This is a genomic window from Cognatishimia sp. MH4019, assembly GCF_020177595.1.
Lineage (GTDB): Bacteria > Pseudomonadota > Alphaproteobacteria > Rhodobacterales > Rhodobacteraceae > JAHTBL01.
The window spans coordinates 1-98,695 of sequence record NZ_JAHTBL010000012.1; the positions used below are offsets into that span (position 1 = coordinate 1).

Sequence of the window (98,695 nt, forward strand, 5' to 3'; positions counted from 1 at the left end):
AGAATTCGTAAAACAGCGCCGCTTGTGCCTCCTGCTTTGGTCCCATCATCGCCAAATCCCCCAATCAATAAAGGAATTGAATCAGCGATTACCACTTCGATCAAGCAAGAGTTTTTCAACACAATCGATTTGACTGTTTAGTCTATTTTCCAATGACCTCTGTGGATGGCTCCTGCATTGCAGCAACAGTCGTGCCGCAAGAGCAAATGGATGCTGCGTCAGCAATAGCCGCAGCTGCAAAAGGCCGCTCCGTCCGCAGACTGTTTGTTTGCCTCGGATATGATTTCGCGCTTGCAGCGAATGGCAGGTGAGCGGGTTGCAATCGTGGCATCAAGGCACCGTGCCTAACGGTCGCTTTGGGCCGACTGCGAACCCAAAGCCCCGAATTCTGCATTGCGCATCAATGTTCGCTTTAGGTCTTTTCAAGACTCTAGGCAGGTACAATCAGCTTACCCTACGATACGCTTTTTCATCAATTTAGAGATGTCTGCTTCATCATAGCCCAGCTCGTTTAGAACCGATCGACTATCCGTTCCCATATCACTAGGCCCTCGATTGGAAACAGCTGTGTCTACGTTGAAAGGGAGACCTGTAAAACCCGCCGGACCGCGTGTTGCAAAACCGCGATCAACAGCAGGCGGTAAATCAAGCGCGTCGGCAAGGGTTCGCACGCGCGCGCAGGGAACACCGGCGGAAAGCAAGATGTCCTCCCAGTCAGCGGCAGATTTTGTTAACAAAATTGCCGATAGCTTTTCCACAAGTGCTTCGCGGTGGGCATCGCGGGACTGTGGCGTCGCAAATTGCGGATTGCGAAGCCATGCGGCCTGGCCAATCGCATGGGCGAGCGCGTGAAACTGCGCGTCTTCGTTCACGCCAAGGCTGATATATCCTTCCCAACAGGGGAACGTTCCAGCAGAGGGTGATCGGCTGTTTGCGGCATTCCCGCGTGGCTGTGGTGGTGTTCCAGTCAGGCGAAAATCGGTGATCGTAGACGACATCAGCGTGAAAGCTGTTTCTAACATCGAAACGTCGACAAAACTGCCCTCACCGTTTTGGCTACGAGCCATCAACGCAGACATCACGCCCAAGGCCCCCGTCAAGCCTGTCGCATAATCAATGATCGGCGCACCTGTGCGGATGGGTCCGGTGTCCGATGTCCCGGTCAACGCCATTAATCCGCTAATCGCCTGGATATTGACGTCATAGGCTGGCGCGTTCGACATTGGATTATCCCGCCCATAGCCCGTCATCGCGCAATGGATCAGGCGCGGGTTCGTTGCACGCGTGTGGCGCTCTGTCAGGTTCAACCGCTCCAGCGTCGCGGGCCGATGATTTTCAACAAGCACATCCGCTGTGCACAAGAGCCGCGTGAACACCTCATGGCCATCGGGGTCAGCGACATCGACAGCAAGGTAGCGCTTACCGGCCCCTTGCGTCTGAAACGCGGTGCTTATTCCCGCTGACGCTTGAGCTTGATCACTGCCACCGCGGTGGCGCATGGCGTCCCCACGTCCGGGCCGTTCAACCTTGATGACTTCTGCCCCGAGTTGTCCCAGATAGTATGCGCAGGCTGGCCCTGCTAAAACATGCGTCCAGTCAATGACCTTTATCCCGGCGAGGGGCGCATTCATCATGTGTCCCCCAGACGGGCTGCACGCGATTGTTTGTTAAGGCTGCGCACACGCGCAATCATTGCTGCAACGCCGATCAGAAGGAACGCCAATGCAATCGGGCGCGTCACGAAAATCATCAAGCCATTGTCGCTGAGTAAAAGAGCTTGGCGAAACGTCTCTTCTGCGCCGCTCGCCAGCACAAACGAGATCACCAAAGCCGCTGGATTGAACTGCAACTTGCGCATCCCCCATCCGGCAAATCCGGCGGCGACCATCACGTAGACGTCAAACAGGTTGCCGCGCGATGTATAGGCGGCGACAAAGGATGTCAGAAAGATCAGCGGATACAGAACCTGCGGGGAAATACGGGTGATGAATTTCCCGATAAAGGCCGCTCCGAAATATCCGATTACCCCGTACATCACGATGCCGATCAACCCGCAGGCAAACAATGCAAACACCAAATCGCGGCTGGTTAGAAACATCGTTGGGCCGATCTGGATGCCATGGATCAGGAAGACCCCGATCAGGATCGCACCGATCGTTGATCCGGGTATACCAAGCGTCAGCAGCGGAGCCATCGACGGTCCGCTTACGGCATTGTTTGCGGCCTCCGGCGCGGCGACCCCTTCGAGCGCACCTTTGCCCCATTCCTCTGGATTGCGCGCGCGCCGTTTGCCTTCACCGTAAGCCACAAACGCCGCAATGGCAGAGCCCAGCCCTGGCAGCATGCCGATGAATGACCCGATGAACGAGGATCGAATGACATGCGGGATGCAGGGTTTATATTCGGCCCAGCTTAGCCCGTTGCGCTCCGCATCATTGTCGCTGTTTGGTACAAGTTCGGTCTTGGCCCCACGTTCCTCGAGCTGGGTAAAAACCTCGCCCAGCACGAATATCCCAATCATCAATGGAACAAGCGAAATCCCGTTGGTCAGATCGAAATTGCCAAACGTGAAACGCTCTGTTGAACTGATCGGGTCCAGGCCGATCATCGCCACCAGGACGCCAAGGGCCGCAGAGGCCAGCCCCCGCGTCACTGACTTGCCAATGACCGACCCAATCACGATGAAGGCGGCAAAATACACGGCAAACAGCTCAGGAGGTCCAAGTTTCAGTGCAATGGAGGCAATCCATGCCACGCCGATGATCAACAGTATCTCGCCCGTGAAATCACCGATAACAGATGAAATGGTCGCGACCTTCATCGCTTTGCCGGCTTTGCCTTGGCGCGCAAGGGGGTAGCCGTCCAACTGGGTCGCAGCCGATGCTGCCGTGCCCGGTGTATTGAACAAGATCGCGGCGATGGACCCACCGTAGCGGCCCGACTTGCCGATGACATAGAGAAACGCCAGCGCGGGCAGGGGCTCCATATAGAAGGTCAGCGGCAGCAGCATCGCAATCGCTGCCGATGCTGTCAGGCCTGGAATGGCGCCCACGATCATGCCGACGATGGCCGCTAGAAAGACCCAGCCCAGTAAAATCGGATCGCCCAGCACGGTGGCAAGCGCGGTAAAGATATCCATGCCTCAATAGCCCCCGATCACATCGAGCAAATCGAACCACGCACCCAGCGGGGGAAACACACCCAAAACAACGAAGAAAATACTATGGTAGATGGCCGGACACAGCACCGCTGCGGCGCAAAGGCCAATCAGGTTGCGCACCCCGAATATGTAAAGTGCAAGCGGTGCGGCCAAAGCGGTGCTCAGCAGATATCCGAAGGCAGATATCGCCCAGATATAGACCACTGACAGCAGCAACAACGCGCCAATGGCCGGAAGGTGTTGGCGATCTGTTTTGGGTGACGGTTTTGCGCTCCACAGTTCTGCGACGCCCAAAATCAAAAGCGCTAAGGATCCGCCAAGGGGAAAATACCGCGCACCCCAACGGCCATATTGATCAAGACCAATACCCATACTGACAAAGGTGGCGCCAATCCCGATCAGGATCAGCGCCACGCCGACGGTCCGCGATACGGGAGCAGGCACTGCGGACATCGGGCTATCCTTGCGACTGTAGCGCATCAATGACCGGTTGGGTTTCTTCTTGCATTTGGCGCAATCTTGCAGCCGTGTCAGCGCCGTTCAGGAACGCGGGCACATTGCCACGTTCGCGCATCAAGTCTGCGAACTGTTGGGTTTCGGTGATGGCCTTTAACGCGGCCTCCATGCCACTGATGATCTCTGCGTCGGTCCCTTTTGGCGCAAAGAACACGATGGGCGATGAAACAGCGACATAGTCAAAGCCGAGTTCGGCCAGCGTCGGGACATCATTGCGGATCGCGTCCCGCTCTGGGGCGGCGAGGGCCAAAACGCGCAACTCGTTTTCGAACCCTGCGGCTTGCTGGATGCCGACAAAGGCAAAATCGACTTGTTCGCCAATCACGGCGGCGCGTGTCGGTCCCCCGCCTTTAAACGGCACATCCTGTGCCTCAAGATCATTGCGGTTCAGGAAACTCTGACCCGCGACATGGTGAAACCCGCCGCGTCCATTATGCGCCCATCGCAGCGATCCGGGGTCGGCTTTTGCCGCATCCACCAAATCCTGGACACTTTGGAACGGGCTGTTTGCGGGCACGATAACGGCGGGTGTCAAGTTGCCGATCTGCGCAATGATTTCAAAGCTGTCAAAAGGGTTTACATCCGTGTCGCGCAGCATGGAGGTCAGCAGGAATGATCCCGATGACGTGACCATGACTGTGGTGCCATCGGGCCGTGCCGCGGCAGCTTCGGTCGCGCCGGTGATGCCAGACGACCCAGGCTTGTTCACAATCACCAACGGAACCGGCAGGATCCCTTCGGCAGAGGCGGCCGCGGCCCGTGCAAGTGCATCCGTGCCGCCGCCGGCAGAGTAAGGCAAGATCGCATTGATCGGGCGGCGTGGCACCCACTCGGCAAGCGCCGGGCTCGCTGCGACCAAGACAGAGGCTGACAGGCCTGTTTTGATAAATTCGCGTCTTTTCATGATGTCCTCCCATAGACAGCGGCGCCGATTTCGATCGCGCGGCATATAAATTTTCTGGACGTTAGCAAAAGAAGTAACATATAAAAAACGCAATTAACGCATTCATAAATCGAATAAATAGAACAATGAATATACGCTCGTTACGAATTTTCGTATATGTGATGGAAGAAGGCACGTTAGCACGCGCCGCAGAGCGGATGCATCTCAGCCAATCCGCCGCAAGCCGTCAGCTTGGCTTGCTGGAGGAAGAATTTGATGTGACACTTTTCAGCCGTGACCAGAAACGGCTGATCCCGACGCCGCAGGCCGAAACGTTCTATCCCGAAGCCCTTAGCCTTTTGGCCCAGATCGACGATCTGCCAACGGTGTTTGGCCAGATGAAAGAGGATATCCGCAGTCCCTTACGCATCATCTCGCAAACCCGGATTGCCAACGGCCTTGTGGTGCCCGCCATCGCGGAATTTGCGGCCCAATACCCCGAACAACCGATCAATTTAGAAATCATGCTGCGGCGCGATTTGGGGCGACGGATTATGCATCGGCAGTTTGATCTATGCGTATCCGCTTTGCCGCTGCCCGCTGAAAAGTTGGACCCGATCCCCCTTGGGGCGACCACACTTTGCATTGCACTGCCACGTGGGCATTCCCTCGCATCCCGCTGCAGCCTTGGGCCACAAGATATGCGCGGCGTCCCCTACATCGCGCTTGACGAGTCAACCGTGGTGCGCCGCCTGATTGACCGCCACGTCGCGGGTCTGGACAAACCGGTCTACGAGGTCTCTGTCGGCACGGCGGCCTATCGGCTTGTGCATCGCGGTCTTGGCTTTGCTTTTGCCGATCCCATCTCGCTTGATCCCGAACTCGCTGACGGAATTGTCCTTGTCCCATGGGAGCAAGAGCTGACCATTGCGTTCGGTTACTTTGTGGCAGCGCAACAAACGACAGAGCAATCGGCCCATGCGTTCGGTAAGATCCTCGAACAGCATTTCGTGAGAAAATGTGGCGACGTAGAGCGTCTGCGCACCTAGAAAAATAGCAGGTTTCATGTCTTTTGATTGCGCCCTCAAGCGGTCACAGCGAATTGCCGGTTCAATGGGCACACCTCAGCACCGCCAAGCATGGCTGGGTCGACTTTGGGTAGTCGCCGCGGCAAAGATGCCGCTTACTCTGCTGCGGCGCACACACGATCAGTCAGCACCGTCCACGCATCGTTTTGTGACAGAAATATCTGGCCGTTTAAGTCCCGAATGAGGTGCGAGCGTTTCAACCTGTCCATAACCGGTCCTTTAATCTCGGATAGATGCAATCCAATACCCATATCCGTCAAACGCAGATTTATGGCCTCTAGGCTTTCCAGCGCGGAATAATCGACCTCGTTCACGGCGGAGAACATCAAGATGACGTGTTCGATGTCACACCCGTCCGTTACACGGGACAGAATCATTTCTTGAAGGAACCGCGCGTTGATAAAGTAAAGGCTTTCGTCCACCCGTAGGGTCACGATTTTCGGGTCGGTTTCGACCGTGTGACGATGGATGTTACGGAAATGCTGAGTATCCGGCACCAACCCGACTTCGGCGACATGAGGCCGCGATGTCTTGAAAAGATGCAAGAGCACCGAGATGATCACGCCGGATGCGACGCCCACTTCCACGCCCAGTCCGAGCGTGAGCAGGATGGTTGCAGCGACTGCGGTAAAGTCTGACTTGGAATAGCCCCAGGTCTTCTTGAGGATCGAGACATCGACCAGGCTCAGTACGGCGACAATGATCGTTGCGGCCAGCGTGGCATTGGGCAGGAAGTAGACAAGCGGGGTCAAGGCCATTGCCGCAATAGCCAAACCCATGGCAGTGTATGCCCCCGCTGCAGGCGTTTCAGCCCCTGCATCATAGTTTACGACAGAGCGAGAGAACCCACCTGTCACCGGGTAACCGCCGGTGAAAGAGGCACCAATATTCGCAGCACCCAACCCGATCAGCTCTTGGTTTGGATCGACGCGCTGCCGCTTCTTGGCGGCGAGTGTTTGGGCAACAGACACCGACTCAACGAACCCGATGACCGAGATCAGGATAGCGGGCATCAAAAGCGACTGGATCAAGTCTGGAGAGAAGCCAGGCAGTGTCAGGGGCGGCAGGCTTTGCGGCACGTCTCCGACAATCCTGACGCCTTGAGCGTCTAGCTCGAAGAACCATACCGAAACAGTCGTCACGATGACGGCTGCGACTGGTCCGGCCTTTGTTGCGAAATCGGCAATCTTTGCTGATACGCCGAGCCGGTTCATCAAAGGTTTCAGCCCCTTGCGGACCCAAAAAAGGAAGGCCGTGGCCATCGCGCCCAACGCGACAGTGATCCAGTTGATGTCGCCAAGATGCGCGAAGAGTGAGGCCAGCATTTCTGGCAACGTGTGGCCATGGGCGCTAATCCCAAGGATGTGTTTCAGCTGGCTTGTCGCGATCAAGATGCCTGAAGCCGTGATAAACCCCGCGATCACGGGGTGACTTAGGAAGTTCGCCAGGAACCCCAGCCGCAGCACACCGAGGAGCACAAGAAAGCCGCCGGAGAGAAAGGCGAGGGTCAAGGCCGCGACTGCATAGCCTGCGGTTCCTTGTTCAGCCACTTGCCCCAAGGCGGACGCAGTCAAGAGCGAGACCACGGCAACGGGCCCCACAGCCAGCGCGCGGCTGGTGCCGAAAATGGCATAAAGAATGATAGGAGCGATCGATGCATAGATGCCCGCCTCAGGCGGCAATCCGGCAAGCAAGGCATAAGCCAGCGATTGCGGGATCAGCATGATTGTCACGATCACCGCAGCGATCATGTCGTTCGAAAAAGCTGTGCGGCTGTAGGTCCGCCCCCAATCAAGAATGGGCAAGTATTGGTGGAGTTTCATCGGTGCAATCGTTCAGAACAGGGACGGTCAGCCGATCGGGTCGAACTGACCGTCCAGTTTGCGGTTGAATAGGGAGATGCCAACCGGATGATTAGGCCACGGACAAATTTTCCCGCCACGGCATGGGGCGCGTTATTCAGCGGCGACCTTCAAAGGCTCTGGTTTAGCCATCCACTCTTTGCCACGCAGCATGGCCTTCCAGTAAATTGGCGGCAGCATTTTTTCCTTCAGGAACCAAGCGGCACGCGTCGGTTTGGTCCCGTCCAGCAAGACGGCTGGGAAGCTGGGTTTGAGCACGCCGCCATAGCCAAACTCGGCCAGAACGATCTTGCCGCGCTCAACAGTTAACGGGCAGGAGCCATAGCCATCGTATTGCGCGACAGCCGAACGGCCATTGATGTCAGCCAAGATGTTTTCTGCCACTGTCGGTGCCTGTTTCCGGGCGGCCGCTGCTGTCTTGGCGTTGGGTGCATTCATGACGTCACCCAGCGACCAGATATTGTCGAAGCTGCTATGGCGCAATGTTGCCTGATCCACGTCGACCCAGCCTGCCGCGTCGGCCAAGGGGGAAACCCGGATGAAGTCCGGTGCGACCTGCGGCGGACAGACATGCATCATGTCGAAGTCCACGATGACCTCGGTTGGGTCCGTGTCAGGTTTTGCGACCTTGAAGGTCGCCTTTTTTGCTGGCCCGTCTACAGCAATCAGATTGTTGAAAAAGTTGAGCGTTGCGTCGTATTTCTCAACGTATTTCATGAGTGCTGGAACATAGTCTTTGACACCGAAAAGTACGCCACCAGCGTTCATGAACTGGATATCGATGTTTTTCAGTGCGCCGTTGCGGAACCACGCGTCCCCGGAAAGATACATGGCCTTTTGCGGTGCGCCCGCGCATTTGATTGGCATCGGCGGTTGGGTGAAGATTGCCCGCCCTTCTTTCATTTCTTGGACCAATTGCCAGGTGTAGGGGGCCAGATCGTATCTGTAATTTGACGTCACTCCGTTGCGACCCAAGGTCTCCTCAAGCCCGTCAATCTGACCCCAATCAAGCTTCAGACCAGGGCATACGACCAGCCGGTCATATTTCACAACGCGGCACCCATCGAGGATGACAGCATTGTTTTCCGGCTCAAACGCGGCAACGGCTGCTTTGATCCATTTGATGCCACGCGGGATCAGCGATCCCATGGTCTTTGCTGTTTCTTGAGCATCAAAGATGCCGCCACCCACCATCGTCCAACCGGGTTGGTAATAGTGGATATCAGCAGGGTCGATCACTGCGATGGACAAATTCGACTTGCGCGATTGCAGGCTGGCGGCAACGGAAACGCCGCCTGCGCCTGCCCCAACGATCACGATGTCGTACTTGGCATCACCCGTGTCAGTTGGGGTCTTGCCTCCGTTTGCAATGCGGCGCGCCACGCCGTTCATATCGTACCCGGCGGCCTTGGTCGCCGCGAGGATTTCGGGCATTGGTCTTTTCTTCGCTTCATTGAAAGACCACAACGTCGCGGACCGTGTTCCTGTCCGGCAATAGGCCAGCACGGGGCGCGGTATGTCCTTCAACGCGGCACCAAAAGCGGCTGCATCGTCATCGCTAACCTTGCCCGCAACAACCGGGACATAGCGCGCCTCGATGCCAGCCTTTTGTGCTTCCTTTTCGATTTCGGCAAATGTGGGTTGGTCAGCGCCTTCGCCGTCCGGTCGGTTACAGATGATTGCTTTGAACCCTGCCGCCTTCAGCGCTGCAATGTCCGCTGCAGTGATCTGAGGGCTGACACTGAACCTCTCCGAGATCTCTTTGATTTCCATGTTTTTCTCCTCCCCGAGACTTACAGCCCGTTCACGGGCACCTTGAGCATGGGGTTCCCATCCTCATCCGTGGGCACTTGCCCTGCGCGCATGTTCACTTGCAGCGACGGGATGATCAGCTTGGGCATGGCGAGTTGCGCGTCACGCTCAGTGCGAAATTTGATGAAGTCTTCTTTCGTCTTGCCGCGACCAACGTGAATGTTGTGCTCTTTTTCGTCGGCTACTGTGGTTTCCCACGCGATGTCGCGGCCGTTGGGGCCATAGTCATGGCACATGAATAGTCGTGTGGCATCCGGCAGAGCCAGCACCTTCATGATGCTTTTATAGAGCTCTTCGGCGCTTCCACCTGGGAAATCACAGCGAGCCGAGCCGCTATCGGGCATGAACAGCGTATCGCCAACAAAGGCGGCATCGCCCATCACATGAACCATGCAAGCTGGTGTGTGACCTGGGGTGTACATGGCAAAGGCCTGCATGTTGCCGATCATATAAGTGTCGCCATCCTCAAACAGCGCATCAAACTGACTGCCGTCACGTTGGAATTCGGTGCCTTCGTTAAAGAGCTTTCCGAACACGTTCTGCACGATCATGATTTTGGCGCCGATGCCGATCTTGCCGCCTAGCTTCTCCTGAATGTAGGGCGCGGCACTCAGATGATCGGCGTGAACGTGGGTTTCGATTATCCACTCCAGCTTCAAGCCTTGCGCCTCGATCTGGTGGATCAGTTCATCTGCATGATCATAGGTGATCCGCCCAGCCGCATAGTCGATGTCCATGACGCTATCGACGATTGCACAAGAGTTGGATGACGGGTCTTTCACGATGTAGCTGATCGTGTTTGTCGCTTCGTCAAAGAAGGCCTGAACCTCCGGTTCGATGTCCATGTTGACGGGGTAAGTCATGATGTATCCTCCAAAAGCAATTCTTAGGGCTAGGTGGTTGCTTGTTTTGGTGTGGGGCTAACCCAGCGACGGATGAAAAAGCCGCCTGTCACGGAGATAAGGAACAGGGCGACCTCCCAACGGCCAGTGCCCAGTGCGGGGATTGCCGCACCGGGGCAGAAACCCGCGATGCCCCAGCCAATGCCAAACAGTGCCGAGCCGCCGATAAGTCTGCTGTCGATCAGCGGTGAGGTCGGCACTTGAAATCGCTGTTCAAAAAGCGGCTGCGTACGTCGCCAAACCAGTCGATAACCGATAAATGTCACGACCAATGCGCCGCCCATGACAAACATCAGGCTGAGGTCCCATGTCCCGGCAATATCAAAGAAATTCAGAACCTTTGCCGGGTCCATCATGCCCGAAATTGCAATACCGGTGCCAAAGACAAGGCCGGTCAGAAGCGCAAAAAGATATTTCATCTCAGCCTCCAAAGACGTGACGGATCAAGAAGACGGTGATGGCAGCTGTCGCCATGAAGGTCGGCACAGCTACGAGCGATCGGACTGAGAGACGCGACAAACCACAGACACCGTGACCGGATGTGCATCCTGACCCTAGGCTTGCGCCCAGCCCCACGATTACACCGCCAATAACAATCATCGCCGGGCTAGCGTGGACCGTCAGCGCAGGCATCGCGCCTGTGACAGCGAAGATCAGGCCGGGGGCCAAGATCATGCCGAGGATCAAGGCTAAGCGCCATGTCATCTCGTCCCGGTTTTCCGCAAATACTGCGCCAGACAAGATACCAGTTGCACCAAAGATCCGTCCGAGGCCCAACATCAGCATGACGGCCCCCAAGCCGATGAGCATGCCGCCGCCAAAAGACATCAAAGGTGTGAATGCCGTTTCCATCCTCTTAGGGCCGGCAAGTCTTGAAACCGAAGATCGAATAGATCGGGCAGACGCGCGTGGCGGCTACAATCAGCATCACTGCCCCGACAATGGCCGCGCCATATTTAAGGACGGTACTGTCAAATGCAGGCAGGCCGCTGAAAAAAGCGAGGTAGAGCAGTCCCGCGCCAAGTGCGGCGCGAAGGATGCGGTCGATAGTTCCGACATTGGTGGTCATGGTGTTCTCCATGCTGATAACTTGGAGAACAGTTATAACTTTGATTTGGGAGCTTCAGTGACATTGTCACTTAACATGCAGAAAGCTGAATATTACGCCGATGCTGCAAGCACCCGAAGGGCAGGTTTATCCAGTAATGCAATGCGGCCACGCGATTGACCAATCATCTCACGCTTCTGAAAATCCTGCAGGATGCGACTGATCACTTCGCGCGCTGTGCCCAATTCACTGGCAAGTTGCTGATGGGTGGCCGCAATTTCCTTTAAGTCACCTGCCAAAGCCAAGAGCCGTTCCGCCAAGCGCACATCCATATGCCCAAAAGCGACGTCATCCACAACGCGGAGCAAGTCAATTAGCCGCCGCGAATAGGCAGCAAAGACGAACTTTCGAAACGTCTCTTCCTCAGCCACCAGTCTATCAAAGGCCGACTTGGGCAGAACAATGGCGGTGATGTCAGTTTCGGCGATGCCTTCTGCGTTGTAGGCCTCTTCCGCAAGCATACAAGCGGTCGTCAAAACGCAGCTCTCGCCTGCATCCACACGGTAGAGCACAATTTCCCGGCCCGTGTCTGAGCTTTGCACAACACGGATGCGGCCATCGTATAGGAAGAGAAGGCTATCTGGTATGTTTGTAGGCCCGAAAACCTGTGCGCCAGCGGGTATTTTGAGTGTACGCACCACTTTCAGCAACCGGTCCCGCACTGCGCGCGGCAGCGCTGCAGTGCCCTGAAACCGCTCTGTCCAATCTTTGATCAACGTGCTTTGCGCATCGGTGCCACGATGCCCTCTTCAAGTGGGGCGATACGAGCCAGAAGATCGCCTCGGTTGGCGGCAATATCGGCCAGTGTCAGATCGTCCAGCACGTCCATGAACGCCTGCGTTGCCTTTTGAAGAGCGCGTGACAGCTTGCACACTCCAATCAGGGGACAAGTATTTTTTGCGGGATTGAAGCACTCAACAAGATTGAGCGGACCTTCAGTCAAACGCACGACGTCGCCAATCACAATCTCTTTTGCAGGTTTGCCTAGACGAAACCCGCCATTGCGCCCCCGCTGCGTCACCACATATCCCGCAAGGCCCAGTTCGTGCACGATCTTTACGATGTGCGGTCGGGCTAGCCCATGCACGCGTACAACGTCATCAACCCGGATTAATTCGGGGGCCTTGAGTGCCGCCAGTTGTAAAGAGCGCAGGGCAAAATTGGTGTAGGATGTCAGTTTCATGGTGTCTCCTCGTCCATAACCTATATTTTGATTATATCTTTTTGCAAGATGGGTGACATTATCACTGAACTCCGGCGCGTTCGATCCTAACTCAGGCTCAAGCAACCAAAGGAGAGCAAGATGACACTGCTGCTTGGTGACATTGTTCCTGACTTCACTGCAGATACCACAACCGGACCAATTTCGTTTCACGACTGGATTGGAGACGACTGGGCTTTCTTTTTCAGCCACCCAGCGGATTTCACACCTGTGTGCACCACAGAAATGGGGCGCACGGCGCAATTGGCCGAAGACTTCGCCAAACGCGGTGTAAAGCCGATTGGTCTCAGCACGGACACTATCGAGGAGCACTTCAAGTGGATCGATGACGTAAACGATACGCAGAACACAACATTGCGCTTCCCTATCGTTGCAGACCCGGATTGTGAAATCGCAAAGCTCTATGAGATGCTTCATCCCGGTGAATCGGAAACTGCTGCGGTTCGGTCCGTCTTCATCATCGATCCCGACAAAAAACTACGTTTGTCGATGACCTATCCGATGAGTGTGGGGCGCAACTTTGATGAAATCCTGCGCGTAATAGATGCGCTGCAGACCAGCGATGCGAACGGTGTCGCCCTTCCTGCCGATTGGCGGCCCGGCGACCGCGCGATCATTCCGCCGTCAGTGTCGAATGCAGATGCAACCACGAAGTTTCCGCAAGGGTTCGAGGAAATCCGCCCGTACCTGCGCACTGTGGACCTGAATGCCGAGGCCTGAGCCTAAGCCGTTTAGGCCCTCAACATTTCACCTATATCGGAGAGAATACCCATGAAGACGTTTCTACTCGCATTGACCACCGCGCTTGGCCTTGGCTCTGTGGCACAGGCAGAGGATACCCCGAACCTTGTTACGATCCTTGCCTCTGGTGAGCCGCAAACGCAATTGATGAGCATGGTGCTTACCATGCAATCCATTCAGCAGGGATCGAGCGCACATATCCTACTGTGCGGACCAGCTGGTGATCTTGCGCTGAAAGAAGCACCTGCTTCCGCCACGGCACCGCAAGCCCCGCGAGATATGAGCCCACAGGGACTCATGCAGACCATCATGCAAAGCGGGGCAACGGTCGAAGTCTGTGCCATCTACCTGCCGAACAAGGGCGTTGAACCGACAGCGCTTTTGGATGGGATCTCAGCTGCCGCTCCGCCTGAGATGGCCGCGCGCCTGCTGGCACCCAACACACGGGTTATGTCGTTCTGAACATTTTGAGAGACGCAGGCTATGGCGGGACACTGCCATAGCTGCTCACCTTACAGGATTGGGAATTTACCATGCTTGACGGCTTCAGCGCCGAGATGCTCGCGCGTATCCAATTCGCGCTTACGGTGTCGTTCCATATCATCTTTCCCGCTTTTTCCATCGGGTTGGCCAGCTACCTTGCTGTGCTGAACGGATTGTGGATGCGGACGCGGGACGAAACCTATCTGACGCTTTTCAACTACTGGAAAAAGATCTTCGCTGTGGCCTTTGGCATGGGCGTCGTTTCGGGCATCGTGATGTCCTATCAGTTCGGCACCAATTGGTCGGTCTTTTCGGATCGGGCGGGGCCAGTGGTTGGCCCGCTTATGGCCTATGAGGTTCTGTCTGCGTTCTTTCTCGAAGCTGGGTTCCTTGGTATTATGCTGTTTGGCCGCGAACGGGTGGGCGAGAAGCTACATATGTTCGCCACAGCGATGGTGGCTTTCGGCACCCTGATGTCTGCCACATGGATTTTGTCGGTGAACAGCTGGATGCAGACGCCTGCGGGTTTTTCGATCAACGATGTTGGCCAGTTTGTACCGGAAGACTGGTGGCAGATTGTCTTTAACCCGTCCTTCCCCCATCGCCTTGCCCACATGGTGCTTGCAGCGTTCCTGACCACCGCGCTGGTCGTGGGTGCTGTTGGTGCTGTGCATCTGTTGCGCGACAAAACTGATAAGGAAGCGCGGCGCATGTTCTCGATGGCTATGTGGATGGCTGTGATCGTCACCCCGATTCAAATTTTTGCCGGGCATGAACACGGGCTCAATACTTTCGAACACCAACCGGTCAAAATCATGGCAATGGAAGGCCACTACGAAAGCCATACAGAGGGCTGGGCACCGCTCTATCTTTTCGGAGTTCCACACGATGCGGAGCAACAGCTCGACTACGCCCTTGGGATTCCCGGTCTCGGCAACCTCATCTTTGAAAAACCTCTTGATACGCCAGTGATGGGTCTCGACACGATTCCAGACGATGAACAGCCGCCCGTAGGCATTGTTTTCTGGTCGTTCCGGATCATGGTGGGGCTTGGGTTCGCAATGCTGGGTCTGGGCGTATGGTCGGCTTGGGCGCGTTGGCGCGGTTCCTTGTACGATGCGCCTTGGTTGCACCGGGCCAGCATTCTAATGGGGCCGACAGGGTTTGTGGCTGTTCTGGCGGGGTGGATCACAACCGAGGTCGGGCGTCAGCCATACACAGTATATGGCTTCTTGCGCACCTCAGACAGCCTCGCACCTGTTGATGCGCCCGCTGTCGCGGCATCTCTTTTGGCCTTTATCATCGTGTACTTTGCCGTCTTTGGGGCAGGCACAGTCTATATCCTGCGCATGATGAACAAACCGCCAGCGACACCTAAGCTTGGTCTGCGCGATGGCCCGATCCGGACTGCAGGGATAACGCCTGCACCGCAAGTTGATCCTGACTTGATCCCTGGCGAATAAGGAGCATTCCTCATGGTTTTTGATCTCGCATTTATCTGGGCCGGGTTGATCGCCTTTGCCGTCCTGACCTATGTGGTGCTCGATGGCTTCGATCTGGGTATCGGCATCCTGTTCCCGTTCGGAAAATCCGAACGAGACAGGGATCTGATGATGAACTCCGTCGCCCCTGTTTGGGACGGAAATGAAACCTGGCTTGTTCTTGGCGGTGGTGGCCTTTTTGCCGTCTTCCCTTTGGCCTATGCCATCGTGATGCCCGCGCTTTACATGCCGATAACCCTGATGCTGCTGGCCTTGGTGTTTCGGGGCGTGTCCTTTGAATATCGTTGGCGGACCGAGAGGAAAGGACTGTGGGATGTCACGTTCTTCGGCGGATCTTTCGTCGCTGCGTTTTGTCAGGGGGTTGCCCTCGGCGCGTTGGTACAGGGCATTGAGATCGACGGCCGGGCCTATGCAGGCGGTTGGTTTGACTGGCTCACGCCGTTCTCGGTGCTCACCGGTCTCGCTGTTGTCGTAGGTTATGCACTTCTCGGTGCAACGTGGCTGGTGCTGAAAACGGAAGGCGATCTGCGGATGGCAATGCGCGGCCATGCCTGGTGGCTTGGGGCCGCAACGCTTGTCGTAATCGGCATTGTCAGCATCCTCACTCCATTTCAGGATCCGATCTACTTCGAACGCTGGTTCAATCTGCCTGGAAGCCTCTGGTCAATGATCGTGCCGGTGTTGATGGTTTTCCTTGCGTGGTCTTTTTTCACAGGCCTCAATGATCAAAGCGATCTAAGACCATTCCTGTCCGCGCTTGGCTTCTTTGTCGTCAGCTTCATCGGCATCGGGATCAGCTTTTTCCCAATGATGGTGCCACCTTCCTTGACGATCTGGCAGGCCGCAGCACCTGACAGCAGCCTTGCATTCGCTTTGGTCGGTGCGGTGATCCTGATCCCGATCATCGTGGCCTACACAGCATACGCGTACTGGGTGTTTCGCGGGAAAATGGACCCATCAGAGGGGTATCACTCATGACCCGTACTCTGCTTCGCAAATGGTTGTGGTTCATTGGTTTGTGGATCGCGGGTGTCGTGACCTTGGGAACCGTGGCAATGCTAATACGGGTGATGGTGCTTTAACTCACTTGGAGCGGATCACACCCATGAATGAGTGATGATGCTAACTGCACCGAAAATGCGACGAGGGATTTCTATCTCATCACAGCTTTCCAAGTCCCAATTTGTGGTTTGTCTACAATGCGCTGGATGTCGAGCCGCACCTGCACAAGTTCGGTTTGTCCCGTATACTGGGCCTCAAAGAGTGGAACTTCTGCACCGTCCATGAATGTCCTGTTCGCTGAACGCTGGGTTGCACCAGATGAGCGGCACCACCTCGGAGAAGGCGCCGGAGGCGCACCTCACCGCTGGACGAGGAATTACAGTGTCCAGTCGATCCCGAGCGCAAAAACTGTGCTTATACTATTCTCGGTCAGAGCGCCCCAAGCGGGCGGCGACCTAAGTGCATGATTTCGAAAAAATTGGAGGCGAGTACCGGACTATGCAATAAATTATAAATATTTGTTTATTAACAAGTATTTATGCCGATTTCTACTGTAGAGTTTTCACACAGAAATTCACACACTTTGACCGCTGTTTATGCACGGAAAGCATTCGATTTTGCCCGCACTGTAAGCCCGCTCAGATAGGTCGATGATCTGCAAGAAGCGGTGGTCCTGTGTTACTTCCGTTCCAACATCAGCGTTTACTGCCGGTATCTGTGACACCTCATGTGATAGGCGGGCAAACACCTTATGGGAGATTGGCGAATTATCGACTACCCGTCTGCCACTCTTGGTTCGGTAACAAATGGATAAATTGTGTTAATATTGCCTTGAATTGTTCACTCTTTGTCCATACCTAAGCTGCCCCAACAACAAATCGATGAGCAGCCCGATGACCGCAAGACTTGCATCTTTCCCGCTTGGAAACGCCGACTCCACACGTCTTCGGTTGAATGACGGTCGGAGGTTGCTCTTTGACTTTGCTGATATGGGTAAATCCTCCGGGTCAGACATTTCGTTCGACCTTGAGAAAGAGGTGCGCGATGACCTGCGATTGGGCAAGCGGGCAAGCTTATCGGTGCTGTGCTACACGCATCTGGACGGTGATCACTGCTCCCATTCCAAGGACGTATTCTGGTTCTCGCACTCGACCGCTTTGCAGTCGGACGACCGGATCAAGTTTGATGAATTGTGGGTGCCTGCGGCTGCCATTGTTGAGACAGGCTTGACCCACCCTGATGCAAAGATCGTCCAGAAAGAAGCGCGTCAGAGGCTTCGTGACGGCAAGGGAGTCAAAGTATTTTCGTCGCCCAAGGGGCTTGAGGATTGGTTGAAGAGTGAGGGACTGACACTGGAAGGTCGTCAGAATTGTATCGTCAACGCTGGTGAACTCGTGCCTGGTTATGACAAGCACGATACTGGCGGCAGTGAGTTCTTCGTTCACTGCCCGCTTAGTTGGAAACAAGACGAAAACGACGACGTGGTTCGCAATGAGGACTCTATTGTTCTGCACGTAACTGTTCGTGTGGGGGGCAAAGACAACCGCATCCTGCTGGGCTCCGACGTGAACTCGGACACATTGTCCGAGATAGTCAAGTCAACCAAGCGCCATAAGAATGAAGACAGACTTGAATGGGATGTTCTGAAGCTCTTCCACCACTGTTCATACAAGGCATTGAATAAGGATGGCAAAGAAGACGACCCGACCAAACCAGTCCCAGATGTCAAATGGCTCATGGAGGATCAGGGCCAGCAGGGATCGATCATCATATCTTCGAGTAGACTGATCCCTGCCAAGGGCTCTGCGGAAGACAATGATCAACCACCTCACCGGAAAGCTGCCAATTATTATAAGCCGCTTCAGTCAAACCGGAGTGGTCGTTTCTTAGTGACCATGGAAGAAGCTGGCAAACCAACGACCGTGGAGTTCACCTCGTCTGGTGCAAGGTATCTCCCAGCAGCTTTGGCGGCACCTGCCGTCGCAGGTGGTCAAGCAGCCGCTTCGCCTGCTCGATCTGGTAGCAAGTGACATCCCCGGGATGATAGACCATCAGCAACAAGGCGAACCGCATCTGGTTCACGGAGTCCTGATTGAGCCTAGCCAGTTGATGCACCCTTTAGCGGTTTCTCTCTTCGATTTCGTTGATGGGCACGGTGGTCGTGATGCGAAAGTTAATGCCGTATATAGCGTCGATGAAGGGGTTGAGGCTGTCACAATTACGCTCACCACTTCGGCCCCGCAACACCCTGCATACCCAATACTGCCCTCTGAGCCACTGGCGGTTTTTTTCTACCCTGAGCACCCGCCAATTGTGGTGCCTCTAAGGCGGGACTTCCCTCCGTCACCACACTCGTATGGCTTGCCCGTCGAGATGAAGACATCTGCGGAGATGTCACTTTGCATTGATGATCGGCCTTGGGATGACGCTTGTGGCGACTATAGCGGCCCAGAAATCATCTACCGGATTCACCGCTGGCTGGATCGCACTGCTACAGGTGAAATCAACGACGCATTGCAAGCGCCGGACCTTGCGTTTTTGCCGTCTCACGTCACGGTTATGATCTCGGATGAAATCCGTAGGCACTTAACTCAGTCAGGGTGCCCACCATACTTCGTTTCACTTCGAGCAACGGACACCGCAGAGAAATTCTTCGAAGCATTGCCGCCAGAGGCAATTGCGGATTCACCGGGTGATGGCATGGAATGGGTCACCTATGTCGGGATCAGTCTTGAAGCAAAGGTGGAGAATGCTGGTGCAATGTGGCGGGCACCAACATTGCTTGGGCACTTGCGACAAAGCATAGCTGGCCCAGGGTTTGATCTCATCTCAGACGTTCAGAAGCGAATTTCTGAAATGGTCGAAAAAGCGAATAGTGAACTTCTACGTTTATACGAATCCCAACTCATTATAGAGGTGAACCTGGCCAACCTCACAGCAGAACGTATGGAGAGCTTCTTTTTGCTGACCGACCGCACCATTGGTGAGGTCGGCGTGGGCCTCGGCTTGCTTTACCCACCCAACACAGACATCAATGCCAGCTATACGAGACGACTTCCGTCAGGCGACATCGATCAAGAAAGACTTGATGGCATTCACCTGCTTCAGGCAAACCATGTCAGGTCATTTGACACTGCCGCAGCGACCTTTCTGTCAGGCCGCGACTGCAGTCATGATGACCCGCTGGCGTTGCCGTGTCTTGTTTTGGGTGTTGGATCGATTGGTAGCCAAGTCATTACCAACCTCGTTCGGGAAGGTGCATTCACAGAACTCGTTCTCGTGGATGATGATCATCTTGCCCCGCACAACTTGGTCCGACACACACTTCTTTCGTCAGAGGTTGGACGCTCAAAGTCATCCAGTGTGGCAGAGCAATTGGTCGCTATTCGACCTGATCTTCAATGCCGCGCCCTCCACGGAAAGTTCGGACAGAACACCGAACAAGATGACTTGATTAGTGAATTTGCCGAGGCAGAACTAGTTTTGGACTTAACCGCTTCGGTGGGGGCCAGCCGGAGCCTTTCTGATCATGAAAGCCGTGGTCGAGCGATCAGTGCATTCTTTAACCCCATGGGGAACGCGGTTGTCGTGTTGGCCGAAGATAAGGCCAGGGACCATGATTTAAGCGCACTTGAAGCAATCTACTACGGCATGATCGTAGATGACGAGCGTTTGGAAGATCACTTGCAGGTCCCGAACATCGCGATGATTGGTGGCGGACAATGCAGGGCGACTACTAACCGGATGGCTTCATCAGATGCCGCAATCCTATCAGGAGTTGCATCGAAACATATCGGCTCAACTGCTGCGCAAGACGAAGCTTCCGTCCTCATCAACCATATTGGCAAAAACGGGTCGATGTCGTCGATCCAGTTATCGCCCAAAGGTTCCCCAATCGTTGAGGTGTTCGGCGATTGGACCGCGCGGGTATCAATCGATGTGATCGACAAACTGCGTATGTGCAGGACTACTGCAAGCCCGAACGAGACTGGTGGTGTGTTACTGGGCATCGTAGATCATGGCAGAAGGAGCATAGAGGTCGTTGTGGGCCTGCCTGCTGCTCCAGATAGCACCGGAACACCAAATTCATTCGAGCGTGGAGTCCATGATTTACGTGAAGTGATTGATCAAGCGCGGCAAAAGACGATGGACCAAATCGTTTACATCGGGGAGTGGCATACTCACCCCGACGGGGCACGTGTTGACCCGAGTCCCGTTGACAACGATCAGCTTGAGGGCCTGCGGAGCGCAATGCTTGGACAACAACGGCCAATTGTTATGCTGATCGTTGGGGCGGGTGAAACGAACCTAATCCTAGGAGGAGACGACCTGTGAAGTTTGATCCCTACGAGTTCATTGCAGTTGCCATCCCTGGGGCGTTGCCGACCCTGACGGTATCCTTGCTTGTGCCGGAAGTCGCAGCAGTAATCATGGCCAACGGCGTCGATCTTGGGTCATTCGGCATTTTTTTGATCGTGTCTTTTGTTGTTGGTCATGTAGTGCAACTCGTGGGAAATGTGATCGAGCAGATCGAAGCTTTCGTAACTTTCGGTGCCATTGATATGGCCGTCCGTGAAGAACGCAGACCGGTTCACTCAGAGCAATGGCACAGGTTCTGCAATCACCTTGCTGAAGCAAGCATCAGTGGTCCTGCGGGGATCACCAGTAAGACGTGGCCAGGTCTTCGGAGGGAAGTCTATGCCCGACTCTCAGCCGACGGAAGAACAGAGCGGATAGATATGTTTAATAGAACATATGGTCTATGCCGTGGGATGGTCGCGGGTGCCGCGATATCTGCTGGTGTGCTTCTGTTTTTCGGCGACGAGAACGGATGGAAACTGTCAGCCATGGTCGTCGTGTTCTTGGCGCTGCCTTTGTATGTGCGAATGAGGCGGTTCAGCAGATATTACTTCACTGAAACCGTAAGTCAGTTTCTGTCTTTGGGATCAGACCAATCACAACCTCGATGAAAATTTGATGCCCCCGACCCAGGCGCTCTACGAAACACACGACAAGTTCGGAGCAGCGTGGTGACGAGCCATCTGCTGGGTCGGGGTAGAACTGAATGTCGAACAAAAGTCACGCGGTTCAAGAGGGAACTTGATCCATCCGAAAGATTATTCGGGTGCCTGTCGCGGAGCTTGAACATCCACCCTGACGGGCTTGCGGTATCGATACACAGTGGCTCTGCCTATCCGAAGCTTCTTGGCAATAGCAGTTGGTCCCATGCCCTCGGCCTCTAAGGCTGCGATAGCATCAGCATCAATGGTCGCAGGTCTCCCACGATACTTCTCAGGGTGCAGTGCCTTGGCCCTGGCGATGCCCTCCGCCTGTCGTGTCTTTGCGATGTTTCTCTCCCACTGCGCAAACGCAGCAAGCATATGCAGTTGCAACCGTGCGAGGGGATCATCTTCGTCGTTGGAGAACTTCAGCCGTTCAGACACGAACTCAACCGTCACACCCTTGGCATTCAGTTCCTCGACGATGTTCAATAGGTCGCGGATGTCACGGCCTAGGCGATCCAGTGAGTGCACCACAACGCAGTCACCTTCACGGCAGAACGACATCATGTCTGTGAGCCCAGCTCGATCCCTAGATGCTCCGGTCAGCTTGTCCTCAAACACCTTCTCGATGTCCGGCATGTCCACCAGTTGGCGGTCAAGGTTCTGGTCGGTGGTGCTCACTCTGCGATAGGCTACGCGCATCAGTCCTCCTGTATGTCTCGAATAGTTCTAGACCACTACAGGGATTCGTCTCATAAATCAAATATAACCCTAAAGATACGCCGTGAGTGGTAGGTAACGTCTCACCTAGCTGTTCCGTCAAGGCTTACCCTACCGAGACATGATCGTGTTAGGCGGCTTAGGTCCTGCAACTAAGCGGTTTCGTCGAACCATCACTGGAGAGCCTTCTGAATAAGGTGTCGCTGTCTGCCCACAAAATACGAGGGATCGGCATTGCTGCCCGACGGTTCTGGCCTACGGACCCTGCGGCTTACGGAAGAAATGGGCCACTGCTGGTCCAATCCATGATGCCTGATCGATAAAGGCCAAAGTCTTTTTCTGTGCCCATTTCGCATATCTTTTCCAGTCGCTTAGCGACAAGGAGTTAAGAATAGAGCCTGTCCTAGGGGGGGCATTGGGGCAGCCACAGGAAGTAAATTGGGCCTGCTCACAACAGGAACCTTCGTCATCATGCACGTGGCGTGACGGACTAGGGCTATCTGAATAGAACGTTTGGTCTTGCTGCATGATCGGTTCACAAGCACACCACGAGTCGATCTGATGATATGTTTCACAAACCTTACAGAATTTCTGAATCCCTGATTGGATGCCGACACAAACGATGCTTTTGGGATTCTGAATAATTGCATCAGTGACGATCAGCCAGCTTACGAACCCTTCAAGCATCCTTTCCTTGACTGGTGGGTTATAATGATACTTTGTCGAGTATCCGCAGCACCCTTCGATGTCCGGTGTTCCATCATTAAACCCTGGAGCTTCCCGAACCGGGATGACTCGCACTTGGTTGGCACCGGAATACAACTTGTTGCGTTTGCCATTACGGTTGCGCCTGAACGCCTGTTCGATCTCATTAGGACGGAAGCCTGGCACGTAGATCACCCCGTGAAAGTGGACTTTGAAAACACGCTGCTTTTCATCATACTCAAATTTCCAATTGGTCTTGGGGATAAGTGCCCCGTCAACTTCTTCTACGACTTTCTGGTCGATCTCGGGGAACAGCAAGCAAACCGGATGGTCAAAGCGCCTCCGCAGAAATGCATCAAGACGTTTCGCTTCTTTCTCTGCCGCGAGGATCGCCTGTTCTTCGCTGCCCTCGAACGATGCAACAACAGTGATAAAGCCGGTCCGGCTCAGCGGTGCGCCCCTAAGAATTTCCATAGCCCGCCTAGCTTTCAGGTTATGCTTGGGCGGCGAACCTACCCGCTTCTGGTCAGGATGGGTCTGGGCGCTCTTGATCCAGGTTTTGTGGCCAGTGGTCAGTCGATCAGAAACGAACTGTGGGAGCCGTCTTCCTTTGAAGACAGATTGAAGCTCTGGATAATGCCATTGGTGAAGGCCGTCACACATCGACTTCCACCACTCTTCACTGCCCAATTCAAGGCGTCCAACAGCCATGTTCTTGAGGTTGTATTGCAATGGCCGCGCTGGATTGGTCGGGCAGTGGTTTTCCCCACTGCTCCGGTCATAAGAGTGCATCTGTTCGACTTTGGTGGCCACTAGTCGCTCCATTCGTGCTGAAGCACCGCATCGGTTCCACAATTGCAGAGCCGCTGTTTGACAGGCTTCCCCGACTATATAGTGAAATTTTCTTCGGCCATTGGCAGTTGCTCAACATCTGTGACCCGCTGGTTTGGCCAACGTGTGTCCGACTAACCTTAAAATGCTAAATATGAGCAGGAGGAAAAACCATGGCCTGCACCAAACAAGACATCACGATCCGCTCGATCTCCGAGGTAACAAGGGCGCGTCTCGATGCTTTGCGTCACCATACCCGTCTGACCTATGGGAGCTTGCTAGACGACGCTGTGGAGGCTCTGTGGAGCGAATATGAGGCGGAAGGGCATGATGTCGAACTGGAAGAACCGGTTGCCGCCTGACGCTTTTCATCGAGGTGGGAGCGATGCCTTCACTCCCTGTTGGACCCGAACAGCGCATAACAGATGCGCCAAACGCAAGACCATGAAATGCAACTTTTCATCGAGAACCATCCGAACTCTGCTTCCCATTTTTGAAAAACGCTTTGGAACGGCCCTGTGGCCCAAGCTTATACGGACCTGCTTGCGGTCAGTGGAAACACCGACATTCCCGTCGCTTCGAAGGCTTTTGCATGGGTGAGGGGGCCGGGACACAGACCCACCAGCGGGGTTGCCACACAGAAAGAGCCTTTGGGCAGCTACAGGACTTCCCGTTACTTATGATGATGCGGATTACTGTAGCACTTCAAGTTTCAAAAATGCCGGATGTGCTGCAAGGCTAGAGCTAGTCCCTTGCCTGTATCAAAGCGGAAGCCCACGGCTGGCATAGGCGTCCATGAAGCGAGGCAGATCAATTACCCTAGACACACGCCGCTTACGGCCCGTGTCACGCTCCAGGGCGGCCTCAGCGGCTTTGTAGACATCCGTTAGTTGCTTGATCCTGCCCGGTATACCAGGACTGCCGCTGATCGCTTTCCAAGCGTGAAGGATATAGGGCTGAAGTAGGGCCTCATATGTAAGGTCCTGCATGCTAAACGGTTCACCATCGTTAGTCGCAATAACTGGCAAAGTCCTGAGGAACCGACCAACTTCATCCGTGCCCATCTGATCGAAAAAATCGACTGCATCTTGAGTTGAGTCCTGTTCCAGTTCGGCCTGTTTCAACTTTGCCATGCTACCACCACCTCTGTGCTTTTGTTTGCACTGGTATTTACGGATGTCGGCGGTCGTGTTTCATTGTTGAAGAACCATGCCTGGGGCCCGATCAGACCGACCACGCAAAAATTCAGTTTTCCGGTGGTATAGCTCGGCGATGTCGAGCGGTATGAGCTCCAGTTCCCGCCGGATCGCATTGCGCACCCACAACCGCTCCAGAATGGCTTGTCGTTGGTTCACTTGCCGTCCAGAGGTTCCGTCGATGATTGGGTCTGCTTTTTTACCGCAACTCATCCGCCATTTCTGAACGCATATGCGCGGCCTAGAGAGAAGCTGACCCAGAGCACGGCGAGTTGAACGCTATGATGCAACGCGATGTATCCGCCAGGACTGAAGTTGAGGATGCCGGACTCGAAACCGTAGAGAACCGTGTCGAGATGCGAAGATGTCCAAAACAGAACGAACTGGATGAACATCACGACGCCCACCCCGATGACAATCTCCGATAAAGAATACGCCATCACGCCAATTGCCAAGCCACTAAGAACGGTCACGATCAGCAAAACGATGATCTGAGGTCCTATAAAGGAGACGAACAAAACCTCAATCATTGCTCTTCTCCTTCACCCTCAAACAGGGCTGCACACAATACAGGCCCACCAAGTCGTTTGGCGTCACAGCACCTCCGGTGGCCGCATAGATGCGGCGCATCAGGGCTCTACGGGGAACGACGATACCATCCGCTATCCGACTTACCGTAGCTGTGGTGGTGTCCACGGTGGCGGCGAAGGTCGCCATTGGGATCGCATGTTTCGATAGGAAGTCTGTCAATGTCATGATTTCCATTTTACGATAAACGTAAATGATTCGCTACCCTAAAGTGGCGGGTAGGAACTTCTACGCTTTACGTTTAATGTAAATCATAAGGTAATTTTCAAATGGGTTTAGATCCTTGGCGATCCACAACATTCTTCGGCAATCGAGAGAACAGGCGGGGCTCACCTTGGAGCAAGCTGCCGAGTGTATTGGTATATCTGGCGCATCGTTCAGTCGAATGGAAAACGGGCTCTCCAAGGTCAATACAGATAGGCTGGAGATGTTGGCCGAACTCTACGGAGTTTCAGCCTCGGCGTTGGTGGAAGGCAGCATCGTAATGCGGCCATCTACAGTTGACCTCGAAAGGCTTCAGGCCATCGTCCAGGCCGTTCAGACGGTCATCAACAGCTATCGTGTCAGACCTTCACCGGAGAAGATGGCAATGGCGGTTGCGGAACTCTACCGACTGGAAATCGAACACATCGTCAATAATCCCAAAGCCGATTTTGATGCGCATCGGCATATCGGGATCATCGAGGCCATGTTCAAAAAATGAATCAAGCAGAACAACCGGATGTGAAAGCATCCCAAGACCAAGAATGTGAGTTTCTACCGTGGTGAATCATCAGGAAAAAACGGCGTTTATCTGGTCCATCGCGGACCTGCTGCGGGGTGACTACAAGCAGTCTGAGTATGGGCGTGTGGTTCTACCATTCACGGTCCTACGTCGTCTGGACTGCATCCAGGCCACCAGCAAGGATCAGGTGTTGGCCAGGGCCAAGATGTTGCCCGACACAGCAGCCCCAGAGATGCGGGAGCAGGCATTGAAGTCTGCGTCTGGCCACGGGTTCTACAACACTTCGCCCTATGACTTTGGCAAGCTGCTCGATGATCCCTACGACCTCGCCGACAACCTGAAGGCTTACGTGAACGCCTTCTCCACCGACATCCGTGAGACCGTCGGCGTTCATTTCAAGTTCTTTGATCAGGTGCAGCGTTTGGAAGATGCCGATCTGCTGTTCCGCGTCGTGGAACGGTTTTCCAATCTCGATCTTGATCCGGCCCGCGTCAGCAACATGCAGATGGGTTATGTCTTTGAGGAACTGATCCGCCGCTTCTCCGAACAATCGAACGAGACGGCAGGGGAACACTTCACCCCCCGTGAAGTCATCCGCCTCATGGTCGATCTCCTGTTCACCGAAGACGGGGATGCCCTTACCAAACCAGGAGTGATCAAGACGCTTTACGATCCAGCATGTGGCACGGGCGGCATGATGTCGGTGGCCGAGGACTACCTGCGCGACATGGCTCCGGACGCAAAGCTGATCGTGTTTGGTCAGGAACTGAACGGCGAGTCTTATGCCACTTGTAAGTCAGACATGCTGATCAAAGGTCAGCGGGCCGAGAACATCGCCCAGGGGAACACATTTACGACCGACGCACATGCACACCGCACCTTTGATTACATGCTGTCCAACCCACCGTTCGGGGTGGAATGGAAGAAGGTCGAGAAAACCATTCGTGATGAAGCAGCCCTCGGCTTCTCCGGCAGGTTTGGGGCGGGACTGCCACGGGTCAGCGATGGGTCCCTGCTGTTCCTCCAGCACATGATCAACAAGTTCCATGATGATGCACCTTCCAAGCTGGCTATCGTGCTCAACGGCTCCCCATTATTCACAGGCGGGGCGGGCTCGGGCGAGTCTGAAATTCGTCGCTGGGTCATCGAGCAGGACTGGCTGGAAGCCATCGTCGCCATGCCTGACAACCTTTTCTACAACACGGGCATCAGCACATACGTATGGGTTGTGACTAACCGCAAACCTAAACGTCGTAAGGGCAAGGTCCAACTGATCGACGCCTCCGCAGTGTGGACCAAGATGCGTCGGTCATTGGGCGAGAAGCGTAAAGAGATCGCAGAGCCGGACATCCACCGCATCGCGCAAATCTTTGGCGACATGGACGTGTCTGACATCTCCAAGGTCTTCGACAACACTGACTTTGGTTACCACCGGATCACAGTCGAACGCCCGCTACGTCTGAACTTCGCCATCACACCGGATCGCATCGCTCTGGTGGAGGCCGCTAAGCCGTTTCAGAACCTCGCCTCGTCCAAAAAGAAGGGTGCGGCCAAGCAGCAGGAGATCGGAGACGGCCAACGTCTTCAGGCCGACATCTTGTCCACCCTGCGTGGCATGGAAGGTGAAGAGGTCTGGACCAACAGGGAGGCGTTCACAGCCCACCTCAAGGCCGCGTTCAAGGCCACGGGTGTAACCCTCGCCTCTACCACTTTCAAAGCCGTGCTGATGGCCCTGAGTGAGCGCGACCCAGAGGCTGACATCTGCCGAGACAAGAAGGGCAACGCCGAACCAGATGCCGATCTGCGGGACAATGAAAACGTGCCGCTGAAAGAAGACATCGCCGACTATTTTGAACGTGAAGTGCTCCCCCATGTCCCCGACGCCTGGATCGACCATTCCAAGACGAAGGTTGGATATGAAATCCCATTCAATCGTCACTTCTACCGCTACGAACCACCCCGCCCACTAGCCGAGATCGACGCCGACTTGCAGGTGCTCGGACGGGAAATTCAAGACCTTTTGAACACTGTAATTACCTAAGCGAACGAGTATCAATCATGACAAAAATTCGAGGCGAAGACAGGTCGGTCAAATCCCTTTTGGGTCAGAAGTTCCGCATCGATTACTATCAGCGCGACTACAAGTGGGAGACCAAACAGATACGCGAACTCGTCGAGGATTTGACTAGCCGCTTTCGCCTCGACTTCCAGGAAGACCATGAACGGAAAGCCGTTGCCGGATACGGTCAATATTTCCTGGGTTCGGTCATCATCTCGAACAAGGATGGTGAGCGGTTCATCGTTGACGGACAGCAGCGGCTGACATCACTGACACTCCTTCTGATCTATCTGGATGCGCTTCAGCAAAACAACGACCCCGACCAGAAGGTCGAAATCGCCAATCTGGTCTATTCGACCCAATATGGCACCAAGTCCTTTAACCTCGATGTCGAGGAGCGCAACCCATGCCTTCAGAGCCTTATCGACGGGGATCAGGTCGATCCCACAGACCAGCCTCCATCGGTTCAGAACCTCATTAATCGCTATCAAGATATCGCCGATCTGTTTCCCGAAGACCTCAGTGGCGATGCATTGCCCTATTTCCTCGACTGGCTGACCGAGAACGTGATGCTGGTCGAGATCACTGCCTTCTCCGACGACGATGCCTACACAATCTTCGAAACGATGAACGACCGTGGCTTGTCGCTGACGCCGACGGACATGCTAAAGGGCTTCCTTCTCGCCAATATCACCTCGGACGCAGAGCGGGTTCAGGCCGGAACAGCTTGGAAGAAGCTGATCGAAGGGCTGCGAAGCCTGTCGGAGGACGATGAGAACGCCAAGGCCGTGGACGCTGACTTTATCCGGTCTTGGCTGCGCAGCCAGTATGCTGACGACATCAGAGCCCGGAAGAAAAACGCCAAACCGGAAGACTATGACAAGATCGGGACACAGTTCCACCGCTGGGTGCGGGACAACCGGGCCCGCATCGGGCTGGCCACCAGTGCCGATTACACCTCATTCGTCACGAACGATTTCCGTTTCTACGCCCGTGCCTACACCAAGGCCCGCAAGGCGGCAGATCACTACACGGATGGGCTGACATCAGTGTTTTTCAACGCCCAGAACAGCTTTACCCTGCAATACCCACTGATGCTGGCCCCGCTGCGACTGAGCGATGACGACGAAACCGTCACCCGCAAGATGCGCCTTGTCGCCACCTATCTTGAGATCATGCTGGCCCGCCGGATTTGGAACTTCAAAGCGATTGACCACTCCACCATGCAGTATCGCGGCTTTCTGATCATGACGGGCATTCGGGGACTGGAAGTCGAGGCCTTGCGCGATGATCTGCTGCACCGTCTGTCACCGGAAGGGGCGGGCCAGAACGACGAATACATCGACTTTGACACGCAAGAGGTATTCCGGCTGCATGGCAACAACGGGCCGCAGGTGCACCGCTTGCTGGCACGGTTGACCGAATACGCTGAAGTGCAGTCCGGTGGCCACGCCCGCTACCCCGAATATGCCAAACGATCTTCACGCAAGGGTGGCTACCAGATCGAACACATCTGGGCCAACCACCCGGACCGCTTTGAGGACGAGTTTGGCCACCCCGAAGACTTCCGTGCCTATCGTAACCGCGTAGGCGGGTTGCTGCTGCTACCAGGGCCGGACAATGCCAGCTACAGCGATATGACCTATGCGGAGAAGCTAGACCACTACGCCAAACAGAACCTGCTGGCCCAATCGCTGCACCCTATTGCCTACCAGAACAAGCCAGGGTTCAAACAGTTCATGGCCGCGACAGGGCTGCCCTTCGCGGCCAAGGCAGGATTTACCAAGGCCGATCTGGATCAGCGGCAAGAGCTTTACACCGCCCTGGCCAATCACTGCTGGTCACCTGACCGGCTGTTGGAGGTGTGATGTGACGAAAGATACCTTCAACGAGGACTTCCATATGGCGGTTACGCAACTGATCCTGCACCATGAAAACATCACACCGTGGAACACACATGACCTGATGCCCGAAGAGGGTGGCTTGGATACCTCGTCCATCAAGTTCTACGAATGCGGCAAAGGAAAGCCCTTGGTGCATCATACTGCCCCACGTCGTGGTGGGCTATGGATGCGGTCCATCGACATGCATGAAGATGCCTATGTTGGTGAGGGCATGAACCCGTTGGCAGATGATCCGGCACGGGCAGCGATGGCCCCGGCGTCCCACATCCTGAAGCTCCCAGCGATGCAGGACGGACGGCTGATGTCCTATGACGGTCGCGACCTGTGGCGGGTGGTTGAGATCATCAAGGAGTTGGCCGGATGAATGTTCAATCCAACTCAACCTGGGAACGGCTACCAATATGGGCGTTCACCCGCCGGAAGGTCGAAAAGAACCGGCCAGAAGAGCAGCTTCTTTCGGTCTATCGCGATTGGGGTGTCGTTCCCAAAGCAAGTCGGGATGACAATCACAATAAGGCATCGGAAGACCTGTCAGCGTATCAGTTTGTCGAGCAAGGGGACCTCGTTCTAAACAAGATGAAGACGTGGCAGGGCTCCATTGCTGTTTCCGATCATCGAGGCATCGTAAGCCCCGCCTACTATGTCTGCTCAGTGTTCGGGGACCATGATCGCCGGTTCCTACATCACTTGCTTCGTCACAAAGGAATGATCGAAGAATACCGCGCCCGATCCAAGGGAATACGGCCCAACCAATGGGACCTACCGTTTGATGAGTTCCGCAACATCAAAGTCGCCATTCCACCCCTCGAAGAACAACAGATCATCGCCGGGTATTTGGATCGGGAGACGGGGCGGATTGATGCGTTGGTGGAGCGGCTGGAGCGGCTCATTGCGCTGCTGACCGAAAAGCGTCAGGCCGTCATCTCCCACGCCGTCACCAAGGGCCTCAACCCCGACGCCCCCATGAAAGACAGCGGCATAGACTGGCTCGGCGAGGTTCCGGCGCATTGGGAGGTTTGGAAAGGCAGCCACCTTTTCACGTTTAAGTCCGGCTTGGCCCCCGATGGTCTTACATTGGGGAGTGACAACAAGTATCCTTACATCAAAGTCGGTGACCTGAATAACGGACCGTCCGGTTCCATGATTGATGTGTCTGCCGAAAGGGTTACGTGTGACCCAACTAGTCTACTGCCAGCGGGAACTATCATCTTCCCAAAAAGAGGTGGTGCAATATTCACGAATAAGGTTCGTATCCTCGCAAAACCAGCTCTGGTGGATACCAACATCATGGGTATTTCACCAAGCAGCAGAATATCCACGGACATCCTCGCAAAGATCGTTCAGTTCTTATCTTTGGAAAAATTGGCGGATGTATCTACGGTCCCTCAAATCAACAATAAGCATATTGCGCCAATAAGGATACCGGTGGCTCCTAAAAGTGAACAAAAGGCCATTGAGCAGCGCCTTATTGATACTGATGAAGAGTTCGGTGTTCTTTCTGGGTCTGCTGAGAGCGCGTTGGTCACCCTTAAAGAACGCCGCTCCGCCCTGATCTCCGCCGCCGTTACAGGCCAAATCCCTCTCGCCGATATGACTGAGAAGGACGCGGCATGAACATTCACACAGAACGCACTTTTCAGGACATTATCAAGGCCACCCTCTGCGCGGCTGGCGGCTATACCCAAGGGGACAGAACCACCTTCGACGCCGAACGCGGTCTGTTCCCGTCGTCGATCTTCCGTTTCATCCAGACCACCCAGCCAGACACGTGGGACGCCCTGCAAAAGGCATATGGCCCCAAGGCCGAAACCCGTATCCTAGAGCGGATCATGGAGACTAAGGCCAAAGACGGGACGCTGCATCTGCTGCACCAAGGCTTTCGCGACATCACAGTGGGTCAGGTGCGGCTGGCCTATTTCCAGCCCAACACGGGCCTGAACCCCGACACCGCCGCCCGCTATGCCGCCAACATCCTCGAAGTGACGGATGAAGTGCACCATTCCCTGCGCACCCCCAAGGATAGGCTGGACCTGGTGCTATCACTGAACGGTATCCCCGTTGCTACGGCAGAGTTGAAGAACAGCTTCACCGGCCAGACAGTCGCCAACGCGGTCAAGCAATACAAGTTCGACCGGTCCCCCAAAGACGCTGTGCTGGCCTTCAAGTCCGGTGCGCTGGTTCACTTTGCCGTTGATGGTTCCGAGGTCTACATGGCCACCAAGCTGGCCGGGAAAGCCACGTTCTTCCTTCCGTTCAACCGGGGCCGGGATGGCGGTGCAGGCAACCCTGACCACCCGTCTGGCCATCGCACTGCGTATCTTTGGGAGGATGTCTGGGCCAAGGATCGGTGGCTCGACATCATCCAACGGTTCATGTTCCTCGACCGCAAGGAAGACAAGGACGACAAAGGGAAGGTGAAGATCAAAGAAACGCTGATCTTTCCCAGGTATCATCAGTTAGATGTGGTCACGGCACTGATCGCGGATGCCAAGGCCACAGGGGCGGGCAATAACTACCTCATCCAGCACTCTGCGGGGTCTGGTAAGTCTAACTCCATCGCATGGCTGTCACACCGCCTGGCGGGCCTGCACAGCGCCGAGGACCAGCGTGTCTTCGATAGTGTGATCATCATCACGGATCGCCGTGTGCTGGACGCTCAGTTGCAGGAAACGGTGTTCGGGATTGATCACAAGTCGGGGATCGTCGAACGTATCGACCCAACAAAAGGATCAAAGTCACCACAACTGGCCAAAGCATTGAACGATGGTAAGCAGATCATCGTCTGCACACTTCAAAGCTTCTCAGCGGTCTGGGGCAGCGAAGCCCACACTGTGCTGGACCAATCAGGCAAACGGTTCGCCGTGATCGTAGACGAAGCCCACGGCAGCCAACACGGCACAGCCGCCGAGGACGTTCGCAAGGTGCTTGGCGCTGAAGGCAAGGAAGCCATCGAGATCGCCGATGGCGACATTGACCCGCTGATCGTCAATGCGATCCGGCAGAAGGGCAAGCAACCCAACCTCAGCTTCTTTGCCTTCACTGCCACCCCCAAGAAGCGGACTGTTGAAACGTTTGGACATTACCTGCCAGGATCGAATGAACCACAGCCGTTTCACGTCTATTCGATGCGGCAGGCAATCGAGGAAAAGTTCATTCACGATGTTCTCAAGGGCTATACCACATACAAGGCGTTCTACCGCCTAGAGAAAACCATTGAGGACGACCCAGAACTGGAGAAGAAGAAGGCCCAGAAGGCAATCGCCCGGTTCATGTCCCTTCATCCGCACAACCTTGCCCAGAAGACTGAGGTAATGGTGGAGCACTACCGAACCCATGTCCGTCAGCGTCTGGGAGGCAGGGCTAAGGCAATGGTCGTGACCTCTAGCCGCTTACACGCCGTTCGATACCAACAAGCGTTCCAAACATACATAGATGCCAAAGGATACGACCTTGGTGTTCTGGTGGCGTTCTCAGGCTCTGTGCCTGATCCTGACATGCCGGGGGAGGAATATACCGAAACTGGTATGAATGGGATCAAGGAATCCGAGCTTCCAGAGAAGTTTGGCCAGGATGACCAGCACTTTCTTATCGTTGCAGAGAAATACCAGACGGGGTTCGATCAGCCACTGCTTCATACGATGTATGTGGACAAGCGGTTGCAAGACTTGGCTGCGGTGCAAACCTTGTCCAGGCTAAACCGAACGACATCTGGCAAAGATGATACGTTTGTTCTGGATTTCGTGAATGAAGCTGACGACATCAAAGAGGCGTTCAAGCCATACTTCGAGACCGCCGAAATTGATGAGCCGACCGACCCAAATATGATCTACCGTCTGCACTCTGACCTCGAAGGCTTCCAATATTTCTGGGCCCAAGAAGTGCAGACATTTGCCGAAGCGTTCTACGATCCAAAGCGGAGGCCTCAGGATCAGGGTAAGCTGTATGCGGCCACTGACCCGGCCATAGGCCGTTTCACCGAAGAACCCGACGAAGATCGACAAGAAGAATTCAGGAAGACCCTGACGCAGTTTTTGCGCCTCTATGCGGCGATTACCCAAATGGTGAGGATCGAAGACACTGACCTGGAGAAGCTCTACACTTTTGGCCGCCTGCTCCGGGCGAGATTGCCAAAGCGGGAGGGTGGTGGGGCTCTCGCAATCGATGGGGACGTTGGGCTCGAATACTACCGCCTCAAGAAGACATCTGAAGGAGATGCTTCGCTGACCCAGGGTGATGTCGTCCCGCTGTCAGGCACTACAAGCGTCGGAACCAGTGCTGCCGGAGAGCCGGAAATGGCGCAGTTGTCCGAAATTTTGGGCAGCGTCAACCAACGGTTCAATTTCGACTTCTCCGACGCGGACAAGTTGGCGGTGGACCAGTGGGCAGCAGATATGATGGCAGACGAGGGCGTAGTAGCTCAGGCGAGAACCAACAGTTATGAAAACTTCACAATGGCAAATGCAGATGCGGTAATGGAAAAGGCGTTTGAGCGGAACGAGCGGAACCCAGAAGTGTTGGCAAAGCTGCTCGGAAATGCTGACGCTTGGGCGATGGTCCGAGATGCGGTGCTAAAGGCCGTTTATGAAAGTGCACAGCGGCGTCATTGATGTTACCTTCATCAGCCCTAAGTTATTGTAATCGCTGATAAGTAACGCTCGGCTTCTTGCTGGATGAAGGTATCGTCAATAGGTGGAAGGTCGATGTCCTTGAATACCTTTTGATGTAAGAGGTCCGGCATGAGGTAGGCTTGACGCCCATAAGTCTGGATTGATTCTCCCGACACATAGTGGCCCATCGCAATCTGCACGAACATTTGGTCAGGCAAGTAGAGCGCAAACGTTCTGAAAGAATGCCGAAGGCTATGTGTGACGAGGGACCGTGTGTTCAGGCCGGTGGTTTTGTCTCGTTCTCCGACATTACGGAACCTGGTGATGAAGTCCCTCGATACTAAGTCGCCGCTACCACGGCCCTTCTTATGCGGGAGGCCGGGAAACAAATGACGTGCTCCGGTGCTTCTAATGGCAGCAACATAGTTCAAGAAGCCTGTTGTGATTAGTTTATGATGAATCGGAATCGTTCTATGGGAAGACTCGGTCTTCAGCTTCTTTGCGATCTCTTGATCCTCGTCTTCAAGATTTTCAGCGAGTATATGCGGTAGCGGCTCCATCTTGATGTCATCCACATGGAGTTGGCTGATTTCGTCTAACCGTGCACCAGTGTAAAAAAGAACAAGAGGTATCCAAAACTTTTCTACAGTTTTAGTCCGGTAGACCTCGCTTGAAAAAACTCGGGTTAGCTGGTTAGGAGTAAACGGCTTGATCGGGTTCTTGGGTTTGCCTGGTTTCCTAGAGAACCCGTCGAAGGGGTTACGCCAATCGCGGTTGTTGAAGATAGCAGTCTCAAGAAAGGCATAGTCTAGGGTGCGCTTAACGCCCAGTAGGTTCTTGTTGATAGCAGATTGGCCCACAGTTTTTGCATTTTGAAGCAACGCCCAATCAACTTGTTTCGCAAGACTCTGGCTCCTAACAGCGTTGGGTGGGCGGCTAGGTAGCATCCGAATGGCATCTCGGAAGCTCTTTGCATGGTGTCTCGTTATCTTAGTTGCATCAAGGTTGCCGTGAAGTTCAATGAAACGCCGGACACCAATGCGATATTCATTGAGCGTTCCTTCATCAATCGTTCCAACTTCCCTCACAAACTCTTCAAAGATGTTGGATAAAAGGTGGGACGTGGGCACCGACTGTTTCCGAGCGACGACCTTGGTCTCAAGCTGGTTCAACATTGCCGCGTCTAGACCTTGATCGACGAGAACGCTTTGCCAGTCTCCTTGGAGGCTAGGGTTTGCCACAAGATACTCGTCGAGGCACCCATCGATTAGTCTGCTCCAATCCGGACCCGCAATATCGGGTGTTTCTTCTAAGGTTTGCAACCATTTGCGAACATCATCCTCAAGCATTCGCCGAGATGTGAATATCTTCGACGTTCCTCTTGCATGAACTGGCCGACCCTCACTGATGTGTTGAGGATGCAGTTCATTTGCGATGATAGCTTCAAAGTCCAGCTGGAACCTTATGCTCCATGATGCAGCTAGGTCTTCGAGTTCCTGGTCTGAGTAGTGCCGAAGGGTGCCGTTGCGGGCCTGTTTTATCACTGCATCTGTTTCAAGTGTTTTCTTCCGGCAACGATGTTCGGCTTCGCTGCGGCTGTCCGTTCGCAGGCTCTCACGCCACTTACTGATGCCTAGTATTTCCCTCAGGTCCTTTGGGACACTGCGTTCGAACTGGTAGCTGCCACCTCTTGGGCTTAGGTATTTCACACCACCACCTCACAGGGATTCACACAGTGGTTCACACATCTCTGCCCGCAGAACAATATCATAACCCCATGTAAATCATGAGGTATGTTGATATCATTGGGCAATTATGGTCAAGAAGAATAATTGGAGGCGAGTACCGGAATCGAACCGGTGTACACGGATTTGCAATCCGCTGCGTCACCACTCCGCCAACTCGCCGCAATGGTGCGCTTCACCTAGCGCAAGGCAAAGGGTCGCGCAAGCTGGTTATCGGCGCTTGGGCGTTGCCCGGCGCGGTCAGGTGTGGCAAGGGATCACTCAGCCCCGTTTTGTCTGAATGGAACGCCGCATGTCCGACAATACCACCCGCCGCACGATGATGGTCGACACCCAGGTCCGACCATCGGATGTCACGAAATTCCCGATCATCGATGCGATGCTTGCCGTCCCGCGTGAGGCCTATGTGCCACGACAATTGCGCGATACGGCTTATATTGGGGAAAACCTGCCTTTGGCTGAAAATCGCGTTATCCTGGAGCCGCGGACGCTTGCCAAGATGCTGGATGCGCTGGATATCGCCAATGACGAGCTGGTGCTCGATATCGGTTGTGGGCTGGGCTATTCGACGGCGGTGATTGCGCGGATGGCGCAGGCTGTGATTGGACTGGAAAGCGACGAGAGCATGGCCGAAGACGCTCAGGCGACCTTGAGCGATCATGACGTGGATAATGCGATGGTGCAGGTCGGCGCGCTGAAAGACGGCGCGGCCGAGCATGGGCCTTACGACGTTATCATCCTGCAAGGGGCCGTCGAGATATTGCCCGAAACACTCAGCGATCAGCTGAAGGAAAATGGCCGGATCTGTGCGCTTTTCGCGCAAGGGGCGCTGGGTGTCGTGCGGGTTGGCTATAAGGTTGACGGGCAGATCAGCTGGCGCGATGAATTCAATGCGGGCGCGCCGGTTCTGGAAGGCTTTCAGCGCGCCTCCGCATTCGAATTTTAGCCTGTCAAAACACACTGGTTTTATAGTGAATTTTTTGAACTGATCGTTCTAGTAAAATGATGGGAATAATTTATGCTATGCTTGAGCAAGTATAGCGGAACGCTTGAGCTGTTCCGTGGAATTCAGAGCGCGCTCACCAAGGCGGCTCAACAGGACAAGGACAGAATATGCTGCGCAAAGTAATCAGGTCGGCTGTGATGGGCGCTGCGATTGTGGCCGGGATCGGCACAGGGGCTGTCGCCAAAGCCGAGACGCTCGCGGATGCGCTGGTTGGCGCATATGAAACAAGCGGATTGCTGGATCAGCAGCGCGCGCTGCTACGGGCCACCGACGAGGACGTCGCGCAAGCCGTGTCTGCCCTGCGCCCGATTATCAGTTGGGTCTACTCAAACCGCTACACAAATCCGCAACCCCTAGGTCAGGACAGCATCAATGGCTCGCTGCAACTGACCGCTGATCTCGTCTTGTGGGATTTCGGGCGACGCCAATTTGGGGTTGAGTCGCGCAAGGAGCTTGTTTTGGCAACCCGCCAGGGACTTGTCTCTGCAGAACAATCAATCCTGGCTCGTGCGGTCGAGGCATTCATGTCCGTGCGGCGCGACTCCGAGATTTTGGCGCTGCGTCAAAACAACGTTCGATTGATCACGCAGGAGTTGCGGGCGGCGCGCGACCGGTTTGAAGTTGGGGAAGTCACCCGCACCGATGTTGCACAAGCCGAAGCCCGTTTGGCCTCGGCCCGGGCAGAGCTGGCTTTGGCGCGCGGGAACCTCGACATCGCGCGCGAGGAGTATCTCAATGTGGTCGGCCGCCTTCCGGGCCGCTTGGTGGCGCCCCGTCGTTTGCCGCAGACCGCCAATTCCGAGGAGGAAGCCAAGCGGATCGCGCTGACCGGGCATCCTGATTTGCAGCAGGCCCAGCACGAAGTGGCAGCGGCTGATCTGAATGTCGGTGCCGCAAAGGCCGCGATCAAGCCGACGCTAAGCGCCCAGGGCACCGCTACATGGGACGATGAGGAATATCTCGGCACCGAAACGCTCACGCTCAATTTTGGTGGCCCACTTTATCGCGGGGGCGAACTGAGCTCGCTGATCCGTCAGGCTCAACAGCGTGCTGTTGCTGCACGTGCGAATGTCCATATCGTGAGCGATCAGATCAGTCAGGGCGTCGGTAATGCGTTTGCCCAGTTGCGGTCTGCGACGGCAAACCGGCAGGCTGTCGCGCGTCAGATCCGTGCCGCGCAGGTTGCGTTTGAAGGCGTGCGCGAAGAAGCCACATTAGGTGCGCGAACGACGCTTGATGTGCTCAACGCCGAGCAAGAGCTTCTGGACGCCCGCGCCAGCGCTGTCAGTGCGGCCACGCAAGAAACGGTTGCAGCCTATGCGGTGCTGTCTTCGATGGGGCTGCTGACCGCGGATCATCTCAACCTTAACGTGCAAGTCTATGATCCTGCTGCATATTACAATGCAGTGAAAAATGCGCCGACTTATACCAGCCGTCAGGGTCAGCAGTTGGACAAGGTGCTGCGCGCCCTCAATCGCGACTAAGGGGGCGGTGCGGAAAACTCTGCACAATTTTCATCACCGGTTGTCTGAGCGTGCCGCTGCGGCTAAAGTTGAGCCGAGGCCAAAGCAGGATAAACAATGTCCGATCCGGTAACGAATGTCGAAATCGAAGACGTGCTGTCGTCGATCAGGAAACTGGTATCGGATGATCCGCGCCCTTCTGAAAAAGGCTCTTCCGACGCCAAAGCGCCGCCGGAACGGCTGGTTTTGACACCCGATTTCCGGGTGCAAGAGACAGAAGACGAAAGCGCCGAGACCGAGTCGTCGGAGGCTGTATCCTCTGACGAGTATACAGTGTCAGAAGATGATTTGACCGATTTCGATGTAGATCCCGTGTCCGACGACGACGCAGCCAGCCTCTTTGAAGCGGCAGATGGCGCCTCCGAGATCGAGGAGATTTCGGACCTGTCGGCTGAGGATACCGTCGATGAAGACGTGTCTGACGCCCCGATGTTCGAGGATGTTCCCGAAGACGCTCTGCAGGCAGAAATTGTCGAGATCAGTGCGACCGCCCCCTCTGACCCACTCGAATCGCGTATTGCCGAGCTGGAAGCGGCCGTGGCGCAGCAGGAGGAAAGCTGGGACCCCGACGGATTGGACGACAGCGACGAGAATACGCCATCGGCGCTATCCTCCAGCGTGTCCGATATCTGGGAAACGGTCGAGCCTGAGGAAATCCCGGTCTCGACCCCTGCGCAAGAGCCGGTGCTCGAGGCTGAAGAAGAAGCCGAAGACGATGCTGCAGAGGCTTCTGAAGACGCCTTTGACGCCTTCGCGACCGAAGACGACGCAAGGCTGGATGAAGAGGCGCTGCGCGAAATGGTGTCGGAACTGGTCCGTCAAGAACTCCAAGGCGCACTGGGCGCTCGGATCACGCGCAACGTACGCAAGCTGGTGCGCCGGGAAATCCACCGGATCATGGACAGCAAAGACTTCGACTGATCCTTCCTTTCCACGCAAAAACCGGCCCCCGCGTTTGCAAACGGGAACCGGTTTTTTTTGCATCACTTTGTAGTTGGTCCGCCTATCGGCACCACCGAGGGAGAGGCAGCGGCGCGAAAGTGGTCTTAGCGGGCTGCCAGCTCAGCAGCCGATGTGACGCCCAGCTTGGCGAGGGTGTCGACGTTTTGGGTGGAGATCACGTCATTGCCGACGGTGCCTTCACCAGCGATCTCAGCGGGGGAGGTTTTGCCCAGATCGTTGGAGGCCACGAACGAGGTCTCAAACCCGTGCTGTGCATTGGCTTCAGCAGGTGAGGTGATGTCAGCGAAAGCCGGAGCGGCAGCGACGACGAGTGCGGAGATAAGAGCGAATTTCATTTGTTTAGTCCTTTGTGTGTGTTGTGTTTGCGTTGTGTGTGTTTGGAAGTTTGCGCTTCCGATGACAGACAAATGGCATTCCGCAGTGGACCTGAAAACGCGCACGGTGATCTTGGCGTATGTGCGCGAACGCACATCACGGGTCCGTGACGGGGTATTGCGTGATTTTGGTAACGGCGGTGTGAGCAAGGCTCCCCCCGTCCCGGACCTGATCCGGGACCCCGCTGCCATTGTTGCACAACCCCAACCCCATGAGGCCCCGGATCAGGTCCGGGGCGGGGGCTTGGCAGTGCCCAAGGCTGAAAAGTTTTCAGAAAACGTTTCCCCAAACCCTTCTAAAGAGTTTTTCTCGCTAAACATCGCTCGCGAGGGTCCAGAGCAAGTCCAGATCAAGATGCGCCTCCAGATGATCGGCAAGCCTATCAAGCGTCGTCTCGACCGTCGCCTCATAAGACGTCGCGGCGATCGGCGCACCGATTCCTGCCAGATACGCGCGCCGAAAGCCATCCGAGCTAAACAGCCCATGCAAGTAGCACCCCTTGATCTGCCCGCCGCGTGCGGCTGCACCTTCGCGCCGTCCATCCAGATCAAGCCACGCGTTCTCGCAATCGCGGCCCTGCGTTTCGCCGATATGGATCTCATATCCAGTGACGTCATCCCCGCTGGGCATATAGGTTGCCTGACTGAGGGCCAGCCGCTTTTCAGGCTTCATACGGGTCGCAATATCAAGATGCCCAAGCCCAGCGACCCGCGCAGGTGGGCCTTCGATCCCGTCCGGGTCGTCAATCTCGTGGCCCAGCATCTGATAGCCGCCGCACACACCCAACACATGCCCGCCGCGTCGGATATGGGCCTCTAGGTCCACATCCCAGCCTTGTGCGCGGAAAAACGCGAGATCGGCGATGGTGCTTTTCGTACCGGGGATCAGGATCAGATCAGCATCGCCAGGCAAAGGGCGACCCTGTTCGATGATCTCGACAGAGACATCTGGCTCAGCCGCCAACGGGTCCAGATCGTCGAAATTGGCAATCCGCGATAGACGCGGCACGGCGATCTTGACGCGCCCGCCGCGGGTGGAGGCGATGTCCATGACGTCTTCAGCGGGCAGGCGCCACGCGTCGGAGAACCACGGGATCACCCCGAGGGAGGGCCAGCCGGTCGCCTCCACAATTGCTTGCAAGCCGTCATCAAAGAGGCTTGGGTCACCCCGAAACTTGTTGATGGCGAAGGCGCAGATGCGCGCGCGGTCTTCTTTGGGCAGGATGACTTGAGTGCCGACGATCTGCGCGATCACACCGCCACGGTCAATATCACCGACCAACACCACGGGGACGTTCGCGGCCTCGGCAAAGCCCATATTTGCGATGTCGCCTTTGCGCAGATTGACCTCTGCGGGGCTGCCAGCCCCTTCGACAATCACCAGATCGCGGCCGTCCGAAAGACGGCGAAAGCTCTCGACAGCGGGGCCAAGCAACTGGTGCTTTACTTTGGCGTAATCGCGCGCCTTGAGGGTTCCCCAGCGCTGGCCTTGCAGGATCACCTGTGCGCCAACATCGCTTTCCGGCTTTAGAAGAACCGGGTTCATATCGACGACAGGGTCGAGGCCCGCTGCCCGCGCTTGAAGCGCCTGAGCGCGCCCGATCTCGCCGCCATCTACGGTAACAGCGGCATTGTTGGACATGTTCTGGGGCTTGAAAGGGGCGACGGTGAGGCCGCGCCTGACATAGGCCCGCGCCAAGCCGGCCACGACCATGGATTTACCCACATTCGAGCCTGCCCCCTGGATCATGATTGCCTTTGCCATCGAACGCCCTCTCTTACAGGGTCTGGGGTAGCGAAGGAACGCGGCAAGGGGAAGTCATGAACACGCCTGCACATCTGATCTTCGGATTGGCCGCGTTTTCCAAGCGCGGGAAAGGCGCCGTGACAGCGGCAGCGCTGATGGGTTCGCTTTTGCCAGACCTGTCGCTTTACCTGCTCGCGGGCAGTGCGATTTTCGTGCTGGGGATCGAGCCCGAAACGGTGTTTCGCGATCTGTATTATTCGCCGACATGGCAGACGATCTTTCAGATCGACAACAGTTTTCTGATCTGGGGCGCGCTTCTGGCGGTGGCGCTATGGCGCAGATCGGCTTGGGGTGTCGCGCTGACCGGCGCGGCCTTGCTGCATTTGGCTTTCGATTTTCCGCTGCACCATGACGATGGGCGCGCCCATTTCTGGCCGGTGAGCGACTGGGTTTTTGAAAGCCCTGTCAGCTATTGGGACCCGAACCAATATGGCGGATTGGTGAGCGTGATCGAGATCGCGGCCTGCCTCGCGCTAAGCGTCGTGCTGTGGCGGCGGTTTCCAGACCTGTGGCCGCGCATTGGTATCACGGCCCTCATGGTGGCACAGGCAGCCCCGGTCGTCATGTGGTCACTGATGCTTGGCGCATAAAAAAACGCGGCCCCCCGGACCGCGTTTTTTAATTTGGCAGCGTCTGCAACAGACTAGGCAGCTTCGGCCTGCTGACTGCGGCGTTCGCTCTCTTCGCGGCTCAGAGCCACGGAGGTGCGGACACCTTTGGAGACAAACTCCATCAGGCCTTCTACGACGCGTTCGTTGGGGTCGATGCCAGCGCAAGACAGAACTTCGCGTCCGTCGCGCGAGCGCGCCCAGCGAGCGATCTGCTCAGGCCCGTTGCCATACTTCTTGTCATCCGCAATGGCATCATCCAAAGCGGCCAGCACAACAGCTGCGAACAATTTACGAGCGCGATTGCCCTGTTCGTTATTGAAGGCGGTGCCGTCGACGAAATCTTTCATTCCGTATCCTTATTGTTGCTCTTGCGATTTGGGCGTAGCGGTCGTTATGACCGAATTTCAGCGATTCGGGTAGCCGTTTTATGCATACCATCTATGCAAAAACTGCATGGCTACCTCTGAAAAACCCCCTGTATCCGCTCCCTTGCGGGCGTTAACCACACAAGATATAGGCTCGGTCATCTTCTCTTCAACCTTTTGCCAGGTTTGTGTCATGCCCAAAATCAACGGAAACGAAATTCGCATTGGAAATGTGCTTGAACATAATGGCGGCCTTTGGGGCGCTGTTAAGGTTGATCACGTAAAGCCCGGAAAAGGCGGCGCATTTGCTCAGGTAGAACTCCGCAACCTGCGCAATGGTTCCAAGCTGAATGAACGGTTCCGCTCTGCCGATAAGGTCGAACGCGTGCGCCTTGAGCAGAAAGATCAGCAGTTTCTGTATGAGAATGACGGCATGCTCGTATTCATGGATAATGAAACCTATGAGCAGATCGAGTTGCCTTCAGAAATTCTTGGCGATCGGCGGCCTTTCTTGCAGGACGGCATGACGATCACGATCGAGTATTACGAGGCGGAGGCCTTGAATGCCACGCTGCCGCAAAAGGTGACCTGTAAGGTTGTCGAGACCGAGCCGGTCGTAAAGGGCCAGACGGCGGCCAATAGTTTCAAGCCGGCGGTGCTGGACAACGGGGTAAAGGTCATGGTGCCGCCATTCGTGGGGCAGGACGAGGATATCGTCGTCAACACCGAGACGATGGAATATTCCGAGCGGGCATAACCCAGCGGAGCGCGCTTGCGCGCGCATTTTATCTGTCATTTGGCGCGATTGGGTCAGGCTGCCCTTGGCTTTGAGACGACGTGATTGCGTCCGGCCGGGGATGGATATTTCGAAAAAGCGAAAGTCAGAGGCGGTGTAGGGTGGCCCCGTCTGCCTCAAGAGGTCCGTCGGCGCGATCAAAGCGCAGATAGGCCAGCGCTTTATCCCCGGCACGGCTGAGCAGGGTGCCGACGGCTTTGCCATCTTTGGTGATTTGCGCCCCGGTTGCAGCGTCGCCGGAGACGGCAACTTGCGCCAAGCCTTTGCGCAGCTCGGTTTTATGCTTCATGCGTGCGGTCACCTCTTGACCGACATAGCAGCCTTTACGGAAGTCTACGCCGTTCAAATTCTCAAACCCGACCTCAAGGATGTAGGTGTCTGGTGTGAGCTCAACGCCGGTTTCCGGAATTTGGTGCGTGACGCGCAGGGCGGTCCAGTCGGTTTCGTCGCTATGCGGGGTTTCTGCGTAGTGCCGCCAGCCAAGTGCATCATGGCGGGGGTCGGGGAAGGCGCCCTCTGGCATCGGGCCAGTGCCACGACCGACTTTGAGCGGGCTTTCAGCGATTTGCACATCCGCGCGCAATTTATACATCGTCAGGCGTTGCAGGGTGGGGGCTGCGATCTCGGTCTTGATGTCGATCAGGATCGCATCGTCTGCCGGGATCAAGAAGAAATCGGCCAGATATTTGCCTTGCGGGGTCAGCAAGGCGGTGTAGACGATCCCGTCTTTCAGCTTGTCGACATCATTGGTGACCATCCCTTGAAGGAAGGTCGCGCGGTCGCTGCCGGTCACGCTGAAAATGCTACGATCTGTGATCATTGGCCCATCCCCTTTCCGCTTGAGGTGACATATAGGGAGGGGAGGCTCAATGAGAAAGGCTGTTATGCGGGCGCCGCTGTCGATCATCATCCCAACGCTGAATGCAGAAGCCGGCTTGCCGGAAACATTGGCGAGCCTGACGGAAGGGCTGCGCGCGGGGATCATCCGGGAGGTTGTCGTGTCGGATGGAGGTTCCACCGATGGAACGCTGCGTGTGGCGGATGCGGCAGGCGCGGTTGTGGTGACAGGCGCGCCAGGACGCGGGGGGCAGCTTCGGCGCGGTGTGACCGCAAGCGGTGGCGATTGGCTACTGGTGCTGCACGCTGACACGGTTCTGGAGCCGGGCTGGTGCGACGTTGTGCAAGAGGCGATGGCGCAGGCGCGTGCAGGTTATGGCACACTGCGCTTTCGCGCGGACGGGTTTGCGCCGCGATTTGTGGCCGGATGGGCAAACTTGCGGTCACGGGTCTTGGGCTTGCCTTACGGCGATCAGGGATTGCTGGTCAGCCGCGCAGCCTATGGTGCAGCGGGGGGCTATCCTGACATCCCATTGATGGAAGATGTGGCCTTGGCGCGGGCGCTCAGAGGGCAATTGTCGCCCCTTGGATTTATCGCGCAAACCGGAGCAGAGCGGTATCTGCAAGGCGGATGGGTGCGCCGGGGTTGGCGCAATCTTGTGACCCTGGTGCGCTATCTTCTGGGGGCCGATCCAGAGGTGCTGGCCCAAGCCTATCGCCGCCGCTAGGCCGCTCCGCGCAGTTTCGCGAAAGAGCGGTTGGCCTCGCCTTTATCATATACGGTCGCGATCCAGTCTTCGATGGGCATCGGCGTGTGGGCGTTAAATTCCTCGTACATATCAAAGATATGATCGACGATTCCGGTCTTGGTCCATTTGAAATGGATATAGCGGGCCGACAGATGCTTGCGCGCCTCATCCAGAGTTTTACCCTCGATCACCATCAGATAAAGCACAGAGGCGAACCCGGCCCGGTCCGCACCGGATTTGCAGTGCATCAGGAAGGGTTTCTCGATGGTGCGAAAGCACTCGATCAGGTGGAGCAGCTCATCCCGACCGGCTGCTTTGCGGGCGTAGATCTTGGCATTTACCAGCTTCAGCCCAAGCTTTTCACAAGTTTCCCGTTCAAACTGATAAGGGCTTTCGACGCTGGCACCGCGCAGGTTCAGAACCGACTTCACGCCAAGTTTCTTATAGCGCGCAAATCGCGCGAATGTGGGCTGGTTAGAGCGGTAAACCCCGTCAGCGACTTGATCGAAGTTTGTCCAGAAGACACGCAGGAACGCATGGTCGAAGACGTGATACTGCAACCGCGCTTTGCGCCGCCCCGAGGCAGACTGCAGGTCGCCGCGCACGGCTTTGCGCATCCTGCGCTCGATCTTCTTGAAGGTTTCGGCAATGCCGCCCATGGGGTTTTGGCCTGTTCGTCTGATCCTCAGCCGGGGATGTATGCGAGCCGGGGCGCAACGGCAAGATGCTGGGCGATTGACGGACGTGGAGTCTCGAAATAGGTCTGGCGGGTTACGTCCTGAAAGGTCCCCCCTTATGTCGCTTGCAAATGGCCGTCATTCCCTTGCTATTCCTGGCCCATCCGTGATGCCGGATCGCGTGTTGCGCGCGATGCACCGCCCTGCGCCCAACATCTATACCGGGCCGCTGGTCGAGATGACCCACACGATTGTCGCTGACCTCAAGCGTGTCGCGCGGACCGAGCAGAATGTGGCGATGTATATCGCCAACGGTCACGGTGCGTGGGAGGCCGCTTTGGTGAATGTGCTGTCGCGCGGCGACAAGGTGCTGGTGCTGGCCACGGGTCGCTTTTGCGTCGGCTGGGGCGAGATGGCCGCCAAGATGGGCGTCGAAGTTGAGACGCTTGATTTTGGCAAACGCTCCGACATTGACTTGGCGCAGGTTGAAGAGGCGCTGCGCGCGGATAAAGGCCACGCTTACAAGGCAGTTTTGGCTGTGCAGGTCGATACCTCGACCTCTGTCTTGAACGATATCAAAGGGTTGCGCGGCGTGATGAATGCCGCTGGGCATCCGGGCCTGCTGATGGTGGACTGTATCGCGTGCCTTGGCTGCGACCGGTTTGAGATGGACGAATGGGGCGTCGATGTCATGGTCGCCGGTTGCCAGAAAGGGCTGATGACGCCTCCGGGCATGGCTTTTGTCTATTTCAGCGAGAAAGCAGATGCGGCGCGCGAGACGGCTGATCTGGTGACCCATTACTGGGATTGGCGGCCACGCGTTAACCCTGAAGAGTTCTACAAATACTTCGATGGCACGGCGCCGACGCATCATCTTTATGGCTTGCGCGAAGCGCTCGACATGATCTTCGAGGAGGGTCTAGAGGCTGTCTGGGCCCGCCATACCACCCTTGCGCAAGCCCTTTGGGCGGCGTTCGAGACATGGGGCGCGTCCGGTCCGGTTGAGTTGAACATCGCGGACCCTGCAAAGCGTAGCCATGCGGTGACAGCTGTGCGTGTGACGGCACCTTTGGGAACGGAGTTGCGCACTTGGCTGACCGAGCATGCGGGTGTGACGCTTGGCATCGGTCTTGGCATGGCGTCAGATGCCGATCCCGGCGGCGATGGGTTCTTTCGCGTCGGTCACATGGGCCATGTGAATGCACAGATGATGATGGGTGTGCTTGGCACGATACAGGCCGGATTAGCCGCCTTGGACATTCCTTACAGTGCTGAGGGTTTGAGCGCCGCTGCGGCTGTGATCTCAAAGGCTTAGCGACGTTTCTTGAACTCGGAAACAGTCAAGAGAGCCCGATCCGCCAACAAGGCGACAGCGATGGCCACGATCCAACCGAAAGCTGCTGCCAGCATGAAAAGTAGCATGAATGCCAGCAGACCTGACGAGGCCAAAAAGGCGTTCGTGTAGTCTTCGACGCGGCCCAGAGGGCGCTGTTCTGAAAGGGGTGCGCGCTTGCTCATGCCCGAAAACTAGCATGAGATTTGTGAAGTGAAGGTAAAAAATGCGTGCTCAGGCGCGTGCGGCGCGCAGCGCTTTGGGCAGGGCCGCCGCGAACGCGTCGAGATCGGTCTGCGTGCCGCAACTGACACGGATGCAACGGTCTTGTGGCGCGACGAAGGGCATACGCACGAAGATACCTTCCGCGATCAAGGCGGCGAGGACGGCCTTTGCGAAGGCACCATCCTGCCCGCAGTCAAGCGTGACGAAGTTGGTAGCCGACGGGATTGGGGTCAGCCCGTTCGACTGGGCGATAGATGCGATCTTGTTGCGTGAATCCGTGATTTTTTCAACTGTTTCAGAAAGGTAGGCCTGATCCTCAAGTGCAGCATGCGCCCCTGCGAGGCTGATCCTACCCATCCCGAAATGGTTGCGCACTTTGTGGAACGCCGCGATCAGATCGGGTGCGCCCAGGGCATAGCCAACGCGCGCGCCCGCCAACCCGTAAGCCTTTGAAAAGGTGCGCATACGGATGACGCGCGGATCGTCGATGGCGATATTTGGAATGGCATCGCTGGGGGCTGTGTCGATATAGGCCTCATCAAGGACCAGCAGGCATCCCTGGGGCAAATGCTCCAGAGACTTGGTTAACGCAGTGCCTTTGAGCCACGTCCCCATCGGGTTATCAGGATTGGCGAGATAGACCAATTTCGCACCTACCTGGGCCGCTTTCTTGAACAGTGCTGCGGGGTCTTCATGGTCGTCGCGGTAAGGCACCTTGTGCAGGGCGCCGCCATAGCCGTTAACGTGATAGTTGAAGGTCGGGTAGGCGCCGTCAGAGGTCACAACCGCGTCACCTTCTGCGACCGTCAGGCGCACAAGATAGCCCAAAAGGCCGTCGATACCTTCGCCTATCATGATATGGTCAGGCGAGATTTCATGATGTTTTGCAAGAGCTTGCTTGAGGTCATAGGCCTCAGGATCTGCATACATCCATGCGTTTTGCGCGGCTTGCGCCATGGCTTCCAGCGCCTTCGGGGAGGGGCCGAAGACGGACTCGTTCGCGCCAAGACGGGCCGTGAATTCCGTACCTCGCGCGCGTTCTTGCGTTTCAGGTCCGACGAAGGGAACCGAAGCGGGAAGGGATTGGGCAAGCGATGTCAGATACGGGCTTTTCATGGGCGCAGCTAAGCCAGCGCCAGGGGGCGGCGCAAGGCTTCGAAGCTTGAAACAGAGTTAACAATGGCTCATTTGAGGCTCATTCGCAACTTGGAGAAGCGCCATGAACCGTCGCCAATTCATCGCCGCAATGGCCGCCGCAGCGACGATCCGTGCCGTTCCGACCCTGACACGCGGGTCTGCGCGTCGGGTCGTGACATTGGTTTATGACAAAGCGCTGGGCGCGATGCGTTTGATCGACAAGGCGGTGCCGTGAGCGGCTAGCCCAACTCGGCCAAACGCGCCAAAGCGGCGTTGATCTTGGCTTCCTCGGCTTCCCGCGCAGCAAGGTTTTCCTTAGCTTCTTCAACGACTTCCGCCGGAGCAGAGGCCGCAAATTTCGGGTTGTTGACCCGTCCGCGGAGGCCGCCGATCTCCTTGGCGAGTTTGCCCAGCACTTTCTCAAGACGCGCCTTTTCTTCGGCCACGTCAATGATGTCTGCCAGCGGCAGGGCGAAGGTGCCGCCTTCCACCGCGAGGCTGACGCAGCCCTTGGGCAAAGTCGCAACTTCTTCCAGAGCTTCGATCCGGGCAAGGCGTTTGATCATCGCCTCGTTGCGCTCCCACGCGGCTGTCGCATCGGGGGTCAGGCCGGTGTGCAGCATCTGCACTTTCAGCCCGACGGGGACGTGCATTTCACCACGAGCCGAGCGGACAGCCTCAATGAGCGAGATCACCCAATTCATCTCCGTATCGGCTTTTTCATCAACGAGATCAGCGGCTTGGTAGGTGGGCCAATCAGCATGCACCAGCATCTTTTCGCGCGTGCCGGAGGTGCCCCACAGCTCTTCCGTGACATAGGGCATGATGGGGTGGAGCAGGATGAAGCACTGGTCCAGAACCCACCGCATGACGGCTTGAGTCTCGGCCTTTGCGGTGGCGTCATCGCCTTGCAGAAGCGGCTTGGAGAGCTCGACATACCAGTCGCATACCTTGCCCCAGACAAACGCATACAGCGCGTTAGCGGCGTCGTTGAAACGGTAGTTTTCGAGAGCCGCGTCGACCTCTTCACGGACCTTCGCGGTCTCGCCGATAATCCAGCGATTTACGGTATGGTTCGGGTATGGTTCGGGTATGGCTTTCGTATGGCTCGCGTCTGTACAAAAAACGTCATTCATCTCGGCAAAACGCGCGGCGTTCCAGAGCTTGGTGCCGAAGTTGCGATAGCCCGCGATGCGCTGGGTCGACAGCTTCAGATCACGTCCCATGGCAGCCATTGCAGTCAGCGTGAAGCGCACCGCATCTGCGCCGTATTCGTCGATCAGTTCGAGCGGGTCGAGAACATTGCCGAGACTTTTCGACATTTTCTTGCCCTTCTCGTCGCGCACCAGCGCGTGGACGTAAACCGTATGGAAAGGTTTCTGATCTACGACTGCGAACTGCATCATCATCATGCGCGCAACCCAGAAGAAGATGATGTCGAAACCGGTGATCAGGACGTCGGTGGGAAAATACTTTTCCAACTCGGGCGTCTGCTCGGGCCAGCCAAGTGTGCCGATGGGCCACAGACCAGAGGAGAACCACGTATCCAGAACATCGGGGTCACGCCAGACGGGGTAAACCAGCTTGGTCGGGTCCTGATCCATTGAGTATTGCGCAAGGCTTTCGGCGATCATGTGAATGGCGGCGTTGCGGTCTGCGACCTCGACCACGCGGGCGTGGTGCAAAGGTGTGGGCAGATCGGCAAGGACATCGCCAAACTGGCTTGAGACGGCATCGAAATCGGGGGCGCAATGGGCGCGCTCGGTTCCGGTCAGCAGGCGCTGTTGGGACAGAAGCGTCGTGAGCTCAACCTCGTCCAAGGCACCGTCGCCTTCGTCATCGGTGAAGCCTGCGCCGGACAGATCAAAGCCGTACCAAACGGGGATCTGATGGCCCCACCACAGTTGGCGTGAGATGCACCAAGGCTCAATATTCTCGAGCCAGTTGAAATAAACCTTCTTGTGCTGTTCCGGCAGAATTTGCGTCTCGCCCGACCGGACGGCATCGATGGCAGGGCCAACGATTTGCTGGGTGTCGACGAACCACTGATCGGTCAGCATCGGCTCGATCACGACCTTTGAGCGATCACCAAAGGGCTGCATGATCGGCTTGTTCTCGACGTAAGGCACCATTTCGGGGGCACCGGTCGTATCTTCCTGATCACCGGAGGCAGGTTCGCCCTCAACCATAACGGCCAGACCTTCGGCGGTGATATCGGCGACAACGGCTTTGCGGGCCTCGAACCGGTCCAGACCGCGATAGGCGTCGGGGACAAGGTTCATCGCGGCGATCATCGCCTCGTCGAACTCCTGTTCACCATTGGCAATCGCCTGGGCGACGGCGGCTTCTTCGGCGTAAGGTTTGCCGTCGGAGCGCATCGCGCCTTTGGTGTCCATCAGCGAATACATTGGGATGTTGCCGCGCTTGGCGACCTCGTAGTCGTTGAAATCATGGGCGCCGGTGATCTTGACGGCACCGGAGCCGAAATCGGGATCGGGGTACTCATCGGTGATGATCGGGATCAGGCGGCGATGCTCTTTCGGGCCGACGGGGATCTCGCAGAGCTTGCCAACGATGGGGGCGTAACGCTCGTCATCCGGATGCACCGCAACGGCCCCGTCGCCCAGCATCGTTTCGGGACGCGTCGTTGCGATGGAAATGTAATCGCGCTCTTCCTCAAGCGTGATGTTCCCATCCTCGTCTTTCTCGACATAGGTATAGGTCTCACCCCCCGCGAGCGGGTATTTGAAGTGCCACATATGACCGGCGACTTCGATATTCTCGACCTCAAGATCGGAAATCGCGGTTTCAAAGTAAGGGTCCCAGTTCACCAGACGTTTGCCGCGATAGATCAGGCCTTTGTTATACATCTCGACAAAGACCTTCACGACGGCGTCGTGGAAGTTGGGCGAGTTTTCATGACCCACGCGGGTGTCACCCGGCGCGCCGGCCATCGTAAAGGCGTTGCGCGACCAATCGCATGAGGCGCCAAGACGTTTCAACTGGCTGACAATGCCGTCGGCGGTGCGTTCTTTGTAATCCCAGGCGATCTCAAGGAATTCGTCGCGCGACATATCGGTGCGCCGACGGTTGGTTTCTGCCAGTTCCTTTTCGACAGCGAGCTGCAAGGCGATGCCCGCGTGGTCCTGACCGGGCTGCCAGAGCGTATCGAAACCGCGCATGCGGTGCCAGCGGACAAGAATATCCTGAAGGGTATTGTTGAACGCGTGACCGATATGAAGCCGTCCGTTCACGTTGGGCGGCGGGATCATGATGCAGAAGGTTTCCGTGCGCGACGCATTCGCGCCTGCCTTGAAGCAGCCCGCCTCGTCCCACGCGGCGTTCAGGCGCGCTTCGGCTTCGGCTGCATTGAAGTTCTTTTCCATCGCCATCGGTCTGATCCTGTTGATCTGAGTTCAACGTCAGATAACGGGAAGCCGCGCGAAGGGAAAGGGGTGGACGGCGCGCGCGCGGCAGCTAGTCTCCGATCAAAGCCAGCAAAGGGGCGCGCGATGGAAAAGTTCGGGAAAAGTCAGCCGGTCAAACGGGTCGAAGACGTTCGGTTTTTGACCGGTGCTGGTCGGTATGTCGACGACATCGCGCCCGCAGGCGCGTTGCACGGCTATGTGCTGCGTTCGTCCGTGGCGCATGGTGAGATTGTGACGCTGGATGTGGGCGCGGCGCAGGCCTCGGACGGGGTGCATCTGGTTGTGACGGCGGACGATCTGGAAGCTGCGGGCGTCACCTTGGCGATGGGCGCGACCGTTTTGACAAACCGCGATGGCAGCAAAGCAGCGGCCCCGATGCGGCCCCTTCTGGCCAAAGGGCGCGTGCGCTTTGTCGGTGAGCCCATCGCGATGATTTTTGCCGAAACACTCGCGCAGGCCAAAGATGCAGCAGAGCTGGTCGAGCTGGATATCGACGATCTGGATGTGCATGTCACACCTGCGCCGGGCGGCCCGGTGATCCACCCCGAAGCGCCGGAAAATATCGCCTTCGACTGGGGCATCGGGGACGAGGCCGCGACCAAGGCCGCGTTCGAGGCGGCGGCCAACGTGGTCGAGGTGGAGATCGACGACAACCGGATCATCTGCAACTCGATGGAGCCGCGTGGCTGCTTTGCCGAGATGGAGGGCGAGCGGCTGCATTTCTGCGTGAACGGGCAGGGTGTCTGGGGGCAGAAGCGGCAGCTCGTGGCGATGCTGGGTCTGGATGAGGAAAACGTGCGCGTCACGAACCCCGATGTGGGTGGCGGTTTCGGCATGAAGGCGATGAGCTATCCGGAGTATTTCGTCACCGCCCATGCGACCCGTGTTCTGGGCCGCGCCTGCCGCTGGATGTCGGAGCGGACGGAGGCGATGCTGAGCGATAATGCGGGCCGCGATCTGGTGACGACCGTGGGTCTGGCGTTTGATGCGGATCACCGGATCATCGGCTACCGCGTTGAGTCTGTGTGTAATCTTGGCGCCTACAACTCGCAATTCGCGCAGCCGATCCAGACGGAGCTTTTCTCGAAAGTGCTGACGGGGTGCTATGACATTCCGGTCGCTTGGCTGGGTGTTAAGGGTATCTACACCAACACCACGCAGGTCGATGCCTATCGCGGCGCGGGCCGTCCCGAGGCGATTTTTGCGTTGGAGCGCGCGATGGACTATGCAGCGCGCAAACTGGGGGTCGATGCTTGGGAGCTTCGGCGCAAGAACTTCATCCGCGCCGCGCAGATGCCCTATACCAGCCCGACGGACGTGACCTACGACGTGGGCGATTTTGCCAAGGTTTTGGCGCGGGTCGAAGCGGAAGCGGATCGCGCTGGGTTTTCGGCGCGCAAGGCCGCGTCGAAAGCGCAAGGCAAACTGCGCGGGCAGGGGCTTTGTTATTATATTGAGAGCATTCTGGGCGATCCGTCTGAGGGAGCCAAGGTTGTCTTTAATGAGGATGGCACGGCGGATATCTATGTTGGCACCCAGTCAAACGGGCAGGGGCATGAGACGGTGTATGCGCAGTTTTTAAGCGATCAGACCGGCATTCCGGCTGAGAAAATTACGGTTATTCAGGGGGATAGCGATCTGATTAAGCAGGGTGGCGGCACGGGTGGCTCGCGCTCGGTTACGGTGCAGAACACTGCAACGCTGGCCACCGTGGACGTCATGATCGCGGCCTTTACCCCTTTTCTGGCGGACGAAATGGACGTGAGCGCCGACCAGATCAGCTTTGATCACGAGACGTTCCGCATCGAGGGCTCCAACGTCACGCCGACGGTTTTGGAAGTTGCCGAGATGGCTCGCGCCGCGGGGCGCGCCGATCTGCTGACGCATGAAGCCCGCGCCACGCTAGAGGCGCGCAGCTTTCCCAATGGTGCCCATGTCGCCGAGATCGAGATTGATCCGGACACGGGCGTGGTGGAGATCGTTAAGTATACCGTCACGGATGATTTCGGAAATCTTATCAATCCCATGCTAGCAGAAGGTCAGGTGCATGGCGGGGTCGTCCAAGGGATCGGCCAAGCGATCACCGAACGCGTGGTTTATGATGAGGACGGACAATTGCTCACGGCAAGTTTCATGGACTACGGCATGCCGCGCGCGGATGATTGTCCCATGATTGCGTTCTATTCCGAGCCTGTGCCGTCCACCAACAATCCGATGGGTATGAAAGGCTGTGGCGAGGCCGGGACGATCGGCGCGCTGGCCGCCGTGGCCAACGCCGTTCTGGACGCGGTCTGGGACGAAGGCATCCACAAGATAGATATGCCGTTCACCCCGCAACGGGTCTGGGCACATCTGCAAGAGAGGCCACTTGCGGCTGAGTGAACGCCTCTTTTCCCGCCTTGGCGCGCTGATCGGGCGGGTCGGGCGACGGACGCACTCACCGGCGGCCCCGGTGCGCGGCCCACTGGTCCATATTATCATTCTGGACGGCACGATGTCGTCGCTTGAGCCGGGGTTCGAGACGAATGCAGGCTTGGCGCTGAAGCTCTTTCAAGAGGCGGCAAGCCCGGCGGAGGTGTCCCTGTTCTATGAGGCGGGCATCCAGTGGTCGGACTGGAAAGCCTCGGTCAATGTGATGACGGGGCGTGGAATTAATCGCCAGATCAGAAGGGCTTATGGGTTTCTTGCCTCTCGCTACCGGTCTGGTGACAAGATCATCCTGATGGGCTATTCACGCGGGGCTTATGCTGTGCGCTCGCTTGCCGGGATCATTGACCGGATCGGATTGCTGACCCCGGAGCACGCGACCGTCCGTAACATCCGACAGGCCTATCGCCACTATCAGGATACGCCCGAAAGCGCCGGCGCGCAGATTTTTGCGGAAGCCTTCTGTCACCCATCAGTCGAGATCGAAGCGGTCGCCGTTTGGGATACGGTCAAGGCGCTTGGCCTGCGGCTGCCGGTGGTGTGGCGCTGGGCGGATGTGCGTCATTCGTTTCACAATCACGCACTGGGCGTCTCGATCCGTAACGGGTTTCATGCCCTTGCCTTGGATGAGAACTGGCTCGCATACGAGCCCGTGATGTGGGAATGCCCCGCCGACTGGCCCGGCCGGATGGAGCAGATGTGGTTCCGAGGTTCCCATGGCGATGTCGGTGGTCAGTTGAACGGTTTCACCGCCGCGCGGCCTTTGGCAAACATCCCGTTCACATGGTTAATGGAGCAGGTCGAAATGTGCGGCGCACCTCTGCCGCAAGGATGGCGCGCGCGGTTTCCGCAAGACGCCGAGGCCCCTTCGGTGGGCAATTGGCGGGGTATGGGAAAACTGTTCTTGTCCCGTCGTCGTCGCGCGGTTGGCGCCTGCCGGTCCGAAGCGATCCATGGTTCGGTTCCGCCGGGGCATGGTGGGCTAGAGCCAGATCTTACGGTGTCATGATCAGGCAGGTCGTTGTCCCGGTCGCATAGAGCCGATCATCCTGCAAACCGCGAATTTCGCCATGGGCCACAGCGGTCGATCTCCCTGCATGATCTATCTGTCCGACGGCTTTGATCGACGTGCCCACCGGGATCGCGCGCGTAATATTTATCTTATATTCCAAGGTTGTATAGAAACTGCCCTTCGGCACTTTCGTCATGACGGCGCAGGCCATGCAGCTATCCAGAAGAGTGCCATACCAGCCGCCATGCACACCACCCATCGGATTGGTGTGATCGAATTTTGGCGTTCCGTGAAAGACGACATGCCCGTCGGAAACCGCATCAATCGTGTAGTTCAAAACGACTGAGATTGGCGGACGTGGCAGCAGCCCGTCGCGGATGCGCTGCATGAACTCCAGCCCGGACATCGACAGCAATTGCTCGCGCGTGGGGAGGTCGTCTTGGGTCTTGGCGATCAGCATCAGCGTCTCCTTTTGGGGACGCTAGCGGGCAAGACGGGGCTTGAAAAGTGGTTAAGCGACGTTCTGCAACTGCACACGGGGTGTGACCCCTAGGGCGTGGCAAACATCGCGGGTCAGCTCGGGCTTGTTGAGCGTATAGAAATGCAGATCCGACACGCCACCCTCCAACAATTCGGTGCACAACTCGCTGCAGAGCGCGGTTGCCAGCAGGTCTTCGCGGCCATCGCGTTTCGCCGCAACAAACGCGTCGTCCAGCCAAACGGGAATGTCTGTGCCGCAGGCAGTGGCGAATTTGCGCACGCCGGACCAGTTCTCAATGGGCAGAATGCCAGGGATGATCGGGGCGGTAATGCCTGCCTTTTCACAGGCGTCGCGGAAGCGGAAAAACGTCTCTGCTTCAAAGAAAAACTGTGTGATGGCGGAATGCGCGCCTGCATCGAGCTTGCGTTTCAACCAGTCGATATCAGCTTTGGCGCTTGTCGCCTCTGGATGCGCTTCGGGATATGCGCCGACCCGCAAGGTGAATTTGCCAGTGTCCGCCAGCGCTTCGATCAGCTCGCAGCTGTCGTTGAAACCTTCGGGGTGGGGCGTGAACCCATCCTTGCCCTTGGGGGCATCGCCGCGCAGCGCCACGATCTCGGTTACGCCTGCCGCGGCATATTGATCCGCGATTTCAAGGGTTTCTGCCTTTGTCGCGTCCACGCATGTCAAATGCGCGGCCACGTTCAGACCGCTGGTCTTGTGGATCGTCGCGACCGCTTCATGGGTCAATGTCCGCGTCGTGCCGCCCGCGCCATAGGTGACCGACACAAAGCTCGGATCAAGAGGCGCCAAGGTCTGTACCGTGTCCCAAAGCCGGAACGAGGCTTCCAGCGACTTCGGAGGGAAGAATTCAAAGGACACGGTCGGCGTTGTCATGGCGCAAGCTTTCTATTGTCGGGCTTTTGAGGTTGTCTCACATCGCCTGAAGTGAAACAATTTCATAACTCTCAACACGATCATGAGCTTTGTTCACATGAATATCGAATTTCGTCATCTCCGCACGGTCAAGGCCATCCATGAAGCCGGAGGTTTGGCGCGGGCGGCGGATGTTTTGAACATCACCCAATCGGCGCTGAGCCATCAGATCAAAGGGCTTGAAGATCAGACCGGGGTAGTGCTGTTCATTCGGCGCTCCAAACCGCTGAAACTGTCGGCGGCGGGCATGAAACTTCTGGCTTTGGCCGAAACCGTTTTGCCGCAAGTCGCTGCTTTGGAACAAGATTTCGAAGGTGTGCAGGACGGGAAGGCGGGGCGATTGCATATCGCGATTGAGTGCCACGCCTGCTTTGAATGGCTGTTCCCGGTGCTGGAGGAGTTCCGCAAAGGCTGGCCTGATGTGGATGTCGATATCCGCCCCGGCCTTGCGTTCGATGCTCTTCCCGCGTTGCAGAAGGAGGCCGTCGATCTGGTCGTTTCCTCTGATCCAGAGAGCTTGCCGAATGTCGATTTCACCCCGCTTTTTGACTATGATCCGGTCTTTGTGGCGTCCTCAAAGCACCCGTTGGCGCAAAAAGACTTCATCGAGGCGGAGGATTTTCGCGGTGAAACGCTGATCATATATCCGGTCGACCGCGCGCGGTTGGATATTTTCAGCCAGTTGCTGACGCCGTCGAAGGTCGAGCCAGCATCGGTGCGGCAGGTCGAACTGACTGCTGTGATCCTGCTGCTGGTTGCGTCGAACCGTGGGGTGTCGGTGCTGCCCGACTGGGTGGTGCGCGAGGTGAAGTATAATTCCGACTATGTGACCCGTCCGATCACCAAAACAGGGTTAACGCGGCGGCTTTATGCGGCGACGCGCAGTGACGATACGATGAAGCCCTACATGGCGCATCTCATGCGGCTTGCCCGGACGATTCCAATGAAGATGCAGCGCAGTTGAGCGTCATGTGACACAAATCTCTTGACTCGCGGATGAAAAATCGTGTGAAAATTTCGCAAGATTTTTCATGGAAGCCAAGATGACGACAACCTCCCTCGGTGCTGATCTTCGTGCGTTGCGTAAATCGCGGCGGATGACGCTTCAGTCATTGGCAGACGATCTGGGCAAATCTGTTGGTTGGCTCAGCCAGATTGAACGGGATCTGTCGACGCCCGATCAGACCGATCTGGAGGCCATGGCAGACGCATTGGATGTGTCCAAGGATTTGCTGACAACCCGTCCGGGCGAAGATGGCGTCGTGGTGCGCGCAGAGGCACGGCGGCCCATTGGCAACCGCGTTTCAGGGTTAACAGAGCACCTTTTGTCCCCCGATCTGACAGACGACTTTCAAGCCATTCATTCGATCTTTGCGCCCGGTGCCGCGCGCGAGGACAGCGTGCGGCGCGGCACTCAGGAACTTGCCTATATCGTGTCGGGGCAGCTCGACGTCTGGCTTGATGGCGAGAGATTTACGCTGTCCCAAGGCGACAGCTTTCGGATGCGCGGCCAGCGGTTTCGCTGGGCCAACCCTTACGAAACACCCGCGGTCGCGATCTGGATCATCGCGCCGCCTGTCTATTGAAAGGTCCCCTGATGAGCGATTTTCCAACAACGGCCCGCGTGGTGGTTATCGGTGGTGGCGTCGTCGGCGCATCGTGCCTGTATCACCTTGCCGAAGCCGGATGGTCCGACTGTGTTTTGCTGGAGAAAAACGAGCTGACTGCCGGTTCAACATGGCATGCGGCCGGCAATATCCCAAACTTCTCAGTAAGTTGGGCCGTAATGAACATGCAGCGCTATTCGACGACGCTCTATCGCGAAATTGCGGAAAAGGTCGATTACCCGATCAACTACAACGTCACGGGATCGGTCCGTTTGGCCCATTCCAAAGAGCGGATGATGGAGTTTGAGCGCGTCCGTGGCATGGCTGCTGCCCAAGGCTTGCCGATGGAAATGATGTCGAGCGCCGACCTCAAAGAAGCCTACCCGTTCATGGAGACCCATGACCTCGAAGGGGGGCTTTATGACCGCTATGATGGCGACATGGACCCGGCACAGATCACGCAAGCCTTTGCGAAAGGCGCGCGCGACAAGGGGGCCAGGATCCTTCGCTTCACGCCGGCCACGGGCATCAGTCGGGATGGTGATGAATGGGTTGTGCAAACCGAAAAGGGCGACATCCGCTGTGAGTTTGTGGTTAACGCCGCCGGCTATTACGCGCAACGCGTGTCGGAATGGTTCAAGCCGTATGGCGGGCGCACGATGCCCATGGCGGTCATGAGCCACCAGTATCTGCTCACCGATGAGATCCCTGAAATCGAGGCTTACACCAAGGAAAAAGGCAGCAAGCTGCCACTGCTGCGGGACCCCGATATCAGCTATTATCTGCGTCAGGAAAAGACTGGTCTGAACCTTGGCCCGTATGAGCGCAAGTGCAAGGCGCATTGGCAGACGCCGGACGATCCGATGCCCGAGGATTTCAGCTTCCAGCTTTACCCCGACGATCTGGAGCGGCTTGAGTTCTACATCGAAGACGCGATGGCGCGGGTGCCGCTTTTGGGTCAAGCAGGCATTAACAAAGTGATTAACGGCCCTATTCCCTACACGCCGGACGGCAACCCATTGATCGGCCCGATGCCGGGCGTTCCCAACGCATTTGAAGCCTGTGTTTTCACCTTTGGAATTGCCCAAGGGGGCGGCGCTGGCAAGATCCTCTGCGACTGGATCACCGAAGGCCAGACCGAGTGGGATTGCTGGGGCCTCGACCCGCGCCGCTTCATGGCTTACGCGGATCAGGACTATTCGACCAAGAAGGCGATGGAGGTTTACGGCCACGAATACGCGATGCATTTCCCGCATCACGAATGGCCTGCCGCGCGGGACAAAAATGTGTCTCCGGTTCATGCGAAAGTCGTCGAAATGGGCGGCCAGATGGGCGCCTATAACGGCTGGGAACGTGCCAATTGGTTTGCCAAAGACGGCGATGATACGTCCGAGGAGGCGACGGAAACCTGGGACCGCGCAGGTCCGTGGGAGCCGCGCGTGCGCGAAGAGGTGGAAGCCGTTCGCGACGGTGTTGGCGTGCTTGATCTGCCGGGTTTCTCGCGGTTCAAGCTGTATGGTAACGGCGCGGCGGACTGGCTTTTGGGCAAGATCACCGGCCTTCTGCCAAAGGTCGGTTGCCTAACCTTGGGCTACTTCACCGACACGCGTGGGCGGGTCGTGACCGAAATGTCGATTATCCGTCACGCAGACGATGAGTTTACACTGATCACTGCAGCGCTTGCGCAGTGGCATGATTTTGAATGGTTGTCGAAAGACCTGCCTGCTGGGCTGAGCCTGACCGATCACACAGCGGAATTTTCGACCCTGATTGTGACGGGTCCCAAGGCGCGCGCGCTGTTTGAAAAGATCGCAGAGGCCGACCTGTCACTGCCGTGGCTAAGCCATCAGACGGGCAAGATTGCCGGGCAGGACGTGTTCCTTGCACGGGTGTCTTTTGCCGGAGAGTTGGGTTGGGAAATCCATGCCAAAATGGCGGATATGCCCGCGATTTACGACGCGGTTTTGGATGCGGGGGCAGTGCCGTTTGGCATGTTCGCGCTGAATACGATGCGGCTTGAGAAGGGCTACAAGGCTTGGAAAGTCGATCTTTCGTCGGACTATACGGCGCTGGAATCCGGTCTGGGCCGCTTTGTCAAACTCGACAAAGAGCATGACTTTCCTGGCAAGCAAGCGCTTCAAGCCAATACGCCGCCGCGCAGGACATCTGTGACGATGACGGTGGAGGCGGGCGATTGGGACGCACCCTATATGGCAAATATCTGGTCTGGTGATCGCGTTGTGGGCGAGGTTCTAAGCGGGGGCTACGGCTACCGTGTCGATGCTTCAATCGCCTTGGCGATGATTGCGCCAGACGCTGTGAATGACACGCTTGAGGTCGAGATTTTCGGACAGAAATTTCCTGCAAATATCAGCGATGTTCCCTGTCTCTGGGATCCCAAGAACGAACGGCTGCGCGCCTGATCGCGCAGCTTTTCCTTTGATTTTAAGGCGGTAGTCGGATCGAAGTGTCGGGATGCCGTTAACCTACAAAATATGGTAGCGCGCCCCAAAACGCCTGCCGGTTTCGGAGTTCAAAGAATGACTGTTCCAAGCCACGCGCGTGTTGTGATTATCGGGGGTGGCGTGATCGGCTGCTCGGTTGCGTATCATCTGGCCAAACAAGGCTGGTCGGATGTGGTTCTGCTGGAGCGCAAGCAACTGACCAGCGGCACAACTTGGCATGCGGCCGGCCTGATCGCGCAACTGCGGGCGTCGATCAACATGACGCGTTTGGCCAAGTATAGCCAAGAGCTGTATGGCGAGCTTGAGGCCGAGACAGGCGTGTCGACCGGGTTCAAGCGCAATGGCTCAATCACCGTCGCTTTGACGGAACATCGCCAAGAGGAGATCTTGCGCCAAGCGTCCATGGCGCGGGCGTTCGGGGTCGAAGTGGAACAGATCTCTCCGACTGATGTGGCGACGCGTTATCCACATCTTAACACCGATGATATCGTGGGTGCGGTTTATCTGGACAAGGACGGCCAGGGCGATCCGGCGAACATCGCTTTGGCGCTTGCGAAGGGCGCGCGGCAGAAGGGTGCCAAAGTGCTTGAGCGCGTGTCTGTGACCGGCATCAAACGCGAAGGGATTCGGGTCACCGGCGTTGATTGGCAAAGCGGTGAAGAGAGCGGTCATATCACCGCTGACATGGTCGTGAATTGCGGTGGAATGTGGGGCCATGACGTGGGCCGCTTGGCAGGGGTGAACGTGCCGCTGCAAGCGTGCGAGCATTTCTATATCGTCACAGAAGCCATTGAAGGGCTTCAACAGTTGCCAGTTCTGCGCGTTCCTGACGAGTGCGCTTATTATAAAGAAGATGCAGGCAAAATGCTGCTGGGCGCGTTTGAGCCTGTCGCCAAGCCTTGGGCAATGGACGGAATCCCGAAAGACTTCGAGTTTGATCAGTTACCCGAAGATTTCGATCATTTCGAGCCGATCCTTGAGGCGGCTGTGAACCGTATGCCGATGTTGGCAGAGGCAGGGATTCATACCTTCTTCAATGGTCCCGAAAGCTTCACGCCGGATGACGCTTATCATCTGGGACTTGCGCCAGAGTTGGACAATTTCTGGGTGGCTGCAGGCTTTAACTCGATTGGTATCCAATCGGCAGGCGGCGCTGGCATGGCGCTGGCGCAATGGATGGAGAGGGGTGAAAAACCGTTTGATCTGGGCGACGTGGATATCAGCCGGATGCAGCCTTTTCAGGGTAACAAAACCTATCTGGCCAAGCGGGCTACCGAGACGTTGGGGCTGCTGTATGCAGACCATTTCCCTTACCGGCAAAAGGCGACGGCGCGTGGGGTCAGGCGGTCTCCGCTCCATGAACATTTGAAGGCGCAGGGGGCTGTCTTCGGCGAGTTTGCCGGATGGGAGCGCGCCAACTGGTTTGCCGATGAAGGTCAGACGCCGGAATACGAGTATAGCTGGAAGCGCCAGAACTGGTTTGAAAACTCCGCCCGTGAACATGCCGCGATCCGCGAAGCCGTGGGGCTTTATGATATGTCCTCGTTCGGGAAAATCCGGGTGGAAGGCAAGGATGCAGAAGCTTTCCTTAACCATATCTGTGGTGCAGATATGGCTGTGGTTAACGGAAAAATCGTTTATACACAGTTCCTTAATCAGTATGGCGGGATTGAGGCGGACGTCACTGTGACCCGTCTAAGCGATGACGCCTACCTTGTTGTCACCCCGGCAGCGACGCGCCTTGCGGATCAGACGTGGATGCGTCGTCACAAGGGAGATTTCAATGTGGTTCTCAGCGATATGACGCCCGGAGAAGCCGTTCTTGCCATCATGGGTCCGAACGCGCGCGCGCTGATGCAAACGGTGTCGCCCCATGACTTCAGCAATGACGCGCATCCGTTTGGGATGGCCCATGAGATTGAGCTGGGGATGGGCTTGGCCCGCGCGCACCGCGTCTCTTACGTCGGTGAGTTGGGCTATGAGATTTACATCAGCTCTGACATGGCGGGCCATGTGTTTGAGACGCTGCACGAGGCCGGTCAGGATCACGGGTTGAAGCTGTGTGGTCTGCATATGATGGACAGCTGCCGCATCGAAAAAGGGTTTCGCCATTTCGGCCATGACATCACCTGCGAGGATCATGTGGTTGAGGCGGGGCTTGCCTTTGCAGTGAAGACGGCCAAACCCAGCTTCATCGGGCGCGACGCGGTGCTGCGCAAGAAAGACGAGGGCGTGAACGCGCGGATGCTGCAGTTCCGGCTCACAGACCCGGAACCGCTTTTGTATCACAATGAGCCGATCCTGCGGGATGGGGAGGTTGTGGGCCATCTGACCTCGGGCGCTTATGGTCACACGCTGGGCGGCGCGATGGGTCTTGGCTATGTGCCCTGCAAGGGCGAAAGCCCGTCGGAGGTGCTGGCCAGCGGCTATGAGATTGAGGTGGCGGGCGCGCGTGTTGCGGCGGAAGCCTCGCTCAAGCCGATGTATGATCCCAAGTCAGAGCGGATGCGTGCCTGACGCCCCTTGGCAACCGGGGATGTGGGGCGTATAGGCACGCCCTGATCCCAGACCAACCGGAGCCGAGCCAATGCAGGGCAGTGCCAATCTGAACGTGATGATGAAAGCCGCGCGCAAAGCGGGGCGGTCGCTGGCCAAGGACTTCCGCGAGGTCGAGAATCTGCAGGTCTCGATGAAAGGGGCTGGCGACTTTGTCAGCCGTGCTGATCTGGCCGCCGAAGAGATCATCAAGACCGATCTGATGGAAGCACGCCCCACCTATGGCTGGATGGCCGAAGAAGGTGGCGAGATCGAAGGCAAAGACCCCACCCGTCGCTGGATTGTTGATCCGCTGGATGGCACGACGAATTATCTGCACGGTCTGCCCCATTGGGCCGTGTCCATCGCGCTGGAGCATAAGGGCGAAATCATCTCGGGCGTGGTCTATGATCCGTCCAAGGATGAGCTGTTCTGGGCTGAAAAGGGCCAAGGCGCGTGGATGAACGAAAGCCGGTTGCGGGTGTCGGGCCGCCATAAACTGATCGAAAGCATTTTTGCCACCGGTCTGCCGTTTGCTGGCCGCGCCGATCTGCCCGAAACCCTGCAGGAACTGGCGCGTCTTCTGCCCGCGACCGCTGGTGTGCGGCGTTTCGGGGCGGCCTCGCTCGATTTGGCCTATGTCGCCGCAGGCCGCTACGATGGTTTCTGGGAGCGTCGCCTGCAAAGCTGGGATCTGGCGGCCGGTAGCCTGATCGTCCGCGAAGCCGGTGGCCTGGTAGAGCCGCTGACCCCTGGCAAGAATATCGTTGAAGATGGCGAGATTATCGCCGCGAACGAGCCGATCTTTGAGACCTTTGCCAAAGTGATCCGCAATAGCTGATGTCGCAATTGCAGGTTTCTGCGCAACGCACTGTTTCGCCTTAAGCGACTGTTGCCGCGACCTTGTCGGACCCTTGCCCTGTTTCTGACACGGTTGGGGCAGATCACGAAGATATGTTTAGATCTGCTCTCAAACCCCGCCTTAATCGCTTCTGGACCGATGAAGATGGCGCCGTGACTGTCGACTGGGTCATGGTCACCGCTGGTGTCGTCGCTTTGAGCATCGCTGTCCTTAACCTTGTGGGGGACAGCTCGATGGAATTGACCAAGAAGGTCTCGACCGAGATGTCGACGGCAGCTGTGGCCAGCTACACGATCAAGTAACGTCTATCGGTCAGCGGGGTGATTGATCCCGTCGGCCCAGCCCACCTCGCCCAGGTCGCGCGGGTTGATCCCGTCGAGAATGGCGACGTTGACCCCGTACTCATCGGGGTTCGAGCGCCGTTGGTGATGTGTGTAAATTCCGCAGGTCTTGCAGAAATAATGCTTCGCCGTGTGGGTGCCCCACGTATAGAGCGTCAGGTTTTCAGCGCCTTTCAGCACTTTGATTCCGCTAAGCGGCGCCGACACCGCAATCGCCCCGCGGCGGCGGCAAAAGCTGCAATCGCAGCGCCTTGCGGTGTTCAACCCATCGCTGAGCGTCACCTCCAGCACAACAGCGCCGCAATGACAGGTGCCGCGCATCAGCGGTTTCTCGGCACGTTTGGAATGGAACTGCGGGCGAATTTGTACTTCGCCTCGGGATGGGGCGGATGCCCGTCGGTGCGGTTCCAATAGGCTGGTCCGCCGCGCCGCAGCCAAATCGGAATGACCAGAGCAAAACCAATAATAAAACCGCCCGCATGGGCCCAGTAGGCAACCCCGCCGCCCGCTTGATTGGCAGCCACTCCGTTGAACAATTGCAGGCCGAACCAGACGCCCAGCATCAGCCATGCGGGCACGGGAAAGATGCGGAAGTAAACGACGAGGATCAGCAGGATATCGACGCGGGCCTTCGGGAAAAGCAACAGGTATCCGCCCATCACGCCCGCAATCGCGCCAGATGCGCCAACGGTCGGAATGGTGGAGCCAGGCTCGGCCAGCACATGCACCAGCCCCGCGCCCAGTCCGCTGAGCAGGTAGAAGATCAAAAAGCCCCAATGGCCGAACTCTTCTTCCAGATTGTCCCCGAAAATCCACAAAAACAGCATGTTGCCTGCAAGGTGCATGATGCCGCCGTGCAGGAACATCGACGTAAAAAGCCCGCCAAACTCGGTGCCCGCGCTGACCCTTGCGGGCATCAGCGCCCAAGTGTCGTAGAAAGCGTTCAACGCGCGCGGGTTCTCGAAAAGTGGCCAATAGCTGATGAAAACCGCGATATTTGCGGCGATCAGGGCATAGGTCACGAAAGGCGTGCGCTCGGACGGGTTGTGATCGCGGATTGGAAGCATGTCCGCAAGGTTGGCGCAAAGTGGGGCGGGGTCAAGCGCGACTTGATTTTTACGCGTCGCGCGGCAGGTGTGCAGGATGAGATATTTTTTGATCCCCCTCCTTTTGGCTGGTCCCGCTTGGGCCGAGTGCCCCCCCGTTGCCGATACCAGTACAGAGCGCGCGGCGCTGCTGTCGCAGTTGAAAGTGGCCCCCGATCCCGGAGCGGCGCAGGTGCTGAATGCGCAGTTATGGGAAATCTGGCTGATGGCGCCTGATGACAAGGCCCAAGATCTTCTGGACGGCGCGGTCGAACGGATGCGTCTGGGGGATCTGGATCGGGCGATCACGCAATTGGACGAACTCGTCTCTTACTGCCCTGACTATGCCGAGGGCTATAATCAACGCGCCTTTGCCTATTATCTCAAACAAGATTTTGCCCCAGCACTGGCCGATCTTGACCGTGCTCTTGCGATCCTGCCAGAGCATATCGGTGCGCTGTCTGGCAAGGGTCTGACGCTGATTGGGATGGGGCGGGCGGCGGCTGCGCAAAAGGCGTTGCGCGAGGCGGTTGATCTGCATCCCTGGCTGTCAGAACGCGCCCTTCTGGTCGAGCCGCCGGGCGAAGAGCTTTAGCTTTACACCGCTTGGCTGACTTGTATTGTCGCGCGGCCTAGCCCGATTTGGCGGCGGCCCGCGTGATGGAATGGTAGACATAGGAGACTTAAAATCTCTAGGCCGAAAGGCCGTGCCGGTTCGAGTCCGGCCGCGGGTACCATCTTTGAGCGCAGGCGTTATAAGCCGCGCTTCGCCTTGTAGAATTTCACGACCAATGTGATGCCAAGAGCCAAGAGTACGACCCCAAGGATCAGCGACGCTGGAAATGGCACGATCCAGGGCGTTGCGATGGACGAGGCTCCGATCAGGCAGCAGAAGAATCCCAGCATAAACAGCGACCAGCGCGGCGCATCGAGATCGGCGCGTTCGTCTTTGCGGACAAGATCATCGAAATCTGATTTGGGCATTTTGGCTTCCTCTTGACGTCTTTTTCATGTGGGCATGATCAGGCGGCGTTCAATGCTCGGACCGGCTTTGACTTGCAGGTGCTTTCGGCGGCAGGCGCGGGATCCAATAGGGAACGCGCGCTTGATAGGCGCGAAAGCGATCCTTGTAGATCTTGGTAAACCGCCGCTCTTTGAGGCGCGGGGCAAGGAGGCAATAGGCGGTGTAGGCGCTGGCAAGAACCAGTTGGTCCGGCGTCCAGACCGGCACCGTCCACAGCACCAACGCGAAGGACACATAGATCGGCTGGCGCACGTATTTGAAGAGGCCCGTTTCAGGCATGTCGGGAAAGACGACCTTCTTGCCGCGCGCCAGCGACATCCATCCCAGCGCGCCGCTTTGCACCTCGGGGCCTGCGTCGAAGGACGCCTTGGTCAGCAGCGCCCAGCTTGTCAGATAGGCCAGTGTGATCAGCCCAAATGTGACCCCTTCAGCGCGCCACAGGATGATGCCCGACGGCGTCCAGAGGGTGAAAAGAAGCAGCAACTGGATCGAGGCGATGGTTGCGTAGACCGTTGTGGAAAGGGTCTTGCCGTGTGGCTTTGGGGCCAGCTTTTCCAGCAAAGGCCGCCCGCGGTCAGACAGCAGGAACGAGTGGCCTAACGGGAACTGCAACAGCAGCAGGGCGTTTGTGAGAAACGCCCATGGCCATGCCACGTTGCCAAAACCAAGGCTCATCCCGAAGAACAGCCCGACCAGCATCGCAAGGCCTGCCAAGGCGAAAATGCCGTGGCAGACCAACCCATAGATCAGCGCAATGCGGAGCGCGCGTTTGTCGTCATTCAGTTCAAGTCTCATACCGAGCGAGATAACCCGCGCCCGGCAAAAGTCAGGGGGCGGTCAGTCGCGGGTGCCCGAGAACCGCTCTTGCCAATCCGCGCGTTCATCATCGGTGATTTTGCGGAAGGTGACATCCGGCACGGTGAAGGCGTGGCCAGGTTGGAGCAGTTCCAAAGCGGCGGCGACATCGTCGGGCCAAGCCTCGTCCTGTGTCTGCATTGCGGTCATCAGCGTGGCAGAAGCGTCGGGGATAAACGGCTTGGAGAGGACCGCGTAGAGCCGGATCAGATTCAGCGCGAGGCGGATTTGCGTCGCGGCTTGGTCCGGGTCTTCCTTGAATGTCGACCAAGGGGCGGCGGCTTGCAGGTATTCGTTCCCGGCGACCCAGATGGCGCGCAACTCGTTCGCGGATTTGCGAACCTCCATCGCATCCATATGGCCCTCATAGGCGCGGATGCGGGTGGTCAGGTCGGCGATCAGGGCGGTCTCGGCGTCGGTATATGCGCCGCCCGCGGGAACCTCTTCGCCGAATTTCGAGCGGCAGAATTTCGTGACGCGGGAGACGAAGTTGCCCAGCACGTCGGCCAGATCCTTGTTGACCGAGGCCTGGAAGTTCTCCCACGTGAATTCGCTGTCGGAGCTTTCGGGCGCGTGGGAAAGCAGCCACCAGCGCCAGTAATCGGCTGGCAGGATTTCAAGCGCTTGGTCCATGAACACACCACGCCCCTGCGAGGTGGAGAACTGCCCGCCGTCATAGTTCAGGTAGTTGAACGATTTGATGTAATCGACCAGCTTCCACGGCTCGCCGGACCCCATGATCGTGGCGGGGAAGCTGAGCGTGTGGAAGGGCACGTTATCCTTGCCCATGAACTGGGTGTAGCGGACATCCTCCGCGCCCTTATCGGTGCGCCACCAGCGTTCCCAATCGCCGCCATTCGCCTCGGCCCATTCGCCTGCGCAGGCGATGTATTCGATGGGCGCGTCGAACCAGACGTAGAAGACCTTGCCTTCCATGCCGGGCCAATCGGCATCGCCATTTTTGACAGGGATGCCCCAATCCAGATCGCGGGTGATACCGCGGTCTTGCAGGCCATCACCATCATGCAGCCATTTCTTGGCAATAGACGTGGTCAGCACCGGCCAGTCGGTCTTGCTGTTGATCCAATCGTCAAGTTTGCCCTTCATCTGGCTTTGCTTGAGATACAGATGCTTTGTCTCGCGCACCTCCAGATCGGTGGAGCCTGAAATGGCAGAGCGCGGGTTGATCAGGTCGGTCGGTTCCAGCTGTTTGGTACAGTTTTCGCATTGATCGCCACGGGCTTTCTCATAGCCGCAATTGGGGCAGGTGCCTTCGATATAACGGTCCGGCAGAAAGCGGCCATCGGCGTTGGAATAGACCTGACGCTCAGACACTTCCTCGATCAGACCGGCGTCATGCAGACGGCCCGCGAAATGCTGGGTCAGCGCGTGGTTCTGCGGGCTGGAAGAGCGCCCGAAATGATCAAAAGACAGGCGGAAGCCCTTGGCAATCTCAGCCTGAATACCGTGCATTTCAGCGCAATATTCAGCAACGGGTTTCCCGGCCTTTGCTGCGGCCAGTTCAGCGGGAGTGCCATGCTCATCCGTGGCGCAGAGAAACATCACCTCATGGCCGCGCCCGCGCTGGTAGCGCGCGTAAAGATCGGCGGGCAACTGGCTGCCGATGAGGTTTCCCAAATGCTTGATCCCATTGATATAGGGGATAGCGGAAGTGATGAGGTGGCGGGCCATGGGCAGCGTCCTGTTGATTGGCAGTCATACCGTCCGCGCGGTTTAACGCCTTTCGCGCGACCGGCGCAACAGTCGACCGATCAGCGGCGAAGTGCGCGGCGCGTAGACATAGGCCGTGCGGTCCGGGTTGGTGCCGCGCACGCGCATCCGGATCAGCCCGAAGATCACCAGCCCCAGATGGCCCACCGCGATGAAGGTGAAAAGCGCAGGTGGACCGTAGGTCGCGATCAGAACCGAGGTCAGATAGGGGGCCGAGATGGCCCCGACCGCGTAGTAGAAGAGCAATGCGGCGGAGAGCTCGACCCGTTCTTCGGATTTGGCGAAGTCATGGGCGTGGGCTGCGGCGACCGAATAGATCGGGAAGGTCAGAAAGCCAAAGAGGGCAGAGGCGGACATCACCAACGCTCGGCCCAGATCGGCGCTGTAGACGATCAATGCACAGCCGATCAACGACACGGCGGAAAAAGCGATCAGCACCCAGCGCCGGTCGTAGCGATCCGCAAGCCAACCCGCCGGATATTGCGCCAAAGCGCCGCCTGCCACGAAAGCCGCAAGGAAGTAGCCGATATCACTAGCGCTCAGCCCGATCTCTTGCCCGTAGATCGGGCCGACCATGCGAAAGCTCGATGCGGTCAGACCCGCGATCACGACGGCTGCCGCCGCGAGGGGAGAGCGGCTCCATGCGAGGGCGGGGCGCATCCGCGGGTTCTGCGGGATTTCGGGTTGTTTGACCGTCGTCAGCGTCAGTGGCAGCAGAGAGGCGCAGCAGAGCAGCGTCAGGATATTATAGGCCATGTAGGTTGGCAGGCCAGCCAGCACGCCGATCATGAGTTGCGCGCCGAGTGATGCGCCCAGATCGACGATGCGGTAGATGCCCATCGCCCGACCGCGTGTTTCGTTCGTGACCTTGGCTTGCAGCCACCCTTCGATGATCGTGTAGCAGCCTGCAATCGTCATGCCGGACGCGACCCTCAGCAGCGCCCAGACTGTCGGGTTCTGGCTAAGCGTGTGGCCCAGCATCCCGATGGCGCCAAGGGCGGTGAACGCGGCAAAGGCGCGGCTGTGACCGACACTTCCCAGTAAGCGCGGTGCCCACCAGCAGCCGATGAAGAAGCCCACGAAATGCGCGGACCCCAGCAAGCCCACCTGCGCGGTCGAGAAGTTGAACGCCAGTCCCGAAAGTGCATCCAGCGGACCAACTCCGCCTGAGCTAAGTTGCAGCAAAGCGACAGACAGAAAGAGAGCAGCAAATGAGATCGCAAGGCGCATATCGCGCACCATGATCCGATTTCGCAAAGGTGCAAGCCTTGCTGCGACGCCTCGCGTCGTTTGTGGTCTTTTGCGCGGGCGGTGACTTCGGGTTTGCTCTGGCAACATCACCGCCTAGATAAGAAGCCACGCTGATACGAAGGATTCCCGACATGAAGATGAACCCGCTGGGCCGCACTGGCCTGATGGTGAGCGAGCTGTGCCTCGGCTCGATGACCTGGGGCAGCCAGAATACCGAGGCTGAGGGTCACGCGCAGATTGATCGCGCGTTGGAGGCGGGCATCAATTTTGTCGACACCGCCGAGATGTATCCGGTGAACCCGGTGCGTGCCGAAACCATTGGCCATTCCGAGCAGATCATTGGGGAGTGGTTTGCCAAGGGCGGCGCGCGCGACCGGATGATCCTTGCGACGAAGCATTCAGGCGCAGGTCTGGGCTATGTTCGTGACGGTGCGCCGATTTCCTCGGCCACAATTGCAGAAACGGTTGAGGGTAGCCTGAAGCGGCTCAAGACCGATTATATCGACCTTTACCAGTTTCATTGGCCCAACCGGGGCGGTTACATGTTCCGCCAGAACTGGATGTTTGATCCGAGCGCGCAGGACAAAGCCACCACGATGGCGCATATGCAAGACGCGCTCGGCGCGCTGCAAGGCCTTGTAGATGCGGGCAAAATTCGCGCTTTCGGGCTGTCGAATGAAAGCGCGTGGGGCACAACGCAATGGCTGCTTAAATCCGATGAAGGTCATGGGCCGCGCGTGGCGTCGATCCAGAATGAATATTCGCTGCTCTGCCGGATGTATGACACCGACCTGGCCGAGATGAGCCTCAATGAAGATGTGGGGCTTTTGGCGTTCTCGCCTCTCGCGGCGGGTTTGCTGACGGGTAAATATCAGAACGGCGCTGTGCCAAAAGGCAGCCGGATGGATCTGAACGGGGATCTGGGTGGGCGCAAGACCGATCGGGCTTTTGCTGCCGTGCAGGCCTATCTGGATATCGCGGATGTCTTTGGGCTTGATCCGGTGCAGATGTCACTGGCCTGGTGTCGCACGCGGCCCTTCATGACGTCAGCGATCTTCGGGGCCACCACGATGGAGCAACTCGACCGCGCGCTGGGCTCGGTCGAGGTCACGTTATCGGAAGAGGTTCTGGACGCGATCAACACGGCACATCGCGCCCATCCGATGCCCTACTGATCGGGATAAAGCGGCAGATCGGCCAGCGCCCCCAGCGGTTCGGTGGCGGTCGCTCCGGTCGAGATGCCGCCGCCCGTGACGATGCGCTTGAACTCGTCCTCGACCAGTTTGACCAACCGCGTTTTGTCGCGCTCAATCAGGTCCGGAGACAGATAGATTGCGGAGACAAGTGCGCCCTTGGCCTCTTCAGACAGGGTGCGGCGGCGCGTCTTCAACGCATCGCGGAAGTGCTTATATCCTTCTGAAAGCTCGGGGATTTCGCCGAAATCGGCTTTGTGATCTGTGCGCCGCAAGGACAGCACGCAATAGGCTTCCTGCAGCGGTTTGCCCTTCCACAAAAGCTTGCGGTCGGTGGGATCAACGCTCAGATCGGCGACGGTGATCTTGTCTTTCGGCACCGCCACAAGCGCCATCAGTTCGCTGCGGCTGAGCGTCATGTCGGTATCCAGCGCCACCTCGATCTCGACATCTGCCGACTGGCCTGCGATCAAATCAAGCCCTTCCGTGATCAGCGGCAGAAACGGCTTTACGCTGCCGACGAAACTGATCCCCGCCTGATCGGAGACGTGGGTGACATAGTCCAGAACCGGGCTGAGCAGGTTGCCGGATTTCACCGAAAATAGTCCCAGCTCCAGGCTGAGCGTCCCGCCACGCCATGGCACAGCGCCTAGCAATTGGCGTTCCACCGTGATGACCCGATCAAGGTTCTTGGGATCGAGATCAGCCAGATTTCCGGGCTTTGTGATCGCGGCCAGTTCGGCGTTGGGTTCCCCATCGCGGGCCAGCGTGATGAAGCTGTAGATCATCCCGTGAAACCGTGTCGTGAACTTGCGCGCCGCTTTGAGACGCAGGGATTCCACGAAGACCTCGACATAAACCTCATCAGGGGGCATCGGCTGCCCGGCGATCTTTCCGAGAGGGTCGGGCAGGTTGCGCACCAGCAGATAATCTGTCGGAGGCGCGCCTTTGATGCGCGTGAAAAGACGGTTCAGAAATCCCATGGCAGGGGTCCTCTCATCAGTAGTTCAGGGGAGGGTTTCGGGGGTCAAATCCATCGCGTGCAGGGCATTGGCGGCCCAGATCCAGTCGGTAAATTCCGGCATATCTCCGGGGGCGGAGTTCTCGAAGGCGAAGGCCAACACCTCATCGCCGAGCCGCAGCGCGCAGCCGCTGTCACCCGGGCTGGCCGCGAGGGTCGTTTGCACGCGCTGTTGGGTGTTGGGGCGTCTTTGTGCCAGCGATGGGTCTTGCGACTGGATATGTGTCGTCGCAAAGCCGGTTGTGGCCCCGTCAAACTCCACCGGGACATGTGGCGGCGGCCCATAGGCATCAGCGATCCGGGCTTTGCGCGCCGGGGGCGCCAGGCTGTCTGGCAGCGGAACGAAAGCCATATCGTGGACAGGGTTATGGGCCGCAACCTTGGCCGAATGCCCCCCCAGATCGACGGTCGCACCGGTTGGCCCGGTGCCATGCAGCGCCGCTGTGACCCCCAAAGTGCCACTGGCATCGCGGCATAACAAACCCGCTGTCGACAGAGCGGGGGCAGCAACCGACAAGCACGGGTCGGGCAGCGCGAGCCGCTCCATCTCTGGCAAGCGGGTATAGGTAATTTCAGGGCGCGCAATAGCGAAGAGCTGCGCAATGCCGGTCACGCCACCGGAAAGGTAGATGCCAAGGGCCATGCGAGCTTGCGGATCGACAATATCTTCCAGCCTGTGTGCGGCTTCCAGCAAATCAGCGTTTGGGATCGCGATATCGCCAGTGATCAGCCGACTGCCCGAGACATCCTCAAGGCTTGGGCTCATGATAAAGAGCGTGGGCGGCAGATCGTAATCGCCCGGTGTCAGAACAAAGCGCGCGCCCTCGGCCAGATACTGCAACGCATCCGCCAAGATCTCGACCGCGAGAAGGCGCGTGCGTTCCAGTGTCAGCCCTTCGTTGCCGATCTCGCTGGCGGCGCGGTTACCAAGTTCGGTGCCGAAAAGCCTGTTGAACGGGTCCGGATCGCCCAGCACACCTGACATGCTATCAGGCAGGGCAAGGCTGGGTTCTGGCCCCTCAAGATCATAGGCAAACTCACCAAACGGACCGCGCGTGAGCCGCCGGTTTGTGGGTCCGGCGGCGCCAAAGGGGCGGGGTGGACCATCCGGACGGTCCCGCACAGCGCGCTGCAGAACGTCTGTCAGAGTTCTCGGGCGCGGGTCGGGTGGTTCAAGAAAGTCTGTCATAAGGCAAGGTTAGCACCTTGCCCAAGCACACGTTTGAAGTTTTCGCTGCTCGTGAAAAACCCGTCAAACGGGCGTTTTCAAAGCGGCCAGAACACCAGAATGGCGGGGATCGAAACGCAGACCACAAGGATTTCCAGCGGCAATCCCATGCGCCAGTAATCGCCAAAGCCGTAGCCTCCGGGGCCCAGGATCAACGTGTTGTTCTTATGGCCAATCGGGGTCAGGAACGCGCAGCTTGCGGCGACCGCGACCGCCATGAGAAACGGGTCCGGGTTCACGCCCAATGACGTCGCCATCTGAATGCCGACAGGTGCGGCGACGATGGTCGTCGCCGTGTTGTTCAGCACATCCGACAGCGTCATCGTCACAACCATCAGAACCGTCAGGATCATCCAGGCAGGCAACCCTTGGGTCAGGTCGACCAAGGCACCTGCAATCAACTCGGTCCCACCAGAGGTTTCCAGCGCCGCACCGAGCGGGATCATCGAGCCCAGCAAGACCACCACGGGCCATTCGATATGGCTGTAAAGCTCGGACAGCGGCACGATTTTCGACAGCACGAAAGCCACAACCACGATACCTAATGCGACAGGCAGATAGACCAGCCCCAGAGAAGCCGCGATCACCGCCGCGCCGAACATGCCGATGGCCCACCAGACCTTCTTGTCTTCGGTGACCGCCAGGCCGCGATCGGCCAAGGGCAGACAGCCCAGCCATTCGGTCACGTCATTGGCGCTGTCCTGTGGGACCAGCAAAAGCAGGATATCGCCCGTGCGAATAGGCGTTTTGCGGATCTGCTGGCGGATGGATTTACCCTGCCGTGAAATCCCCATCAACACCGTGCGCTGCCGCCACGCCAACCCGATAGACTGCGCCGTGCGCCCGGTCAGCCGGGATTGTTCCGTGACGACGACCTCGATCACCGCAAGCCCTTGGCCCTCGGCGCGCAATAATTCCTCGCGCTTGGCATCCGCAAAATCGAGGCTCTCTGCCGCGCGGTATTCATCCAGCGCATCTGGGGTGGCTTCTAGCACAAGCGCATCCCCGGCTTGCAGGCGGGTGCTGCCCGCCGTGCCGTAACGCCGCTTGCCCCCGCGCACGAGGCCCAGAATGGCGACGTCATTCTTTTCGGCGACCTCGTAAAGATCGCGCAGGCGTTGGTCGATCAGCTTGCTGTCCTCAGGGATTGTCAGCTCGGCGATATACTCGGCGTAGTCCTCCATCGGGTCGCCGGCCTGATGCGTGCCGGTCCGCTGCGGAATGAAGCGCCAGCCGATCAGGGCGACAAACGCCATGCCGGCAATCGCCGTGATCCCGCCTACGGGCGCGAAGTCAAACATCCGAAACGGCTCGCCCAGCGTGTCCTCACGGATTGTCGCGATGATGATATTGGGCGGCGTGCCGATCAGCGTGACCATGCCGCCAAGGATCGTTGCAAAGCTCAGCGGCATCAGCGACAGCGACGGCGCGCGCCCGGCTTTGCGGGCGGTCTGAATGTCCACCGGCATCAGCAGCGCCAGGGCCGCGACATTGTTCATGAATGCCGACAGGACACCGCCGATCCCACCCATCAGCGCAATATGCGCACCCAGACCGCGGCTGCTGTCCACCAATGTGCGCGTTATCAGGAAAACAGCGCCCGAACGCACCAGCCCCGCCGAGACCACCAGCACCAATGCAACCACCAAGGTTGCCGGATGTCCGAAGCCCGAGAACGCGTCGTCCTCGGGCACAACGCCCAGCACCACGCCGATCAACAATGCCGATAAGGCAACGATATCATAGCGAAATTTGCCCCAGAGCAGCATTCCGAAGACACCGCCAAAAAGGGAAAACAGGATAATCTGGTCACTGGTCATGCGTGCTGCCTTTCAGGGTGTCCACACCCTAACCAGACCAATCCGGCGCGCAAGGAGTGAAAACACCCTTGCACATGCATAGGTATGCATTAACTTATCCTTGTGACCCAACGTAACCTGTCTTTGGGAGGAGACATCTTATGCTCACAACATCCTTGAAAACCTTGCTGGCCGGTGCGGCCGCAATTGCGATGACAACGACCATCGCCTCTGCCGAGACGCGTTTGGCGTTTGGTGCGACCAACGCGCAGTCGGCGCATTACGCGTATTTTGCGGCACTCGCGAAAGTCGTGAACGAGGCCAACCCTGACTATCAAGCCTCTGTCGTCGAAACCGGGGCGACCGTGGACAACCTCAAGCGCATGGAGCGCGGCCAGCTTGATCTGGGGCTCATAACCACATCGGCGCTTTATCACGCCAATAACGGGATCAAGACATTCGACGGGGAACCCATCGAATCCAAGTTGCTTTGGGCCTATTCGCTCGCTCCGCAGAACGTCGTTGTTCGTCAGGATAGCGGGATCACCAGCTTTGAAGATCTTAACGGCGCGCGGTTTGGCCCCGGCCAACGTGGTTCTTCGACCGAAGCCACATCGCAGGACGTCATGGGCGTATTTGGCATCGAGCCTGATTGGGTGCGCGGGTCCAATGGCGAACTGGCCGCAGCGATCAAAGACAATCGTGCGACCGGCTTTATCAAATCCGCAGTGGGCACGTCTTTTGACGCGCTGACCACCGATATCGCGACGTTCACGCCGGTTCAGGTGCTGGGCCTCAGCGAAGAGCAAACCACCATGATCCGGGAGCAATTGCCCGAACTGTCCATCGTCGACATGCCTGGTGGTGAGATGGAGAACTCAGGTCCCTACACGACCTGGGGCTTCATGATCGGCGTGTCCGCGCGTCCCGATCTGCCTGAAGATGTCGCCTATAACATCGTCAAGGCCGTCATGGAGGATGAGGTCGAGCAAGCAACGGCGTTTCCCGCAGTCGAAGGCGCAAACCTGGCCGAGCTGACCCTGCAATACGCGACCTCGCCGCTGCACCCCGGCGCGATCCGCTATTTTGAGGAAATCGGCCTGACCGTTCCCGACAACCTGCGCTAAACCGTTGGCTACATGACAAAACGGCCGCGCCCTGCACGGGGCGCGGCGGCTTTTTGACGAAAGAAAGCTCACGCGATGCAGACCGATCCCGCCCCCGGAACCGAGCCTCCGCTGCCGGACACGCTGCGCACCCGTGCGATTGCGTTTTTCAGCCTGGTGATCGGTCTTTTTGTCTTTTACACATCCTTTTTCGGCGCATTCGAAACCCTGATCCAACGCGCGATCTTCGTGGGAATGATTACAATCATGGGCGTGCTGCTGTTCCCGCTCGGGGAGGGCAGGCGGTGGCGCCCGCTTGGGGCCGCGCTTGATGGCGCGATGGCGCTCTTTGTGCTTGGATCGGTTGCTTACATCATCTCGAACTTTGAACGGATCATGGTCGAGCTGCCCTTCGCGGAAACGCTCGACATGGTGCTGGGATTTGGCACGCTTCTCATAATCCTAGAGCTTGCCCGCCGCTCTGCCAGTCTGATTTTTCCGATCATCGTTGGCGGCATGGTGGCATATGCTTTCTTTGGCGATGCCATCCCCGGCGCGTTCGGCCATCGCGGGTTTGGCGCGGGCTACATTACCGAGGTGATCTTCCTGTCTGACCGCGGCTTGTGGGGCATGCTGGTGTCGATCGCCTCCACCACGCTGGCGGCCTTCATCCTGTTCGGCGCTTTGCTGCTTCACACCGGCGCGGGTCAGACCTTTTTCGATCTCAGTGCGCGGGCCGGGGGCAAAAGCCCCGGCGGAGCGGCTAAAATATCGACCATCGCGTCGGGTCTCTTCGGGTCGATCTCTGGCTCGTCGGTTGCGAATATTGCGACCACGGGCAATTTCACGATCCCGCTGATGAAGCGCCTGAAATACCCCGCGCCCTTCGCAGGCGGGGTCGAGGCTGTTGCCTCTACCGGCGGGCAACTTGCGCCCCCGATCATGGGGACCGCGGCTTTCGTGATGGCCGAACTGGTCGGCGTAAACTATTGGACGATCGCTGCTGTCGCCATCATGCCTGCCTTTCTGTTTTATCTGGGCGTCTTCGCGACGGTCCACATGATTGCCCGCAAGCGCAATCTGGGTGCCGTCGATGCGCAAGATTTGCCCGATTGGCGCGCGGCTTTGAACTGGCGGCGCATGGCCCCAATCCTTGCCGGGATCATCGGGCTCGCCTACGGCATATGGAACGGCAACTCGATCCAATTGACCGCATGCTTCGGCATGATCGGCATCATTGTGGCCTATACGTTCGCCACACTGACAGGTGGCGGCAGCGTCAAAGAGGTGGTCCTGACCTTGATCCGCGCACTGCAAGACGGCGGCAAAGGCGTGGTGATTGTCGGTATATTGCTGGTGGCGGCACAGGTCTTTGTGTCGATGGTCAACCTGACCGGCGTGGGGGTTGCCGTGACCTCGCAGATCCTGAGCTTTGCAGGCGATAACATCTGGCTGATCGCAGGCATCATGGCCATCGTTTGCTTGATCGCAGGTATGGGTCTGCCGACCTCAGCCGCATACGTTCTGGTCGCGGCCGTCTTCGCGCCTGTGCTGATCCAACAAGGCCTGGACCCGCTGATGGTGCATCTCTTCGTGCTCTATTACGCGGCACTTTCGGTGATCACGCCGCCTGTCTGCGTTGCCGTTTTTGTGGCGGCAACCATCGCCAAGGCTCCATGGCTGACGGTTGCCCGCGACACGCTTCGGTTGGGCGGCACCGCCTATGCGATCCCGATGCTCTTTATCGCCTATCCGGGTATGCTTTTGAACGGCGGGCCCGAACAAATCGCCCTCGCGCTGGCCTCTGGCATTGGCTTCACGCTCTCGATCGCAGCGCTCGCCGCTGGCCGCACTTTGCGCATAGCGGGGCCGGTCGCGCCGCTGGTCTGGATCACCCTCGCTGTGCTGGCGGCCATTCCGTCTTGGCTGCCAACCGTTATCGCGCTGGCAGGCCTCGTCGCAACAATGCGCTTGCCGCAACCCGCAACCGAGCCGCCAGACAGGATTGCACCCGCCTGACGCTTTCCTTTATAGGTCTGGCAACGCGAGATATGATAGGACGTAAGGCACATGGCAGGCCATTCAAAATGGGCAAACATCCAGCACCGTAAGGGACGTCAGGACAAGCTGCGCTCTAAGCTTTTCTCGAAGCTGGCCAAGGAAATCACCGTGGCCGCGAAGATGGGCGACCCCGACCCGGACAACAATCCGCGCCTGCGGCTTGCCGTAAAGGAAGCCAAGTCGCAATCGGTGCCGAAGGACGTGATCGACCGCGCGATCAAGAAATCCCAAGGTGGTGATGCCGAAAATTACGACGAAATCCGCTATGAGGGCTACGGGCCGAATGGCGTTGCCGTGATCGTGGAAGCGATGACCGACAACAAGAACCGCACGGCCTCTACCGTGCGCTCCACCTTCACCAAGAACGGCGGTAATCTGGGAGAGACGGGGTCGGTCTCATTCATGTTCGAGCGCAAGGGCGAAGTGACTTACACCGCCGAGGCGGGTGATGCCGACACTGTCATGATGGCCGCGATTGAAGCGGGGGCCGAGGATGTCGAAAGCTCGGACGAGGGCCATACGATCTATTGCGCTGACACCGATCTGGGCGCGGTTTCCAGTGCTTTGGAAGCTGAGTTGGGCGAATCCGAGTCGACCAAGCTGATCTGGAAACCCACCACCACGACCGAGCTTGATCTGGACGGCATGCAAAAGCTGATGAAGCTGATCGACGCGCTTGAGGATGACGACGATATTCAGCGCGTGACGGCGAATTTCGAGGCCTCAGACGAGGTGCTGGAGCAGCTCTAAGTCCCTGCCAGAGCCTGCTTTTTCGCCACATGCTCGCGCCAGGCGATAAAGCTGACGGCGGCCATGATCAGCGCGCCACCCAGCACGACCCACGCATCAATTGCCTCGTTGAAAAATGCGGCGCCCAAGATCACTGACCAGATCAATTGCAGGAATGTGACCGGTTGCGTGACGGCAAGCGGGGCCGCCACGAAGGCCAGCGTCATCGTGTAATGCCCCGCCGTGGCAAAGCAGGCGACAAGAAACAGCCAGCCCAGTTGTTCAATGGTAACCGGCACCCAGACCGCGTAGGCAAATGGCGCCAGCCCCAGCGTCACGAAGAGCGACAGCATGCCGACGACAACCGCTGCGTTCACCTCTGTGCTCATCACTTTCATGATTAGATAGCCGCCCGCAAACATCAGCGCTGTGCCGAGCATCGCGATATGGCCGGGCGACAGCTCTCGAAAACCGGGCCGCAGGATGATCAACGCGCCGACAAGCGCGGCAACAATCGCAATGATCCTGCGGATCGCGATCTTTTCGCCCAGAAGCACAGCCGCTCCGATGGTCACGTAGATCGGCGAGAGGTAGTTCATCGCTGTCACCTCAGCGATGGTGATCTGCGTCATCGCGTAGAACCATAGGATGACTGCACCCGTATGGAGCACGCCCCGGACGCCAAACAGGGTCATCTGACGACGGGTCAGATGCGCTTGCAGGATCGGGCGGATCATCGGGATGACGAAGACAAGCCCCAGCAAATACCGCAAGAATGCTGCCTGAGCGGCTGGTACATCGCTGCCCACATGCTTGACGATGGCAGTCACGGCGACAAAGTTCAGCCCTGTCATGATCTGCCAGAAAATTCCCGCCGCAGGGCGGTGTGTGCTTGGCTCCATGCGCTGACCTGACCGCAAAGCGCGTGGCCGCGCAAGCCCTAGCTGAGCAACAGCTTCGCAGCAATCGCCCACATCACGCAACCGATAACGATTTCAAGCACTTGCCACGCGCGTGGGTTCGCAAAAACAGGTGCCAGAAGCCGCGCGCCATACCCCAGCGCAAAGAAGAAAACGAATGACGCCGACATGCCCCCCAAGGCAAAGCCCAACCGGCTATCATATTGCGCCGAGATCGAGCCGAGCATCACCACCGTGTCCAGATAGACATGCGGGTTGAGCCACGTGATCGCCAGACAGGTGCCGACGGCTGCCCAAACCGAGCCCGCGCTCTCAGAGCTGGGTTTCAGCGCTTCGCCCCCCTTGCGCGCTCGCGCAAAGCTCATCGCGCCATAGACCAGCAGGAACGCGACGCCGCCGTAAAGAAACACCGTTCCGATCCAGGGGGCGGCTTCGGACAATGCACCAAAACTACTGACGCCGACGGCAATCAGCACGGCATCGCTTAAGGCGCAGGTCAGAACCAACGGCAAAACATGCTCTCGCCGCAGCCCTTGTCGCAGCAAGAACGCGTTTTGAGCGCCAATGGCAAGGATCAGCGATAATCCCAGGAAGAAACCGGCGAAATAGGCAGTGCTCATGAAAACTCCTCGTTTTCATAGGGCCTACATGTTAGAATTACATTCATCTAGTGAATGTTTCTAATATTGTATAAGCTACGCTTATGTATGATCCAACACTTCTCGCCACGCTCAGCACGGTTGCCCGATGCGGTAGCTTCGATCTGGCGGCGGCACAACTGTCCATCACGCAATCGGCGGTCTCGCAACGGATCAAAACGCTGGAAGATCGCGTCGGCACCGTCCTGATTGAGCGCGGAACGCCCAGCCTGCCCACCGCCGCGGGCGCACGGCTGATCCGCCATGCGGACGAAGTTTCTCTTCTGGAACAGCAGCTTGCCAGAGACATGGCGCTTACACAGACCCAAAGCGCGCCGGTACGTATCGCTGTGAATGCCGACAGTCTGGACACATGGGTTCTGCCAGCGCTTGCCAAATGCGAAGGGCTGCTTTTCGATCTCGTCGTCGATGATCAGGACCATTCCGCGCGTTGGCTTCGTCAAGGCGATGTGGCTGCGGCAATCACAAGTCGCGCCGACCCGATTCAAGGCTGCGACAGTGTCCCGCTGGGCGCGCTGCGCTACCGCGCCACGGCCAGCCCGGCCTTCATGGCGCGCTATTTCGCAGATGGTGTGACCGAAACAACCCTGCGAGCCGCCCCCGCGCTGACCTATTCCCGTCGCGACCGCCTGCAACAAGACTGGGTTGCCCGCCAGCTTGGCAAACGTGTGCCACTTGCGACCAACCTGCTGCCAAGCACGGTAGGCTTTGTAACCGCATCTCTGCTGGGCCTTGGCTGGGGCATGAACCCCGAGCCGTTGGTCCGCGGCCTCTTGGATGAGGGGCAACTGATCGAAGTCATTGAAGGCGTCGCACTTGAGACCCCGCTCTACTGGCAGATCAGTCGCATCACAGCCAAGCCATTGAAAGAGCTGACGAAAAATATCCAGGATGCTGCATCAACAGCTCTCATACGACAGCAAAACCAACCTTAACGCGCGGCTTCATCTTTGCAAAAATACTCTCGCCGAAGGCGCCGCCGTCAGGCGGTTTCTGCCTCTGCGTCATCACCTTGCACATGCGCCTGAAAATTATCGAAAAATGCATTCGCCATCTTGGTCGCAAAGCCATTGATGATCCGGTTGCCCAGCTGCGCGATCTTGCCGCCGACCTTCGCATCCACGTCATAAACCAGCTCCGTTCCCTCGGGAACGTCATTCAGCACGACCGACGCACCGCCTTTTGCAAAGCCTGCGACGCCGCCTTTGCCTTCGCCGCTGATCCGGTAGCTTTCGGGCTTTTGAACATCCGACAATGTGACCGCGCCCTTGAAGGTCGCCTTTACCGGGCCAACTTTCTGGGTGACAACTGCGTCAAACCCCTCTTCCGGGTTGCCGGTCAATTCGGTGCAGCCGGGGATGCACTCTTTGAGCACTTCGGCCGAGTTCAGGGCCTCCCACACCGTTTTGCGATCCGCCGCGATCACGCGGGTTCCGGACATTTCCATGGGCATACCTCCTCCGTTAGCCGTCTATCTCATAGGGCAACAACCCGCGGCGATCCGGGTCAAAGCGCAAATGCTTCTCCAGCGGCGGGACCGAGCGTTGATGACATCCTTTACGTTCGCAAATCCGGCACGAGATGCCGATGGGTTCAAAAGCCGCATCATTGTCGAGGTCCAGACCGTCCGAATACACAAGATCAGACGCATGGCGCAATTCGCAACCCAGACCAATGGCGTAGCGGCGCACGGGCGATTTATAGGTGCCGCCGGATTTCTGCACGTCGCGGGCCAAGCAAAAATACCGTGCGCCATCAGGGGTTTCCGCCAACTGGCGTAGGAACCGTCCGGGTGTTTCAAAGGCGCGGTGCACGTTCCAGAGCGGACAAGCCCCGCCGAACCTTGCAAACTGTAGGCGGGTCGCAGAGTGGCGTTTGGTGATCGTGCCCGCCTGATCCACGCGGACGAAGAAGAACGGAACACCTTTCGCGCCGGGACGCTGCAAAGTAGACAGGCGATGCGCCACTTGTTCGATGGAGGCACCGAACCGGTCCGAGAGTTGCTCCAGATCGTGGCGGGTACTTTGAGCGGCGGCCAGAAAGGCCGAATAGGGCAGCAGGGCCGCGCCAGCGAAGTAGTTTGCCAAGCCGATCCGCGCGATGGCGCGGGCTTCATCGGTTTGAAAGCGCGCCAGATCGAGGGTGGCGTCGAAAAGCTGGCCTTGGGTCAGCAAAGCCACTTGATGGAGCATCTGAAACCGCCGCGTCGCCGCATGGGCGCGGGCCGACAGGATCAGTGTTTTGCTAGCGCGATCAAAGCCGCGCAGGGGGGCGTTGTCGCCCGCAATTTCGACCGTGATCCCGCGATCTGACAGCAGTGCGATCGCGCGCGCCTCGGGGTCCCCGCCGGTGACAAACCGCTCTGCCGCGCGGTCGACCGCGTCGATGTAATTGTCGCAATAATGGAAGAAATCGCGCACCTCTTCCCAAGGTGAGGCGGTGCGCGGGGCGTCTGCGCGGCCCAGCGCCTCATCAAGCGAGGCAAGCCGCTCATGGGCATCGCGGTAGGCGCGGTGCAGATCGAGAAACGCGCGGCTGAGCGCTGGCGCGTTGGAGGCGACCAGTTGCAGATCAGCCAAAGGCGGGGTGTCGGTGAAAAGCGGGTCGGCCAGCGCCTCGCGCATGTCCGACACAACGCGTTCGGCCTCCCCGACGCTGAGCTCGCTGAGGTCAAAATCAAACGAATGAGCCAGCGCCAGGACCACTCCGGCAGAGACGGGGCGGTTGTTGTTTTCCATCTGGTTGAGATAGGGCAGGGAGACGTCCAGCTTCTCGGCAAAAGCCTTCTGGGTCAGGCCGTGGCGCGTGCGGATTTCACGCAGCTTTACGCCTGCATAGAGTTTCTGGGTTGCCATCCGAGCTGCCTTCGCAAGTTTGCTAAGTGGCTTGTAGCCTTTGCAAAGCCTACTGGCAAACCTGTGCGTCGCGGCGGATCGTGTAGAGGATCGCGCCGATGGACAGCACCGATGTGATGAACATGATCCAGACCAGCGGCAATGCGCCTGTCCCCGGTGTCAGCATCGCGCCTGCAAATGCTGACAGGATCGCACCACCGCCGATCATGATCGCGCCGCCAAGGCCCGACGCGGTGCCTGCCAGATGCGGTCGCACCGACAGCATGCCGGACGTTGCGTTGGGCAGCACCATGCCGTTGCCGATCCCAACGAAGGTCATGAAGGAAAAGAAAATCTCAGCTGTTTTGAAGCCCACAAGAAAGAGGATCAGCGACACACCCAGCCCTGCGGCAGAGATGATTGTTCCCCACAGGATCATCTGATTGATCCCGAAGCGGATCGAATAGCGGCCCGAGATGAAATTGCCGGCCATGTAGCCGACCGCAGGCGCGCCAAAGTAGATGCCCAGGATGGCGGGCGAGAGGCCGAAAACCTCAGACCCGACGAAAGGCGCGCCGCCCAGATAAGCAAAGAACGCGCCTGATGCGAGGGCGGCAGCCGCGCAATAGCCCCAAAAGCGGCGGGAGGTTAAAAGCTCTGGGTATTCGCTGAACTGGGCACGGAAGGTAGTGGGCCGGGTGGTCGCCGTCTCGCCCAGATCGCGGTAGGCGAGCATCCAAAGGGCGATACCGCCCACAAGCAGCATCCAGAAGTTGGCGCGCCAGCCAAAAATTTCGTCCAGCACGCCGCCGATGGCCGGGCCGATCATCGGCACCAGCGCCATGCCCATGGTCACATACCCGATCATCGAGGCGGCCTCGGCCTGCGGGACGATATCGCGGACAATGGCGCGCGACAGCACAAGGCCCACAACGATCACCGCTTGGAGCATGCGGAAGATCAGAAACATCTCGACCGAGGTCGCGATCAGGCAGCCGATGGTGGCGAGGATGAAGAAAACGGTACCCCACAGGATGACCGGACGGCGCCCGTAGCGATCCGATAGGGGGCCGACGACCAGCTGCAGCACCGCGTTAACGCCTAAATAAAGGGCAACGGCCAGTTGCATGATCCGTGGATCGGTCTCGAAATACGCTGTCATTGTTGGCAAGGACGGCAAAAACACGTTCATCGAGAGGGCAGACAGCCCAGCCAGCAAGATCAGCGTCGAGATATGAGGGGCAGAGGCAGGGTCCAAAAACCGCGCCTTGGGAAGCGACGTCATGACGTGGTTGTAGGTCGCTGGTTCGGCGCTGTCCAACGCGATGTTCCCCGCCGGGAACAGATTGACTTTTGGTTAAGCCAGAAGATGCCCTTTCTTGGGTTTACTCAGAAAAATCTTCAAATTTGCAATTATAGACTTACAGACTTTGCGAATTTTGCAAATTTGCTACTTAGGTCTTTGTCGCGCAGCCCCGTTTCGATAGAACGCATCAAAGCTTTGAAGGGGACCGCTATGAAAGATATCGTGCAACAGCTCGAAACCCGCCGTGAGACGGCACGGATGGGGGGCGGTGAAAAACGCATCTCCTCGCAGCACGCCAAAGGCAAGCTGACCGCGCGGGAGCGGGTAGAATTGTTGCTCGATGACGGCTCTTTTGAAGAGTTCGACATGTTCGTGGCGCACCGTTGCACTGATTTCGGCATGGAAGAGACGCGACCCTCGGGGGATGGCGTTGTCACCGGGTGGGGCACGATCAATGGACGTCTGGTTTACGTGTTCAGTCAAGACTTCACGGTTCTGGGTGGCTCGGTTTCCGCGACCCATGCGCAGAAAATTTGCAAGATCATGGATATGGCCGTGCAAAACGGCGCGCCTGTCATCGGGATCAACGATTCCGGCGGGGCGCGTATTCAGGAAGGCGTCGATTCACTGGCAGGCTACGGTGAGGTCTTCGAGCGCAACATCCGCGCCTCGGGCGTGGTGCCACAGATCAGCTTGATTATGGGTCCTTGTGCCGGTGGGGCCGTTTATTCGCCTGCGATGACGGATTTCATCTTCATGGTGAAAGACAGCTCTTACATGTTCGTCACTGGCCCTGACGTGGTGAAAACCGTCACCAATGAGGTCGTGACGGCCGAAGAATTGGGCGGTGCCGGCACCCATACCAAAAAGTCCTCGGTCGCAGATGGCGCGTTCGAGAACGATGTAGAGGCACTGGCCGAGGTCCGCCGTCTGGTCGATTTCCTGCCGCAAAACAATCGCTCCAAGGCGCCGGTGCGGCCCTTCTTTGACGAGCCGGACCGCTTGGATGCGAGCCTTGATACGCTCGTGCCCGACAACCCGAACACGCCCTATGATATGAAAGAGCTGATCCTGAAGCTGGCCGATGAGGGCGATTTCTATGAGATTCAGGAAGATTTCGCGAAAAACATCATCACCGGGTTCGTGCGCCTTGAAGGCCAGACCGTGGGTGTTGTGGCCAACCAGCCGATGGTGCTGGCGGGGTGTCTGGATATTGACAGCTCGCGCAAAGCCGCGCGGTTCGTGCGCTTTTGCGATGCGTTTGAAATTCCGCTGCTGACGCTTGTTGATGTGCCGGGCTTCCTGCCGGGGACAAGCCAGGAATATGCAGGTGTCATTAAGCACGGGGCCAAGCTGCTTTATGCCTATGGCGAGGCGACGGTGCCGAAGGTCACGGTCATTACGCGCAAGGCTTATGGTGGTGCTTATGTTGTGATGTCTTCCAAGCACTTGCGCGGCGATTTCAACTACGCATGGCCCACGGCAGAGGTCGCTGTGATGGGCGCGAAAGGCGCGACAGAGATCCTCTATCGCTCGGAGCTGGGCGATCCGGAAAAGATCGCGCAACGCACCGCGGATTATGAAGAGCGGTTCGCGAACCCCTTCGTGGCAGCCGAGCGGGGCTTCGTGGACGAGGTGATCGCGCCGCAAACCACGCGCAAGCGTGTGTGCCGGGCCTTTGCATCTCTGCGCAACAAACAGGTCCATGTCCCTTGGAAAAAGCACGATAACATCCCGCTTTGAATTGCTGCATTGCGGCGTAATTGATCCGAAAAATCCCTTGCACATCATAATGTTCCCATGCTTCAGATAGCGGCACAGAGATTCCAACACGCCCCATTGAGTGGCGTCGCGGCCCCGATCGGGAGGACCCTTTTAGGGGGTCGGGGCTGCGCATTTGGTTTTTTGATTGCGCTTTGTGCGCTTCCCGCTTCTGCTTCGGTTTTGTTTGATGATGTGCCGACCGTGCCCTCGCGTGCGGTGGTCGATGTGCTGGAGATTCTGCAAGACGCGACGGACCCGGACGATGTGGTCTTTCGGGCACGCTATGTGATGCCTGCCATCGCACGAGACGCGGGAGAGTTGAGCTATGAGGACGTGGCTGAGGACTTTGTGACATTGTGCGAAGCACATGCCTTGCCTGTGATCCGCGGCGATGGTTTTTCGCCTGCGCGCATTATTGTGTCGCTGTCGGATCGGGCGACGGAGTTTGGGGTGCCGGACGCCGAGGCCACACAGCTTTTCGAGGCGTTTACCGTGGATGGTGACACCTGCATCTGGGATCAGTTCTAATGCGAGCACTATATCTTGCGACATACGCGGGCGTCCGCCGCCTCATTGATGCAATCACGCCACAAAACCGCCCAAGCCCCACTTGTAGATATCTTTTTCTCTGCGTTTTACCTATCTTGGCGCCAGGTTGCACCCAAGCGGCCTGGACCTTGGTGTGGAGTAGGGGGCTTTCCGGCCTTCTTTTCTGCGAGGAAAATAATAGGAGAGACAGATGTCGAAGAGCATCAAAGCAGTCGTGGCCCTTGGCCTCATCGTTCTGGCCGCAGCCTGTGCGCGCAATGAGCCTGAAGAAGAATTCGTCGTTGTGGACCCCGAGCCCATTTCGACCGAGCCAGTCTACACCGGCAAATACAAGTAATCCAATTCCGGGGCGGGCCATGCGGCCCGTCCCATCCCTCGGCCCATGGATGCCCGGTTTTGATCGGGGGCTGACATGTTAAAGCATCGCGGCTTTCCGGGCCGGTATCCCGGAACAGATTTCCAGTTCACTATCCGTCGTCCGAACCCGCGCGGGGTCACCCCTTTGACGTCTCGCGAACGACGCGCTGATCGCAAACCTGCCGATCGCCGGGCGGATGCGTTCTTTCTGCAATCGCTTTACGAGCATTTCGGCGATCAGCCGTTCGAACGCGGTAATCTGGATGCTGGCCGTTTGTCGTGGTTTTTCGGGCGCGAAGTGATTCCGGCCGAGGACCCTTTCGACCCGGCGTCTTACGAGGCGCTTTTACAAATTGACCTGAAACGGGCAAAAGCCGCGTTTCCAGACTTGTTTTGAGGCTGGAATCGGCATGAATTCGCTCAACCTTCCCGTGTATCGGCGCAAATTGGCCCAAAAAAGCATTGCGAAAACCGCGTGCTATGCGACTGCAAGAACCGCTGCCAATGTGATCCACATAGCAGGCACACCCCGTTTCGGGCCTGCTGGGTATTGTCAAAACCGTACCCCTTCCCCTTCTTGGCGGCCTGTTCTTACCCCGGACAGGTCGCCATTTTTCCGTAAGGGTGGGGGAACATCTCCCGAGAAAGAGGCGTTTTGCAACCAAACATATCGAGGAGAAAATCAATGCGCTCACTCAAACTCACATTCGCGGCCTTTGCCGCGTCGGCCCTTCTGGCCGGCTGCATGGGCAATGATGTTGAACGCGCCGCTGTTGGTGCTGCCGTTGGCGGTGTCGGCTCTGCTGCCGTTGGTGGCAACATGGGCACTGGCGCGCTTGTTGGCGCCGCTGCTGGCGCGCTTGCCGATGACGTGGAACGCGCGATCCGCTAACCGTACACCTGTTATTCAAAAATTTGAGAAGGCCGCCGGAGTGATACTCCGCGCGGCCTTTTTGCATGCTTTGCGGCCTGTGGGCCGTCTGGAAAGGACCTGATAATGTTCAAGAAAATCCTGATCGCCAACCGAGGGGAAATCGCCTGCCGCGTCATCAAGACTGCGCGCAAGATGGGGATCAAGACGGTGGCGATCTATTCGGATGCCGACCGCAATGCGTTGCATGTGAAGATGGCTGATGAGGCGGTGCATATCGGCCCGCCGCCCGCAAACCAGTCTTACATCGTCATCGACAAGGTGATGGATGCGATCCGCCAGACCGGTGCCGAAGCTGTCCACCCCGGGTACGGTTTCCTGTCCGAGAACGCCAAATTCGCCGAAGCCCTTGAGGCCGAGGGCGTCGCCTTTATCGGCCCGCCCAAGGGCGCGATCGAAAGCATGGGGGACAAGATCACCTCGAAGAAGATCGCCCAAGAGGCCAAGGTGTCGACCGTGCCGGGCTACATGGGTCTGATTGAAGACGCGGACGGGGCAGTGAAGATCTCCAACGAGATCGGCTATCCGGTGATGATCAAGGCCTCGGCCGGGGGTGGCGGTAAGGGCATGCGCATCGCCTGGAGTGATGATGAGGCACGCGAGGGCTTCCAGTCGTCCAAGAACGAGGCAGCCAACAGCTTCGGCGATGACCGTATCTTCATCGAGAAATTCGTCACCCAGCCGCGCCACATCGAAATTCAGGTGCTGGCCGATACCCACGGCAACACGATCTATCTGAACGAACGCGAATGCTCGATCCAGCGCCGGAACCAGAAGGTGATCGAAGAAGCGCCGTCGCCCTTCCTTGATGAGGCGACACGCAAAGCCATGGGCGAGCAGTCTTGCGCGCTGGCCGCAGCTGTTGGCTATGCCAGCGCAGGCACGGTGGAATTTATCGTCGATGGCGACAAAAACTTCTATTTCCTCGAGATGAACACACGTCTGCAGGTGGAACATCCGGTGACCGAGCTGATCACCGGCGTCGATCTGGTTGAGCAGATGATCCGTGTCGCTTACGGCGAAAAGCTGTCGATCAAGCAAAGCGATGTGAAGCGGGATGGCTGGGCCATCGAGAGCCGTCTTTATGCCGAGGACCCTTATCGCGGGTTCCTGCCCTCAATTGGCCGACTGACACGCTATCGCCCGCCGCAAGAGGTCGCGACCGACACAGCCGTGATCCGCAACGATACCGGCGTCTACGAAGGCGGCGAGATCAGCATGTATTATGACCCGATGATCGCCAAGCTCTGCACATGGGCGCCGACCCGCGCGGCGGCGATTGAAGAAATGCGCGTGGCGCTGGACAGTTTTGAGGTCGAAGGGATCGGGCATAACCTGCCGTTCCTGTCGGCGGTGATGGATCATCCGAAGTTCATCTCGGGCGACATGACAACGGCCTTTATTGAGGAAGAATATCCCGACGGTTTTGAAGGCGTGACCCTGCCCGAGGAAGACCTGCGCCGTGTGGCGGCGGCTGCGGCTGCTATGTACCGCGTTGCCGAAATTCGCCGCACCCGCGTTTCTGGACGGATGGACAATCACGAGCGTGTCGTTGGCACTGATTGGGTCGTGCAGGCCCAAGGTCAGCACTTCCCGGTCAGCATTGGCGCGGATCGCGAAGGGGCATCTGTGTCGTTCGAGGATGGCGCGGTCATGCGCATTGCATCTGATTGGACGCCGGGTGACAGTCTGGCCGTGATCGACATCGACGGCAGCCGTTTGGTGTTGAAGGTCGACAAAACCTCTGGTGGTTTCCGCCTGCGCACCCGTGGTGCAGAGTTGCGCGTTTACGTGCGCAGCCCGCGTCAGGCAGAGCTGGCCGCGTTGATGCCCGAAAAACTGCCGCCCGATACGTCGAAAATGCTGCTGTGCCCGATGCCGGGTCTGGTGGTGAAGGTTGATGTGGCCGTGGGTGACAAGGTGCAGGAAGGCCAAGCGCTTTGCACAATCGAGGCGATGAAGATGGAAAACATCCTACGCGCCGAGAAGACCACGACCGTGACCAAGATCAACGCCGGTGCGGGCGACAGCCTTGCAGTGGATGATGTGATTATGGAGTTCGAGTGACCTCTGAGCGGTCTCATATCCTGTACCCGCTGCTGGCCCTTTTAGGGGTGGCGGCGTGGTTTGTTGTGCTTCAGGCGCGCGGATTGGCGTGGTCAAACGGCGTGTTCGAATACCCGCTGGACGACGTCTACATCCACCTCGCCATTGCCGAGCAGATCGCGCGCGGTGGCTATGGGGTGAATGCGGGGGAGTATACCTCGCCCGGCTCATCCCCGCTTTATCCGTTATTGCTGACGCCTTTTGCCGGGACGGACGCCCAGCGGTGGTTGCCGCTGTTCTGGAACATCGTAGGGCTGGCTGCAGTGGCGCTGTTCTGGGGCCGTTTGATCGCCCATGCAGGCTATCGTGGTGCGATGGGGGCACTGCTGGCATTGTTGGGGCCGGTGGCGCTGAACACTGCAGGCGTGGCGATGACAGGGATGGAGCATACCCTGCATGCGGCGGCGTCTCTCGCGATTGTCTATGGCCTCTTTGTGCTGGCCGATGAAAAGCGGGTCTCTTGGGTCTTGCTGGCAGGCATCCTGCTTGCCCCCGCGCTGCGGCTGGAGGGGCTTGCACTGGCACTGGTTGGGGCAGGCGTTCTGGTGATCTCCGGGCGGATCGCTATGGGCGCGCTGGCGACGGTTCTGGCCATCGCGCCGATTGCGCTATTCGTGTGGTTTCTGACGTCGCTGGGCCTCGACCCGCTGCCCAATTCGGTGCAGGCCAAACTGGTGGGTGCGGAGGACGCCGATGTCGGGCGTCTGGCGCGCACGATTGGCACGTTCCGACTGAACCTGCTGGAAATTCCCGGTCTTTTGATGCTGGGCCTGATTGCTGTGCTGGGCGCGTTGGCGAGTGCGGCGACGGGTGCGCGTCGCTGGGTAGCGCTGGGGTTGGCAGCGGCAGGGCTGGCGCATCTTTTTTTCGGGCAGATCGGCTGGATGGAGCGCTATGAGAACTACATTCTGACCGCATTGGCCGCTGCTGCGCTGGTGCTGGCTCAAGGCGCGGGATCGCGGGCGATGGCGATGCTGCCGGTTGCTTTGCTGGCTGGGGCTGGGGCCACCTATATGCCCCACGCTTGGGAGGAATACCGCTTCAATCCGCGCGCCATTCACCTTCAGCAGGCCCAGACATCGCGCTTCGTGAAGGAGTATCTGAAGACCGATGTGGCGGTGAACGATCTGGGCTGGGTGGCGTGGCGCAACCCGAATTATGTACTCGATCTGTGGGGGCTTGCGTCGCATGAGGCGCGCGAGACACGGATTTTCAACCCGACCCCGGGTTGGGCCGAGGCCCTTGTCGAGGCGCGCGACGTGCCGGTCGCATTGATCTATGACACCGAGGATTGGCTGGCGGAGGCCGTAGGTGCCGACTGGGTGCTTGTCGGGGTGTTCCAACTGGATTTGATCCGCGGTTTTCTGGGCGGCGCTTATGTGGCCGCCTATGCCACGTCACCAGAGCATGTGACGATGCTGGAAGACGCGATGATCCGGTTCGAACCACATCTACCCGAAGGCACAGGCATCATTTTCGCGAATGGGTTCGGAGGGAGCAGGTGATGGCTCAACTGCCCCGTCTTTCGCGGATTTCCTGTTGGCGCAGGGGCATCTTATCGATGCTGCGCGACAGCTCACGCACGTCATACGGGAACGGCTTGCGCAGCTTTACGCCGCCATCCTTGCCGATCAGAACCATCATAAAATCGCGCGGACGCAGCTTGCGGCGCAGGTCGGATAACGTCTCGTCATCGGTGTCCACGATTACCACGACGTCGCGGATCATCAGTTCATCGACGCGGTCGGCCAAAAGCTCCATCTGTTCGGCAAAGCGCGGGTCGGCGGGCGAGGTCGCAAAGACGATCACCGGGCGCGCGATCCACTTGAAATCGTCGATATTAACATCTGCACCGTTCAAGATAACGGTCGGATCGTCCTGCCACGCTTCAAGCGGTGACACGACAGACATGGTCGAGGCGGTTTCCTCGGCAAAGGCGGGGGCGATCAGCCCGACGCTAAGCACCAGAGAGGCAAGTGTTTTCATGGGCGCTCCTTCTCAACGGGATATAGGGGCTTTGGCGGAAAAAACGAATAGATCAAATGTGATGTTTAATGCTGCCTCTAGGTTAACCCGATGCTTAGAGGGGCGCTGCTAATGGGGTTGCAGTATCAATTGCGACCGGCGGTCTGGGCCGCCCTTTACCATAAGGCATGCGCCGTCATGGATGTGATCTTGCATCTTGGTTCCCACCGCACGGGGACCACCACGTTTCAAAGCTACCTGGCCAATAACGAGCAGACGCTCAAACGCGTGGGGATCGTGTCGTGGCGGCCCAAACGGCTGCGCAAAGGTATGATGAGCGGGCTTTTGGGGCGGCCCGATCAGGTCACCCCACATGGATTCAAACGCGCCCAACGGGCTTGCGGCTTGATCCGTATGGAGACCGAGCGGATGGAACGACTGGGCGTCGAGCATTTGATCGTCTCCGAAGAAAATATGATCGGAGCTATGCGGAATAATCTGCGGCAGGAGCGGCTTTACCCCAATCTTGCAGCTCGGATGGATCGGTTTCGGGGGGCCTTTGCCGAAAAATGCACCCGCATTGTGCTCGCTGTGCGCAGTTATGACGAGTTTTGGGCCTCCAGCCTGGGGTATGCGGTGGCGGCGGGTCACTCGGTGCCGATGAAAGGCCAATTGGACCGATTGGTCACGCAACCGCGCCGCTGGCGGCATATGGTAACGGAACTGTCTGACGCGTTTCCGGCGGCCCATTTAGTCGTGTGGCCGTTTGAGGCTGTCGCGGGCCAACCTGAAAAGCAGCTGCGCCTGATGACGGGCACTAACGCTGCCTTGCCGCTGAAAGGCGCGCGGGCGTGGCATCACAAGGGCCACACCGATGCTGATCTACGCGCGCTTGTTGCAGAGCGGGGCGAGAACGAAGCGCTGCCTCTTTTCACGGGCAAGGCGGAGCGGTGGATGCCGTTTGATCGCGCCCAACAAACGGCTTTGCGCGCGCAATATGCCAGTGATATCCGCTGGCTCAAAAACGGGGCGGACGGCTGTGCAAGTTTCGTTCAGAACCCCGATACGACAGACATAAACGAGGAAGATCAATGGCTTGCCGACGCTGCCGCAGAGCGGCGCGCAAGCCCAACACGAGGACATCTCCATGACGGACAAGACAGCAAAGCCGCACGCCAAGTGGGCTGAAATTGCCGAAAAAGAACTGCGCGGGCGTCCGCTGGACGATCTGACGTGGGATACGCTGGAAGGCATCAAGGTCAAGCCGGTTTATACGGCTGAGGATTTGAAAGACGTCGACCATCTGGGATCCCTTCCAGGCGAACAACCGTTCACGCGCGGCGTGAAAGCAACGATGTATGCGGGGCGCCCGTGGACGATCCGCCAATATGCTGGCTTTTCCACGGCCGAGGAAAGCAACGCGTTTTACCGCAAGGCGCTGGCGGCGGGTCAGCAGGGCGTGTCGGTCGCCTTCGATCTGGCCACGCACCGGGGCTATGACAGCGATCACCCCCGCGTTGAAGGCGATGTCGGCAAGGCGGGCGTCGCGATTGATAGCGTCGAGGACATGAAGATCCTCTTTGATGGAATCCCGCTGGATAAGGTCTCGGTCTCGATGACGATGAATGGCGCGGTGATCCCGATTCTGGCGAATTTCATCGTCACCGGGGAAGAGCAAGGGCATGACCGGTCAGTTTTGTCCGGTACTATTCAGAACGATATTCTGAAGGAGTTTATGGTCCGCAACACCTATGTCTATCCGCCTGAGCCGTCGATGCGGATCATTGCTGATATCATCGAATACACCTCGAACGAGATGCCGAAGTTCAATTCGATCTCGATCTCCGGCTACCACATGCAGGAAGCTGGCGGGAACCTTGTGCAAGAGCTGGCTTATACGCTGGCCGACGGGCGCGAATACGTGCGCGCCGCGATTGATCGGGGCATGGATGTGGACAAGTTTGCGGGGCGTTTGTCGTTCTTCTTCGCCATCGGCATGAACTTCTTCATGGAGGCCGCCAAACTGCGCGCCGCCCGTCTGCTGTGGCATCGGATCATGTCCGAGTTTGAGCCGAAGAACGAACGCTCCATGATGCTGCGGACCCATTGTCAGACCTCGGGCGTGTCGCTGCAAGAGCAGGACCCCTATAACAACGTGGTCCGCACCGCCTATGAAGCGATGGCCGCGGCGCTCGGTGGCACGCAATCGCTGCACACCAACGCGCTGGACGAAGCCATCGCGCTGCCCACTGATTTCTCGGCCCGCATCGCGCGCAATACACAGTTGATTTTGCAGGAAGAAACCGGGATCACCAATGTCGTCGATCCGCTGGCCGGCAGCTATTACGTGGAAAGCCTGACCAATGAGCTGGCCGAGGAAGCGTGGAAGCTGATCGAAGAAGTCGAAGAGATGGGTGGCATGACGAAGGCCGTGAACTCCGGCATGCCGAAGCTGCGGATCGAGGAATCGGCCGCGCGCCGCCAAGCGCTGATTGACCGGGGAGAGGACGTGATCGTCGGCGTCAATAAATATCGGCTGGCGCAGGAAGACGAGATCGACATCCTTGATATCGACAACGCCAAGGTGCGCGAGGGGCAGGTTGCCCGGCTGGAGCGTATCCGGAGCACCCGCGATCAAGCGGCCTGTGATGCGGCTTTGGCGGAACTGGAACGCCGCGCCTCTGAAGGCGGTAATCTGTTGGAAGGCGCGGTTGAAGCCGCGCGCGCACGGGCATCGGTAGGAGAAATCAGCATGGCTATGGAAAAAGTGTTCGGCCGTCATCGTGCCGAAGTGAAAACCTTGGCAGGCGTTTATGGTGCTGCCTACGAAGGCGATGAAGGCTTCGCTGCGATCCAGAAATCGGTGGAGGATTTTGCCGAAGACGAAGGCCGTCGCCCGCGGATGCTGGTCGTCAAGATGGGTCAGGACGGCCATGATCGTGGGGCCAAAGTGATCGCCACAGCCTTTGCCGATATCGGCTTTGATGTCGACGTGGGGCCTTTGTTTCAGACGCCGGATGAAGCCGCGCAGGATGCTGTCGATAACGATGTGCATGTGATCGGGATCAGCAGCCAGGCGGCGGGTCACAAGACGCTGGCGCCGAAACTGGTGGCCGCGCTGGAGGCGGCGGGTGCTGGCGATATCATCGTGATCTGTGGTGGCGTCATTCCGCAGCAGGACTACGATTTCCTGTATAAATCCGGCGTAAAGGCGATCTTTGGGCCGGGGACAAACATCCCTGAAGCCGCACAGGATATTCTGCGTTTGATCCGCGAGGCGCGGGGCTGACCGCCATGCTGAGCTTTGATCACTTCGCGATCACGACGACGCGGTTGGAAGACGGTGTCGCCGAGGTGGAAGAGGCCTTGGGGCTGTCACTTGATGCGGGTGGCCAACATCCGCATTTTGGCACCCATAACCGGCTGCTGGGGTTGGGGGGTGCCTATATGGAGGTCATTGCGATTGACCCTGATGCCCCCGCGCCGGACTATCCGCGTTGGTTCGATATGGACAATTTTGACGGCCCGACGCGGCTGACGAATTGGATTGTGCAGACGCCGGATCTGGCGGCCGCTTTGGCAGACTTGCCTGACGGGGTTGGGAACCCGGTCGCCCTGCAGCGCGGTGATTTGCGCTGGCAGATGGCAGTGCCGGCAGATGGCAAATTGCCCTGCGATGGGGCGTTCCCTGCCATTATTGCATGGGAAGGTGACGCGCATCCGGCCAAACGCTTGGCGGAGCGGGGATGCCGCTTGACCCATTTGGAGATCGCGCATCCTCGGATTGCCGAGGTCCGCGCGGCGCTTCGGGGGCATTTTGCAGATCCGCTTATCTCTATGACAGAGGGGCCTGAAAAGCGGTTAACGGCAGAGATCGCAACGCCCCATGGGACGCGTGTGCTCTCATGACCTTGCGCGCGGCAACGCCCGAGGACGGAGAAGCGATCTGCGCGATCTGGAACCCGGTGATCCGGGATACGGGCATCACATTCAACGCAGTCGAAAAGACGCCCAACGACATCTGCGCCATGATCGACGAGAAAGCAGCGCTGGGCTTTGCGTTTCTGGTTGTTGATGCAGGCGGCGTTCAAGGCTTTGGAACCTACGGACAATTCCGCAGCGGCGTCGGTTATGCCCGCACGGCGGAGCATTCGATCATTCTTGGCCCGGACGCGCGCGGCAAAGGCGTGGGGCGCACGCTAATGGCCGCCGTGGAAGCGGATGCCAAGGCGCAGGGCTTTCATTCGATGTTCGCAGGCGTCAGTGGCGAGAACCCCGGCGCGGTGAAATTTCATGCGGCGTTGGGCTATGCCGAGGTCGCGACGCTGCGCGAAGTCGGTTACAAATTTGACCGCTGGTTCGATTTGGTGCTGATGCAGAAAATGCTCTAACGCCGCACTGACATCCCCGTGCTGACGGGATATCCTGCGCGCATGTCGATTTGGACCCGCATTGGTGACGCGCTTTCGGCTCTCGCTTCGGGCGAGGGGTTGTCGGCTGTGTTTGACAGCTTGCGCAGCCCGCCAGAGCGCAGTGTGGCCTTTGCCATCGCCGTGATCGCTTTAGGGGCCAAGATGGCCAAAGCAGACGGTCTTGTGACCCGTGACGAGGTCACTGCATTCCGCGAAGTGTTTACGATTCCCCGCGAAGAGGAGGCGAATGCCGCGAAAGTTTTTAACCTTGCCCGTCAAGATGTTGCGGGGTTCGAGGACTATGCCGTGCGCATCAAGCGCATGTTTGGCGATGATGGGGACACGCTGACCGATCTGATCGAAGGGTTGTTTCATATCGCGATGGCGGATGGGGAGTATCATCCCAACGAGGACCAGTTCCTGCAACAGGTCGCCGATATCTTCGGCATGTCGGAGCGGGATTTCAAAGGCGTGCGCACGCGGTTTGTGCCGGATGCGGAACCCGACCCTTATGAGGTTCTGGGCGTGCCTTCGGACGCGCCGATTGCCGAGATCCGTAAAGCCTGGCGCGAGAAAGTGCGCGAGACGCATCCAGACCGGATGCTGGCGCGGGGTGTGCCCGAAGAAGCGATCCGCATGGCCGAAAAACGGATGATCGCGATCAACCGCGCCTGGGAAACGATTTCGGCCGGCTGATGCGGATCGCGACCTATAATGTGGAGTGGTTCAACAGCCTTTTTGACGATACGGGCGCGCTGATTGGCGGCATGACTTGGTCATCGCGCCGCGACGTGACGAAAGCGCAGCAAACGCAGGCTTTGGGGCGATTGTGTTGAAAAACTCTTGCTTGATCGAAGTGGTAATCGCTGATTCAATTCCTTTATTGATTGGGGGATTTGGCGATGATGGGACCAAAGCAGGAGGCACAAGCGGCGCTGTTTTACGAATT

Annotated in this window: 93 protein-coding genes and 2 tRNA genes; 52 read left to right on the plus strand and 43 right to left on the minus strand. The window is 57.8% G+C overall.

Annotated elements, in window-relative coordinates; all coding sequences use genetic code 11:
* Positions 1–449: 449 nt before the first annotated feature.
* From KUW67_RS16670 to KUW67_RS16685, 4 genes are read right to left on the minus strand one after another with little or no spacing between them, the layout of a single operon-like run.
* The gene (locus KUW67_RS16670; RefSeq protein WP_370635027.1) at positions 450–1,634 is read right to left on the minus strand and encodes a CaiB/BaiF CoA transferase family protein; all 1,185 of its coding nucleotides are present in this window, start codon (positions 1,632–1,634) and stop codon (positions 450–452) included.
* Positions 1,631–3,139, minus strand: coding sequence for a tripartite tricarboxylate transporter permease (locus tag KUW67_RS16675; RefSeq protein ID WP_224826469.1), 1,509 nt, complete (start codon positions 3,137–3,139; stop codon positions 1,631–1,633). Before KUW67_RS16675 ends, KUW67_RS16670 begins: the two co-directional genes overlap by 4 nt.
* A 3-nt stretch (positions 3,140–3,142) precedes the next feature.
* On the minus strand, positions 3,143–3,613 hold the full coding sequence (locus tag KUW67_RS16680; protein ID WP_224826470.1) for a tripartite tricarboxylate transporter TctB family protein: 471 nt from the start codon (positions 3,611–3,613) through the stop codon (positions 3,143–3,145).
* A gap of 4 nt (positions 3,614–3,617) precedes the next feature.
* Positions 3,618–4,580, minus strand: coding sequence for a tripartite tricarboxylate transporter substrate binding protein (locus KUW67_RS16685; protein WP_224826471.1), 963 nt, complete (start codon positions 4,578–4,580; stop codon positions 3,618–3,620).
* Positions 4,581–4,705: 125 nt separating this feature from the next.
* Here KUW67_RS16685 and KUW67_RS16690 point away from each other — a divergent pair, with 125 nt between their 5' ends.
* A complete protein-coding gene (locus KUW67_RS16690) occupies positions 4,706–5,608 on the plus strand; it encodes a LysR family transcriptional regulator (protein ID WP_224826472.1) in 903 nt (300 codons plus the stop codon).
* A 134-nt stretch (positions 5,609–5,742) separates the two neighbouring features.
* On the opposite strand, the gene KUW67_RS16695 is transcribed toward KUW67_RS16690, so the two are convergent.
* The 8 genes from KUW67_RS16695 to KUW67_RS16730 all read right to left on the minus strand — a co-directional run bounded on the left by KUW67_RS16695 (position 5,743) and on the right by KUW67_RS16730 (position 12,514).
* Positions 5,743–7,470, minus strand: coding sequence for a SulP family inorganic anion transporter (locus tag KUW67_RS16695; protein WP_224826473.1), 1,728 nt, complete (start codon positions 7,468–7,470; stop codon positions 5,743–5,745).
* A gap of 132 nt (positions 7,471–7,602) precedes the next feature.
* Entirely contained in the window at positions 7,603–9,282 is a 1,680-nt protein-coding gene (locus KUW67_RS16700) for a bifunctional protein tyrosine phosphatase family protein/NAD(P)/FAD-dependent oxidoreductase (protein ID WP_224826474.1), read from the minus strand.
* Between the two features lie 20 nt (positions 9,283–9,302).
* Positions 9,303–10,187 (minus strand): MBL fold metallo-hydrolase, encoded by an 885-nt coding sequence (locus KUW67_RS16705; protein ID WP_224826554.1) that lies wholly within the window; start codon positions 10,185–10,187, stop codon positions 9,303–9,305.
* A 26-nt stretch (positions 10,188–10,213) separates the two neighbouring features.
* Positions 10,214–10,642 carry a DUF6691 family protein gene (locus tag KUW67_RS16710; protein ID WP_224826475.1) on the minus strand — a complete coding sequence of 143 codons (429 nt, stop codon included), beginning with the start codon at positions 10,640–10,642 and terminating at the stop codon, positions 10,214–10,216.
* A gap of 1 nt (position 10,643) precedes the next feature.
* Complete coding sequence (locus KUW67_RS16715) at positions 10,644–11,075, minus strand: YeeE/YedE family protein (RefSeq protein ID WP_224826476.1); 432 nt, start codon at positions 11,073–11,075, stop codon at positions 10,644–10,646.
* 4 nt (positions 11,076–11,079) lie between these two features.
* Positions 11,080–11,292, minus strand: a complete 213-nt coding sequence (locus tag KUW67_RS16720) for a DUF2892 domain-containing protein (RefSeq protein ID WP_224826477.1) — start codon at positions 11,290–11,292, stop codon at positions 11,080–11,082.
* A gap of 92 nt (positions 11,293–11,384) precedes the next feature.
* Positions 11,385–12,047 carry a Crp/Fnr family transcriptional regulator gene (locus tag KUW67_RS16725; RefSeq protein WP_224826478.1) on the minus strand — a complete coding sequence of 221 codons (663 nt, stop codon included), beginning with the start codon at positions 12,045–12,047 and terminating at the stop codon, positions 11,385–11,387.
* Positions 12,044–12,514 (minus strand): Rrf2 family transcriptional regulator, encoded by a 471-nt coding sequence (locus KUW67_RS16730; RefSeq protein ID WP_224826479.1) that lies wholly within the window; start codon positions 12,512–12,514, stop codon positions 12,044–12,046. The genes KUW67_RS16725 and KUW67_RS16730 overlap by 4 nt, the downstream gene beginning before the upstream one ends.
* 120 nt (positions 12,515–12,634) lie before the next feature.
* Here KUW67_RS16730 and KUW67_RS16735 point away from each other — a divergent pair, with 120 nt between their 5' ends.
* The 8 genes from KUW67_RS16735 to KUW67_RS16770 all read left to right on the plus strand — a co-directional run bounded on the left by KUW67_RS16735 (position 12,635) and on the right by KUW67_RS16770 (position 21,251).
* Positions 12,635–13,273 (plus strand): peroxiredoxin, encoded by a 639-nt coding sequence (locus tag KUW67_RS16735; protein ID WP_224826480.1) that lies wholly within the window; start codon positions 12,635–12,637, stop codon positions 13,271–13,273.
* A 51-nt stretch (positions 13,274–13,324) separates the two neighbouring features.
* Entirely contained in the window at positions 13,325–13,756 is a 432-nt protein-coding gene (locus KUW67_RS16740) for a hypothetical protein (protein WP_224826481.1), read from the plus strand.
* Between the two features lie 71 nt (positions 13,757–13,827).
* Positions 13,828–15,240, plus strand: a complete 1,413-nt coding sequence (locus KUW67_RS16745; RefSeq protein ID WP_224826482.1) for a cytochrome ubiquinol oxidase subunit I — start codon at positions 13,828–13,830, stop codon at positions 15,238–15,240.
* Positions 15,241–15,252: 12 nt separating this feature from the next.
* A complete protein-coding gene (cydB, locus tag KUW67_RS16750; protein WP_224826483.1) occupies positions 15,253–16,257 on the plus strand; it encodes a cytochrome d ubiquinol oxidase subunit II in 1,005 nt (334 codons plus the stop codon).
* The gene (locus KUW67_RS16755; RefSeq protein ID WP_224826484.1) at positions 16,254–16,361 is read left to right on the plus strand and encodes a DUF2474 domain-containing protein; all 108 of its coding nucleotides are present in this window, start codon (positions 16,254–16,256) and stop codon (positions 16,359–16,361) included. The genes cydB and KUW67_RS16755 overlap by 4 nt, the downstream gene beginning before the upstream one ends.
* Before the next feature lie 813 nt (positions 16,362–17,174).
* Entirely contained in the window at positions 17,175–18,311 is a 1,137-nt protein-coding gene (locus tag KUW67_RS16760) for a hypothetical protein (protein WP_224826485.1), read from the plus strand.
* A complete protein-coding gene (locus KUW67_RS18535; protein ID WP_224826486.1) occupies positions 18,223–20,616 on the plus strand; it encodes a ThiF family adenylyltransferase in 2,394 nt (797 codons plus the stop codon). The genes KUW67_RS16760 and KUW67_RS18535 overlap by 89 nt, the downstream gene beginning before the upstream one ends.
* A complete protein-coding gene (locus KUW67_RS16770) occupies positions 20,613–21,251 on the plus strand; it encodes a hypothetical protein (RefSeq protein ID WP_224826487.1) in 639 nt (212 codons plus the stop codon). The genes KUW67_RS18535 and KUW67_RS16770 overlap by 4 nt, the downstream gene beginning before the upstream one ends.
* 147 nt (positions 21,252–21,398) lie before the next feature.
* Here the strand turns inward: KUW67_RS16770 and KUW67_RS16775 are convergent, their stop codons facing one another.
* Together KUW67_RS16775 and KUW67_RS16780 are read right to left on the minus strand one after the other, a co-directional pair.
* Complete coding sequence (locus KUW67_RS16775; protein WP_224826488.1) at positions 21,399–21,986, minus strand: recombinase family protein; 588 nt, start codon at positions 21,984–21,986, stop codon at positions 21,399–21,401.
* Between the two features lie 273 nt (positions 21,987–22,259).
* Positions 22,260–23,522 (minus strand): hypothetical protein, encoded by a 1,263-nt coding sequence (locus tag KUW67_RS16780; RefSeq protein WP_224826489.1) that lies wholly within the window; start codon positions 23,520–23,522, stop codon positions 22,260–22,262.
* Positions 23,523–23,713: 191 nt separating this feature from the next.
* Here KUW67_RS16780 and KUW67_RS16785 point away from each other — a divergent pair, with 191 nt between their 5' ends.
* Positions 23,714–23,902 (plus strand): hypothetical protein, encoded by a 189-nt coding sequence (locus KUW67_RS16785; protein WP_224826490.1) that lies wholly within the window; start codon positions 23,714–23,716, stop codon positions 23,900–23,902.
* Between the two features lie 399 nt (positions 23,903–24,301).
* Here the strand turns inward: KUW67_RS16785 and KUW67_RS16790 are convergent, their stop codons facing one another.
* Both KUW67_RS16790 and KUW67_RS16795 read right to left on the minus strand, forming a co-directional pair.
* A complete protein-coding gene (locus KUW67_RS16790) occupies positions 24,302–24,673 on the minus strand; it encodes a hypothetical protein (protein WP_224826491.1) in 372 nt (123 codons plus the stop codon).
* A 272-nt stretch (positions 24,674–24,945) separates the two neighbouring features.
* Complete coding sequence (locus KUW67_RS16795; protein ID WP_224826492.1) at positions 24,946–25,266, minus strand: hypothetical protein; 321 nt, start codon at positions 25,264–25,266, stop codon at positions 24,946–24,948.
* Positions 25,267–25,607: 341 nt separating this feature from the next.
* Here KUW67_RS16795 and KUW67_RS16800 point away from each other — a divergent pair, with 341 nt between their 5' ends.
* From KUW67_RS16800 to KUW67_RS16825, 6 genes are read left to right on the plus strand one after another with little or no spacing between them, the layout of a single operon-like run.
* A complete protein-coding gene (locus tag KUW67_RS16800) occupies positions 25,608–26,027 on the plus strand; it encodes a helix-turn-helix domain-containing protein (protein WP_224826493.1) in 420 nt (139 codons plus the stop codon).
* A gap of 58 nt (positions 26,028–26,085) precedes the next feature.
* A complete protein-coding gene (locus KUW67_RS16805; protein ID WP_224826494.1) occupies positions 26,086–28,089 on the plus strand; it encodes a class I SAM-dependent DNA methyltransferase in 2,004 nt (667 codons plus the stop codon).
* Between the two features lie 17 nt (positions 28,090–28,106).
* Positions 28,107–29,975, plus strand: a complete 1,869-nt coding sequence (locus KUW67_RS16810; RefSeq protein WP_224826495.1) for a DUF262 domain-containing protein — start codon at positions 28,107–28,109, stop codon at positions 29,973–29,975.
* A gap of 1 nt (position 29,976) precedes the next feature.
* The gene (locus KUW67_RS16815; protein ID WP_224826496.1) at positions 29,977–30,375 is read left to right on the plus strand and encodes a hypothetical protein; all 399 of its coding nucleotides are present in this window, start codon (positions 29,977–29,979) and stop codon (positions 30,373–30,375) included.
* Positions 30,372–31,625 (plus strand): restriction endonuclease subunit S, encoded by a 1,254-nt coding sequence (locus tag KUW67_RS16820; RefSeq protein ID WP_224826497.1) that lies wholly within the window; start codon positions 30,372–30,374, stop codon positions 31,623–31,625. The genes KUW67_RS16815 and KUW67_RS16820 overlap by 4 nt, the downstream gene beginning before the upstream one ends.
* Positions 31,622–34,618 (plus strand): type I restriction endonuclease subunit R, encoded by a 2,997-nt coding sequence (locus tag KUW67_RS16825; protein ID WP_224826498.1) that lies wholly within the window; start codon positions 31,622–31,624, stop codon positions 34,616–34,618. Before KUW67_RS16820 ends, KUW67_RS16825 begins: the two co-directional genes overlap by 4 nt.
* A 17-nt stretch (positions 34,619–34,635) precedes the next feature.
* On the opposite strand, the gene KUW67_RS18540 is transcribed toward KUW67_RS16825, so the two are convergent.
* Together KUW67_RS18540 and KUW67_RS16835 are read right to left on the minus strand one after the other, a co-directional pair.
* On the minus strand, positions 34,636–36,327 hold the full coding sequence (locus KUW67_RS18540) for a DUF6538 domain-containing protein (protein WP_224826499.1): 1,692 nt from the start codon (positions 36,325–36,327) through the stop codon (positions 34,636–34,638).
* A 124-nt stretch (positions 36,328–36,451) separates the two neighbouring features.
* Positions 36,452–36,525: transfer RNA gene (locus tag KUW67_RS16835), tRNA-Cys, on the minus strand.
* A 130-nt stretch (positions 36,526–36,655) separates the two neighbouring features.
* Between KUW67_RS16835 and KUW67_RS16840 the strand changes: the two genes are divergently transcribed.
* The 3 genes from KUW67_RS16840 (at position 36,656) to KUW67_RS16850 (ending at position 39,813) form a co-directional block, all read left to right on the plus strand.
* Positions 36,656–37,309, plus strand: a complete 654-nt coding sequence (locus tag KUW67_RS16840) for a protein-L-isoaspartate O-methyltransferase (RefSeq protein ID WP_224826500.1) — start codon at positions 36,656–36,658, stop codon at positions 37,307–37,309.
* A gap of 167 nt (positions 37,310–37,476) precedes the next feature.
* Positions 37,477–38,853 (plus strand): TolC family outer membrane protein, encoded by a 1,377-nt coding sequence (locus KUW67_RS16845; RefSeq protein WP_224826501.1) that lies wholly within the window; start codon positions 37,477–37,479, stop codon positions 38,851–38,853.
* Between the two features lie 96 nt (positions 38,854–38,949).
* Positions 38,950–39,813, plus strand: a complete 864-nt coding sequence (locus KUW67_RS16850) for a DUF2497 domain-containing protein (protein WP_224826502.1) — start codon at positions 38,950–38,952, stop codon at positions 39,811–39,813.
* Positions 39,814–39,938: 125 nt separating this feature from the next.
* Here the strand turns inward: KUW67_RS16850 and KUW67_RS16855 are convergent, their stop codons facing one another.
* Both KUW67_RS16855 and KUW67_RS16860 read right to left on the minus strand, forming a co-directional pair.
* Positions 39,939–40,190: a hypothetical protein gene (locus KUW67_RS16855; RefSeq protein ID WP_224824156.1), complete on the minus strand. Its 252-nt coding sequence runs from the start codon at positions 40,188–40,190 to the stop codon at positions 39,939–39,941.
* Between the two features lie 352 nt (positions 40,191–40,542).
* The gene (locus KUW67_RS16860) at positions 40,543–41,994 is read right to left on the minus strand and encodes a cobyric acid synthase (RefSeq protein ID WP_224826503.1); all 1,452 of its coding nucleotides are present in this window, start codon (positions 41,992–41,994) and stop codon (positions 40,543–40,545) included.
* Positions 41,995–42,050: 56 nt separating this feature from the next.
* Here KUW67_RS16860 and KUW67_RS16865 point away from each other — a divergent pair, with 56 nt between their 5' ends.
* Positions 42,051–42,626: a cobalamin biosynthesis protein CobQ gene (locus KUW67_RS16865; RefSeq protein ID WP_224826504.1), complete on the plus strand. Its 576-nt coding sequence runs from the start codon at positions 42,051–42,053 to the stop codon at positions 42,624–42,626.
* Between the two features lie 53 nt (positions 42,627–42,679).
* Here the strand turns inward: KUW67_RS16865 and KUW67_RS16870 are convergent, their stop codons facing one another.
* A complete protein-coding gene (locus tag KUW67_RS16870; protein ID WP_224826505.1) occupies positions 42,680–42,994 on the minus strand; it encodes a DUF6280 family protein in 315 nt (104 codons plus the stop codon).
* A 211-nt stretch (positions 42,995–43,205) separates the two neighbouring features.
* Here KUW67_RS16870 and efp point away from each other — a divergent pair, with 211 nt between their 5' ends.
* Positions 43,206–43,769 carry an elongation factor P gene (efp, locus tag KUW67_RS16875; RefSeq protein WP_224826506.1) on the plus strand — a complete coding sequence of 188 codons (564 nt, stop codon included), beginning with the start codon at positions 43,206–43,208 and terminating at the stop codon, positions 43,767–43,769.
* Positions 43,770–43,893: 124 nt separating this feature from the next.
* On the opposite strand, the gene KUW67_RS16880 is transcribed toward efp, so the two are convergent.
* Positions 43,894–44,625, minus strand: a complete 732-nt coding sequence (locus tag KUW67_RS16880; protein WP_224826555.1) for a folate-binding protein — start codon at positions 44,623–44,625, stop codon at positions 43,894–43,896.
* 67 nt (positions 44,626–44,692) lie between these two features.
* Between KUW67_RS16880 and KUW67_RS16885 the strand changes: the two genes are divergently transcribed.
* Complete coding sequence (locus KUW67_RS16885) at positions 44,693–45,373, plus strand: TIGR04283 family arsenosugar biosynthesis glycosyltransferase (protein WP_224826556.1); 681 nt, start codon at positions 44,693–44,695, stop codon at positions 45,371–45,373.
* Here KUW67_RS16885 and KUW67_RS16890 read toward each other — a convergent pair.
* Positions 45,370–46,053, minus strand: coding sequence for a tyrosine-protein phosphatase (locus KUW67_RS16890; RefSeq protein ID WP_224826507.1), 684 nt, complete (start codon positions 46,051–46,053; stop codon positions 45,370–45,372). The genes KUW67_RS16885 and KUW67_RS16890 overlap by 4 nt on opposite strands.
* A gap of 136 nt (positions 46,054–46,189) precedes the next feature.
* Here KUW67_RS16890 and KUW67_RS16895 point away from each other — a divergent pair, with 136 nt between their 5' ends.
* On the plus strand, positions 46,190–47,386 hold the full coding sequence (locus KUW67_RS16895) for an alanine--glyoxylate aminotransferase family protein (protein ID WP_224826508.1): 1,197 nt from the start codon (positions 46,190–46,192) through the stop codon (positions 47,384–47,386).
* On the opposite strand, the gene KUW67_RS16900 is transcribed toward KUW67_RS16895, so the two are convergent.
* Both KUW67_RS16900 and KUW67_RS16905 read right to left on the minus strand, forming a co-directional pair.
* Entirely contained in the window at positions 47,383–47,589 is a 207-nt protein-coding gene (locus KUW67_RS16900) for a hypothetical protein (RefSeq protein WP_224826509.1), read from the minus strand. The two genes, KUW67_RS16895 and KUW67_RS16900, sit on opposite strands and share 4 nt — an antisense overlap.
* A gap of 49 nt (positions 47,590–47,638) precedes the next feature.
* Positions 47,639–48,745 (minus strand): pyridoxal phosphate-dependent aminotransferase, encoded by a 1,107-nt coding sequence (locus tag KUW67_RS16905; RefSeq protein ID WP_224826510.1) that lies wholly within the window; start codon positions 48,743–48,745, stop codon positions 47,639–47,641.
* A gap of 103 nt (positions 48,746–48,848) precedes the next feature.
* Here KUW67_RS16905 and KUW67_RS16910 point away from each other — a divergent pair, with 103 nt between their 5' ends.
* Positions 48,849–49,001 carry a Tat pathway signal protein gene (locus KUW67_RS16910; protein ID WP_224826511.1) on the plus strand — a complete coding sequence of 51 codons (153 nt, stop codon included), beginning with the start codon at positions 48,849–48,851 and terminating at the stop codon, positions 48,999–49,001.
* 4 nt (positions 49,002–49,005) lie between these two features.
* Here the strand turns inward: KUW67_RS16910 and KUW67_RS16915 are convergent, their stop codons facing one another.
* A complete protein-coding gene (locus KUW67_RS16915; RefSeq protein WP_224826512.1) occupies positions 49,006–52,158 on the minus strand; it encodes a valine--tRNA ligase in 3,153 nt (1,050 codons plus the stop codon).
* A gap of 120 nt (positions 52,159–52,278) precedes the next feature.
* On the opposite strand from KUW67_RS16915, the gene KUW67_RS16920 reads away from it, so the two are divergent.
* Both KUW67_RS16920 and KUW67_RS16925 read left to right on the plus strand, forming a co-directional pair.
* The gene (locus tag KUW67_RS16920; RefSeq protein WP_224826513.1) at positions 52,279–54,576 is read left to right on the plus strand and encodes a xanthine dehydrogenase family protein molybdopterin-binding subunit; all 2,298 of its coding nucleotides are present in this window, start codon (positions 52,279–52,281) and stop codon (positions 54,574–54,576) included.
* Positions 54,569–55,630: a DUF2235 domain-containing protein gene (locus tag KUW67_RS16925; protein ID WP_370635031.1), complete on the plus strand. Its 1,062-nt coding sequence runs from the start codon at positions 54,569–54,571 to the stop codon at positions 55,628–55,630. Before KUW67_RS16920 ends, KUW67_RS16925 begins: the two co-directional genes overlap by 8 nt.
* On the opposite strand, the gene KUW67_RS16930 is transcribed toward KUW67_RS16925, so the two are convergent.
* Positions 55,617–56,093 (minus strand): PaaI family thioesterase, encoded by a 477-nt coding sequence (locus KUW67_RS16930; protein WP_224826514.1) that lies wholly within the window; start codon positions 56,091–56,093, stop codon positions 55,617–55,619. The two genes, KUW67_RS16925 and KUW67_RS16930, sit on opposite strands and share 14 nt — an antisense overlap.
* A 51-nt stretch (positions 56,094–56,144) precedes the next feature.
* Positions 56,145–57,011, minus strand: coding sequence for a methylenetetrahydrofolate reductase [NAD(P)H] (gene metF, locus KUW67_RS16935; protein WP_224826515.1), 867 nt, complete (start codon positions 57,009–57,011; stop codon positions 56,145–56,147).
* Positions 57,012–57,108: 97 nt separating this feature from the next.
* Between metF and KUW67_RS16940 the strand changes: the two genes are divergently transcribed.
* The 6 genes from KUW67_RS16940 to KUW67_RS16965 all read left to right on the plus strand — a co-directional run bounded on the left by KUW67_RS16940 (position 57,109) and on the right by KUW67_RS16965 (position 64,821).
* Positions 57,109–58,014 (plus strand): LysR family transcriptional regulator, encoded by a 906-nt coding sequence (locus tag KUW67_RS16940; protein WP_224826516.1) that lies wholly within the window; start codon positions 57,109–57,111, stop codon positions 58,012–58,014.
* Between the two features lie 79 nt (positions 58,015–58,093).
* Positions 58,094–58,636, plus strand: a complete 543-nt coding sequence (locus KUW67_RS16945; protein ID WP_224826517.1) for a helix-turn-helix domain-containing protein — start codon at positions 58,094–58,096, stop codon at positions 58,634–58,636.
* A gap of 11 nt (positions 58,637–58,647) precedes the next feature.
* Positions 58,648–61,080, plus strand: coding sequence for an FAD-dependent oxidoreductase (locus KUW67_RS16950; protein ID WP_224826518.1), 2,433 nt, complete (start codon positions 58,648–58,650; stop codon positions 61,078–61,080).
* Between the two features lie 117 nt (positions 61,081–61,197).
* Positions 61,198–63,639, plus strand: coding sequence for an FAD-dependent oxidoreductase (locus KUW67_RS16955; protein WP_224826519.1), 2,442 nt, complete (start codon positions 61,198–61,200; stop codon positions 63,637–63,639).
* 70 nt (positions 63,640–63,709) lie between these two features.
* Positions 63,710–64,498 carry an inositol monophosphatase family protein gene (locus tag KUW67_RS16960; protein WP_224826520.1) on the plus strand — a complete coding sequence of 263 codons (789 nt, stop codon included), beginning with the start codon at positions 63,710–63,712 and terminating at the stop codon, positions 64,496–64,498.
* Between the two features lie 113 nt (positions 64,499–64,611).
* Complete coding sequence (locus tag KUW67_RS16965; protein ID WP_224826521.1) at positions 64,612–64,821, plus strand: Flp family type IVb pilin; 210 nt, start codon at positions 64,612–64,614, stop codon at positions 64,819–64,821.
* A 3-nt stretch (positions 64,822–64,824) separates the two neighbouring features.
* Here the strand turns inward: KUW67_RS16965 and KUW67_RS16970 are convergent, their stop codons facing one another.
* Both KUW67_RS16970 and KUW67_RS16975 read right to left on the minus strand, forming a co-directional pair.
* Positions 64,825–65,181, minus strand: a complete 357-nt coding sequence (locus KUW67_RS16970) for a GFA family protein (protein ID WP_224826522.1) — start codon at positions 65,179–65,181, stop codon at positions 64,825–64,827.
* A complete protein-coding gene (locus tag KUW67_RS16975) occupies positions 65,181–65,927 on the minus strand; it encodes a rhomboid family intramembrane serine protease (protein ID WP_224826523.1) in 747 nt (248 codons plus the stop codon). Before KUW67_RS16975 ends, KUW67_RS16970 begins: the two co-directional genes overlap by 1 nt.
* Before the next feature lie 76 nt (positions 65,928–66,003).
* On the opposite strand from KUW67_RS16975, the gene KUW67_RS16980 reads away from it, so the two are divergent.
* Positions 66,004–66,540: a tetratricopeptide repeat protein gene (locus KUW67_RS16980; RefSeq protein WP_224826524.1), complete on the plus strand. Its 537-nt coding sequence runs from the start codon at positions 66,004–66,006 to the stop codon at positions 66,538–66,540.
* A gap of 56 nt (positions 66,541–66,596) precedes the next feature.
* Positions 66,597–66,682: transfer RNA gene (locus KUW67_RS16985), tRNA-Leu, on the plus strand.
* Positions 66,683–66,698: 16 nt separating this feature from the next.
* Here KUW67_RS16985 and KUW67_RS16990 read toward each other — a convergent pair.
* The 4 genes from KUW67_RS16990 to KUW67_RS17005 are packed head-to-tail and all read right to left on the minus strand — an operon-like array spanning position 66,699 to position 70,785.
* Complete coding sequence (locus tag KUW67_RS16990) at positions 66,699–66,929, minus strand: hypothetical protein (RefSeq protein ID WP_224826525.1); 231 nt, start codon at positions 66,927–66,929, stop codon at positions 66,699–66,701.
* A gap of 49 nt (positions 66,930–66,978) precedes the next feature.
* The gene (locus KUW67_RS16995) at positions 66,979–67,764 is read right to left on the minus strand and encodes an isoprenylcysteine carboxylmethyltransferase family protein (protein ID WP_224826526.1); all 786 of its coding nucleotides are present in this window, start codon (positions 67,762–67,764) and stop codon (positions 66,979–66,981) included.
* A gap of 42 nt (positions 67,765–67,806) precedes the next feature.
* Positions 67,807–69,516: a methionine--tRNA ligase gene (gene metG, locus KUW67_RS17000; RefSeq protein ID WP_224826527.1), complete on the minus strand. Its 1,710-nt coding sequence runs from the start codon at positions 69,514–69,516 to the stop codon at positions 67,807–67,809.
* Positions 69,517–69,558: 42 nt separating this feature from the next.
* Entirely contained in the window at positions 69,559–70,785 is a 1,227-nt protein-coding gene (locus KUW67_RS17005) for an MFS transporter (protein ID WP_224826528.1), read from the minus strand.
* 152 nt (positions 70,786–70,937) lie between these two features.
* Between KUW67_RS17005 and KUW67_RS17010 the strand changes: the two genes are divergently transcribed.
* Positions 70,938–71,981, plus strand: a complete 1,044-nt coding sequence (locus KUW67_RS17010) for an aldo/keto reductase (protein WP_224826529.1) — start codon at positions 70,938–70,940, stop codon at positions 71,979–71,981.
* On the opposite strand, the gene KUW67_RS17015 is transcribed toward KUW67_RS17010, so the two are convergent.
* The 3 genes from KUW67_RS17015 to KUW67_RS17025 all read right to left on the minus strand — a co-directional run bounded on the left by KUW67_RS17015 (position 71,975) and on the right by KUW67_RS17025 (position 76,068).
* A complete protein-coding gene (locus tag KUW67_RS17015; RefSeq protein ID WP_224826530.1) occupies positions 71,975–72,982 on the minus strand; it encodes a hypothetical protein in 1,008 nt (335 codons plus the stop codon). The two genes, KUW67_RS17010 and KUW67_RS17015, sit on opposite strands and share 7 nt — an antisense overlap.
* Before the next feature lie 24 nt (positions 72,983–73,006).
* A complete protein-coding gene (locus KUW67_RS17020) occupies positions 73,007–74,209 on the minus strand; it encodes a hypothetical protein (protein ID WP_224826531.1) in 1,203 nt (400 codons plus the stop codon).
* A 77-nt stretch (positions 74,210–74,286) separates the two neighbouring features.
* Entirely contained in the window at positions 74,287–76,068 is a 1,782-nt protein-coding gene (locus KUW67_RS17025; RefSeq protein ID WP_224826532.1) for an SLC13 family permease, read from the minus strand.
* A gap of 140 nt (positions 76,069–76,208) precedes the next feature.
* Here KUW67_RS17025 and KUW67_RS17030 point away from each other — a divergent pair, with 140 nt between their 5' ends.
* The 3 genes from KUW67_RS17030 to KUW67_RS17040 all read left to right on the plus strand — a co-directional run bounded on the left by KUW67_RS17030 (position 76,209) and on the right by KUW67_RS17040 (position 79,964).
* Positions 76,209–77,174, plus strand: a complete 966-nt coding sequence (locus KUW67_RS17030; protein ID WP_224826533.1) for a TAXI family TRAP transporter solute-binding subunit — start codon at positions 76,209–76,211, stop codon at positions 77,172–77,174.
* A gap of 75 nt (positions 77,175–77,249) precedes the next feature.
* The gene (locus KUW67_RS17035) at positions 77,250–79,172 is read left to right on the plus strand and encodes a TRAP transporter fused permease subunit (RefSeq protein WP_224826534.1); all 1,923 of its coding nucleotides are present in this window, start codon (positions 77,250–77,252) and stop codon (positions 79,170–79,172) included.
* A 51-nt stretch (positions 79,173–79,223) separates the two neighbouring features.
* A complete protein-coding gene (locus KUW67_RS17040) occupies positions 79,224–79,964 on the plus strand; it encodes a YebC/PmpR family DNA-binding transcriptional regulator (protein WP_224826535.1) in 741 nt (246 codons plus the stop codon).
* Here the strand turns inward: KUW67_RS17040 and KUW67_RS17045 are convergent.
* The gene (locus tag KUW67_RS17045; protein WP_224826536.1) at positions 79,961–80,845 is read right to left on the minus strand and encodes a DMT family transporter; all 885 of its coding nucleotides are present in this window, start codon (positions 80,843–80,845) and stop codon (positions 79,961–79,963) included. The genes KUW67_RS17040 and KUW67_RS17045 overlap by 4 nt on opposite strands.
* Positions 80,846–80,883: 38 nt before the next feature.
* On the minus strand, positions 80,884–81,483 hold the full coding sequence (locus tag KUW67_RS17050) for a LysE/ArgO family amino acid transporter (protein WP_224826537.1): 600 nt from the start codon (positions 81,481–81,483) through the stop codon (positions 80,884–80,886).
* A gap of 83 nt (positions 81,484–81,566) precedes the next feature.
* Here KUW67_RS17050 and KUW67_RS17055 point away from each other — a divergent pair, with 83 nt between their 5' ends.
* A complete protein-coding gene (locus KUW67_RS17055; protein ID WP_224826538.1) occupies positions 81,567–82,457 on the plus strand; it encodes a LysR family transcriptional regulator ArgP in 891 nt (296 codons plus the stop codon).
* A 47-nt stretch (positions 82,458–82,504) separates the two neighbouring features.
* Here the strand turns inward: KUW67_RS17055 and KUW67_RS17060 are convergent, their stop codons facing one another.
* The 3 genes from KUW67_RS17060 to KUW67_RS17070 are packed head-to-tail and all read right to left on the minus strand — an operon-like array spanning position 82,505 to position 85,641.
* On the minus strand, positions 82,505–82,969 hold the full coding sequence (locus KUW67_RS17060; protein WP_224826539.1) for a CoxG family protein: 465 nt from the start codon (positions 82,967–82,969) through the stop codon (positions 82,505–82,507).
* 16 nt (positions 82,970–82,985) lie between these two features.
* Positions 82,986–84,377, minus strand: a complete 1,392-nt coding sequence (locus tag KUW67_RS17065; protein WP_224826540.1) for a short-chain fatty acyl-CoA regulator family protein — start codon at positions 84,375–84,377, stop codon at positions 82,986–82,988.
* Positions 84,378–84,426: 49 nt separating this feature from the next.
* Positions 84,427–85,641 carry a multidrug effflux MFS transporter gene (locus tag KUW67_RS17070; protein WP_224826558.1) on the minus strand — a complete coding sequence of 405 codons (1,215 nt, stop codon included), beginning with the start codon at positions 85,639–85,641 and terminating at the stop codon, positions 84,427–84,429.
* 231 nt (positions 85,642–85,872) lie between these two features.
* On the opposite strand from KUW67_RS17070, the gene KUW67_RS17075 reads away from it, so the two are divergent.
* The 7 genes from KUW67_RS17075 to KUW67_RS17105 all read left to right on the plus strand — a co-directional run bounded on the left by KUW67_RS17075 (position 85,873) and on the right by KUW67_RS17105 (position 92,874).
* Positions 85,873–87,405 (plus strand): acyl-CoA carboxylase subunit beta, encoded by a 1,533-nt coding sequence (locus KUW67_RS17075; RefSeq protein WP_224826541.1) that lies wholly within the window; start codon positions 85,873–85,875, stop codon positions 87,403–87,405.
* A gap of 222 nt (positions 87,406–87,627) precedes the next feature.
* On the plus strand, positions 87,628–87,954 hold the full coding sequence (locus tag KUW67_RS17080; protein WP_370635029.1) for a DUF6497 family protein: 327 nt from the start codon (positions 87,628–87,630) through the stop codon (positions 87,952–87,954).
* A gap of 211 nt (positions 87,955–88,165) precedes the next feature.
* On the plus strand, positions 88,166–88,312 hold the full coding sequence (locus KUW67_RS17085; RefSeq protein WP_224826543.1) for a hypothetical protein: 147 nt from the start codon (positions 88,166–88,168) through the stop codon (positions 88,310–88,312).
* A gap of 75 nt (positions 88,313–88,387) precedes the next feature.
* Positions 88,388–88,729 (plus strand): hypothetical protein, encoded by a 342-nt coding sequence (locus KUW67_RS17090; protein ID WP_224826544.1) that lies wholly within the window; start codon positions 88,388–88,390, stop codon positions 88,727–88,729.
* A 288-nt stretch (positions 88,730–89,017) separates the two neighbouring features.
* Positions 89,018–89,224, plus strand: a complete 207-nt coding sequence (locus tag KUW67_RS17095; RefSeq protein WP_224826545.1) for a hypothetical protein — start codon at positions 89,018–89,020, stop codon at positions 89,222–89,224.
* Between the two features lie 105 nt (positions 89,225–89,329).
* Positions 89,330–91,330: an acetyl/propionyl/methylcrotonyl-CoA carboxylase subunit alpha gene (locus KUW67_RS17100; RefSeq protein WP_224826546.1), complete on the plus strand. Its 2,001-nt coding sequence runs from the start codon at positions 89,330–89,332 to the stop codon at positions 91,328–91,330.
* Complete coding sequence (locus KUW67_RS17105; protein ID WP_224826547.1) at positions 91,327–92,874, plus strand: hypothetical protein; 1,548 nt, start codon at positions 91,327–91,329, stop codon at positions 92,872–92,874. The genes KUW67_RS17100 and KUW67_RS17105 overlap by 4 nt, the downstream gene beginning before the upstream one ends.
* Positions 92,875–92,878: 4 nt before the next feature.
* On the opposite strand, the gene KUW67_RS17110 is transcribed toward KUW67_RS17105, so the two are convergent.
* Positions 92,879–93,355 (minus strand): DUF4174 domain-containing protein, encoded by a 477-nt coding sequence (locus tag KUW67_RS17110; protein WP_224826548.1) that lies wholly within the window; start codon positions 93,353–93,355, stop codon positions 92,879–92,881.
* A 177-nt stretch (positions 93,356–93,532) separates the two neighbouring features.
* Between KUW67_RS17110 and KUW67_RS17115 the strand changes: the two genes are divergently transcribed.
* Genes KUW67_RS17115 through KUW67_RS17140 form a run of 6 tightly spaced genes read left to right on the plus strand, consistent with a single transcriptional unit; the run spans position 93,533 to position 98,582 of the window.
* Positions 93,533–94,522, plus strand: a complete 990-nt coding sequence (locus tag KUW67_RS17115) for a hypothetical protein (protein ID WP_224826549.1) — start codon at positions 93,533–93,535, stop codon at positions 94,520–94,522.
* Entirely contained in the window at positions 94,482–96,623 is a 2,142-nt protein-coding gene (gene scpA, locus KUW67_RS17120) for a methylmalonyl-CoA mutase (RefSeq protein ID WP_224826550.1), read from the plus strand. The genes KUW67_RS17115 and scpA overlap by 41 nt, the downstream gene beginning before the upstream one ends.
* A gap of 5 nt (positions 96,624–96,628) precedes the next feature.
* The gene (locus tag KUW67_RS17125; RefSeq protein ID WP_224826551.1) at positions 96,629–97,243 is read left to right on the plus strand and encodes a VOC family protein; all 615 of its coding nucleotides are present in this window, start codon (positions 96,629–96,631) and stop codon (positions 97,241–97,243) included.
* Positions 97,240–97,725 (plus strand): GNAT family N-acetyltransferase, encoded by a 486-nt coding sequence (locus KUW67_RS17130; protein WP_224826552.1) that lies wholly within the window; start codon positions 97,240–97,242, stop codon positions 97,723–97,725. The genes KUW67_RS17125 and KUW67_RS17130 overlap by 4 nt, the downstream gene beginning before the upstream one ends.
* A 42-nt stretch (positions 97,726–97,767) precedes the next feature.
* Positions 97,768–98,442 carry a molecular chaperone DjiA gene (locus KUW67_RS17135; protein ID WP_224826553.1) on the plus strand — a complete coding sequence of 225 codons (675 nt, stop codon included), beginning with the start codon at positions 97,768–97,770 and terminating at the stop codon, positions 98,440–98,442.
* Complete coding sequence (locus tag KUW67_RS17140; RefSeq protein WP_370635030.1) at positions 98,442–98,582, plus strand: hypothetical protein; 141 nt, start codon at positions 98,442–98,444, stop codon at positions 98,580–98,582. The genes KUW67_RS17135 and KUW67_RS17140 overlap by 1 nt, the downstream gene beginning before the upstream one ends.
* The last annotated feature ends 113 nt before the right edge of the window (positions 98,583–98,695 follow it).

Excerpts from the sequence above, each read along its gene's own strand:
- KUW67_RS16670 (WP_370635027.1), bottom strand. The coding sequence starts at position 1,634 with ATGATGAATGCGCCCCTCGCCGGGATAAAGGTCATTGACTGGACGCAT.
- KUW67_RS16675 (WP_224826469.1), bottom strand. The coding sequence starts at position 3,139 with ATGGATATCTTTACCGCGCTTGCCACCGTGCTGGGCGATCCGATTTTA.
- KUW67_RS16680 (WP_224826470.1), bottom strand. The coding sequence starts at position 3,613 with ATGTCCGCAGTGCCTGCTCCCGTATCGCGGACCGTCGGCGTGGCGCTG.
- KUW67_RS16685 (WP_224826471.1), bottom strand. The coding sequence starts at position 4,580 with ATGAAAAGACGCGAATTTATCAAAACAGGCCTGTCAGCCTCTGTCTTG.
- KUW67_RS16690 (WP_224826472.1), top strand. The coding sequence starts at position 4,706 with ATGAATATACGCTCGTTACGAATTTTCGTATATGTGATGGAAGAAGGC.
- KUW67_RS16695 (WP_224826473.1), bottom strand. The coding sequence starts at position 7,470 with ATGAAACTCCACCAATACTTGCCCATTCTTGATTGGGGGCGGACCTAC.
- KUW67_RS16700 (WP_224826474.1), bottom strand. The coding sequence starts at position 9,282 with ATGGAAATCAAAGAGATCTCGGAGAGGTTCAGTGTCAGCCCTCAGATC.
- KUW67_RS16710 (WP_224826475.1), bottom strand. The coding sequence starts at position 10,642 with ATGAAATATCTTTTTGCGCTTCTGACCGGCCTTGTCTTTGGCACCGGT.
- KUW67_RS16715 (WP_224826476.1), bottom strand. The coding sequence starts at position 11,075 with ATGGAAACGGCATTCACACCTTTGATGTCTTTTGGCGGCGGCATGCTC.
- KUW67_RS16720 (WP_224826477.1), bottom strand. The coding sequence starts at position 11,292 with ATGACCACCAATGTCGGAACTATCGACCGCATCCTTCGCGCCGCACTT.
- KUW67_RS16730 (WP_224826479.1), bottom strand. The coding sequence starts at position 12,514 with ATGAAACTGACATCCTACACCAATTTTGCCCTGCGCTCTTTACAACTG.
- KUW67_RS16735 (WP_224826480.1), top strand. The coding sequence starts at position 12,635 with ATGACACTGCTGCTTGGTGACATTGTTCCTGACTTCACTGCAGATACC.
- KUW67_RS16740 (WP_224826481.1), top strand. The coding sequence starts at position 13,325 with ATGAAGACGTTTCTACTCGCATTGACCACCGCGCTTGGCCTTGGCTCT.
- KUW67_RS16745 (WP_224826482.1), top strand. The coding sequence starts at position 13,828 with ATGCTTGACGGCTTCAGCGCCGAGATGCTCGCGCGTATCCAATTCGCG.
- cydB (WP_224826483.1), top strand. The coding sequence starts at position 15,253 with ATGGTTTTTGATCTCGCATTTATCTGGGCCGGGTTGATCGCCTTTGCC.
- KUW67_RS16755 (WP_224826484.1), top strand. The coding sequence starts at position 16,254 with ATGACCCGTACTCTGCTTCGCAAATGGTTGTGGTTCATTGGTTTGTGG.
- KUW67_RS16760 (WP_224826485.1), top strand. The coding sequence starts at position 17,175 with ATGACCGCAAGACTTGCATCTTTCCCGCTTGGAAACGCCGACTCCACA.
- KUW67_RS16775 (WP_224826488.1), bottom strand. The coding sequence starts at position 21,986 with ATGCGCGTAGCCTATCGCAGAGTGAGCACCACCGACCAGAACCTTGAC.
- KUW67_RS16785 (WP_224826490.1), top strand. The coding sequence starts at position 23,714 with ATGGCCTGCACCAAACAAGACATCACGATCCGCTCGATCTCCGAGGTA.
- KUW67_RS16790 (WP_224826491.1), bottom strand. The coding sequence starts at position 24,673 with ATGGCAAAGTTGAAACAGGCCGAACTGGAACAGGACTCAACTCAAGAT.
- KUW67_RS16795 (WP_224826492.1), bottom strand. The coding sequence starts at position 25,266 with ATGATTGAGGTTTTGTTCGTCTCCTTTATAGGACCTCAGATCATCGTT.
- KUW67_RS16810 (WP_224826495.1), top strand. The coding sequence starts at position 28,107 with ATGACAAAAATTCGAGGCGAAGACAGGTCGGTCAAATCCCTTTTGGGT.
- KUW67_RS16820 (WP_224826497.1), top strand. The coding sequence starts at position 30,372 with ATGAATGTTCAATCCAACTCAACCTGGGAACGGCTACCAATATGGGCG.
- KUW67_RS16825 (WP_224826498.1), top strand. The coding sequence starts at position 31,622 with ATGAACATTCACACAGAACGCACTTTTCAGGACATTATCAAGGCCACC.
- KUW67_RS16840 (WP_224826500.1), top strand. The coding sequence starts at position 36,656 with ATGTCCGACAATACCACCCGCCGCACGATGATGGTCGACACCCAGGTC.
- KUW67_RS16845 (WP_224826501.1), top strand. The coding sequence starts at position 37,477 with ATGCTGCGCAAAGTAATCAGGTCGGCTGTGATGGGCGCTGCGATTGTG.
- KUW67_RS16850 (WP_224826502.1), top strand. The coding sequence starts at position 38,950 with ATGTCCGATCCGGTAACGAATGTCGAAATCGAAGACGTGCTGTCGTCG.
- KUW67_RS16855 (WP_224824156.1), bottom strand. The coding sequence starts at position 40,190 with ATGAAATTCGCTCTTATCTCCGCACTCGTCGTCGCTGCCGCTCCGGCT.
- KUW67_RS16860 (WP_224826503.1), bottom strand. The coding sequence starts at position 41,994 with ATGGCAAAGGCAATCATGATCCAGGGGGCAGGCTCGAATGTGGGTAAA.
- KUW67_RS16865 (WP_224826504.1), top strand. The coding sequence starts at position 42,051 with ATGAACACGCCTGCACATCTGATCTTCGGATTGGCCGCGTTTTCCAAG.
- KUW67_RS16870 (WP_224826505.1), bottom strand. The coding sequence starts at position 42,994 with ATGAAAGATTTCGTCGACGGCACCGCCTTCAATAACGAACAGGGCAAT.
- efp (WP_224826506.1), top strand. The coding sequence starts at position 43,206 with ATGCCCAAAATCAACGGAAACGAAATTCGCATTGGAAATGTGCTTGAA.
- KUW67_RS16885 (WP_224826556.1), top strand. The coding sequence starts at position 44,693 with ATGCGGGCGCCGCTGTCGATCATCATCCCAACGCTGAATGCAGAAGCC.
- KUW67_RS16890 (WP_224826507.1), bottom strand. The coding sequence starts at position 46,053 with ATGGGCGGCATTGCCGAAACCTTCAAGAAGATCGAGCGCAGGATGCGC.
- KUW67_RS16895 (WP_224826508.1), top strand. The coding sequence starts at position 46,190 with ATGTCGCTTGCAAATGGCCGTCATTCCCTTGCTATTCCTGGCCCATCC.
- KUW67_RS16900 (WP_224826509.1), bottom strand. The coding sequence starts at position 47,589 with ATGAGCAAGCGCGCACCCCTTTCAGAACAGCGCCCTCTGGGCCGCGTC.
- KUW67_RS16905 (WP_224826510.1), bottom strand. The coding sequence starts at position 48,745 with ATGAAAAGCCCGTATCTGACATCGCTTGCCCAATCCCTTCCCGCTTCG.
- KUW67_RS16910 (WP_224826511.1), top strand. The coding sequence starts at position 48,849 with ATGAACCGTCGCCAATTCATCGCCGCAATGGCCGCCGCAGCGACGATC.
- KUW67_RS16915 (WP_224826512.1), bottom strand. The coding sequence starts at position 52,158 with ATGGCGATGGAAAAGAACTTCAATGCAGCCGAAGCCGAAGCGCGCCTG.
- KUW67_RS16920 (WP_224826513.1), top strand. The coding sequence starts at position 52,279 with ATGGAAAAGTTCGGGAAAAGTCAGCCGGTCAAACGGGTCGAAGACGTT.
- KUW67_RS16930 (WP_224826514.1), bottom strand. The coding sequence starts at position 56,093 with ATGCTGATCGCCAAGACCCAAGACGACCTCCCCACGCGCGAGCAATTG.
- metF (WP_224826515.1), bottom strand. The coding sequence starts at position 57,011 with ATGACAACGCCGACCGTGTCCTTTGAATTCTTCCCTCCGAAGTCGCTG.
- KUW67_RS16940 (WP_224826516.1), top strand. The coding sequence starts at position 57,109 with ATGAATATCGAATTTCGTCATCTCCGCACGGTCAAGGCCATCCATGAA.
- KUW67_RS16945 (WP_224826517.1), top strand. The coding sequence starts at position 58,094 with ATGACGACAACCTCCCTCGGTGCTGATCTTCGTGCGTTGCGTAAATCG.
- KUW67_RS16950 (WP_224826518.1), top strand. The coding sequence starts at position 58,648 with ATGAGCGATTTTCCAACAACGGCCCGCGTGGTGGTTATCGGTGGTGGC.
- KUW67_RS16955 (WP_224826519.1), top strand. The coding sequence starts at position 61,198 with ATGACTGTTCCAAGCCACGCGCGTGTTGTGATTATCGGGGGTGGCGTG.
- KUW67_RS16960 (WP_224826520.1), top strand. The coding sequence starts at position 63,710 with ATGCAGGGCAGTGCCAATCTGAACGTGATGATGAAAGCCGCGCGCAAA.
- KUW67_RS16965 (WP_224826521.1), top strand. The coding sequence starts at position 64,612 with ATGTTTAGATCTGCTCTCAAACCCCGCCTTAATCGCTTCTGGACCGAT.
- KUW67_RS16970 (WP_224826522.1), bottom strand. The coding sequence starts at position 65,181 with ATGCGCGGCACCTGTCATTGCGGCGCTGTTGTGCTGGAGGTGACGCTC.
- KUW67_RS16975 (WP_224826523.1), bottom strand. The coding sequence starts at position 65,927 with ATGCTTCCAATCCGCGATCACAACCCGTCCGAGCGCACGCCTTTCGTG.
- KUW67_RS16980 (WP_224826524.1), top strand. The coding sequence starts at position 66,004 with ATGAGATATTTTTTGATCCCCCTCCTTTTGGCTGGTCCCGCTTGGGCC.
- KUW67_RS16990 (WP_224826525.1), bottom strand. The coding sequence starts at position 66,929 with ATGCCCAAATCAGATTTCGATGATCTTGTCCGCAAAGACGAACGCGCC.
- KUW67_RS16995 (WP_224826526.1), bottom strand. The coding sequence starts at position 67,764 with ATGAGACTTGAACTGAATGACGACAAACGCGCGCTCCGCATTGCGCTG.
- metG (WP_224826527.1), bottom strand. The coding sequence starts at position 69,516 with ATGGCCCGCCACCTCATCACTTCCGCTATCCCCTATATCAATGGGATC.
- KUW67_RS17005 (WP_224826528.1), bottom strand. The coding sequence starts at position 70,785 with ATGCGCCTTGCGATCTCATTTGCTGCTCTCTTTCTGTCTGTCGCTTTG.
- KUW67_RS17010 (WP_224826529.1), top strand. The coding sequence starts at position 70,938 with ATGAAGATGAACCCGCTGGGCCGCACTGGCCTGATGGTGAGCGAGCTG.
- KUW67_RS17015 (WP_224826530.1), bottom strand. The coding sequence starts at position 72,982 with ATGGGATTTCTGAACCGTCTTTTCACGCGCATCAAAGGCGCGCCTCCG.
- KUW67_RS17020 (WP_224826531.1), bottom strand. The coding sequence starts at position 74,209 with ATGACAGACTTTCTTGAACCACCCGACCCGCGCCCGAGAACTCTGACA.
- KUW67_RS17025 (WP_224826532.1), bottom strand. The coding sequence starts at position 76,068 with ATGACCAGTGACCAGATTATCCTGTTTTCCCTTTTTGGCGGTGTCTTC.
- KUW67_RS17030 (WP_224826533.1), top strand. The coding sequence starts at position 76,209 with ATGCTCACAACATCCTTGAAAACCTTGCTGGCCGGTGCGGCCGCAATT.
- KUW67_RS17035 (WP_224826534.1), top strand. The coding sequence starts at position 77,250 with ATGCAGACCGATCCCGCCCCCGGAACCGAGCCTCCGCTGCCGGACACG.
- KUW67_RS17040 (WP_224826535.1), top strand. The coding sequence starts at position 79,224 with ATGGCAGGCCATTCAAAATGGGCAAACATCCAGCACCGTAAGGGACGT.
- KUW67_RS17045 (WP_224826536.1), bottom strand. The coding sequence starts at position 80,845 with ATGGAGCCAAGCACACACCGCCCTGCGGCGGGAATTTTCTGGCAGATC.
- KUW67_RS17050 (WP_224826537.1), bottom strand. The coding sequence starts at position 81,483 with ATGAGCACTGCCTATTTCGCCGGTTTCTTCCTGGGATTATCGCTGATC.
- KUW67_RS17055 (WP_224826538.1), top strand. The coding sequence starts at position 81,567 with ATGTATGATCCAACACTTCTCGCCACGCTCAGCACGGTTGCCCGATGC.
- KUW67_RS17060 (WP_224826539.1), bottom strand. The coding sequence starts at position 82,969 with ATGGAAATGTCCGGAACCCGCGTGATCGCGGCGGATCGCAAAACGGTG.
- KUW67_RS17065 (WP_224826540.1), bottom strand. The coding sequence starts at position 84,377 with ATGGCAACCCAGAAACTCTATGCAGGCGTAAAGCTGCGTGAAATCCGC.
- KUW67_RS17070 (WP_224826558.1), bottom strand. The coding sequence starts at position 85,641 with ATGACGTCGCTTCCCAAGGCGCGGTTTTTGGACCCTGCCTCTGCCCCT.
- KUW67_RS17075 (WP_224826541.1), top strand. The coding sequence starts at position 85,873 with ATGAAAGATATCGTGCAACAGCTCGAAACCCGCCGTGAGACGGCACGG.
- KUW67_RS17085 (WP_224826543.1), top strand. The coding sequence starts at position 88,166 with ATGTCGAAGAGCATCAAAGCAGTCGTGGCCCTTGGCCTCATCGTTCTG.
- KUW67_RS17090 (WP_224826544.1), top strand. The coding sequence starts at position 88,388 with ATGTTAAAGCATCGCGGCTTTCCGGGCCGGTATCCCGGAACAGATTTC.
- KUW67_RS17095 (WP_224826545.1), top strand. The coding sequence starts at position 89,018 with ATGCGCTCACTCAAACTCACATTCGCGGCCTTTGCCGCGTCGGCCCTT.
- KUW67_RS17100 (WP_224826546.1), top strand. The coding sequence starts at position 89,330 with ATGTTCAAGAAAATCCTGATCGCCAACCGAGGGGAAATCGCCTGCCGC.
- KUW67_RS17110 (WP_224826548.1), bottom strand. The coding sequence starts at position 93,355 with ATGAAAACACTTGCCTCTCTGGTGCTTAGCGTCGGGCTGATCGCCCCC.
- KUW67_RS17115 (WP_224826549.1), top strand. The coding sequence starts at position 93,533 with ATGGATGTGATCTTGCATCTTGGTTCCCACCGCACGGGGACCACCACG.
- scpA (WP_224826550.1), top strand. The coding sequence starts at position 94,482 with ATGACGGACAAGACAGCAAAGCCGCACGCCAAGTGGGCTGAAATTGCC.
- KUW67_RS17125 (WP_224826551.1), top strand. The coding sequence starts at position 96,629 with ATGCTGAGCTTTGATCACTTCGCGATCACGACGACGCGGTTGGAAGAC.
- KUW67_RS17130 (WP_224826552.1), top strand. The coding sequence starts at position 97,240 with ATGACCTTGCGCGCGGCAACGCCCGAGGACGGAGAAGCGATCTGCGCG.
- KUW67_RS17135 (WP_224826553.1), top strand. The coding sequence starts at position 97,768 with ATGTCGATTTGGACCCGCATTGGTGACGCGCTTTCGGCTCTCGCTTCG.
- KUW67_RS17140 (WP_370635030.1), top strand. The coding sequence starts at position 98,442 with ATGCGGATCGCGACCTATAATGTGGAGTGGTTCAACAGCCTTTTTGAC.